Origin of the sequence: Nannocystis punicea, from assembly GCF_026965555.1 — a bacterium.
Lineage (GTDB): Bacteria > Myxococcota_A > Polyangia > Nannocystales > Nannocystaceae > Nannocystis > Nannocystis punicea.
In genome coordinates, this window is sequence record NZ_CP114040.1 from 230,020 (window position 1) to 345,362 (window position 115,343).

The window sequence follows — 115,343 nt, forward strand, 5'->3', positions numbered from 1 at the left end:
CGTGCATCCCGAGCCGCGGCGGATCCTCGTGCTCGGCCTCGGCGGCGGCGCGCTGCCCGGCTACTTCCACGAGCGCCTGCCCGGCCTGCAGCTCGAGGCAGTCGACATCGACCCCGAGGTGGTGCGCCTGGCCCAGGCGTTCTTCGGGGTACCGAAGGACGATCCGAGCTACCGCGTCCACGTCGCCGACGCCCGCCTGTTCCTCCAGCGCGCACCCGCGGACCAGCGCTGGGACATGATCGTGCTCGACGCGTTCCGCGGGGTCCAGGTGCCGCTCCACCTCAAGACCGCCGAGTTCCACGGCGAGGTCCTGAAGCGCCTGGCCGACGGCGGGGTCGCGGTCGCCAACTTGCACAACGCGACCCGCATGTATCCCCACGATCGCGAGACGATCGCCGCGGTCTACCCGAGCTGCTACGGCTTCCTCAGCGAGGCCGGCAATCAAACCACTCTGGTCGCCGGCGCCGCCCCGGCGCGCCTCGGCGTCTACGCCCTCCGCGCCAACGCCCGCCGGGTCCAGCCGCGCTTCGACGACGTCGACGTGATGGGCCTGTGCGCCCGCTACTACGTCCGCCGCGACTGGGAGCGCGTGGCGGTGCTGCGCGACGACTTCGCCGCCGACGGCCTGGCCGCCGCCGCCGAGCGCAACAACGGCTCGTGCCTGCGCGGCTGCACCTACCGCTGACCCTCCTACCGCCGGGCCGCGGCCCGGGCTATGGTCTGCCCGTGACCGACGCCTCGTCCCTGCTCTCGCGCCGCGGCCTCCTGCTCCTCGGCGGCGGCAGCCTGGCCTTCGGGGCAGCCGCGCTCGCGCGCTCGGCCGAGGCCGCCGAGACCGTGCTGGCCGAGGCCGTCTCGCGCTACAACCGGATCCGCGTGGCCGAGCGCGGCTCGGTGCGCACCATGTACTTCGTCGGCGACGACGGCACCCAGTTCATCGAGTCGCGCCACGACCGCTCGCGCCCGCAGAGCCTCGACCTCGACTACACGCGCACCATGATGGCCGGCTTCCTGCTGCAGCCGCGCCCGCGCCGGCTGCTGATGCTCGGCCTCGGCGGCGGCGGCATGAGCAACTACTTGAAGACCCGCTTCCCGGACCTCGAGATCGACGCGGTCGACATCGACCCCGAGGTGGTGCGCCTGGCCCAGGAGTTCTTCGAGGTGCCGAAGAACGACCCGAGCTACCGGGTGCACGTCGCTGACGCCCGCCTGTTCGTCGAGGGCGCGGCGCCGGAGGTCCGCTGGGACATGATCATGCTCGACGCCTTCCGCGGCGTGTTCGTGCCCTACCACCTCAAGACCGCGGAGTTCTACCGCGCCTGCCTGGCCCGCCTGGCGCCCGACGGCGTGGTGGTCGCCAACCTCCACAACGTCACCCGCATGTACCCGCACGACCGCGAGACCACCTCGGTCGTGTTCCCCCAGCGCTACAGCTTCGTCAGCGAGACCGGCAACCAGACCACGCTGGTCGCCTCGGCCGGCCGCGAGCGCGTCGGGGCCTACCAGATCCGCGCCAACGCCCGCGCCGTCCAGCCGCAGTTCGACGCCGACATGCTCGGCCTCGCCGCCCGCTACTACGTCCGCCGCGACTGGGAGTCCTCCGCGGAGGTGCTCAAGGACGACTTCAAGCCGGCGGAGCTCGAGGCCGCCGCGGGCCGACACAACCAGACCTGCGTCAAGAACTGCCGCTACGGGCTGTGAATTTTGGGACATGCCCGAAAGGGCATGTGTTGAAAGACATGTCCTCGAGGGCAAGGAGCCATGGGGGCATGCACAGGTCGAGCGGATCCTGCTGCGACGGGCTCGGGTGCTCGCGCGGGGCGCTGCACCACGTCAGCGGCGCGGGCCGAACAGCTTGCGGCGAGGGCCTTCGGGCGTCGAGCGGCGCAGCTGGATCGCGTGGATCTGCCGCTTCGCGTCGATGTTGTCGGGCTCGAGCTCCAGCACGTGATTGAAGTGCAGCAGCGCCTGCTCGTCGTCGCCTGACCCGAGGGACAGCAGGCCGAGGTCGTAGTGGGCGCGGACGCAGCGCGGCTGGCGGGCCAGGACCTCGAACAGGGCCGCGCGGGTGGCGTCGCGGACCGAGGCCTTGTCGGCGGCCAGCTGGTACTCGCACCACGCGACTGCGGCGCGGAGCTCGAGCTCGTCGGGGTTGAGCGCCGCGGCCTTGCGGTAGCGCTCGAGCGCGCGGTCGAAGTTGCCGGCGCGCAGCAGCTTGTCGCCCTCGCGGAGCACCACCTCGCTCTCGAGCACCTGCTGCGCGCTCGGGCCCGGGGTCGCGCGGGCGGGCGGCTGGCTGCCGCGCAGCAGCGCCGCGATCTGCTCGCGCTGGGCGTCGTCGGACAGCCGCTGGTAGGCCTCGCTCAGCGCCGCGAACACCGCCTGCGAGCGCGCGCGCAGGTGGCCGAGGCCCTGGTGCGGCAGGCTGTCGGGGTGGAAGCGCCGGCTCAGCACGTGCCAGGCGGCGCGGATCTGGGCGCGGTCGGCGGTGGTCGCCAGGCCGAGCAGGTCGAACGCGTTGGCGCCGCCGGCGACAGCCGCCTCGAGTCGCTCGAGCTCGCCGGCGAACTCGGCGGCGCGCAGGCTCTCGCGCCCGCTGGCGGGCTGGCTGTGCGAAAGGACAGGTTTCGAAGAACCTGTCGCTTCGGGCAGGGTGGCGATCGGCCCGGTGCCCTGCTCGGGCGGGGCGTTGGCCGACTTCAGCATCTGACAGGCCCACAGGGTGTAGACCACGGCGGCGACGCGCGCCTCGGGCTGACCGGACAGGCGGGCGACGTCGGTGACGTAGAGGTTGCCGGGGCGGAGGGCGTCGACGATCGCCTCGTCGCCCCTGGAGAAGTGGAACTGGGCCCGGTAGCGCTCGAGCGAGGAGCGCAGGCGCAGCGGACCGTCGAGCAGGAGGCCCATCTCGGCGGCGATCCGGCGCGGGTCGAAGTGGGCGACCACGCCGGCGTGGATGAGCTCGAGGGTGTTGACCTGGGTCGGCTGGGAGGCGTCCGACTCGGCGGCGCCGTCGCCGGCGAGGATCTGGACCGTGCCGGCCCGCAGCGCGAACAGGTGGACCACCTTGCGCGCGCACTGGACGCGCAGCGCCTTGCGGAGCTGGCCGCCGGTGACGAGGCGGCGGCGCACGAGGTAGTGGCCGAAGCGCTCGCGGGGGGCCCCTGGCTGGGCCAGGCGGGCCAGTTCGGCCATCGCGCGGTCGCGCTCCGCCGGCTCGATGAGCCCGAGATCGACGAGGACCTGGCCGATCGAGTCGTGCGGGCTGGTAAAGTCGGTGAAGATCGGCATCCCGCCCTGAAACCACACCCGCCGCGCGCCGGCGTCGGCGCTCCGGCCGGGCGCGTCGGCGGCCGGCGGCGTGAGGCTGATCGTCCCGGTGAAGCGGCGGTGCAGCAGCGCGAACATGAGCCGGGGCAGGCTCATCCTGGCCAGGTCGACGACCTGCGGGTCGGCGCTCGGCGGGGCCGTCTCCATGGCTTCGATGCTAGCACTTCGGCGCGCCGGCCTGCTACGTTTGGCCTCGCATGAGCATCAGCTTCATGGTCGGCCCGCATCGGGTCCGCTTCGCCGGCAAGACCGACATCGGCCTGGTCCGCGCCCACAACGAAGACAGCCTGCTGATCCCGCGCGAGATGGCCCTCGCGGTCGTGTCCGACGGCATGGGTGGCCACGCCGCCGGCGACGTCGCCAGCCGGATCACCGTCGAGACCATCGACCAGCACTACCGCGACACCGCCCGCAGCGGCCCCAACACCTGGCCGTTCAAGCTGCCCTCGCTCGAGATCGAGAAGCAGCGCATGAGCGTCGCCATCCAGCTCGCCAACTCGAACATCTTCGAGACCGCCCAGGCCGACGGCAGCAAGAAGGGCATGGGCTGCACCGTCGACGCCATCTACTTCAACCAGGGCCGCTTCTTCATCGGCCACGTCGGCGACAGCCGGGTCTACCGGATCCGCGAAGGGCGGATTCAGATGCTCACCGAGGACCACTCGCTGCTCAACGACTACCTCCGCATGAAAGAATTGAGCGGCGACGAAGGGGTCCACTTCCCCCAGAAGAACGTGGTGGTCAGAGCCCTCGGCCTCGCCGATCAGGTCCACGTCGATGTCATCGCCGATGGCTTCAAGGTCGGCGACGTGTTCATGCTGTGCAGCGACGGCCTCAGCGGCATGCTCGACGACCGCGTCCTGCTCGACATCGTCACCGCCCGCGACAGCCTCGACACCACCTGCAACGAGCTGATCAAGGCCGCCAACGACGCCGGCGGCAACGACAACATCACCGCGATCCTCTGCCGCATCGAGAAGCCGTGAGTCACAGCAGCGCGGACACTCGCTCGGCCAGCGCCAGCGCGGCCGTCAGCCCGGGCGACTCGATGCCGACCAGGTGCACGCAACCCGGGCTCTGAAACACCGCGAAGTCACGCTCGGCCGGCTCGTCGGGCGCGCGCAGCTTCGGGCGGATCCCGCATCCGTCGTACGCCAGCTGCTCCTCGCCGATCGGCCCGAGCAAGGCGCACGCGGCGCGATGAAACGCCGCCCGCTTGTCCGCCGCAGGCCCGAAGTCGTCGCGTGCGTCGACGTACGTGACGTCAGGTCCGAGTCGACAGGCGCCGGCGAGGTCGAGGGTGAGGTGCACGCCGAGGCCGGCCGCGCCGCGCGCTCGCACCGGATAGATCAGGTGGCGGTAGCGCGCCCGCGTGCGCAGGCGGAAGTAATCGCCGCGACAGGGGTAAATGCGCGGCGACTCGGCCCCGAGCATCGCTGCCAGCTCGTCCGCGTGCAGCCCGGCGGCGTTGATCACCCGCGCCGCGGCCACCGGCCCGCGCGTCGTCTGCAGCGTCACGGCGCCTTCCGCGACCTCGGCCGCCTCGACCCGCGCGCGCAGGCCGAACACCGCCCCGTGCGCCTCGGCGTCGGCCCGAAGCGAGGCGCACAGCCCGTGGACGTCGACGATCCCGGTGTTCGGGCACCACAGCGCCGCCCGCACGTCCGGCAGCTCGGGCTCGCGCGCCCGCGTCACGGCGGCGCCGACGAGCACGCAGTCACGCGCCCCGGCCGCGCTCGCGTTGGCGGCCAGCGCCTGCAGGGCCGCCTCTTCCTCGCCGGTGCGGGCGATCACCAGCTTGCCGAGGCGCGCGTGATCTACCTGATGATCCGCGCACCAACTGTACAAAAGTTCCTGTCCCCGCAGACATGTCTCGGTTTTCCACGAGGCCGGCGGGTAGTAGAGCCCCGAGTGGATCACGCCGCTGTTGCGGCTCGACACTCCGGCGCCTTCCCGGGCTTCGCGTTCGAGCACGAGCACCTCGAGGCCGCGTCGGGCGAGCGCCGAGGCGACCGCACAACCGACCACGCCGGCGCCGACGACGGCCACGTCGACCTGGTCGAGGCCGGGCACTCTCGGACCTTAGCAGGCGCGGCTGCCTGCGACAGCGCGTCGCTTGCTTGGCGAGCCTGCGAGGTTTAAAACCCCCACGGGAGCCCCGCCATGGCCGAGATGCACATCAAGAGCCACACGTTCAGGACCGACGGCGAATGGGAGACCATCGACACGCTGTGGTACAGCCCGTTCTTCTACTGGCAGCGGAACGGCCTGCGCGTCACGCCGCCGGTGCCGCTGCGGATCGTCGTCTTCAACAAGGTCGTCGACGAGTCCGACGAGGGGTGGATCAACCAGGGCGGCGCGAGCGCGATGCTTCTGCAGCGGATTCAGGCCCGCGGTCACAAGGGCCAGACGATCCGCGTCGAGGTCGGCGACGAGATCACCGAGGAGAACCGCCCGACTCGCTCGCCCTGATGCGGGCGCGGCGGTCGGGCGCGGCGGTCAGCGCTTGGCGCCTTCCTGCTCCTGGAACCAGGTCAGCGCCTCGAGCATCGCGTTGTTGCCGGTGATGTCGCTGAGCTCGACCTTGACGCCCTTGTCGCTGAAGAACAGGTCGTTGGCGACCAGCGGGTTGCGGCGCTGGGCGATAAAGAGGATGGGCTCGGCGCCGCGGGTGTAGCCGAGCTGGACGATCGCGTTGGGCAGCCAGCGGCCGTTGTCGCCGAACTTGAACTCGCGGGTCAGCCGGTAAAAGCCCTCGTGCGGCAGCTTGACGAGCGACGAGCCCCAGCCGTAGTCGACCTTCGGGACCTTCACCCCGGGCATCTGGAAGCGCCACTGGTTGTGGATGTTCTGCACCGGAAGCAGGACCGAGGCGGGCGCAAACTCGGCGTCGGTGCGGATAAGGATGAGCAGGTTGGGGGCGACGGTCGCCTCGTGCTCGGGCAGGAACTTCGTGGTCTTGAAGATCCCCGGTTGGTACTGGAAGGCCATGGCGCGGGGAACACTACAGAAGACGGCGGGGCCAGGAAAGCCGAAAATCCCGCGCCGCGCGACGTCGCCGGCCGGCGCGCGAGGGTGCTCCAGGTCACGCCCGGGTCCCCCCGGGCAGGCCGTGGCCGCGGATGACGGCCGGCCCGCGACCTGCGAGCGCTCGGCCCGCGTATCCACGGTTGTCACCGGGCGCCCCGGTTGTGCTACCAATGCCCGGTCGCCGTGTCAGATTCCGTCATTGTCATCAACGCCGATGGGCCCGAGACGCGGGTCGCTCTCATCGAACAGGGGATCCTCTCCGAGTACTACGTCGAGCGCGAGCGCGAGCGCGGCACCGTCGGCAACGTGTACAAGGGCAAGGTCCTGCGCGTCCTGCCCGGCATGCAGGCCGCGTTCGTCGACATCGGCGAGGAGAAGGCCGCGTTCCTTTACGCCGGTGACATCGCCGCTCCGGGCGGCCAGGGCGAGAAGGAGGCGGCTCTCCGCGCTCTCGGCGGCGACGACGACGACGAGGTCGCGCCGCGCCGCACCGGTCGTCACGGCGACATCACCGAGCTGGTGCGCCCCGGGCAGGAGATCCTCGTCCAGGTGGTGAAGGACCCGATCTCGAGCAAGGGCGCGCGGATCACCACGTACATCTCGCTGCCGGGCCGCAACGTCGTGTTCATGCCGACGGTGAGCCACATCGGGATCTCGCGCCGGATCGCCGGCGACCGCGAGCGCCGGCGTCTGCGCCGCCTGATCGATCAGATGCGCCCCGCGGGCTCCGGCTTCATCGTCCGCACGGTCGCCGAGTCGGCCAGCAACAACCAGGTCCGCGCCGACATGGATTACCTCCTGCGCCTGTGGGAGAACATCCAGTTCAACGAGCGCCACCAGCGCGCGCCGGCGCTGCTCTACCGCGACCTCAACCTCATGCTCCGGGTCGTGCGCGACAACCTCACGCCCGAGTTCAAGAAGGTCATCGTCGACGACCGGATCGCCCACGACAAGGCGGTGCGGTTCATCGGCGCGTTCATGCCCGAGCTGGTCGACCGCGTCGAGCTGTACACCGGGCGCGAGCCGATCTTCGACGGCTACGGCATCGAGCTCGAGATCAACCGCGCGCTCGAGCGCAAGGTCCAGCTGAAGAGCGGCGGCTCGCTCGTGTTCGACCAGGGCGAGGCGCTGACCGCGATCGACGTCAACACCGGCAAGTTCGTCGGCGCCAAGGGCAAGACGCTCGAGGAGACGATCACGCAGACCAACCTCGAGGCGGCCGAGGAGCTGGCCGATCAGCTGCGCCTGCGCAACCTGGGCGGCCTCGTCATCATCGACTTCATCGACATGGACAAGGAGTCGAACCGGCGCAAGGTCTACCGCAAATTGCAGGAGGTCCTCCGCCGCGACCGCGCCAAGGCGCACATCACCAAGATCTCGGAGATGGGCCTGGTCGAGATGAGCCGCAAGCGGACCAAGGAGTCGCTCTTGCGGCTGTTGACGGCCCCCTGCGAGGTCTGTAACGGTAAAGGCTACACGAAGAGCCCGACCACGATGTGCTACGAGATCTTGCGCGAGGTCCGGCGGGAAGGCCCGCACCTCACCGGCGACACCATCATCGTCCAGGCCGCCCCCTCGGTGGCCGAGCTGATGAACGGCCCCGAGGTCGCCGCGGTCGACAACATGGTCAAGCGGCTGCAGAAGGGCATCGACATCCAGGGCCGCAAAGACTTCCACATCGAGCACTTCGAGATCCGCACCAAGAACAAGGGCGGCCGCAGCACCACCAACAACCCGGCCGACTGAGCGAGAGGAGCGACCATGGCGAAAGCGGTGGAACGGCGCCGGAGCGAGCGCTACACGGTGAACGCCGAGTTCGCCGAGCTGGAGCCCGGCAGCATCTCCTTCGTCAGCAACTTGAGCGAGCAGGGCGTGTTCATCAACACGCGCGCGCGCCTGCCGGTCGGCGCCGCGATCGACCTCCGCTTCACGATCCTGCTCGACGACCCGGTCGTCATCAGCGGCACCGGCCGCGTCGTCCATCTTCAGGACGAGCCGCGCGGCATGGGCGTCGCCTTCCACAACCTCAGCGCCGAGATGACGCTCCGGGTCATCGACGCGATCGCCTGGCATCGCACTCGCGAGGCCTCACGCGCCGCCGAGCCGGGCTTCCGCACGCGCGAGCTCACCGCCGAGGAGCTGGCCCAGCTCGAAGAAGGCGACGAGATGGCCAGCGAGTCGGTCACGAGCCTCAGCGCCTCCGCCGTGCTCGCCGAGGACAGCCTGCCCGCCGCCGCCCGCAGCGGCCTCGCCCGCCGCGGCGCCCGCGAGGACTCGCTGTCCCGCGCCAGCCTCGATGACTCCAACCAGTCGCTCCCGCCCCCGCCGCGCTTCGGCGCCTCCGCCCCGGTCCCGGCCGCGCGCAAGGCCCCGCCGCCGCCGCCCAAGGACGACGACTACGAGGACTTTTAGCCGCGGCCGCCCCGCGCGCGCCGCCGCGCGTCTTGCGAGCGAGGCGATTTTCACTATCGTGAGCGGGTGAGCATCACTCGCCGCTTCCTCGACCTCGCGCGGGCCAACATCACCGACTTCTCCCAGGCCTTCCGCCGCGGCGACCCGCTCGAGGGGCTCAGCGAGGACGAGCGCCGGGTCATCGACGACGAGGTCGAGAAGGACACCGTCGGTACCAAGGCCGGCAAGCGCGCCCGCCAGGTCCGCGACGCCGCCGAGGAGATGTGGGACCGGGCCTTCGAGGCCAGCCAGCGGGCGGCCGGCAACAACCCGCCGCGCCAGCGCAGCTCCGAGGCCGAGCGCCTGCGCTGGTACCGAACCCTCGAGCTCGAGCCCGGCGCCTCGCTCGAGGAGATCCGCAAGTCCTACCGGCGCCTGCTGAAGCAGTACCACCCCGACCGCTTCGCCAAGGACCCGGAGAAGTACAAGGTCGCGACCGAGGTCACGCGCAACATCACGGTCGCCTACGACGGCCTGACCACGCTGCTCGAGCAGCAGCGCTGAGCCGCCGGGCAAAAAGTCCGCGCGGCGCTGCGCGGTTTTTGCGGTACCGTGCGGCGGTCTCGAGGACCCGTTGACCGCACGCCCCGCGAAGAGCAAGTCCGCCGCGAAGAAGACCATGGCCGCCCAGGCCGACGTACACGCCCTCTACGAGCGCGCCGTCCAGGACCCGGGCAACGACGTCAAGTTCTTCAACCGCATCTACAAGAAGCTCCGCGGCCACGACCCGGTGTCGCTGCGCGAAGATTTCTGCGGCACCGCGGTGCTGTGCGCCGAGTGGGTCAAGAGCGGGGCCGAGCGCACCGCCCTCGGCGTCGACCTGTCGCAGGAGACGATCAACTGGGGCCTCGAGCACCGCATCGTCCCCGCCGGCCGCGCCGTCGCCAGCCGCGTCTCGCTCGTCTGCGCCGACGTCCGCGAGGTCAAGAAGCCCAAGGTCGACATGGCCTGCGCGCTCAACTTCTCCTACTACTGCTTCAAGCGCCGCGACGAGCTGCTCGACTACTTCCGGGCCGTGCACGCCGGCCTCGCCAAGGACGGCCTGTTCTTCCTCGACCTCCTCGGCGGCACCGAGGCCCTCGTCGAGGGCTCGACCGACAACGACCACGGCGACTTCGTCTACCGCTGGGAGCAGGCCCGCTTCGACGCCCTGACCCACGACTTCCTGTGCCACATCCACTTCCTGTTCCCCGACGGCTCCAAGCTGCTCGAGGCCTTCACCTACGACTGGCGCCTGTGGATGGCCCCCGAGCTGCGCGACCTGCTGCTCGAGGCCGGCTTCTCCAAGGTCCACGCCTACTGGGAGAAGACCAACGCCGAGGGCGAGGGCACCGGCGTGTTCTACGAGCCGGACTACGTCGAGAACCAGGAGATCTGGTGGACCTACCTCGCCGCCGAGCGCTGACGCAACCTGTCTGAACGACCATGTCCAAAAAGACCGCGAAGGCCACCGCCAAGAAGTCGCCCGCCAAGAAGCCGCCGAAGAAGCAGCCGCCCGCGAAGACGCAGGCGAAGTCGGCGGCCAAGAAGAAGCCGAAGCAGCCGGCGCGCAAGGTCGGGCCGACGCTGGCCGAGAGCGCCGACAAGTTCGCGCTCTACCAGCGCTCGGTCCAGTCGCCGAGCGTCGACATCGAGTTCTTCGAGGCCGAGTTCCAGAAGCACCGCGGCCGCGCGCCCCTGAGCGTGCGCGAGGACTTCTGCGGCACCGCCCTGTTCTCCGCCGAGTGGTGCAAGTCGGACCCGCGCCGCACCGCCCTCGGCGTCGACCTCGACGGCCCGACGCTCGACTGGGGCCGCACCAACACCCTCGCCGCGGCCCCGCCCGACGCCGCCGAGCGCGTGACCCTGGCCCAGACCGACGTCCGCGACACCAGCCTCCCCGCGGTCGACCTGATCGTGGCGATGAACTTCAGCTACTGCATCTTCAAGACGCGCGAGGAGCTGCGCGGCTACTTCGCCGCCGCCCGCAAGAACCTGGTCGAGGACGGCGCCTTCGCCCTCGAGGTCTACGGCGGCACCGAGGCCGTGGTCGAGCTCAGCGACGAACGCGAGCTGCGCGGCGGCCTGACGTACGTGTGGGAGCAGGAGAAGTTCAACCCGATCGACCACCACACGCTCTGCCACATCACCTGGAAGTTCCGCGACGGCTCGCAGCTGTACCGCGCCTTCACCTACGACTGGCGCCTGTGGACCCTCCCGGAGCTCGGCGAGCTGCTGCGCGAGGCCGGCTTCTCGGCGGTGAAGTTCTACTTCGAGCGCGTCGAGGCCGACGAGGACGACGACGAGTACCTGACCGGCACCGGCGAGTTCGTCGAACACACGGAGATCGAGAACCAGGAAGCCTGGCTCGGCTACGTCGTCGCGCTCAAGTGAGCGGACGTGACTTCGGCGAATCACCGCGACGCGGGTGATTCGCCGAGCTCAAGGCAGGTCGGGCAGGGATTCGCGCGGCGGATCTCTGCCCGCGTCGCGTCACAGGGCCAGAGTCGCCACCAGGTCGTGGGCGTCGGCCTGGGTCACGCGGGCCTTCAAAAAGTCGCCCGGCTTGCCGGTCCCGTCGGTGAGCACGACCTTGCCGTCGATCCCGGGCGCCTGGCCCTCGTGGCGGCCCTCGAGGAGAAACTCGCTCTCGTCGGACTCGCCGTCGATCATCACCTCGATGACCTCGTCGATCATCTCCTCGTGGCGCTCTTGACGGATCTCCTCTTGCAGCTCCATCAGCGCCAGCCGGCGCTCCTCGGCCACCTCCGGCGACACGCGGGTCGGCAGCAGCGCCGACGGCGTGCCGTCCTCGCGCGACCACGGGAACACGCCGAGGTGATCGATCGCCCCCTCCTCGACGAATTGATAGAGCCGCTGGAACGCCGCCTCGGTCTCGCCCGGGTGGCCGACCAGCATCGTCGTCCGCAGCCAGATGTACGGCGACTGCGCGCGCAGCTTCTCGACCAGGTTGCGCACCACCTTCTCGGTGTAGCCGCGGCGCATCTTCTTGAGCACGTCGGTGTCGACGTGCTGCAGCGGCACGTCGAGGTAGGTGGCGATCTTCGGCTCGCCGGCGATCATCGTCAGCAGCTCGTCGCGCACCGTGGTGGGGAACGCGTAGTGCAGGCGGATCCATCGCAGATCCTTGACGCCGCACAGCCCGGTGAGCAGCTGCTCGATGTTGCGGGGGTCCTCGAGGTCGGTGCCGTAGGTGGTGAGGTCCTGGGCGACCAGGCAGATCTCGCGGGTGCCCTGCTCGGCCAGCTGCTCGGCCTCGCGGACGATGCTGTCGATCGCGCGGCTGCGCTGCGGCCCGCGCAGCTTGGGGATGATGCAGAAGGCGCACGGTCGGTCGCAGCCCTCGGCGATCTTCACGTACGCGCTGTGCCGGCGCCCGGTGACCTGCCGCGGCGTGGTGTGGTCGTACAGGTAAGCGCGCCGCCCCAGCGGGCTCACGGCCATGCGCGGGGCCTGCTCGGCGAGCACCTGCGCCAGCCCGAGCTGGTCGGCCGAGCCGAGGAAGTTGTCGACCTCGGGCATCTCCGCCGCCAGCTCCTTGGGGTAGCGCTGGCTCAGACAGCCGGCCACCACCAGCCGCTTGGCCTCGCCCTGCGCCTTGATCTGCGCCAGCTCGAGGATGGTGTCGATCGACTCTTTCTTGGCCTCTTCGATGAAGCCGCAGGTGTTGACCACCAGCGTGTCGGCGTCCTCGGGCGAGTCGACCAGAGTGTGCCCCTGGTCGCGCACGACGCCGAGCATCACTTCAGTATCAACCTGGTTCTTGGGACAGCCAAGCGAGACGAAGTAGACCTTCTTCGGCGCGGGCGCGGACATGACGGGGCAAGAGAGCACGCGCGCCCCCGGGGGTCAACGCCGGCCGGTCAAGACCTTGCGCACGCGCGGGCGGCTCACATCTGCTTCGGGCAGGCGCCGCCGGCCTTCTCCAGGCCCGCCGCCCGCAGCTCGCGCCCGGTCGGCCCGTCCCCGAGCAGCGCCCGCCGCCCCTCACCGTGACCGGCGCCCAGCACGTCGCGCAGGTAGGCCTCGTAGTTGAACGTGTCCGAGTGCTCCGCAGTGTGGCAGCCGAGGCAGACGTCGACCGCGGCCTCGCGGCGGATGCCGAACGCCTTGCCCGCCTTCTCCGGCGTCTCCGCGTGGATGCTGCCCGGCCCGTGGCAGACCTCGCACTGCACGTCCTCGAGGCCGGCGACCTCGACCACTTCGGACCCGCCGGGCTGACGAAAGCCGGTCACGTGGCAGCCGACGCACGACAGGTCGAACTGCTTGTTGACCTTCACCAGCGTCTCGTAGGCCCCCGCGTGCCGCGTGCCGGCCCAGTGCTTCTCGGCCGCGTCATGGCAGGCACCGCACTGCTCCACGCCGATGTAGCTCGCCTGACCCTTCGCCGGCGGCGGCGGCTTCACGCCCGCGAACCGCTGCTGGTTCTGCGTCGCCACCCACGCGTCGTAGCTGCGCAGCGCCTCGGCGCCGGCCGCGTCGACCGGCAGCTTGCACGTGATCTTCTGCTGCTCGAACGTGACGGCCACCGCACCGCTGGGCGCGGTGTCGCTGGCCATCGACGCCGCGAGCGCCGCGCGCTCCTGCTCGAGCCGGGCGATGTACCCCGGATCGGCGGACGGATCGGCGCGGAACTTGGTCAGCCGCGCGTCGAGCCGCTCGAGCTCCTTGGCCTGCACCGCCGCCGATGGCTGGACCTTCCACGCGTCCGGCCCGGGCATCGCCGCGAGCGCCGACGGATCGATCGACAGCCGCACGTGCGCCAGAGTCTGCGCCTGGTCGCCGGGCTCTAGCACCCAGCCGTGACCCACGCGCGTCGCCGGAGCGCCCAGCCTGGCCTTCTCGGTGCCCTCGGGGATGCCCGTCACCACGATGTCCGCCCCCGGCACGCCCTCGGCGACCTCGACCGCCGCAGCGCGCGTCCCGTGGACCAGCACGATCACCACGTCGGCCCCGGCCGCGCGCATCGCCGCGATCTCACGCTTGGCCGCGTTCGTGGTCGGCTCGAGCGGCCCGAGCAGCTTCACCGCCTCCGGGCTCGGCTCGTGCACGGCCGTCACGCCGAGCTGCAGCGCCGGCTTGCCGTCGTGCCCCGGGATGTCGACCACGCGGTGCGGCACCACCCCGAGCTCGTCGAACGCCCGGCTGTTGGCGAGCACGCGCGGCAGCGGCCAGCGCTTGAGCGCTTCCTGCGCAAGCGGGCTGGACAGGTCGTTCGCCCCGACGCCCGCCACCAGCGAGCCGCCCAGCGAAGCGAATCGCTCCTGGAGCGCGCCGGCCCGCTGATACGCCTGCGCCCACGCCGCCTCGTCGTGCGGCGCCTCGGGCCCCTTGGGATCGGGGATGAGCAGCCCACCTGGCTCGACGACCAGGCGGCGCTGCGGATCGATGTCGTGCCCCAGGTAGCCGAACACGTACTGGAGCCCGCCGAGCGGCTCGGTGGTGCAGCCGCACGGCGCGACCGCGCCCATCACCCGGGCGAACGCCACCAGGTCGATCGTCAGTCGCGGAGGGGGGGAGGTCGGCTCCGCAGGGCTGGTCTTGGTCGGACCGGAGCCGGGCGAGCCGCAGGTCGCACAGGCCAGGATCGCCGACGCCACGAGCGCGGTGAGCCCTGCGAGCGCGCGGGGGCGGGGCCGGAGGACGGCGAGGCCGGCGGCGCGGGGAGGGGAGATCGGCATGGTCGCGGGGGCGGAGATCTTAGATCGCGCCGCCGGCCGCGCCGCTCCGCAGCAGGGGACATTGCGCACGTCCGCCCCTGCCATGCCGGCTTTGCCTGCCCGCCGGGCCGAGGTATACGCCTCCGCCAGCAGCGTTGCCCGCGACGCGGGAACCGTTGCGCAGCGACTTGACCCGCGCACGGCGAGCCGTTTAGGCTTCGCACCCCTTTTCGCCTCCGGCGCACAAGCTCCTTCAAAGCACGCAGTCATGGCCGTCAAGATCAGGCTCGCCCGCATGGGCTCCAAGAAGCGTCCCTACTACCGCATCGTCGCCGCCGACGCCCGCAGCCCGCGCGACGGTCGCTTCCTCGAGCGCCTCGGGACCTACGACCCGCACGCCGAGTCGGTCACCCTCAATGCGCCGCGCGTGGAGTACTGGGAGAGCCAGGGCGCCACTGCCACGGACACCGTCGAGCGCCTCCTCCGTCGCGCGCGCAACATCGCCGCTGGCAAGGCCCCGCGGGCCGTCAAGCCGAAGACCAAGAAGACCGAGAAGAAGAAGTAAGCCGTCCGGCTCGCTTCTTTCTCCCGGTCCCTCGTCCTCGCGCCTCGCCCCGTCGCGCTCGCAGGAGCCGCGACGGTGCTACACCCCCGGAGGCACCCCATGCCCGCAGCGTCCGCGAACATCTCCCTCAAGGACCTCGTCGAGTTCCTCGCGCGTGCCCTCGTCGATCGTCCCGACGAAGTCCACGTCGCCGAGATCGCCGGCGAGCAGACCGTGGTGCTCGAGCTCCGCGTCGCCCGTGACGACCTCGGCAAGGTCATCGGCAAGCAGGGGCGCACCGTCAAGGCCATGCGCGCCCTCCTCAGCGCCGCCTCGGCCAAGCTCCGCAAGCGGGCCGACCTCGAGATCCTCGAGTAGCCGGAGGCCGCCGTGTCGGGCCGCTCCGCCGCGATCGCCGTCGCCGAGGTCTCCGCGCCGCACGGCGTCCGCGGCCAGCTCCGCTTCCACCTCTACGACCCCGACTCGCGCGCGCTGCGGCGCGGCCTGCGGGTCGAGCTCCGGCCGCCGAACAGCCCCGAAGGACATGCCCGATCGGACATGTCCTTCGAGATCGTGACCGTCGAGCCCGTCCCCGGCAAGGCGTCCGTGCGCGTCCAGTTGGCCGGCGTCGCCGACCGCGACCACGCCGAGCGCCTGCGCGGCTGTGAGGTGTGGGTCGCCCGCGCCGATCTCCCGGCGCTGGCCGAGGACGAATTCTACCTGAGCGACGCGATCGGCCTCCCGGTCGAGCGCGCTCTCGCCGATGGCCGCACCCAGGCGCTCGGCCTCGTCGCCGGCGTGACCAGCAACGGTGTGCAAGATCTGCTCGAGGTCGAGTGGACCCGCCCCGACGGTCGCCGCGACACCTGGCTCCTGCCCGCGCTGCCGCAGTTCATCGTCGACCTCGACGGCGAGCGCCTGCGCGTCGACCTGCCGCTCGGCCTCCTGCCCGACGCCCTCGAGGAGGGCGCAGAGGCGCCGTGAGCGGCCAGACCTTCGAGGTCTTCAGCTTGTTCCCCGACGCCGTCGCCGGCTTCCTCCGCGGCGGCCTGGTCGGCAAGGCGCTCGCGCGCGAGCTCGTCAGCGTGCACTGCACCGACTACCGCGAGTTCGCCACCGACCGCTACCGCACCGTCGACGACGCGCCGTACGGCGGCGGTCCGGGCATGGTGATGAAGATCGAGCCGGTCGTCGCGGCGCTCGAGCACGTGACTCGTCTGCGCGGGCCGATGCACCGGATCCTCCTCACCCCTGCCGGTCCGCGGTTCGACCAGCGGGTCGCCGAGCGGCTCGCCGCGGTGCCGCGGATCGGCCTCCTGTGCGGCCGCTACGAGGGCATCGACGACCGCGTCCGCGAGCACTTCGTCGACGAGTGTCTGTCGCTCGGCGACTTCGTCCTCAACGGCGGCGAGGTCGCCGCGTTGGCGATCATCGAGGCCGTCGCCCGCCTGCGCGAGGGCGTGCTCGGCAACCCCGAGTCGGCCGCGCGCGACAGCTTCTCGCTTCAGGACATGTCCTCGCCGACAGGCTCTAAAGAGCAGGGCGCCTGGCTCGAGCACCCGCACTTCACCCGCCCGCCGGAGTTCCGCGGCCTCGGCGTGCCGGAGGTGCTGCTCGCCGGCGATCACGCCGACGTCGCCCGCTGGCGCCGCGAGCAGGCCTGGCGGCGCACCTGGGCCCTGCGCCCCGACCTGCGGCCGCAGCGAGCGCTGCCGGACGACGCGCCGCTCTACCTCGTCGCCCACTTCGCAGCGGGCGAAAAGGACATGTCTGAAAGGACAGCTCTGATCGCCGCGCTCGCGGCCGCCGCCGGCGAGGCCGGGGCCGAGCTGCGGGTCGTCTCGCCTGGCGGAAGGCCGCCCGAAGGCGCTGGCGTCGCCCGCGCAGCCCATTTTCGGAGCCTCAAAGATCTCGCCCGCGAGCTGCGTCGCCGCCACGGAGCCGCCCCGCGACTCGTCGCCCTTGGGCCCGCGAGCGATCTGCCGCTCGCCCGCGGAGCCGCGCCGTTGCTCGATCTGCTGGCCGCTTCGGGGGCGGGAGATCTCTCAGCGCCGCTGGTGCTGGTGCTGGCGTGCGAGGCCACGGGAGATCTCGCACGACCCGCCGCGAACGCTTCGCAAGGCCGCTCCGGGCCCTCGTCTACGGCGCCGGGCGGCCTCGAGGCGGCGTTTTCGCCGGTGAGCCCGCGGCCGTCCAGGCTCGCCTCGGGACTTGCAGAAACGCCCTCGATGAATGACTCTTCCGGCCCCCAGCCGGTGCAAGCCGCAGCGCTTCTCGCCGCCGTCGCACTGGCTGAACTCAAGTCCCGCCGCTCCACGCATCCTTCGGAGCTCCGCCATGAGCAACAGTAACCCGTTGATTGAAGCGATCGAGGCCTCCTACAAGCGGAGCGATGTTCCCGAGTTCCGTCCCGGCGACACCATCCGCGTCCACGCGAAGATCTCCGAAGGCGGCAAGGATCGCATCCAGGTCTTTCAAGGCGTCTGCATCCACCGCAAGCGTGGCGGCGCCCGCGGCTCCTTCACCGTCCGGAAGATCTCCCACGGCGTCGGCGTCGAGCGCGTCTGGGCGGTCAACTCGCCCCGCGTCGTGAAGGTCGAGCTCGTCTCGCGCGGCAAGGTCCGCAAGGCCAAGCTCTACTACCTCCGCAACCTCAGCGGTAACGCCGCCCGCATCCGTGCCCGCCTCGGCGGCTACGCCAACGAGCTGCTCACCTCGGGCGGCGAGTCCGGCGAGTCGCAGGGCGACTGAGCCCCGATGCCCGCGCCACCCTCCACACGGGTGCGCGGCCAGCTGGCGGAGGAACAGGCCGCGCGCTTCCTCGAGGCGCGCGGCCTCCTCGTCGTCGACCGCAACGTCCGCGCTGGTGGCGTGGAGCTCGATCTGGTCGGGCTCGTGCCTGCCGGTGTGGACGATCGCGTCGACACGTACGTATTCGTGGAGGTCCGCAGCCGCGAGGACGATCGCGCCGGCCTCCCGGAAGAGACCGTCGACCCACGCAAGCAGGCCCGACTTCGACGAGGAGCGGCCGCGTGGCTGGTCGGTCGCGACCTGTGGGAGACGGTGGCCGTGCGCTTCGACGTCGTCAGCGTGCTGAGCAGCTCGAGCGACGACGCGCTCGCTCCTGAGGACCCAAGCGCGAAGGCCCCGCGGATCCGCTGGATCCTCGGGGCCTTCGAAGCCGATCGCACGCCGTGAGGCTCAGGCGCCGGTCGTGTCGGTCGGCGTCGGCGTCGACATCGGACCCAAGCGCGAAGGCCCCGCGGATCCGCTGGATCCCCGGGGCCTTCGAAGCCGATCGCACGCCGTGAGGCTCAGGCGCCGGTCGTGTCGGTCGGCGTCGGCGTCGGCATCATCATGTCGTTGCCGCAGATCGGCTTGCCGCTCTGGTCGGTCGGGAACTTGGCGCACTCGGTGGCCGTCTCGTCGACGGCGCCGGCCGAGAGGTCGTCGTTGCACACGCAGAGCTTCTGGCAGCACAGCTCGCCGAGCGTCTGGATCGCCACGCAGCTGAAGCCGGTGGCGCAGCTCGTCTCCTTGGCGAGGACCTGCTGGCCGATGCCGCCGTCCTTGCAGTCGTCGTCGTCGCCGCAGGTCTTCGAGCACATCGAGCGCTCCAGCACGAACGTCGAGGCCAGCTTGCACTCGCCCTCGACGCACGCGAAGCGGGCCTTGCCGTCTTCGCTGGCCGCGTTGCACATCTCGTCGGTGGTGCACGGAGCGGTCGGCGGCTCCTGCTCGTCGGCGTAGACGCAGAGGAGGTCGTTGCAGCTCAGGGCCGGGAAGGTCACGACCTTGTCGGCCGGCGGGTCGACGTCGCCATGATTGCAGGGCGCGCCGACATCGCCCTTCGGACAGGCGGCGAGGAGCGGCACGAGGAGCAGGGCGCCCAACGCGTTGGCGACGGTGCGCAAGAGAGCAGGCGTGCGAGTGACTTGCATGTGGCGTCTCAGTCTTGGCGGCCGAACAGGTTTCCCATCGTACACTGCCGGACCATAGGGTCAAGCGCCGCGAAACGGCGGTAGAAGCCCTGCGCATCGGCCTCCACGCAGATCTCGCAATCCAGCCCCCTCCGGGCCCGCCCGTTCTCGTCCGCTCGCGTCCGCTGGCTCGCGTCGGCGTCGCCCCGACCTCGGCGGCCGATCGCGTCGGAAAGGGTCCGGACGGGCTCTCAGACCACCATTGCCGGTGGGCGCGGCACCTCGAGGGTCGGCGGACGGCGAGCGCTGCCCGACGTCGATAACCGGGATCTTCAAGTGGGCGATCTCCACCCCACCCGTACATCTCCCCCAGACGCCCGCAGGCCCCGTTCTGGCCGGTATGCCCGTGTAAAAAATCACGGCCCTCAGCCCGGGCGGCGCCGGAATTTTCGCAAGCCGGCCGGAACCTCCGCAGATCGGCGGAAGCTGGGCCCCGTTGCAGGTCGGCGAGCGGTTCACCGGGTCCGGGGTGTGTAGTCCCGGGTCAGGGCCGCTGGCGGGTCGCTGCGCGAAAACCTCCGCGACCCTCGGCTTCTTCCTTTCCGTGCGCCCGACCCTTCCAAACCCGTCGCGGCTGGCTCTTGCGGCTGCGAGCGCGCCGCTGGTATCGTCCGAAAACCCTATGAAGGCCCGCAGTGCGCCGCGCAGGTCCACCTACCATGGCCTGCAACTTTGTGATTGAGGGTCTGCTCTCGGATCGCCGAAACTCCGCACGCTGAGGACGCATCGACCGCATGAAATCGCTCCGCCAACTGACGTCCACCACTCTTCTCAGTCTTTGCGCCACGTGGGCCCTGTACGCGGCGCCGGCTGTGGCCGGTCCGCCGCCCCCGCCTCCGGCGAAAAGCCCCGCCGTCCCGCCGCCCACGGGAGGTCCGGCTGTCCCGCCGCCGTCCGGTGGCCCGGTGGCTGCACCCAGCAACCCTGACGGTGCAGCCACGGGCGTGCTGGCCGAGGCCGAGGACAAGTACAAGGCCGAGGATTACCAGGGCGCGGCGGTCATCTTCCACGCGGTCGCGAGCGGCAAGACCCCGGGCGACAAGTCGCGGGCCCAGTTCTGGCTCGGCAAGTCGCTGTACAAGCTGCAGTACTACGCCGTCTCGCTGGCCATCCTCGGCGAGATCGTGACTGCGGGCCCGAGCCACCCGTACCACAAGCTGACGCTGCCGTGGCTCGCGTCGCTGAGCCGCGAGCTGCCCGAAGGCGCCGGCGTGCTCGAGAAGGTCGGTACGTACAAGCCGACCGAGCTCGAGGACTCGGCCTTCGACGAGGTGCGCGACGAGCTGTACTACCTGCTCGGCCGCTTCTACTACCAGAAGGGCGACCTCGGTCAGTCGATCGCGCTGCTCGGCCAGGTGCCGGACAACAGCGATTACTACATCCCGGCGCAGTTCTTCCTCGGCGTCGCCGAGACGCGTGAGTTCCACGGTCCGCAGGCGGTCGAGGCGTTCAAGAACGTCCTCCGCAAGAACATCTCGCTCAAGGAGCTGTGGGCGAAGGACAAGAAGAAGCGCAAGAAGGAAGCCAAGGCCAAGGCCAAGCTCGCCAAGAAGAACAAGACGAAGCAGCTGGCCGGCGAGGTCGAGGAGCTGAGCTTCGAGGAGGAGATGCAGCGCTACGAGGAGCGGGCCAACCTCGCCCTCGGCTACATCTTCTACCAGGTCGGCAAGTACGACACGGCGCTCAAGTACTACGACAAAATCCCGCTCGCGTCGCCGTACTGGCTCGACTCGATCCTCGCGTCTTCGTGGACGGAGTTCCGCCTCGTCGAGGTCGAGCCCGAACAGGCGAACATCCACTACCAGCGCACGCTCGGCTACATCCACACGCTCAACGCGCCGTTCTTCTACGACTACCTGTACCCCGAGTCGATCATCCTCAAGGCAGTGACGTACTACTTCAACTGCCGCTACCAGCCCGCGAAGCTGGCGATCGAGGAGTTCAACCGCAAGTACCCGAAGACCCGCGACGACCTCAAGGACCTGCTCGCCAAGGCGCCCGAGGACTTCGCGCTGTTCGACCTCAGCGTCAAGATCCGCAACAGCGAGTCGAAGCTCGACCCGTTCGTCGAGGAGGTCGCCCAGAAGTCGCTGCAGGACAAGACGCTCGAGAAGAACTACGCGTTCGTCAACGAGCTGGTGCGCGAGCAGGGCCAGCTCGAGGACGCCAAGAGCGACTTCAAGGGCAGCCCGCTGGCGGAGCAGATCACGGAGACGCTCGACGGCCTGCTCTCGCTGGGCAAAGAGTCGACCGGCGCCCTCGCGCGTAACCGGTTGATGCAGCAGATCCAGCAGATCAACGACCTCGAGCGCGAGGCGATCAAGATCGAGTACGAGATCTTGAACCGCATCAAGGCCGGTGACGCCGGCGCAGCCACCGAGCGCCGTCCGGTGCGACCGAAGGTCGACGCCGAGCACGAGATCTACAACTACAACGGCGAGTACTGGAAGGACGAGCTCGGTTACTACAACTACAAGGTTACCAGCCGCTGCAAGGAGGAGTAGCCGCGGCGGCGCCGGCGAGGTCATGCGCGCGACCTCGCCGGCGTTTGACAAGAGCCAGCAACAAGGCCGGGTCCCGTGGACCCGCCATCTGAGGTAGAGGTCCATGAAGCCACACAGCCATCCCCGCAAGTTTCGCAAGCTGAACATCCTGAGCGGAGTCGGTCTCGCGGTGGTCGTCTTCGCCGCCGCGGCTCCTGCCAGCGCGCAGGCCCCGGCGGAGGGCGGCGCCGAGGCGAACAGTGCCGTCAAGTACAACCGCAAGTCCGGCAAGGTCCGCACCAAGGACACGCTCGACACGAAGTTCAAGGAAGAGCAAGAGAAGCAGCAGAAGGAGACGAAGCGCCGCGTCGAGATGATGGAAGGCAGCTCGTTTGCGAAGAAGCGCGCCGCGGTCGCCCAGGAGATCGCCGACACGCAGATCGAGCAGCTCAAGCGCCTCCTCAACGCGACCGACAAGTCTCACCCGGACTACCCGGACCTGCTGTACCGCCTGTCGGACCACTTCCTCGAGAAGAAGGCGTACTTCGAGACCCAGTCCGGCGCGCTCTACGACCCGATCTTCCAGGCTGAAGAGGCCAAGCAGAAGGGCAAGGCGGACCAGCTCAAGGCCAAGCAGGCCAAGTTCGACGCGTCGGCCAAGGCCGCGAGCGAGCAGGCGGTGAAGCTGTACAAGGCCCTCGTCACCGATCCGGGCCTCAGCAAGTACAAGCGCCTCGACGAGGCGCTGTACTTCTACGCGTTCGAGCTCGGCCAGCTCAAGCGCGAGCAGGAGATGAAGGACGCGTACATCCGGCTGATCCAGGACTACCCGAACAGCCAGTACATCCCCAACGCGTACCTCAGCTTCGCCGACTACTACTTCAATCAGAGCAAGATCGGCGACGCCCTCCAGCTGTACGAGAAGGTCATCACCTTCAAGGACAGCCCGGTCTACGCCTACGCGCTCTACAAGATGGCGTGGTGCCACCTGAACCCGGTCGGCACCGCGGACCCGCGCTACGACCTCAGCCTCGACTTCTTCGTCAAGACGATCACCGCGACCCTCGAGGGCCGCGCCGGCAGCGAGGCCAACGCCAAGCAGCTGCGCCGCGACGCCCGTCGCGACCTCGTCCGCGCCTTCGTCATGGCCGGCAAGCCGTCCAAGGCGTGGGAGTTCTTCCAGAAGGTCGGCGACGGCCCGAAGGAAGACGAGAACATGTCCCGCAAGATGATGGAGCTGCTCGCGGTCCAGTACTTCGGGCAGGGCATGTACACCGAGTCGACGTACACCTACCACAAGCTGCAGGAGCTGTTCCCCGACGACGCGCAGACCTGTGAGTGGCAGGGCCGCGTCGTCATCAACGCGCTGGCGACCGACAACAAGGAGTTCCAGTGGACCGAGACGGCGCGTCTTGGCGAGTACTGGGACAAGTTCAAGAACGGCTCGCAGAAGGAGGCCGTCAAGCGCAAGTGCCGGGACGAGACGCTCGACACGATGAAGCAGATGGCCACCGTGTGGCACGACGAGGCCGAGAAGACCAAGAACGAGGCCACGTACGCGCTGGCCGAGAAGGCCTACGAGGGCTTCCTCAAGACCTTCCCGAAGGACAAGGACTCGTACGAGATCCAGATGTACTACGCGGAGCTCCTGTGGGCCCGCGCCAGCTCGCTCATCGGTGACAAGAAGACCAAGCCCGACGGCCTCACCAAGTTCCGTCGCGCGCACGACGAGTTCGTCAAGGTCCTCGAGATCAACCCCGACGGCAAGTTCACGCAGGACGCTGCCTACGCGCAGATGCTCGCGATGAAGAACGCCCTCGAGTACGACGAGACGGGCGGCCAGGCCAAGTCCTGCAAGACGAACGCCGAGGGCGTGTGCGTCTACAAGGACAAGGAGAAGAAGAAGAAGACCAAGACCGACGAGAACACCAAGGGCGATCAGAGTCTGACGTACCCGGAGTCCGACTACTCCGAGGACGAGAAGAAGATGATCGAGGCGTACGACATCTACCAGAAGTACGTCAAAGACCCGAAGGACCCCGAGCTGCCCAAGATCGTCTACCACCGGGCGAAGCTCATGATGGTGCACAACAAGTTCCAGGAGGCGCGCCCGCTCCTGGAGGAGATGGTCGTCAAGTTCGACGGCTCCATCTACGCCGCTTGGTGCTCCGAGATGCTCCTCGACATTCTGACGATCCGCTGGATCGACAAGAATCTGACGCCCGAGGAGGCGATCAAGGCCTCGGACGACCTCGAGACCTGGTCCAAGAAGATGCAGAAGATGAAGGTCTACACGCATCCGGAGGCCGAAGAGCTCAAGGAGGCGATCCCGCGGCTGCTGGCCGGCATCGGCTGGAAGAAGGGCATGACCTACCTCGAGGCCGGCCGTAAGGGCGATCCGGACGGCTACCGCAAGTGCGCCGAGCAGTTCATCGCCATCTACAACGAGTACGGCGACGCCCACGAGAAGGCCTCGACGCTGATCTGGAACGCGGCCGAGTGCTACGAGGCGGCCTTCCTGCTCGGTCAGTCGGTCCGCTTCCGCAAGATCCTGCTCGAGAAGTTCCCGAACAGCGAGCACTACCAGAAGACCCTGTCGAACCTCGCCGGCAACTACCAGGCCATCGCGATGTACGACAAGGCCGCGCAGCACATGGAGCTGTACGCGGAGAAGTACATCAAGGACAAGCAGTCGCCCGACTACCTGCGCAACGCCTACCTGTTCCGCCTCGGCCTCGGCCAGGACGAGCAGGCCAGCGCCGACCTGTCGAAGTACGAGGGTCTCTACCGCAAGGACAACCCGGAGCTCGCGGCCAAGATCTTCTGGTCGAAGCACGACATCCTCAAGACCGAGGAAGAGAAGCTCAAGCACGCCGAGGAGTACCTCAAGATCTACGGCAAGAACGGCGGCCTCGACCGTCGCATCGTCGCCGAGGCCACCATCGGCCAGATCTTGTGGCGCCAGTCGTGCGCCGAGGGCCTGCTCTACGACTCGTGCATCACCATCAAGCGCAAGAAGGCCCAGGCCGGCGACAAGGCTCGCGCCGCCGCCGAGGCGTTGAAGAAGAAGGTCAAGAAGGGCACCGAGAAGAAGGGCGCCGCCGCTTCGACCAAGAAGCAGGAGATCCCGGAGTACTGCGGCTCCGCGACGTCCGGCATCATCACGGTCCACTCCCGTAACAAGAAGAAGGCGGACGAGGCCCAGAAGTACTTCGACAGCGTCCTCAAGATGGCGAAGAACAAGATCAACGTGCCCGAGGAGGACCGCGACCGGCGCGAGGACTTCGCCAACGCCGTCGCCATGTCCGGCGTGTACAAGGCCGACCGCGGTTACGAGGAGTACCTCAAGATCGAGATGCCGGGCGGCCTGAGCTTCTTCGTCGAAGAGTGGAAGAAGGACGCTGGCCTGCCGAAGTGGGAGAAGGAGTACAAGGAGCAGGTCGCGAAGAAGGCCGACTCGACCAAGCGCTTCCTCGAGTTCTACGAGAAGAAGACCAAGCAGGGTCAGGCGCTGCAGGCCCAGTACGACGGTATCGTCGGCGCCAAGCAGAGCCCGTACTGGATGCTCGCCGCCGCCGCCCGTTCGGCCATGGTCTCGCAGAACTACGCCGACCAGCTCTACCGCGCCGAGGTGCCGAAGGAGTTCAAGACCGAGGATCAGGCCTACGCCTTCTGCGACGAGCTCGGCGACCGCGCCCAGCCGATCCAGGAGGACGCGGTGAAGAAGTTCTCGTTCTGCCTCGAGCGGTCGACGACCTTCCAGTTCTTCAACGAGTTCTCTCGTCTGTGCGAGGAGGAGCTCCAGCAGCGCGAGCCGGACAAGTACCCGGCCACCGAGGAGATCTTCGGCATCTCCCAGTACACCGCGAGCCGCCCCGACCGCGTCGACGTGCAGCTCGACCTCGAGGGTGAGAAGCGCAAGCCCTCCGTGGGCGCCGCCGCGGAGAAGCCCGCCGAGAAGGCCGATGAGAAGGCCGACGACAAGGGCGACGACGAGGACAGCGAGTGAGGCCGGCAGGAGCCAGCAAAGGAGCGACCACCATGCGTAACCTGATCAAGATCGCAAGCATCGGCGCCCTGGCTGTCGCATTGACGGCCTGCGGAAAGAACAAGACCGGCACCGAGAACCCGGACGGCGGCGGCGGTGGCGGTGGCGGCGGCGGCGGCGGCGGACCCACCGGGCCCGCGCCGGCCGAAGCCTCCAAGGAGGCGAAGAACGACTTCGCCGAGGCCGTGAAGACCTACAACGCGGCCAAGAGCGACGGCAAGCTCAGCGGCGACGAGTGCGAGCGCGTCGCGGGCGCGTTCCAGAAGGTCTACAAGACCCACGGCGTGCAGATGGCGCTGGCGCAGTTCAACTCGGGTGTCGTCCTCGAGGAGTGCGGCCAGGCCGACAAGGCCGAAGGCGTCTACTCCCAGCTCATCTCCCAGGCGCCCAAGTTCGACCTCGCCTACAACAACCTCGGCGTCATCTACTGGAAGAAGGGCCAGGAGTCGAAGGCCCTCGACATGTTCAAGAAGGGCGTCGAGGCCAACAAGCTGTCGGCCCGCGCCGCCCGTAACAACGTCGCCGGCCTGCTGCGTAACCAGTACGTCGGCAACACCGACGTCAACGCCTTCAACGAGGCGGAGAAGTCGATCCAGGGCGTGCTCGCCCTCGACTCCGGCAACCAGGCCGCCTACGAGAACCTCGCGCGCATCTACTACGACCGCGGTCACAGCAAGGACAAGTCGTACCTGGTGCTCGCGAACCTCGTGGTGACCCAGGGCGTCCGCGTGCTCAAGAACGAGGGCCGCGAGTCCGCCGACCTGTACAACATCCAGGGCCTGCTCCTGCTCGAGCGTCAGGACCAGGTCAACGCCCTCAAGGCGTTCAAGGAGTCGGTGCGGGTCGAGGCCAACCACGTCGAGGCGAACCTCAACATCGGCTTCATCTCGATCCGCTTCCGCGACTACGCCACCGCCGAGAAGGCGTTCGAGATCGCCCTGAAGGACTCTCGTCAGGCCAAGAACACCGAGGCGCACCTCGCTCTCGGCGTCGCGCAGCGCGGCCTGAAGAAGTTCAAGGAGGCCGAGGGCTCGTACAACAAGGCGCTCAAGCTCAACGCCTCCGATCCGCGCCCGCTCTACAACCTCGGCGTGCTGTACCAGGACCACATCAGCACGCAGGACACCGTCGACACGGCGCAGAACGAGAAGCTCATCAACGTCGCCAAGGGCCACTACAACAAGTTCATCGAGGCGGTGAAGAGCGACAAGAAGTGGAGTCAGCAGGTCCTGCTGGCCAAGGACCGCATCGCCACCATCGATGAGACCATCGCCTTCAACCGCGTCTCCGAGGAGATGATGAAGAAGGCCAAGGAGCTCGAGGCGCAGGCGAAGAAGGCGGAAGAGGAAGAGCGCAAGCGACTCCTCGATCTCGAGAAGCAGGCCGAGGCCGCCGAGGCCGCGGGCGGTGCTCCCGCTCCGGCCGCAGGCGCAGCGCCCGCGGGTGGCACGCCTCCGAAGTAATCGGGAGCTCGTCATCCGCGCATGAGGGGCGGCCGGACGGCCGCCCCTTTTTGCTTGGTTCCGCGGGTCGCTCCGCGGGCCGGAGCGATCTCGCAGCCGAAGCCGTCTGCTCCCTTGTTCGCGCTCTCCGGCCGCCGCACCACAATCGCCGGGCGTTTACAAGGCTGGCCCGAGCGAGGTATGGTGCGTGAAGGTCCCAGGGGGACCGCTCCACGAGGTTTCACCATGCGGCTCGCTCTGATCACTCTGCTGACCACTCTCTTCGCCTCGACCACCGCTTTCGCGGCGCCGGCCAGTGACCAGGACGCCGACAGCGCGGCCAACAAGGGCAAGGGCGGCAGCGGCACCACGGTCTACGACTTCGACGACGACAACGTCGACGGCGAGCTGCTCTCGCCCGAAGGCGCCAACATCGCCTCCCGTGGCCGCACCAAGCACGCCAGCCTCATCACCATCCGGCCGCACTTCATCCCCGAGCTCATCAAGATGGCCAACGATGTGTGATCCGGGCCCAGGGTCCGTGCTTTCACTCACGTTTCTTTTTTGAACAATCTCCCGAACCCCGGGAACCGCCACCGAAGCCCGCTGTCTCTGCCCGCGCAATCCGCCGGACCGAGGACCGAACATGTCCACCAAGACGCTCGCTATCAAAGTCTTTTACGGCGATCAGCTCGTCGACACCCAGACGCTGACGCAGGATGTCATCAAGATCGGCAAGCTGAAGAGCAGCCACGTTTGCCTTGATGACGAGGCCGTGGCCCGCATGCACGCCGTGATCGAGGTGTCCGGCGAAGAGGTGCGGGTGATCGATCTCGGGAGCGCGGCGGGGACCGTGCTCAACGGCCAGCGGATCGACAAGAACGCGGTGCTGCACGACGGCGACGCCCTGAACTTCGGGCCGTACCGGCTCGAGGTCGGCTTCGCGAAGCAGCAGGTCGCGGCCGCGCCGGCGCCGGCGCAGGTGGCCGCGCCCGTGGCCGTGGCGGCGGCTGCGGTGGCGGCGGCGCCGCTCGCTGCGGCGCCGATGGCGACGCGGGCGCCGATCCAGATCGACCTGAGCGAGGTCGAAGTTCAGAGCGGCTCGCGGGTGGCCGAGGTCGTGGCGATGTACGGCTCGACGGTGCTCGACGTGCAGCACGTCGGCCAGCTGAAGAACCGCAAGTCGCAGGCGCCGATCTTCCTCGCCATCGGCGGGGCGATGCTGGTCGCCGGCGCGGCGGTGTTCTTCAGCGACGTGAACCAGGACTGGCCCGGCTACGGCAAGAAGGTCCAGGAGTCGATCGAGCAGGGTACGCCGCGGCCGACCCCGCCCGGAAACGGTCTGGCGGCGATCGGCATGCTGCTGGCGATCGCGGGCCTCGTGCCGTTCAGCATGGGCCTCATCCGCACCGGCGACTACGTCAACAAGAACTTCACGATCGGCGAGGGCCACGGCGCGTCGTTCCACGTGCCGCCCACCGGCCTGCCCGAGCCCAACGGCTTCCCGCTGGTCCGCGGCAGCGACCACGAGTTCGCGCTGAACTTCACGCAGAACATGAGCGGTGAGGTCACCTTCGACGGCCAGACGATCACGCTGCAGCAGCTGGTCGCCACCGGCCGCGCGGGCTCGCAGGGCTCGTCGTTCAGCTTCCCGCTGCCGCCCGGAGCGACGGCGCGGGTCAAGTACCAGGACGTCACCTTCTACGTGAACTCGGTCGCGCCGGGCGCGGTGATCAAGGGCGGCAGCGAGACCGACAAGCCGTTCTGGATCTACAACGGCGCGTCGTTCGTGGTCATCGGCAGCCTGCTGGTGCTCACGCACCTGATCCCCAACGAGGCCGGCAACCTCAGCCTCGACGAGATGATGGAAGAGAACCGCTTCGTCGGTTACCTCAACCAGCCCGACAAGCCGCCGGAGGAGGAGGAGCCGCCGCCGGAGGACATGGAGAACTCCGACGACGAGGCCGGCGGCACCGGTCAGCGCCACAAGGGCGAGGAGGGCAAGATGGGCAAGCCCACCTCGAAGAGCAAGTCGGGTCTCTACGCCATGAAGGGCCCGAAGGACGCCATCCCGCAGATGGCCCGTAACTTCGACCCCGACATGGCCGCGCGCCAGGCCGGCATCCTCGGGGTGATGAGCGCCGAGAGCGGCCACTTCCTCGCCTCGCCGTACGGCGGCGCGTTCGCGGTCGGCAACGACGACGCGGACGTGTGGGGCGGCCTCACCGGCACCGAGATCGGCGAGGCGTATGGCGTCGGCGGCCTCGGCCTGGTCGGCACCGGCCGCGGCGGCGGTGGTACCGGCGAGGGCACGATCGGCCTCGGCAACACGGGCCTCATCGGCAAGGGCGGCGGCGGCGGCACGGGCTCCGGCTACGGCCGTGGCGCAGGCGCCGGCTTCGGCGGCCGCGGCACCCGCGTCCCCACCGTTCGCCAGGCCAAGGCCGAGGTCCAGGGCGCGCTCGACAAGGACATCATCCGCCGCATCGTCCGCGCGCACATCAACGAGGTCCGCTACTGCTACAACCAGGCGCTCGCCCGCGATCCGAACGCCAAGGGCCGTGTCGCTGTCCAGTTCACCATCGGCGGCACCGGCAAGGTGCCCACCGCGGTCGTCCAGGAGAGCACGATGAAGGACCCGGCCGTGGGCTCCTGCATCGCCCAGGCGGTCAAGCGCTGGACCTTCCCCAAGCCCGAAGGCGGCGGCTCGGTCATCGTCTCGTACCCGTTCGTCCTCGAGCCGGGTTGATCGGCGGGCTGTCCCGAGGGACAGCCAGTCTCAAAAGCCAGGAGGCCCGGTGCACGCCGGGCCTTCGGCGTTTAAGGACCGCCGCGTCTCTGGAGATCTGTCAGCGAGATCGCCCGGCGCCTGCATCGGGCTCGCGTCAACTCACAACCTGCCTGATTGCTGTGTACGCTAGGCGTTCGTCCGCCTCGGCGCGTGTGGCGCGTTTTCGCGCATGGCGCTCACGACACGTCGCGAGCGCCGAGAAATGGCGCGAACGTTCGCGCCGACGTGCAACCTTGTCACCAGATGCCCCGCCCGTTATCATCCGCACGCGATCCGGAAAGGTCTCTGATGCGTCGTCTCTCCCCTCTGGCCGCTCTCGTCGTCTCCTGCGCTGTCCTCCTCCCGGCCTGCAACGGCCTGGCGAGCCGTAACCGAGTCCAGGCGATCAATCGGATGAACGAAGGCATCCAACTGTTCGACCGCAACAACACCGCCGGCGCCGAGAAGGCGATCCAGGACGCCATTCAGCTCGATCCGACCTACGCGGCCGCGCACCACACCCTGGGTCAGATCTACAAGAAGCAGAACAAGCTGGTCGACGCCGAGAAGGCGTTCACGGGCGCCATCGAGAACATGAAGGCCGAGCCGCAGGCCGAGTACTGGTACGACATCGGCGCGGTGCAGCAGGCCCAGGGCGAGGCCGACGGCGTGTCTTCCTCGGAGCGCGAGACCAAGTTCAACGCCGCGATCAACTCGTTCCAGGAGGCGCTGAAGCTCGATCCGAAGATGTATCGCGCCCACTACCGCACCGGCGTGCTGTACGAGAAGCTCGATCAGCCCGAGAAGGCCGACGCCGCGTACCGCAAGACGATCGAGATCAAGCCCAGCTACAGCCCCGCGTTCGTCTCGCTCGGCAACATGTACATCGACTACGGCTTCGCCAACGTGGCGATGGCGGTGCTCGATACCGGCGCGCAGATCAACGACAAGGACGCGCGCATGTGGAACGGCCTCGGCCGCGCTCACTTCGAGCTCGGGCAGATGAAAGAGGCCATCGACGCCTACACGAAGGCCAAGGCCATCGATCCGGACGGCGCCGACGCGCTCTACGGCCTCGGCATGGCCTACGCCGAGCTCCGCCAGCGCAAGGAAGCCAAAGAGAACCTCGAGCTGTTCCTGGGCAAGGCCGGCGACGCCCGTCCCGACCTCATCAAGGCGGCGCGCGACACGGTCGCTCGCATGCAGGACGTCATCTGAGCCCGACAGCGACGGCACCCGTGAGGGCAGGGCCCTGCGGTCCTTCGGGGGCGGCTCGTCACCTCGACTTACGCGGCCCACCAGGCCCGACCTACCATCAGTTACCCCGCGGCTCCCCGCGGGTGTCCCCCGTCGTGTGCACGGTGGGCCTCCTCGGCCTGCCTGCGTTGAATCGTTCCGGACGCGTTGAACGCTCGGCGAGGTGCGTGGTATATCCGCCGTCTCCCGAGCCCGGGGTAATCCCCCGATAATGCTCAAAAAACAGGGTCTCAGATGGAAGTAACGACGCGCATCAAGTCACGGCTCACCGAGGTCTCCGAGTGGAGCGGGGTGATCGACGAATCCGAGTCGCAGGCGAGCTCCGCCGGCACGCCTCAGGCGCAGTCGGCGGCGTTCTACCACCTCGCCCAGGCCTGCGAGGGATTGCTGCTCGACAAGGCCAAGGCGATGACGTTCTACCAGACGGCCGTCAAGCGCGACCGTGAGAACCTCAAGGCCCTCGAGTCGGCGCGCAAGATCTATCAGCAGATGGCCAACCTCGAGATGGTCACCAAGCTGATGGCGCTCGAGCTGCGGGCCAATCGCGACCCCAACCGGGCCCCGGGCCTCAACTACGCCTACGGTCGGGCGCTGCTCAACCTGCGACAGATCGAGCAGGCGCGTCCGTACCTCGAGGCGGCGGCCAGCGCCGACGGCCGCGATCAAGAGTTCCAGGACCGCTTCCAGGAGTCGCTCTACGATCGGAGCAACTGGCAGTTCGCGCTGCAGAACATCTGCCTCAACCAGCTGATCGCGTTGAGCGGCCAGAGCGACCCGCTGGCCGCCAACGTCGAGAACGGTGGCCACCAGCTGTCGGCGCTCTACCTCCGCACCGCGCGGATCTTGCAGCAAGAGGCGCCCGAAGACCCGCGCCTGCTGCCGCTGCTGTTCAAGGCCCTCGACTCCGATCCGAGCAACGACGAGGCCGGCTACATCGCCGAGACTCTGCTCGCCGCCGGCGGTCACCTGCAGCACATCCAGAAGCTGCAAGACCGCCGCGCCGCGCTCGAGCGCGAGCCCGACAAGAAAGTCGCGCTGCTGCGTCAGTTCGCGTTGATCTGGCAGGTGCGCCTCAACAACGCCGACATGGCGGCGTACTTCTTCCGCCAGGCGCTCGAGTACGCCTACTCGATCGGCGCCAGCGTGCTCAAGGACGAGAACGACGCCGACTGGCACCTCGGCGCGTTCCACATGCTGACGAAGGCCGCCGAGCGCACCGGCAACTCCGAGGGCCTCGTCGAGCTGGCCGCGCGCGGCCTCCAGGTCATCACCGACCCGACCGACGCCGCGCTGCTCGCAGCCCTCGGCGGTGAGGTCGCGTGGAAGCAGCGCAACGACGTCGAGAGCGCCCGCAGCCTGCTCGCCTACGGCGTGACCCACGCGCCGCGTCACCCGCTCATCGTCGAGTTCCAGCAGCAACACGGCGCACTCGAGGCGCCGAGCAGCGACGTGGCCGAGCGTGCCGCCGCCGAGCGTGCCGAGGCCGAAGCCGCCGCTGCTCAGCGCGCCGCCGCGGAGGAGGCCGCGGCCGAGGACGCGGCGCGCGAGCGTGCTGCCGCCGAGCGGCTCGCGGCCGAGGAGGCTGCGGCCGAGCAGGCCGAGGCCGCCGAGCGTGAAGAACGCGACCGCATCGCGGCCGACCGCGCCGCCGCGGAGAAGGCCGAACGCGACCGCGCCGAGCGCGAGCGCATCGCTGCCGAGAAGGCTGCAGCCGCCGCCGAGAAGGCCGCCGCTGCCGAGAAGGCCGCCGCGGACAAGGCCGCCGCTGCCGAGAAGGCCGCCGCAGAGAAGGCCGAGCGCGAGCGCCTCGCCGCGGAGAAGGTCGCTGCCGACAAGGCCGAGCGCGAGCGCGTAGCCGCCGAGCGGGCTGCCGCCGCGGAGAAGGCCGCCGCGGAGAAGGCCGAGAAGGCCGCCGCTGTCGAGCGTGCGGCTGCCGAGAAGGCCGCCGCGGAGAAGGCCGCCGCCGACAAGATCGCCGCCGAAATCGCCGCGATCCCGGCCGAAGGCGTCGAGATGCACGGCGAGATCTTCCTCCCCGAGGAGGTCCGGATCTACAACGCCGCGCGCACCGCAGAGGCGGCCGGCGGCACCAAGGCGATCGACGCCTGGCGCGACGCGATGGGCAAGCTGCCGCAGAAGCGCTACCCGCGGACCCGCCTCAAGGAGCTGTACGGCGAGGCCGGCAAGTGGAGCAACGTCGCCGACCTGCTGAAGGACGAGCTCAAGGGCGACCCGCAGAAGGATCTCGAGCACACCAAGGCCTCGTACTGGCAGCTCCTCGACATCTACCGCGACCACCTGCGTCAGCCCGGCCTCGTGGTCACCACGCTGGCCGCGTTCGAGAAGGTGCTCGAGGACGCCGGCGACACCGAGTCGCTGCTCAAGGTCGTCGAGACCCAGCAGAACCAGTTCGAGCAGATGAAGCGCTGGCCGGACCTCATCAGCAGGATCCGCCGCCGCGCCGAGCTGACCACTGACCCGGTCGGCCGCACCGCGCTGCACCTCGAGGCCGGTCGCCTCTTCCTCGACAAGTTCAACAACCAGGCCGAGGCGATCAAGAGCTTCGAGTCGGTGCTCGAGGCCGACGAGTACAACGTCGAGGCGATCACCAAGCTCAAGGACCTCTACGCCAAGCGGCGCGACTGGGAGAAGCTCGTCCACGTCCAGCAGAAGGAGCTGACGCTGATCGAGAGCCCGGCGCAGCGCATGGAGCAGCTCCTCGACGTCGCCCGCACCGCGGTCTCGAAGATCAAGAAGAACCCGCTCTCGATCGAGCTGTGGAACCAGGTCCTGGCGATGGAGCCGACCCACCACGAGGCGCTCGAGCAGCTCGAGGGTCTCCTCGAGCGCGAGAAGGAGTGGGGCCAGCTCGCCGGCGTGCTGCGCACGCTCGCCGAGGTCGAGAGCGACCCGACCAAGAAGGCCAACTACCTCGTCAAGTTGGGCTCGAACTACAGCGACAAGCTCGACGACAACGCCAGCGCGATCAAGGCGTGGGAGCAGCTGTACCAGCTCGACTCCGAGAACCGCCGCGCCCAGGACGCCCTCAAGAAGCTCTACCTCGCCGTCGGCGACATGGAGAGCCTGCAGGAGTTCTACGCCAAGCAGGACAAGTGGGGCGAGTTCATCCGTGTGCTCGAGCGCGAGGCCGAGACCGCCGAAGGGGCGGCTCGCACCACGCTCCTGCTCAAGATCGCCGATCTGTACAAGACGCGCATGGACAAGGCCGACAAGGCCACCCGCGCCCTCGAGCGCGCGCTGTCGTTCGACGACAACAACCTCACCGTCGCGGACGCCCTGATCGACCTGTACGAGCAGGCGCACGACGAGCGGCACATCTCCGTCCCGCTGAAGATCCAGCTCAACCACAGCGAGGATCCGGCGCAGCGGCAGGCGCTGCTGCGGCGCCTCGCCGAGCTGGCCGAGCGCATCAGCCAGGACGAGGCGCTGGCGTTCAGCTACTACCGCCAGGCCTTCACCGAGGACCACACGCAGGCCGACACGCGCGAGCACCTGTTCCGCCTCGGCGAGTCGATCGGCGCCTGGACCGAGCAGATCGAGTCGCTGCGCGCCGCGATCGAGAAGTACGGCACCGACCCCGACAGCATCCCGCTGCGGCTCAAGCTGGCCGAGATCTACGAGAAGCGCTCGAGCGACCTCGAGGCGGCCCTCGCCGCCAACCAGGCGATCCTCGAGATCAACGCCGAGGAGCAGACCGCGCTCGCCTCGCTCGAGCGGCTGTACCTCGCGCTCGGCCGTGAGGAGGACCTGCTCAACGTCCTCCGCACCCAGCTCTCGCTCGCCGGCAACGACGACGACCGCCGCGCGATCCAGACCCGGATCGGCAGCATCCACGAGCAGCTCGGCCACGTCGATCAGGCCGTCACCGCCTACGAGGCCGTGCTCGCCACCGGCGTCGAGGACCCGACCGTGCTCGCCGCCCTCGACCGCCTCTACCTCGGTCAGGGCAAGTGGACCGAGCTCGCCGACATCCTCCGGCGCGAGCTCGAGGTCACCGCGCCCGACGAGGTCGAGGCCCGCGCGACCTTGCTGCTCCGCCTCGGCATCGTCCAGCAGGACAAGCTGAACTCGGCGCCCGACGCGGTCGACCTGTTCCGCCAGGTCCTCGACGTCGACGCCGCCAACGAGGAGGCGCGCAAGCGGCTCGAGGGGTACCTCGAGGACGAGGCGCTCAAGACCACGGTGGCCGGCATCCTGCTCCCGGTCTACGAGCGCCTGCTCGACTGGCCGAAGATGGTCCAGACGCTCGAGATCCAGGTCGCCGCGGCCGGGACCGTCGACGAGCGCGTGAACCTGCTGCTGCAGATCGGCGGCATCCTCGCCAACAGCATCGGCAACACCACGGCGGCGTTCGACGCCTACAGCCGCGCGTTCCGTCAGGACCCGCGCAACGAGGCCGCGCAGGTCGAGCTCGAGAAGCTCGCCCACCTCGAGAACCGCTACGCCGACTACGCCGCGCTGTTCGAGGAGGCGGTCGCCGGCGACCTGCCGAGCGAGCTGCAGCGCACCCTGCTGATGCGCCTGGCCAACCTGTACGACCAGCGCCTCGGCAACGCGCCCAAGGCGATCGAGAACTTCAAGCGCGCGCTCGAGGTCGACGCCGACAACGTCGAGGCCCTCGAGGCGCTCGAGAAGCTCTACAGCCGCGACCAGAACTGGGGCGAGCTGCTCGGCGTCTATCGCAGCCAGATCCCGCTGACCAGCGACGGCGAGAAGCGCCAGGAGCTGCGGTTCCGCATCGCCTACCTGCAGGACGAGATGCTCGGCCAGAAGGAGGAGGCGATCGCGACCTACAACGAGATCCTCGCCGACGACTTCGAGAACCTGCAGGCGATCGTCGCCCTCGACCGGCTCTACCTCGCGCGCGGCGCGTGGGTCGAGCTGGCCGAGAACCTCGAGCGCCAGCTGACGCTGTCGTCCGATCCGGACAAGCAGATCGAGCTCAACCTCCGCCTCGGCGACCTCCGCCTCACCAAGCTCGAGCAGGCCGGCCAGGCCGTCGAGACCTACCACCGCGTGCTCGCGCTCGACGCCGGCAACGCCACCGCCCTCGGCGCCCTCGAGACGCTGCTGACCAACGAGCAGCAGCAGCTCACCGTCGCCCGCACCCTCGAGCCGTTCTACCGCGTCAACAACAACTGGCCGCGGCTGATCCAGGCGTACGAGATCATGGTGACGCACGCCTCCGAGGCCGAGGAGAAGATCGGCCTGCTGCACCGGATCGCCGAGCTCTACGAGATCGCCGGCGAGGAGCAGGGCAAGGCGTTCGACGCCCTCGGTCGCGCCTTCAAGGTCGACCCGAGCAACGCTACCACGCAAGAGCGGCTCGAGACGCTGGCCCGCCAGCTCGAGGACTACCCGCGCCTCGTCGCCCTCTACGACGAGTCGATCCCCGACATCGTCGACGACGCGCTCATCATCCGCTTGCTGGTGAAGATCGCCCAGATCTACGAGCTTGTGATCGAGGACCCGGCCAAGGCCGCCTCGAGCTACGAGCGGATCCTGGGCGTCGACCCCGGCAACTTCGAGGCCGTCGACGCGCTCATCAACCTCCACCTCAAGAACTCGAACTTCGGCGCGTTGGTCGAGGCGGTGGTGCGCAAGTCGGAGATGGTCACCGAGGTCGCCGACCGCAAGGCGCTCCTCCTCTACGCCGCGCAGACGCGCGAGACGGCGATGGAGGATCCGGCCGGCGCGATCACCCTGTACCAGCAGGTCCTCGCGCTCGACGACGCCGACGCCGCGGCGCTCGACGCCCTCGCCAAGCTGTTCACGCAGACCGAGGCGTGGGAGAACCTCAAGGACATCTACCGCCGCAAGACCGAGCTGGCGGAGACGCCCGAGCACCGGCGCTACTGGCTGCACCAGCTCGGCCCGATCTACGACGAGAAGCTCAAGGACGTCGAGCAAGCGATCGAGACCTACCGCGCGATCCTCGACCTCGAGCCGGCCGACTACGACGCCATCCAGGCGCTCGACCGCCTCTACGGTCAGGCCGAGCGCTGGCAGGACCAGCTCGGGATCCTCGAGCGGGCCGTCGAGGTCGCGCCGCAGCGCGACGAGAAGACCGCGCTGCGCCACCGGATCGGCGGGCTCTACGAGACCCAGCTGGCCGACATCGTCCGCGCCGTCGAGGCCTACCGCGACACCCTCGCGCACGCCCCCGACCACGCGCCGACGATCGCCGCGCTCGACCGCATCGTCCACGGCGAGGACCAGCCGATGCTGGCCGCCGAGGTGCTGGCGCCGTTCTACAACCAGCTCGCCGAGTGGGAGAAGCTGGTCGACATCTACGAGGTGATGGTCAAGCAGGTGCAGGATCCGGCGCAGCAGATCGAGCTGCTGCACCAGATCGCCGCGATCCACGAGCGGCAGCTGCAGCAGTTCGAGCAGGCGTTCGCCGCCTACGCCCGCGCGCTGGTGATCGAGCCGACCCACGAGGCCACTCTGGGTCAGCTCCACCGCCTCGCCGAGGTCACGGGCGACCACGAGAAGCTCGCCGGCCTGCTGGCCGACCAGGCCGCCACGATCCCCGATCCGGCGACCAAGGTGGGCATGCTGCACCGCCTCGCGATCGTGCTCGAGACCAAGCTGGGCCGCATCGACGACGCGATCGAGCGCTACCTCTCGATCCTCGAGATCGACAACGAGAACCGCGAGGCGATCGCCCAGCTCGACCGGATCTACAGCGGCCTCGAGCGCTGGCAGCCGCTGGTCGACAACCTGCGCCGGCAGATCGGCATCACCGCGGACGAGCAGGAGATCATCGCCCTGCAGTACCGCATGGGCCAGATCTACCAGGGCAACATCAAGGACCTGCCGAAGGCCATCGAGGCCTACCGGACGATCCTCGAGATCGACCCCGACAGCTCGGCCACGCAGGCGACGCTCGAGCTCATCTTCGCCGAGGGCGAGCACCAGAGCGAGATCGCCTCGATCCTCGAGCCGCTGTATCAGGCGTCGCGCAACTGGGACGCGCTGATCAAGCTGGCGGACGTCAAACTCAACGCCACCGCGGACACCGCGGAGCGGCTGCAGATCATCGAGAACACCGCGCAGATCTGCGAGCAGCAGCTGGGCGACGCCGGCCAGGCCTACTACTGGTGGCTGCGCGCGTACATGGACGATCCGCTGAGCGAGCGCGTCGCCGAGGAGATCGAGCGCCTCGCCGAGCTCACCCAGGAGTGGGGCTACATCGTCGACGTCGGCGAGCAGATCCTCGAGAACCAGGGCCTGTCGCAGGACGCCCGGGTGGCGGTGCTCAGCCGTTCGGGCCAGGTCCTCGAGACCAAGCTCGACGACCGCGCGCGGGCCATCGAGGTCTACAACCGCTTGCTCGCGCTGGTGCCCGACCACGCCGAGGGGCTGCAGGCGCTCGACCGCCTGTACACCCAGACCGGCCGCTGGGAGGAGCTCGCCGAGATCCTGCAGCGCCGGATCCAGGCGACCATGGACGGCGAGATCCTCGTCGACCTCGAGATGCGCCTCGCCGCCGCCTTCGAGCAGTGGCTGGCCAACCCCGAGGCGGCGATCGCCGCCTACAACCGCGCCCTCGACATCGACGGCAACAACATCCGCGCCCTCGAGCGGCTCGAGGCCCTGTACCTCAGCGCCGCCCGCTGGGAGGACCTGTACAAGACGTACGAGCGGACGGCGGCGATCGCCAACACCGACGAGGACACCGCGGCCTGCTACCAGCGCATGGCGAAGATCGCGGCCGAGGCCCTCGGTCGGGAGGAGAACGCCGTCGACCTGTGGGGCAAGGTGCTCGAGCTGCGCGGCGAGGACCCGCTCGCGCTGGGCGAGCTGGCCGTGCTGCACGAGCGCTCGCAGCGGTGGGAGGATCTCGCCGAGGTGCTCGAGCGGCAGGTGTTCGCGGTCGAGGACCCGAGCCAGAAGGTCGCCATCTACCAGCAGCTGGCCCACGTCTACGGCGACAAGCTCGGCAAGGAGCGCAACAGCCTCGACGCCTGGCTCAACGCCCGCGAGCTCAACGGCCGCGACATCGAGACGCTGACCGCGCTCCACGCGATCTACCAGCGTAACGAGTCGTGGGTCGAGCTCAACGACGTGCTGTCGAACCTGATCGCGCTCGGCCCGGGCGTCCTCGGCACGGAGCAGCTCCGGGCCTACTACGCCCAGGTCGGCCGGATCCAGGCCGAGTACCTCATGGACACCCAGGCCGCGATCGCTGCCTGGCGCCATGTCCTCGAGCTCGAGCCCAACAGCCTCGAGGCTCTGGCGGCGCTCGAGCGCCTGCACAGCAGCGAGGCCAGCTGGGACGAGGTCATCCGCGTCCTCGAGAAGAAGCGCAAGGTCGTCGAGTCGACGCCCGAGAAGATCGACGTGCTCATGCAGATCGCCGCGATCTGGGAGCAGCAGCTCGGCAACAAGACCGAGGCGGCCGGCGCCTACCTCGAGATCCTCGACCTCGACCAGGCCTACATGCCGGCCCACGAGGCGCTGGAGACCATCTACCGCGAGACCGAGGCGTGGGGCGAGCTCATCGAGCTCTACCTGCGGCAGGTCGAGATCTTCGACGACGCCAAGTTCAAGGTCTCGACCTACCAGAAGATGGCCAAGGTCTTCGAGGAGAACCAGGGCGACCCGGACAACGCCTTCGAGGTCCTCAAGTACGCGTTCAACATCGACTACGCCAACGAGGACACCTCGCGCGAGCTCGAGCGCCTCGCCACCCAGGCCAACAAGTGGGGCGAGCTGCTCAACGAGTACAACGGCATCGTCCGCTCGATCCCCGACAAGAGCGAGCAGGCCGAGCTGTGGGTGAAGATCGGCCGCTGGTACGGCGAGCACCTCAACCGCGTCGACTACGGCCTCAAGTCGCTCGAGGAGGCGTTGAAGCTCAACGCCAACAACATCAACGCGCTGCGCGAACAGGCCGGCTTCTACCGCCGGGCGATGAACAACGTCGAGCTGGCCAAGACGCTGGCGCGGATCGTCCCGCTCGAGACCGACCCGAACATCCAGGTCCGCACGCTGACGCAGCTGGCGGAGGTCCAGGACGGCGGGCTCGGCGACATCCCGGCGGCGATCGAGAGCTACCGCAAGGTGCTCGAGATCGACGGCGAGAACATCAACGCCCTCGACGCGCTGGCCCGGCTCCACCAGAACCAGGGTCAGTGGCAGGACCTGGTCGGCGTGCTCGAGCGGCGCGTCGGCACCCTCGACGAGCCGGAGCAAGTCATCGCCCTGCGCAAGCGCATCGGCGGGGTGCAGGAGGGCCAGCTCGGCGACGCTGCGGCGGCGATCGAGACCTACCGAACCATCGTCGACAGCGAGCCGGGTGACCGCGAGGCCCTGGCCGCGCTCGAGCGCCTGTACCTGGCGGGCGGCAGCGTCCCGCAGTACCTCGGCGTCCTCGAGGCCGAGCTCGACACCACCACCGTGCGCGACGAGCAGATCGCGATCTACGACCGCATGGCGGCCGCGCACGTCAACCTGGCGCAGGACCCGGCGCGGGCGGCCGAGGCGTTGGAGAAGATCCTCCTCCTCGACAAGTACCGCGACCCGACCTACCGCCAGCTCGAGGACCTGTACACCAGGCTCGAGAAGTGGACCGAGCTGGTCGAGACCTATCGCAACCACATCGCGGTCACCACGGCGCCCGCCGCCAAGGTCGACCTGCTGGTGGCGATGGCGCAGGTCTACGAGAAGCAGATCCAGGACATCGACCGCGCGATCGAGACCTACAGCGAGATCCTCGAGCTGAACCCGCAGCACTTCGACTCTGCGGTCACGCTCGCTCGCCTGCAGGAGCAGATCGAGGATTGGCCGGCCGCGCTCAAGACGTTGGCGCGCCTGGTCGAGCTGTCGCGCGACCCGCCGGTCCGCGTGCAGCACCTGACCCGCATGGGCCAGGTCTACCAGGAGAAGCTGGGCCAGCTCGACGAGGCCGAGCGGCGCCTGACCCAGGCGACCGAGATCGACCCGGGCTACGTGCCGGCGATCGTCAGCCTGGCGGAGCTGTACAAGGGCCGGCGCGACTGGCTCAAGGCGGCCCGCAACCTCGAGGCGGCGTTCGGCTACTCGAACACCAAGCTCGAGAAGATCGCGCTCGCGGCCGAGGCCGGCTTCATCTACTACGAGGAGCTCGAGAACAAGGAGAAGGCCGTCGCGCTGTTCGCCGAGGTGCTCAAGCTCGATCCGGAGCACGTCAAGGTCGGCCGCGTGATCGGCCAGATCTACTACGACGAGGGTCGCTTCGCCGACGCCGACCCGATCTTCGACGTCCTCACCCGCAAGGCCGACCAGCTCGGGCTCGGCGACCAGGACCAGCGCGACCTCTACCTGCGAGCGGCGAAGGTCGCCCGCAAGCTGGGCAACAGCGACAAGGCCCTGAAGCAGTTCAAGCGCGCCTACGACATCGACGCGACCAACCGCGAGGTGCTCGTCGGCATGGCCGACCTGCTGTTCGAGAAGGAGGACTGGGAGAAGGCGTTCAAGCTGTACCAGACGATCCTGGTCCAGCACCGCGACACCCAGAGCTCGTCCGAGACGGTGCTCGTCTACTACCGCCTCGGCATGATCAAGAAGCGGCAGAACGAGCCGCGGAAGGCGCTCAACTACCTCGAGAAGGCGCTCGAGGTGGACCCGCACGACCTCGCCACCCTGAACGCGGTCATCGAGCTGCAGACGGGCGCGGGCGACTGGGAGGGCGTCATCCAGGCCAAGCGGGCCATGATCGACGTGGCCGCCACCGGCGAGGAGCAGGCGGCGATCTACAACGAGATCGGCAAGCTGTACCTCGAGAAGCTCGGGAACTGGCAGAAGGCGGCGGCGGCCTACCAGAACGCCCTCGACCTGCAGCCGAAGGACTACCCGCTGCTGCACACGTTGCTGGACATCTACACCCGCAACAAGCAGTGGGAGGAGTCGATCCGGATCATCGACCGCATCGTCGAGATCGAGAAGGACCCGAAGCGGCGCTCGAAGTACAACTACACCGCCGCGGTGCTGCTCCGCGACGAGCTCAAGGCCCACGACGAGTCGATCGACCGCTTCAACTCGGTGCTCGACGACGACCCGGCGTACCTGAAGGCGTTCCAGGCGATCGACGCGATGGTCACCAAGTCGAAGGACTGGAAGACCCTCGAGCGGTCGTACCGGAAGATGCTGAAGCGGCTCCCGGCCGACGGCATGGGCGACCTGAAGATCACCCTGTGGTCGAACCTCGCGGAGATCTACCGGACGCGCCTGAAGGACTTCAAGGCGGCCACCGCGGCCTTCGAAGTGGCGGCCAAGCTCGACCCGGACAACACCGAGCGGCACTACCTGCTGGCCGAGCTCTACGAGGCGCTCATGCAGGAGAACCCGCAGGAGTACGCCACGCAGGCGGTCAAGGAGCACCAGATCCTCATCGCCCAGGAGCCCTTCCGGTACGAGAGCTACCACGCGCTCTTCAACATCTACCGGAAGAGCAACCAGTTCGATAAGGCCTACTGCCTCGCGCGGACGCTGGTGTTCCTCAAGCAGGCCACGCCCGAGGAGCAGCAGATCCACGACAAGTACGCGACGAACGAGTTCCGGCAGGCGCGTCAGCGGCTCTCGGAGGAGATCCTCCGCCGCCACGTGTTCCACCCGGACGAGGACCTGTACCTCACCGGCATCCTCGGCTCGATCGCCCCGGCGATCGCGGCCTGGCGCGCCAACCCGCTGCCCGCGTACCTCAAGCCCAACGAGCGCACGGACATCAACACCGACCCCTCGCCGGTGTCGCGCATGGCGAAGTACGTCATGCAGCTGCTCAACGTCGGTCAGCCGGACCTCTACCTCCGGCCGGAAGACCCGGGCGACGTCTCGCTGCTCAACGCGCAGCGCGACGGTCGCGTCCACCCGACGATGGTCGTGTTCCAGAACCTGCTCAAGGGCAAGAACGAGAAGCACCTCGCCTTCGCCCTCGGCCGGTACATGTCCGACCTCTACCTGCCGCACTACGCCTACGTCGCGCTCGACCGCTCGCCGCAGAACCTCAAGCAGGTGTTCCTCGCCTGCATGCACATGTGCGACATGGAGACCGGCGGCAACCGCCAGGAGCTCGACCAGATCGCCCGCGAGATCCTGTCGCGCCTCCCGGCCAACGCCCGCGACCAGATGCGCAGCCTCATGCGCCGCTTCGTCGAGGCCGGCGGCTCCACCGACGTCAAGAAGTGGGCCCTCGGCACCGAGATCACCGCCTATCGCATCGGCTTCCTGCTGTGCGACGACCTCATCACCGCCGCGCACCTGATCTCCCAGGAGCAGGCCGCGTTCGGCTCGTCGATGACGCCGAAGGACAAGATCAAGGAGCTGGTCCTCTACAGCATCAGCGAGGACTACTTCAAGGCGCGCAAGGGCATCGGCGTCTCGGTCGCGTAACACCGAGAGTGAGCTGTCCGTAAGGACATGTCCGAGAGGGCGGCCCAGGCCGCCCTCTCGGCGTTTGGTCGGTCGGCGTTGCTCGTGCGGTCCAGCCTGGCGGCGAGCGCGTGGCGTTCGCGGCGGAGTGAGGCCGGTCGTCTCGCGGCCGGCGGCGCGAGCGAGGAAGAGCAGGGGGCTCTCACAGCGCGAGAACCTGGGCGACCGAGGGTCTCGGCGGGCGCGCGAGGACTCGCCGGCGCGTCACTTCCGGACGCGCTTCCTCGTGCCGGTTCGGCTGTTCGCGGACGCGCGAGAGACCGCGTTGGCCGACTCGTGCGCGCCGCACCGCGCGACGCGTTCAGCTGCGGCTGGCGGGCGGGGCGGTGTCGCGGATGCCCTGGACGGCGTAGATCTTGAGCGGCTCGTTGCGGCCGCGGACCTTCACGGTCTGGCGCGGCTCGACGATCACGTGCGGGCCGGACAGCTGCAGGGTCGACTCGGAGATGATGATCTCGCCGGGCTTGGCCAGGCTGCACAGGCGGGCGGCGATGTTCACCGCGTCGCCGATGACGGTGTACTGCAGCGTGCGCGACGAGCCGATCGCGCCGGCGATGCACAGGCCGGTGTTGACGCCGATGCCGATGTTGATCTTCTCGCGGCCCTGGTCGGCGCGGAGGCGGTTGAACTCCTCCAGCGCGCGCATCATGTCGAGCGCGCAGCGGGCCGACCGCAGCGGGGCGTCGGGCAGCTCGACGGGGGCGCCGAACAGGCCGATGATCTCGTCGCCGACGTACTTGTCGAGCGTGCCGCCGTGGCGGAACAGCACGTCGACCATGACCTCGAAGTACTCGTTGAGCGTCGCCACCATCTCCTCGGGCGGGTGACGCTCGCTCATCCCGGTGAACCCGCGGATGTCGGCGAACAGCATCGTCACCTCGCGCCGCGACCCGCCCTGGTTGAGGGTGAGCTGCCCGGAGACGATCTGGTCGACCAGGTTCGGCGACAAGAGGCGCTGGAACTGGGCCCGCTTCGACGCCTCGTGCTCGATCTTCTGCGCCAGCAGGTTGTTCTCGATGGCGACCGCCGCCTGCGTGGCGATGCCCGAGAACAGCAGCAGGTCGCGCTCGTTGAACGCGCCCGTCGCCAGCATCGAGTCCATGTGCATCGCGCCGAGCAGCTTGTCGTTGTAGAGCAGCGGCACGCACATCGTCGAGCGGATGCCCTGCATGATGATGCTCTTGGCCGCTTTGAACCGCTCGTCGACCATCGCGTCCGACGACAGCACCGCGCGCTTCTTGAGCCGGACCTCGTCGAGGATGCTGCGCGACAGCCGGATCTCCTCGTCGCGCTTCTGCCGGACGTAGCGCGGCACGAAGTCGTCGGTCTCGGGATCGACGAGCAGGATGACCGCACGGTCGGCGCGGATCAGCTGGAACGCCTCGTCGACGATCTTCTGCAGCAGCGTGTCGAGCTCGGCGTCGATCGACAGGCGCTGCGACAGCTCGTGGGCGATCCGCAGCTTCTCGTAGTCGGCGCGCAGGGTGGCGACGTCCTTGATGTCGGCCGCCGGCAAGAAGCGCGAGCTGGCCGACACGGAGCTCTGGACCTGGCTCTGCACCTGGTCCGGGGTCATGGTGACCTTGTTGAGGACCGGGGGCTGGTTGCGCGGCGGGTCTTCGGTGAAGCGGTAGGTGGTGTTGCCGAGCGAGATCTGATCGCCCGACTTCAACACTCGCTCGGTGACGCGTTCGCCGTTGACGAAGGTGCCGTTGAGGCTACCGACGTCGCGGACCACGTAGCGGCCGTCGGGGCCGAGGGTGATCCGGCTGTGCTCCTTCGAGACGATCCGATCCAGCACCTGGATCGAGTTGTCGGGATGGCGCCCGAGGGTGTTGAACGACGTGAGGATGTGCTCAGTCGGGTGGTCCCCCCCGATGAGGATGAGCTTGGCCGCCATCGACGATTCCGCATCGTAGGGCAGGTAAATCCGCGGATCAACCGCTCTCGATGTCCCCGTCGCGGACCGGACGATCGACCGCGACGCACCCGCCAGGCCGATCCCAGGCGCGTCCGCACCGCCGCGGACCGCGACCCGGGTCCCTCTCGCGGCGCCGGCTGGCCTCGAGTTCAGCCGCGGACTGCACCGCTGCGGCCTGCGTGCGAACCGCCGCGCGCGTTTGCGCCATCGCTGTCTCTGGGGGGAAAGCGACGGCCCTTGCAGTATGATGCCGGGGCCAAAGTCCCCTCCTCGTGTACCACCTGCCCGCATATGTAGCTTTGGAGCGTTGGCTGCTCCAAAAGCGCGTGGCCGTCGTGCTCCCCGGGGGGCCTGAAGGACCGCGCCGGCTCGCGGCAGCAGGAGTAGCACGTGTTCTCGTGCTCGGCGGCGATTGCCCGGCCGAGCCCGGTCTGGAGGTGTGGTCGGGGCCGCTGGAGCTGTCGCGCCTGCCGCTGCGCGACCGCAGCGTCGACGCCGTGACGTGCATCGAGGGCGGCGTGACGCACGATCCCGGGGCCCGGCACGCGCTCATCGTCGAGGCGAAGCGAGTGTTACGCGACGGTGGCATCCTCGCTCTCGGCGTCGAACCCGACCCGGACCACCTGTGGGAGGTCGAGGACGATCTCCGCGGCGTCTTCGCCCACGTCGGCGCCCTCGCCCAGCTCGAGTGGCAGGGCGTGAGCGTCGCGCCGCTCCTGCCGACGGCCCCCTCCGAGGCGCTGGTGCCGATCCTGCGCGAGGGCCTGCTCGACGAGCCGCTGCCGATCCAGCGCTACCTGCTGATCGCGTCGCAGGCCGAGCTCGAGTCGAAGCTGCGCGAGTGCATCATCGTGCCGACCGGCCCGGTCGCGCCGCTCACCCCGACGATCGAAGTGGTGGAGGTGACGGTCGCGTCGCCGATGCCGCTGCCGCCCGAGCCGGAGCCCGAACCTGAGCCGGAGCCGGCCGAAAACACCGACTTCGACCTCGTCGCGCTGTTCGCCGCCGAGTCCGCGTCGGCCCTGCTCGGCGCGCCGCAGCCGCGCGTGCACGAGATTTCGGCGCCGGCCCCCGAGCCTGAGCCGGAGGAGGAGCCGGAGCCGGAGCCACCGGCGACTCCGGAACCACCGCCGTCGCCGGAGCACGTCCTCGGCGATCCGGAAGCGATCGCCGAGCTCGAGCGCCTGCGGGAGATCGTCAACAACTTCTCGACCGAGCGTGAGGGCCTGCTCGCCCACGTGGTCAAGCTCGCCAGCGAACTCGATCGCTCGCGCGAGGAGAAGGCCCGCACCGACGCCGAGCTGCACGCCGCGCGCCAGCGCCTCGAGTCGCTGCAACATGTCCAAGAGGACAGCCGCATGCACTCGCTGGCGATGTTGATGCGCCGGCCGGACGCCGACAACGTGGTCCTGACCCACGAGCTGGTCGACGAGGTCGCGCCGCTGGCCGCGCCCGAGGGCGCCCGCGCGACCGCCGACGCCGCGATCGATCGCAACCGCCTGCGCGAGGAGCTGGCCCGCCGCACCGGCGAGCTGCAAGAGCTCGAGACGCGGGTGCTCCAACAAGAAGAGGAGATCCGGCGCGAGCACCTCGAGAACGTCCGCTTGGTGACGGACGTCGATCGCCTGCGCGAGCAGGTCGAGCGCAGCCGGGCGATCGAGCAGGACCGCGTACAGGAGCTCGAGCGCCTCGGTCACGAGCTGCGCAAGCTCGAGATGGACCACGCCGAGCTGCAGGGCCTCTACAACACGCAGGAGCAGCGGCTGCGCACGCGCGAGGAGTCCGGCACTCCGGGCAGCGTGGCGGCGCCGATCGACGACCCGGCGCGACGGCTCGAGCTCGAGAAGGTCACCGCCCAGCGCGACCAGCTGCGAGCCCGCGAACGGGCCGCGGCCGACATCGTCCGCCGCCGCGACCGCGAGCTGGCCGAGGCGACCCGCACCGTCCGCGAGCTGCGGCGCTCGGTCGAGGACCACGCGACCCTCGCGGCCCAGCTGCGCGGCGAGCTGGCGGTGTTGCAGGTGCACATCCAGCGGCTCGAAGAGACGGTCCCGAGCCTGCAAGAGCGCCTGCGCGAGCAGCAGCGCAAGACCATCGAGCGCGAGGACGAGTCGGCCGAGCTGCAGCGTCGCCTCGAGGAAGGGGTGGCCGAGCAGGAGCACCTGCGGGCTCGCCTCCGCCGCCAGCGCCAGGACATGGAGGCGCTCGCGGGCGCCAAGCAGGGCGCCGAGGTCGAGCTGTTCCGCCTGCGCCGCGAGCTCGAGGCCAAGCACCAGGCCATCGACCAGCTGCAGCAGATCGTGTCGCTCGGCGCGAGCCGCATGGGCCAGGGCTCCGGTCCGCTGTCCGACGCCGCGCGCGCGGAGATCCTGGACCTGCGCGGCGAGCTGGCCGACCAGGCCGCCGAGCACGCCGAGGCGCTGGCTCGCAGCGAGGCCGAACACCAGCGGATCGTCGAACACGAGCGGGCCCGCCTGCGCCGCTCTCGCCTGGAGGCGGGCATCCGCGCCGAAGAGATGGAATACATGCTGTTCCAGCTCGACACCGCGGAGCAGAAGATCTGGGAGATGAACGACGCCACCGACCGCTCCGCGGCGCGGTTGGCCGCCGGCCTCGCCCAGCTCGAGAAGCAGAAGGAGCAGTACGAGGACCTCGCGGACGAGCTCGACGTCACGCGCAACCTGCTGGTCGAGGCGCAGGCCAAGATCGCGGAGCTCGAGCGCCTCCTCGACAGCGAGCGCGCCCGCCTGGCCCGCGTCTCGCTCGCGCCGGCGACGATCATCGACGGGCCCGACACCAGCGGCAGCTTCGACGTGAACGTCGACGAGCCCGAGCCCGACCCGGAGGACTCGATCGTGGCCCCGACGATCCGCCGCTACCCCGGCGACCCCGATCCGCTGGCGGGCATCGACCTCGACGACGAGTCGGAGCCGGTCAGCCTGGCGGCGCGCCTCGCGGGCGGGACCGCGGCGGACTCCGGCGACTTCGACATGGGCTCGCTCGGCAGCGCCGAGGTCTCGAGCCCGGTGTTCCGCCTGCCGTCCGACGCCGACGTCGACCTCGACGACGACGTGGACCCGCCGACGCGGGTGGTGGTCGTGCCCGACGAGGAAGAGGACGAGGTCTTCTCGATCGACACCGAGTGGGGCGAGCTCGACGACGACAAGCGCCCCTCCGCTTCCCGCGCCAGTTACGAGCGCGACCTCTCGAACCAGCGGATCGTCATCGAGGTGCTGGAAGACGAGGCCTGGCCGAGCGACGGCGAGATGGAGCCCGAGCTCCAGGCCCTCCTCTCGGTCCGCCCCGACCAGGCGGCCGAAGACGGCAAGACCGCGGTGACTCCGGTGGCCGAGCCCGGCAAGGCGCAGGGCGACAAGTCCTCGTAGCGGCAGCTCCGCATCGCGCGGGGCGCGCCGGATTTCGGGACCGCCCGACCTCAGACCTAGCGAAAAGTGCTTGACGCCAGAACGAAGGCAGAATAGGTTCCACGCCCGCCGCGAGGATGGCGAAATTGGTAGACGCGCACGGTTCAGGTCCGTGTGTCCCTAGGACGTGGGGGTTCGAGTCCCTTTCCTCGCACCAGAGCTGAAGGCCCTGTCACCACCGGTGACAGGGCCTTCGCCTTTGGTCCGTCGAACGTCCCGACGCGCCGGCTCGGTCGGCGGTCACGGCACGAGAACAATGTCCCGACGCGCCCGGACGTGAAGTCAGTCGGCTTTGTCGGCGAGGGCCCGACGCGCCGGGCTGGGCGGTGCGGAGGCGGGCAGGGCGAGAGGCGGTCGAGAGGAGGTCGGGGCTAGCTGCCGAGAACCTCGATACTCTTGACCGCGATGCTCGGGCCGGACATGTGGATCCCGAAACCACCGGATTCGACGGTGCCCTCGACCTTGACCCGCGCCCCCGCCTTCACGGAGCACTTGCTCAGGCGGTACACATCGCCCTTGTCGGTGACAAGCTCGTGAAAGCCGCCCTCGAGGTCGTTCTTCCGCACGGTCCCGGTGAAGGTCGCCATGGTCCGCAGTGTACCCGAGACTTCAAGCCACGCCACCGCGCTGTGGCTACTCGCCGGCCTCGATCCGACCGGCGGCGCCGGTCTGCTGCGTGACACCTTCACCGCCGGAGCCTGCGCTCCGAGCGTCCCCGTGGCCCGCCTGGTGACCGCGTGGACTCGCCAGGGCCACGGCCGACCCGCCACCTCCGAGCCGCGCCCGATGAGCGAGGTCGTCCGCGAGCTGAAGTCGATGCCGCGACCGCGCGCGATCAAGATCGGCCTGTTGCCGGCGGCGCTGGTCGAGGCGGTCCTCGGCGAGGTCGCGGCGCGGCGCGTCCCGGTGGTCCTCGACCCGGTGCTCGCAGCCTCCGACGGCGGTGACCTCGGCGCCCGCGCGGACATCCTCCGGGATTGCCTTCGGGACATGTCCGAAGAGACATGGCTCGTCACGCCCAACCGGCGCGAGGCCGCCGCCCTCACCGGCTCGACCGAGGACGACCCCGAGCTGGTCCAGCGAACCGCCGACGCGCTCGGCCGCGCCGGCGTGCTGCTCAAGAGCGCGGTCGACGACCAGCAGCGGGTCCGCGACATCGCCTGTCTCCCGGGCCAGGTCCACGTGTTCGAGCGCCCGCGCGTCGCCGGCCCCGACCCGCGCGGCACCGGCTGCGCTCTGGCGACGGCGATCGCCTGCGGCCTGGCGCAGGGCCGCCACATGCTGGCGGCGATCAGCGCCGCGGTGGCGTGGCTCGACGTCGCCCGGACTCGCTGCGTGCCCGGCGTCGACGGCCGCGTGCACCTGCCCGAGCGCGCGCCGCCGCTGGCGTGAGGGGCTCAGCTCCCTGCGAGACCGTTCGCGGCCAGCCACGCCGGATCGGGCGCGACGGCCTGGAGGACCTCGACCAGGAGGCCGTCCGGCGCCACCACCTGAAACCGCCGCTGACCCCACGGCTCGGTGACCAGCGGCAGGACGATCTCGAGACCGGCCCGACCCAGGCGCGCGTGTTCGGCGTCGACGTCCTCGACCAGGAGGGCCATGAGCGAGCCGACGACCTGCTTGCCCCGCGTGGTGAGCGGCCAGGAGTGATGGTCGCGCTGGACGAAGTCGAGGCTGACGTTCGGGTGGTCGGGGTGCCGGGTGTTGACGTACCAGCCGATGTCGATGCCCACCTCGAACCCGAAGTGCTCCTCGAACCACCTGGCGCTCGCGGTCGGATTCTCCGCCGCCACCACAAAGCCAATCATGCTGAACTGCATCGCGATGCCTCCCCTGGGACGGCAAGCCTGACGGAACTCGGAGCACGGCGCCAGGCAACGGGAAGCAGCCGGTCCACACGCGCAGCGCCGGCGTCACGTGCGAGGCGGGTCGCCGGGTAGCAAGTCACACGCGCCGTAGGGTCGCCGGGTAGCGAGTGATTCACGGGCGGTGCAAGCCGCCGGGTAGCGAGTCGCGACGCAGGCCGCGGGTAGCGAGTGATTCACGTGCGGCGTAGGTCGCCGGGTAGCGAGTGACACGCGCCGTAGGGTCGGCGGGTAGCGAGTGATTCACGGGCGGCGCAAGCCGCCGCGTAGCGAGTAGCGACGCAGGCCGCGGGTAGCGAGTGATTCACGTGGCGGCGCAGGTCGCCGGGTAGCAAGTCACACGCGCGGCGGGTCGCAGGGTAGCGAGTGATTCACGTGCGGCGCAGGTCGCAAGTGACACGCGCCGCACGTCGTCGGGTCGCAAGTCCTTCACACGCGGCGCAGGCGAGTCCTTCCCACGCGACGCGTCCGGCTCCTCCGCCGCGCGCCCGCCTCAGTCGCTCGCGCGCGTGCGGGCGAGGTTGACCGAGCGCAGGGAGGGCAGCGACAGCAGCGTCGCTGCGCCGTCGGCGGTGACGACGGTGTCGGCGAGGTTCAGCTGCTCGAGCTTGGTCATGCCGCGCAGGTACTGCAGCGACTGATCGGTGATGAGCGTCGCGTCGAGCCGCAGCACCCGCAGCGCGGTCAGGTCCTTGAGGTGGGCCACGCCGCCGTCCACGACGTCGGTATGGTCGAGCTCCAGCACCTCGAGCTGCGTGAGGCCGGCGAGGTTGGCGAGCCCGCGGTGCGTGACCTTGGTGTGGTGCAGCCGCAGCACCTTGAGCCCGTGCATCCCGGCCAGCGCGCGCAGGCCGGCGTCGGAGATCTGGGTCCTGCCGAGGTCGAGCTCCACCAGGCCGGTGAGCTCGCCGAGCTCGTCGGCGACGCGATCGCCGAGGCTCGGGATGTCGAGCACCAGAGTGCGCAGGCCGGCGAGCTCGCCGAGGTGCTGCATCGTCGGGTCGGCCAGAGTCAGCGGCGGCGCCAGGCCGAGCACCAGGGTCCGCAGGTCCGGCAGCCGGCTGAGCGCGAGCAGTCCGTCGGGCCCGAGGTCGCGGCCGCGGATCTCGATCGACTGCAGCCCGAGCTTGGCCAGCTCCTCGAGGCCCGCGCCGGTGATCCGCGACTGCGGCAGCACCAGCCGCCGCAGCCCGAGCTGGCGGCCCAGCGCGCGCAGGCCCTTGTCGCCGAGGTTCGGGCAGGCGCAGGTGAACTCGGTCAGCGGCAGGTCGCGCACGTACAGCGGGCTGTAGTCGTTGAAGCCCGGCCCGCGCAGGGTCAAGCGCGACAGGGCGGTCAGCGGCTTGAGTTGATGCAGCGAGAAGTTGCCGGCCCGGGTGTCGAGCAGCTTCACGTCGCGCAGCGCGGTCGCGTCGGCGACCTTGAGCAGCGCGTCGTGCCCGGCCCACTGGCCCTCGAGCGTGAGCGCCTGCAGTCCGGCGACGTCGCCGGCGATCGCCGCCAGCCCGGAGTCGGTGGCGAGGTCGCGGAGCACCAGCGACTCGAGCCGCGCCCGCGCCAGCAGGGCCACCGGCTCGGCGCCCTGGGTCACGCGCGCGAGGGTCAAGTCGCGCAGCCGCGGGAGGCTGGCGATCCGTCCCATCACCACGCCGTCGAGCGTGAGGTCGGCGAGCTCGAGGCTCTCGACTCCGACGAGCGCGCCGAGGCCCGCGTGGACCGCGTCGAGGCAGCCGGAGATCCGCAGCGACCGCAGCGCCGGGGTGCGCTCGGCCAGGCGGGTCAGGTCGAGCTCCGCACAGGCGTGGCCGTAATCGAGGTCGTCGCGCAGCTGGCCGGCCCGCTCGCGCCGGTCCTCGGGCGACAGCGCGAGGTTGAGCGACACCAGTCGGCTCAGGTCGAGCTCCGCCAGCTCGCGCGGGTGCGAGACCACCAGCTTCTCGGGCGGCGGCGGCACGCGCTCGGGCTCCGGCGTGGCCTCCACGGGCGGCGGCGGGGGGGCCGGGACCCCGGCGGCCGGCGTCGGCGTCGGGGGCGGGCCGCCGCACGCCAGCAGGCTCGCTGCGAGCGCCAGGACGGTCGTCAGACTGGGGGTTCGCATCATCGTCAGGCGGCGAGCCGCAGCAGGCGGCGCGCGTTGTCGGTGGTGGTCGCGGCCACCAGCTCGAGCGGCTCCTCGCGGGCCGCGGCGACGGCGCGGGCGATGTCGCCGAGGAACGCCGGTTCGTTGCGGGCCGGCCGGCGCGACGCCGGCGTCTGGTCGGGCGAGTCGGTCTCGAGCAGCAGGCGGTCGGCCGCCACCGCGCGAGCGGCCAGCACCGGCCGCCGCGCTCCGGGCAGCGTGATCGCCCCGGCGAACGAGATCGCGTGACCGCCGCGGCAGAACGCCGGCACCATCTCGGCGCTGCCCGAGTAGCTGTGCAGGATCGACGGCGGCAACGGCTGCTCGTCGAGCAGCTCGAGCAGCGCCGCGTGGGCCTTCAAACAGTGCAGCAGCAACGGAAGTCCAGTCGCTCGCGCCAGCACGAAGTGGGCCCGCAAGACCGCGACCTGGCGCTCGCGCGGCACTCCGCCGCCGCCCGGACCGAAGTCGAGGCCACACTCGCCGATCGCCACCAACCCCGCCGGAGCGGCGCGAATTTGGTCGTTTAACGCGGTCAGAGCCGCGGAATCATGCGCGGGGTCGAGCTCGGGAAGGACTTGTGGGTGGATCCCCAGGGCGGTGTGAAAGCGCACGGTCGGCGCAATTTCGCGCAGGTCCGCCGCGGTCTCGAGCAGGCCGGCCCAAGATTCCGGTTCGACACCGGGGATCACGATTGCCGAAATTCCCGCGGCAGCGGCCCGAACAGCGGCAAATCGACGTTCCGCACGATCGCCGAAGCGCGGCATGTCGATGTGCGCGTGGGTGTCGATTAAATTCATACGGTAAATGCCGGGGAAACAGTCTTGCGGATTTGACGCACCTGGGGGCTTTTTGTAAAACCCAAAGCCCGTAACGCGACCCCCCCAGTTTGCGACGTACGGGCCCAATTGGGCCAGAAAACAGGGAAGTCCATGTCATCGACACGAATTGAGCGCGTTCTTCGCCACGACGGTATCGTGGCCGTGTTGGACCAAACCGCGGAGCAGGCGCAGGCGGGCGACGCGGCGTGGGTCGGCGAGGAGCGCTGGAAGCCCATCGTGCTCGAAGCGGTGAAGCTGCGGCAGGTGGCGGGCGAGACCGCTGTTCGCATCCTCGTCGGCGAGCACGCGATCCTGGTCGCCGGCGACGACAAGCACGTGGTCGGCGTCGTCTTCATCAAGGGCCACCCGGTCGTGAAGTCCGTCGTCCGCATGGTTCGCCAGCTCATGCGCTTGCCCGCCAACGCCCTCCCGGCGCTTTAGCACCAACGCCGTTTCCCGGGCGATGAACGTCGTTCGGGTCGGCCTAACGCTGATAACCGGGAGACCAGTGCCGAGCGCGCCCGCGGCATGCGGGCGCGCTCGCGCGTTTGAGTTACCCTCGCACGCCATGGTCCCCGACCTCGAAGACCTCCGCGCGGCCTTGATCGCGGCCCTCGGCGCCGAGCGCCTGAGCGACGACCCGGCCGACCTTGGTTACTACGGCGCCGATCGGTGCCGCGGCGGCTGGCCGGTCCAGCCGTCCTTCATCGTGTTTCCGCGCTCGGCGACCGACGTCCAGGCGGTCGTCCGCGCGTGTGCCGCTCACGGCGTTCCGATCGTCCCCTCGGGCGGCCGCACCGGCCTGGCGGGGGCGGCCACCGCCACCCGCGGCGAGGTCGTGCTGTCGCTCGAGCGGATGCACCGGATCCTCGAGGTCGACCCGGCCGCCCGCACTCTGCGCTGCGAGGCCGGGGCCACCCTTCAGGCCGTGCAGGACGCGGCGGCCGCCGCCGGCCTCCTTTATCCCGTCGATTATGCCGCCAAGGGCAGCGCCCAGATCGGCGGCAGCCTGGCGACCAACGCCGGCGGGGTGAAGGTCCTGCGCTACGGCCTCACGCGCGACTGGGTGCTGGGCCTCAAGGTGGTCCTCGCCAGCGGCGAGCTCCTCGCGCTCGGCGGCGCCCTGGTCAAGAACAACACCGGCTACGACCTGCGGCAGCTGTTCATCGGCAGCGAGGGCACTCTCGGGGTGATCGTCGAGGTCACCCTCAAGCTGGCGCGGCCGCCGGCCGACACTCTGGTCGCGCTGTGCGCCGTCCCGTCCGACGCCGCGGTCCTGGCGCTGTTCGCTCGCCTGCGGCGCAGCAGCCTCACTCTCTCGGCCTTCGAGTTCCTCGATCACGGCTGTCTGAACCACGTCCTGACCCACCGCAAGGGCGACCCGCCGTTCGCCGAGGCGGCGGCGCGCTACGTGCTGGTCGAGGTCGAGGTCCCGGTGCCCGGAGCCGCCGCGCTCGAGCACACCCGCGACGAGCTGAGCGCCTGCCTCGGCGAGGCCGTGGACGGCGGCGAGGTCGCCGACGCAGTGCTCGCCGGGACCCAGGCCCAGGCCCGCGCGCTGTGGGCCTACCGCGAGGACATCAGCGAGTCGCTCCACCGCCATACCCCGCACAAGGCGGACATCGCCCTGCCGGTCGCCCGCGTCGCCGAGTTCCTGGCCGCCTGGCGCCCCCTCGTCGCCGAGCGCCTGCCCGGCATCGAGGCCCTGTGCTTCGGCCACGTCGGCGACGGCAACCTCCACCTCAACCTCCTGCGCCCCGAAGCCGTCGGCCTGCCCGAGTTCCTGGACCGCGTGCACGGCTTCGACGACGAGCTCTACGCCCTCGTCCAGGCCCACGACGGCAGCATCTCCGCCGAGCACGGCGTCGGCCTGCTCAAGCGCGACCACCTCCATTACAGCCGCAACCCCACCGAGGTCGCCCTGATGCGCGGGATCAAGTCCGTCCTCGACCCCGCCGGCCTGCTCAACCCGGGCAAGATCTTTTGAACGTGCTCCTCGGAGCATGTTCTGAAAAGCATGCTTCTAGGGGCATGTCGAAAAGGACATGTCTCGGAGCACAGGATGCCGCGGCGACCGGTCAGTCGAGCGTTGCCCGGGCGAACGCGCAAGCCGAGCCCGGCGCCGGCTCGCCAGTCCGTCCGCGAGCGAGACGAGTCCTCGCGCGACTCGCCGACCACGGAGCCGTGCAGTGAGGCGCGCGCGAGGCCGTTGTACGAGCGGGCGATGCGAGGGCTTCGAGATGCCGCGCGAGACGACAGAATCACTCGCGCTCGGAGACGCGACGCGAAGAGGTCCCGCGGTCTTCGTCGCCTCGACCGGGCCGAGCGCTCCGCCTGCTCCGACGTGAGCGGCTCGTTACTCGGCGAGGGCCTTCGTTCATTGTCACTCGCGCTCGGAGACGCGACGCGAAGGGCGAGAGGGTCCCGCGGTCTTCGTTCGTATCGCCGCTCGCTCCGCGTCGCCTTGACCGGGCCGAGCGCTCCGCCTGCTCCGACGTGAGCGGCTCGTTGCTCGGCCAGGGCCTTCGTTCATTGTCACTCGCGCTCGGAGACGCGACGCGAAGGGCGAGAGGGTCCCGCGGTCTTCGTTCGTATCGCCGCTCGCTCCGCGTCGCCTTGACCGGGCCGAGCGCTCCGCCTGCTCCGACGTGAGCGGCTCCTTGCTCGGCCAGGGCCTTCGTTCATTGTCACTCGCGCTCGGAGACGCGACGCGAAGGGCGAGAGGGTCCCGCGGTCTTCGTTCGTATCGCCGCTCGCTCCGCGTCGCCTTGACCGGGCCGAGCGCTCCGCCTGCTCCGACGTGAGCGGCTCGTTGCTCGGCCAGGGCCTTCGTTCACTGCCCCGGCGGCAGCTCGCTGAGCTCCGGCTTGCCCTGCCCGGGTGGCACGATCTTGGCCTTCTGCTCCGGCGTGAGCGGCTCGTTGCGCAGCACGTCGATGCGGCTGCGGGCCCAGTCGTCGCCGACCACGGAGATCTCGACGCGGTACTGGTTTTCGCCGATCTTGAGGCGCGCGCGGTCGTTGAACCACGTCCACCGGCGCACGCCCTCCGCGGGCGAGTCGGTGCGGGGCTCGTCGGGCAGCTCGAGTCCGACGGCCGCGAGCAGCTGCTTCGGGTCGAACGGGCCGGTTCCTTTCCTGTAGCCGTCGAAGCCGATCGAGGCCGCCACCCCGTCCTCGTACTCGACGCGGAGCCCGGCCCACTCGTCGCCCTTGTCCGCGTAGCGCTGGAGCGCGAAGTTGCATTGAAAGAAAGTCCGCTCCGGCGTGAAGCGGACGCACGTCGAGCGGGCCATGCCCTTGCCCTGGTGCTCGCCGAAGTTGGCCTCGACCGAGGCGACCGGCTGCCCGAGCAGGGCCGGCAGCGGCAGGGGCACGTCGCTGCGCACCTTGCCGAAGGTCGCCGGCGCCGTGGTCTCCGCGACCTTGGCCTCCGCGGGTTTGGCCGCCTCCGCGGCCTTGGCCTCGGTCTTGCCTTCGGGGTTCGCCTGCTGCGACTGCGAACAGCCGATCACCACGAAAGCACACGTCCACGCGCAAAGCCTCTGGAGCGACGTCACGCCGAGATGATACGCTCTGTTCCGCGCGAGCCTGGCGAAATTGGTAGACGCGCTGGATTTAGGTTCCAGTACCCGCCGGGTGTGTCGGTTCGAGTCCGACGGCTCGCAATTGCCCGACTTGACGCCGCCGGCCCCGCCGGCTAAGGCGTCCCCTCGTGATCGGCACGCTCCTCAAGCGCATCACCGTGCATACCCTGGACCGCGTCGTCGAGCGGGGCAAGACTTCGGAGCACGCGCCCGTCCGCCTGGCCGCCGCCGGCCTCGACCGCGTGCGAGGGATCGTCGGCCTCGACCGCATCGATTTGCGCCTCGAGATCCCCAGCTGGGACGGCGGCACGCCCAACCAGCCGATGTGGCAGTCCGACCGCGACAAGCTGCGCAAGTGGCAGCAGGACCGCGGCATCATCAAGCCCGAGAAGGCCGCCGACGCCAAGCCCGCCGAGCCGGTCCTCGTGATCTACTACAAGCGCGGCTGCCCCTACTGCCGGGCCGCGCTCGAGCTGGTGCGCGAGCAGAACCTGCTCGCCAAGACGATCGACTACACCGACAACCACGACCTGCGCACGGCGATCCGCACCAAGACCGGCCGCCGCACCGCGCCGCACGTGTTCATCCGCGAGCAGTGCATCGGCGGCTTCGACGAGCTGCGTGAGCTGCACGAGTCGGGCAAGCTCGTCAAGCTGCTCGAAGATCCGTCGGCCAAGCCGCCCGTGGCCGCGCCGACCGCCGGCGCCGACGACGAGGACGAGGGCGACGGCCGCGAGCTCACCGCGGCTGCCCTCAAGGCCAGGTTGGCCGAGGGCGGCAAGGTCCTGCTGCTCGACGTGCGCGAGCCGTCGGAGTGGGCTCAAACCGGCGTCCTCGCCGGCGCCCGCACCGTCTCGCTCGGCGAGCTCGAGAAGGCCGACGACCTCGACCCGCAGGGCGTGTGGATCGCCTACTGCCGCTCCGGCCGGCGCTCGCTGCAGGCCGCCGAGATCCTCGGTCGCCGCGGCTTCAAGTCGGTCGTGAGCCTGCGCGGCGGCATCGAGGGCTGGAAGGCCGCCGGCGGCCCGACGGTCCCGTACGAGCCGACCACGGCCGCTCCGGCCAAGAAGCCGCCCGTCAAGCTGCCGGTCGTCCACCCGGAGCGCTCCCCGTTCGAGGCCCTGCTCGACGACCCGAACGCCGCCGTCGACAGCGAGCCGCTCGAGGGCGAGGCGCTGATCGCCCGCGTCCGCGAGGTGCTCGAGACGTGCCGTCCGCTGGTCCAGGCCGACGGCGGTGACATCGAGCTGCTCGACGTGACGGCCGACACCGTCGGCGTCCGGCTCACCGGCAACTGCGTCAGCTGCCCGAGCTCGCAGGCGACGCTGAAGCAGGGCATCGAGCGCAAGCTGAAGCAGCAGATCCCGCAGATCAAGGGCATCCGCTCGCCCCAGCTCTCGCCATAGCAGCCGCGCGGCGAGGCGATGCCTCGCAGACCGAGCGGTGCCCGCGGTTCACGAGCGACCGGGCCCGCACCGACACTCGAGGCGACGCACGATCTCTTCCGCACGGCGATATCGACTCGCGCGCGAAGAGTCGCTCGACTCAGGCGCGGTCGGGCCCCGGATCTCGGCTCCGCCGACCGTCACCGCCCCAAGAAGGCCCCCGTGGACGGGGGCCGGGGCGACCTGGACCGAGTTCCGCAGAACGAGGCAATTGCCGCCTCGAAGTGCCCCAGCCGCCTCGAAGTTCGAAGACTGTCCGAACGGACAGGTCATCTTGACACCCGCCTCGCGACCCCGCGCTCAAACTCGAGGCGACACACGATTCTTCCATACGGCGACATCGACTGGCGCGCGAAGAGTCGCTCGGCTCAGGCGCGGTCGGGCCCCGGATCTCGGCTCCGCCGACCGTCACCGCCCCAAGAAAGCTCCCGTGGACGGGGGCCGGGGCGACCTGGACCGAGTTCCGCAGAACGAGGCAATTGCCGCCTCGAAGCGCCCCAGCCGTGCCGAAGTTCGAGGACTGTCCGAGGGGACAGGTCGCCCCGGACACCGGCCTCGCGACCTTCGCCGCGCTTCATCCGGGGCCCGACCGCGCCGTGCGACGTCCGCCTCGAACCCACCGCGCGACCCGTGCTCTCGACTCGAGCCAGCTTCGCGCCGAAGCCGGCGAGGGGCCGTCGAAGCCGTCGTCATGACGTGACGCACCCGTCACCGAGATCGGCACACCCATCCATCCCAGGACTTGCGAGCCGTCCGGCCGCTGCAGGTCATCCTCTTCATGGCGGTCCCCACCGCCGAAAATCCACCGCCTCGCCGCGCCGATTCCTCTCCTGGCGCGCGCCGAATGCCGTTCGGCGCCGCTCTTTCCCGCGCGCGAAATCGCCCAATTCCCACCCTGAGGTCAGGGGTTTCGAAGCCTCGGCTCGGGACGCGCCCGTGGGTCAATTCGCCCCGTGGCGAGCTTTCTTGCGGGTCTTTGGGAAGTGTGCATGACTCTTCCCGGTTGACTGACACCTGTGTCACTGACGACACTGTCAGCCAACTTTTACCGCCCGGCAGGACCAACGATGGCGACCACGACGACGACCCCGACCTCGCAACGCAGCACCTCGCTCAAGATCCTCTCGCAGCCGCAGGTGAAGTCGCTCCTCGATGAAGCGCAGCAGAAGTTCGCCCAGGAGGAGGGCGTGAGCTTCGGCGCCGTCAACATGCACTTCAAGAAGCCGTTCGAGCACACGTTCACGGCGCCGCAGCGGCCGCACACCACGCTCTTGTTCGGCGGCCTGACCTTCCGTCACGAGCACCTGCTGAAGGGTGTGTTCGAGTCGCTGGGCTACAAGACCGCCGTCGTGCCGACGCCGAACGTCGACGCCTTCCAGCTCGGCAAGGAGTACGGCAACAACGGCCAGTGCAACCCGACCTACTTCACGGTCGGCAACCTCGTGCAGTACCTGCAGCACCTGCGCGACAAGCAGGGCATGAGCGTGCAGGAGATCATCGACTCGCACGTGTTCTTGACCGCGGGCGCGTGCGGTCCGTGCCGGTTCGGCATGTACGAGGCCGAGTACCGGCTGGCGCTGCGCAACGCCGGGTTCGACGGCTTCCGCGTGATGCTGTTCCAGCAGAAGGGCGGGCTCAAGCAGGGCGACCTCGAGGCCGGCCTGAAGATGAACCTCGACTTCTTCGCCGGCATGGTCTCGGCGTTCAACTGCGGCGACATCCTGAGCGAGGTCGCCAACTGCATCCGCGCCTACGAGACGACCCCGGGCGCGACCGACAAGGCGGCCAGCGAGTCGCTCGAGTTCATGTACCGGGTCATGCAGCGCAAGCAGCCGGCCGAGCTCGCGGGCACCACCGTCGGCGACCTGCTGAAGGGCAAGAACACCAAGGCGTTCGACATCGCCGAGCAGGCGGTCAAGTTCCTCGACCTGCTGACCAGCGAGGACTACATCGAGCCGCTGCGGCACGTCGCCCGCAAGTTCGACGAGGTCGAGGTCGACCGCCTGCAGCCGAAGCCGATCGTCAAGGTCACCGGCGAGTTCTGGGCCCAGACCACCGAGGGCGACGGCAACTTCAACATGTTCCGCTTCCTCCACAGCGAGGGCGCCGAGGTCATCACCGAGCCGATCGCGACCTGGCTGGCGTACATGCTGTGGCAGACCAAGATCAAGGCGCGCGACCGTCACGGCCTCGTCGAGAAGGCCGACGAGGTCAAGTGGTACGAGCTCGGCAAGCGGGCCCAGCTCGAGGTGGGCTACATGAAGAAGCGCGCGATCGCCAAGGTCGCCGACACCATCTTCCGCCGCGAGTACAGCCGCATGGTCGAGGCGCTCGGCCACATCGCCCACGAGATCGTCGACATGGACGAGATGGAGCGCCTGGGCCACGGCTTCTACCACACCCGCTCCGAGGGCGGCGAAGGCCACCTCGAGGTGTCGAAGAACATCTACTACTCGCACAAGGGCCTGGCCCACATGGTGCTGAGCCTCAAGCCGTTCGGCTGCATGCCCAGCACCCAGTCCGACGGCGCCCAGTCGGCGGTCGTCAACCGCTACAAGGAGATGATCTTCCTGCCCATCGAGACCTCCGGCGAGGGCGAGATCAACGCCCACAGCCGCGTCCAGATGGCCCTCGGCGAGGCCAAGGCCAAGGCCAAGCGCGAGTTCGCCGAGGTGCTCTCCGGCCTCCCGTACAGCCTCGAGGAGCTCAAGGCCTACGTCGACGCCCACCCCGAGATGAAGCGGCCGATGTACCAGTTCCCGCGCCACAACCCGCGCGTGGTCGGCACCGGCGCCAACTTCGCCCTGCACGTCGCCGAGCGCATGCAGGCCGACGGCGTCAAGCCCAAGCAGGTCCGCGACGCCGCCGAGTGAGGCCGGTCCTTCAGGGCAGGTCCTTCGCGCCAGGTTCTTTTCGCCAGGTCTCCGAGAACAGGAACTTCAGAACATGTCCCAGCACAAATACATCGTCGGCGTCGACCTCGGGTCGACCACGGTCAAGGCGGTCGTCGTCGAGGCGGCCACGGACACGATCGTGTGGAAGGACTACCAGCGCCACGAGAGCAAGCAGGCCGACCGGGCGCTGAAGATGTTCAAGGAGATCGAGGAGGCCGTCGGCGACCTCCGCGGCAACGCGCGGATGTTCATCACCGGCTCGGGCGGCGCGACCGTCGGCCGGTGGGTCGGCGCCAAGTTCGTGCAGGAGGTCAACGCTGTCTCGCTGGCGGTCGAGAAGCTGCACCCCGAGGTCAACTCGGTCATCGAGCTGGGCGGCCAGGACGCCAAGATCATCATCTTCAAGCCCGACCCGGAGACCGGCCGCAAGAAGAAGATCCCGTCGATGAACGACAAGTGCGCCGGCGGGACCGGGGCGGTGATCGACAAGATCAACGCCAAGCTGAAGATCCCGGCCGACCTGCTGTGCCAGCAGGGCTACGTCGGCCACAAGCTGCACCCGGTCGCCGGCAAGTGCGGCGTGTTCGCCGAGACCGACGTCAACGGCCTGCAGAAGCTCGGCGTGCCGGCCGACGAGCTGATGGCGTCGCTGTTCGAGGCGATCGTGCAGCAGAACCTGTCGGTGCTGACGCGCGGCCACACGCTGATGCCGCACGTGCTGCTGCTCGGCGGCCCGAACACGTACATCAAGGGCATGGTCGAGGCGTGGAAGGCCAACATCCCGCCGATCTGGCACGAGCGCAACGTGCCGCTGCCGGAGGGCGTCGACCCGGCCGACCTCATCATCGTCCCGCAGAACGCCCAGTACTACGCGGCGATGGGCGCGGTCGAGTTCGGCAAGGACGAGGACGAGCGCGTCGGCGTCTACCAGGGCACCGAGAAGCTGCAGTGGTACCTCACCGAGGGCCGCCTGCTCGAGAAGAAGAAGGCCGGCGCGGCGGGTCTGTCGAAGGACGAGGCCGACCTCGACGAGTTCATGGTCAAGTACAAGCCGCCGAAGTTCGTCCCGAAGGAGTTCACGCCGGGCGAGGACGTGCGGGTGTTCATCGGCATCGACGGCGGCTCGACCTCGTCGAAGGCGGTCATGCTCAACGAGCAGGGCGAGGTGATCCGCAAGGTCTACCAGCTCTCGAAGGGCAACCCGATCGTCGACACCAAGGAGCTGCTGGCCGACCTGCGCCAGCAGGTCGAGGGCGCCGGCTGCACGCTGACCGTGCTCGGCGTCGGCACCACCGGCTACGCCAAGGACATCCTGCGCGACACCCTGCGGGCCGACGCGGCGATCGTCGAGACCGTGGCGCACTGCGAGAGCGCGCTGCACTTCTACGACAACGTCGACGTCGTGTGCGACGTCGGCGGGCAGGACATCAAGATCATCATCCTGAAGAACGGGAAGGTGAAGGACTTCAAGCTAAACACCCAGTGCTCGGCGGGCAACGGCTACTTCCTGCAGAGCACGGCCGAGGGCTTCGGCATCGACGTCAAGCAGTACGCCCAGCGGGCCTTCGGCGCCCAGGCGATGCCGACCTTCGGCTACGGCTGCGCGGTGTTCATGCAGTCCGACATCGTCGACTTCCAGCGCCAGGGCTGGGCGCCCGAGGAGATCATGGCCGGCCTGGCCGCCGTGCTGCCCAAGAACATCTGGTTGTACGTCAGCCAGATCCCCAACCTCGCCAAGCTCGGCAGCAAGTTCATCCTCCAGGGCGGCACCCAGCACAACCTCGCGGCGGTCAAGGCCCAGGTCGACTTCATCCAGGAGCGCTTCAAGTCGAAGGGCACCGAGGCGCAGGTCATCGTCCACCAGCACTGCGGCGAGTCGGGGGCGATCGGCGCGGCGCTCGAGGTGCGGCGCATGGTCCAGCAGCTCGAGCACAAGACCGAGTGGATCGGCATCGACAAGGTCGCCAGCATCGACTTCTCGCAGCGCCGCGACGAGAGCACCCGCTGCTACTTCTGCAAGAACAAGTGCCTGCGCACCTTCATCGACGTCGACCTCGAGATGAAGCAGCAGGAGGCCGAGAAGCGGATGGCGCTGGGCCAGCTGCTGAAGATCCGCAAGCGCGACGACAAGCCCGACGAGGCCGTCGGCACCAAGCGGCTCATCATCGCCACCTGCGAGAAGGGCGAGGTCGAGGACCTCGACTCGATGAAGAAGATCAAGGGCGGCCTCGACCAGCTCAAGAAGAACTACCCGAACCTCGCAGCGAAGGCCGCGAAGGACATCTGGGACGCCCAGAACCCGCCGAACGTGGCCGACAGCGTCGACGACGTCGGCCTCGGCCTGAGCGAGCACCTCGACCTGCCGCCGCAGCTGGCGGAGCACCAGGACAAGGTCGACGGCCTGCTGCGCAAGCTGAACCGCAGCCCGAAGGTCGCCGAGCTGCTGGGCAAGGCCGCGGGCACGCTCGAGAAGGTCGCGGAGAAGGTCGGCAAGGCGGCGCCGCTGGCCGCGGTCACGCGCGAGACGCTGGCCGCCCAGCAGCAGCGGATCGCGCTGATGAAGAAGCGGGCGACGCTGCGGATCGGCATCCCGCGGGTGCTGAACCAGTACTCGCAGAACCCGTTCTTCAGCGCCTACTTCGAGGCGCTCGGGGTCCCGGCGAAGAACATCGTCTACTCCGACTTCACCTCCGAGGAGCTCTACAAGGAGGGCGCCAAGCGCGGCGCGATCGACCCGTGCTTCCCGTCGAAGGTGTGCATCGCCCACATGCACAACCTGGTCGAGACCAAGCACAAGAAGCGCCCGCTCGACGTGATCGTGTTCCCGCAGGTCGACTCGATGGAGACCTGGCTGTCGGGCACGGTCGGCTCGCGCGCGTGCCCGACGGTGGTCGGCTCGGCCGACACGACCAAGGCGGCCTTCATCAAGGAGGCCGACGTGTTCGCCCAGAAGGGCATCAAGCTGGTCGTGCCGTTCGTGCAGATGGCCGAGCGCAAGCTGTGCAAGAAGCAGATGTTCGAGTACTTCAAGGACGTGCTCGGGCTGTCCGAGGAGGAGAACGCCCGCGCGGTCGAGGAGGCGTTCAAGGCCCAGGACGGCTTCTTCGTCGGCCACCGCGCCGACGGGCGCAAGGTGCTGAAGTGGCTCGAGCAGGAGCAGCGGATCGGCGTGGTCCTGCTGGCCCGCCCGTACCACAACGACCCGGGCATGAACCACGAGATCCCGGACGAGCTGCAGAAGCTCGGCTACCCGATCTTCACCGTGCAGTCGCTGCCGCTCGACGAGGACATCGTCCAGCCGCTGTTCCAGCCGGACATCGACGCCGGGTTCATCAAGGACCCGTTCGATATCACCGACGTGTGGAAGAACAGCTACAGCGAGAACACCAACCAGAAGGTGTGGGCCGCCAAGTTCACGGCGCGCCACCCCAACCTGGTCGCGCTCGAGCTGTCGAGCTTCAAGTGCGGCCACGACGCGCCGATCTACACGGTGATCGAGGAGATCATCGAGAACTCGGGCACGCCGTACTTCTCGTTCAAGGACATCGACGAGAACAAGCCGACCGGCTCGATCAAGATCCGCATCGAGACCATCGGCTACTTCCTCAAGCGCTACCAGGAGGACATGCGCCGCCAGATGGCCAAGAAGCAGCGCGTGCAGGAGCGCCTCGAGGAGTACCAGACCGAGCTGCTGCGCCGCATCGAGTCGGCCCAGTCGCGCCTGGCCGCCGAGCAGGCGACAAAGCCCGACGTCGTGCTGCAGGCCGCCGGCCTGCTGCCGCGCCCGACCGCCGGCGGCGTGCCGACCGGCGCGCACCTCGACAAGAAGGGCTGACCTGAAGGACAGGTGAGCGGAGCGACGACCTCCCGCGCGGAGGTCGTCGCTTTTTGCTTGGGCGAGCCGCGGCGATCGGCCGGCGGTCGGCGCATCGGACATGTTCTAAGAGACAGGTCTGGAGCATCGAGCGATGGATAGGTCCAGAGAAGCCGAGCATGGTGGCGTCGCGCGGAGCCGGCGCGTGACGGAACACGACCGTCGTGGCCATGCCCGCCGAGCCTTCATGGGCGTGCTCGCCGGTGCATGCCGAAGCGAGGAACGTGTGGTACATCGAGGTGCGTCGATCATGCGTCGTCGGTCGGGAGCGTTGTGGAAGTCGCTGGTGCCGTCCGCCGTGCTCGGCCTCGCGGCGCTCTTGGTCGCGCCGGCGCCCGCGGAGGCGCTGTCGTGCTGGCAACCCGAGTGGCAGCAGTGGGGCCTGCTGGTGGTCACCGAGGACGTGCCCGTCGACGCGCACCCGTGGCGCTTCTTCGAGTGCGGCGGCTTCGAGCCCGAGAGCTGCATCCTGGAGGCCGATGGCTACTCCGGCTTCGCCGACCCCGTCCGGCACGGCGCCAATTGCGACGTCGACGAGGCGGGCTTCGGTTACTTCATCGAGTACGTGCCGCGAGACCCGCTCATCGCCGGCAAGACCTACACGATGAACTGCGGCACGAGCGGCGTTTTCGACGAGGGGCTGAACGAGTTCACCGTCGGCGACGCCCCGGCCTCGCCTCCCGGCGAGGTGGCGCTGCGAGAGGTCCGCATCGAGCGCGGCAACGACGGCGGCTGCTGCCCCGGCGACGGCGACCAGCTGCTGGTGCGGATCGACGAGCTCGACGCGCCCTACCTGCGCGAGGGCGGGTGGATCGAGCTGCTCTATCCGACCCACGAGGTGTTTCCGATCAGCGTGATCGGGCCGTCGGAGATCCGCCTGCCGCTGACGGCGGGTCCGCTCGAGTTCACGCCGGTCGCCGCGAACGGTGTGCGCGGCGAGACGGTGCGGCTCGAGCCGTCGGAGATCGGCGATCGCGAGGCGGTGTACATCCCGTGCGCCGTCGGGCGCGCGCGCTCGGAGCTGGCGTTGTGGCTGCTCGCGCCGTTGCTGTGGATCGCCGGGCGGCGAAAGAGGCGGTCATGATCGCGCTGGCGCTGCTGCTCGTGGTGCAGGCGCCGACCGGCGCGAGCTCCGGGCCCGTGCCGGCGACCGAGCCGAGCGCACCGGTCGCCGCCGATCCGCCTCCGGTCGCGGAGGAAGGGCTCGCGGAGCCCGTCGCGCCGCTGTCGCCGGTCGCCGCCGATCCGGCTCCGGTCGGCGAGGCACGGCCCACGGAGCCCGCAGCGCCGCTGGCCACGACGGTGGTCGCGGAGCGCCCGGCGCCCGCGCGGGGCAAGTTCGTGTTCGCCTGGCTGCCGAGCGTGTTCACGGGCATCGGCTTCCCGTCGACCGCGCCGGTCACCCTGTTCTTCGGCGGTCGACTGCCGCGCACCTGGGCGCTCGGCTACCAGCTGACCGTCTCGTTCGGCCTGGCCGAGCGCTACCTCAGCGGCCTGCTCGCGCACCGCCACCACCTCACTGCGCTGCACGGCTTCGGCGCCAACCGCCGCGGCTTTACCAGCGTCGGCGCCGGCGTGGCCTTCAACATGCCGCTGCTCCCCGTGGTCGAGGTCGAGGGCCGGATCGGCGTCCGCCTCGGCGACGAGCGCCGCTGGGTGATCGGCGCGCTGGCCCGCCTCGGCTGGGACATCGGCCACCAGGAGCGCGCACCGATGCCGCAGTTCGGCGCGTTCGTCGGCTGGACCATGCTCTGAGGGACATGTTCTTAAAAGCATGCCCGCTAGGGCATGCCCCGAAGCACATGTCCTAAGCGCCAGGCGGCAGGCGGTTCTCGGGCACCGCGACCATGCGCCACTTGACGCGGGTCTGGTTGAAGTGGCCGTGGACGTTGGGGTCGTTGTCGAGGGCCTGGACGTTGCCGTCCTCGTCGATCGCGCGCGAGCCGATCTTGTAGGTGCCGGGGCCGGGCGGCTGCCAGTGGAACTGGAACACCGACCAGGCGCCGTCGATCTCGCCGGAGGCGAGGCGGGCGTCGCGGGCGACCTGCTCGCCGACCGGCTGCAGGCGGGCGCGCTGCCACGACAGGCCGCCGTCGGTGCTGACCTCGACCGCGGCGACCGGGCGCTCGCCGCCCCAGGCGGCCCCGAGCAGCAGCCAGCCGCCGCCTTGCGCGGCGCGGCAGTCGGAGACGATCGACTTGAGGCCGATCCACCGCGCCTGCACGCGCACCCACTTGCCGCCGCGGTGCTCCTTGTTGGTGAACACCAGGCGGTTGTGGATGCCCATGTGCGGGCTCGTCTTGCCCTCGATGTGGCAGAGCCACTTCACGTGCGACATCGAGTAGATCCGCGGCACGATCAGGCGCGACGGGAAGCCGTGCCGGCGCGACAGCGGCTCGCCGTTCATGGTCACGGCCACGATCGCGCGCGCGCGCGTGAGCTCCTCGAGCGACAGGCCGTAGTGGTAGCCGCGCTTGAGGAAGCCGAGGGTGTCGAGGCCGTGGTTGGCGAAATGAGTGGCCGGGCCCGGGCCGCCGCACAGCTCGAGCAGGCTGGCGAAGCTCGGGCCCTCCCACACCGCCTGGCCGCACAGGCCGGCCGAGCCCTGGAGATGGTTGCCGTTGCCGGCACACTCCTGCACGCACACGCGGGTCTCGCGGGGCAGGGCGAGCAGCTCGGGCAGGGTCAGGACGCGCGGGGCGGCGACGCCGGTGATCTGCAGGCGGTAGGTGTCAGGGTCGACCACCGGGTGGACGTGACGGTCGCGGCGGAAGTAGCCCGTGGTCGGCGTGACCAGCTGCGACAGCTGCGCGGGCTTGTTCTCCTCCATGCTGACCATGCGCAGCAGGGCGCGCGCGAGCCGACGGCCGAACCAGGTCGGCATGCCGTCGACGGGCCGCAGCTCGAGCGAGGTCCCCTCCGGCGCGGGCATGCCGGTGGCCTCGAGGATGTCGTGCGCGCCGAGGGTGTCGCCGTCGGTCATCGGAACGGCGTCACGCTAGCCCGGTCCCCGGCCGCGGGCAACGCGGTCGGCCCCGCGACGGCCGTCCGGGCATGTGTCCAAGAGCACGGCCGACGTGGTAGAAGAGGCGCGCACCGATCCACGCAGGAGCATCCTCTACATGAGCGCGCAGAAGCTGAACGGCACCAAGACCCACCAGAACTTGAAGGACGCGTTCGCCGGCGAGTCGCAGGCCAATCGCCGCTACCTGTACTTCGCCAAGCAGGCCGACGTCGAGGGTCACCCCGACGTCGCCGGCCTCTTCCGCGACACCGCCGAGGGCGAGACGGGCCACGCGCACGGCCACCTCGACTACCTCCGCAAGGTCGGCGACCCCGCCACCGGCCTGCCGATCGGCGACACCTCCAACAACCTCAAGGCCGCGGTCGCCGGCGAGACCCACGAGTACACGGACATGTACCCGGGCATGGCGCGCACCGCCCGCGAAGAGGGCTTCGAGGACATCGCCGACTGGTTCGAGACCCTGGCCCGCGCCGAGCGCTCGCACGCCGGCCGGTTCCAGAAGGCCCTCGACGGCATCGACCTGTGAGCCGCGCGGGCGCGCCGCCCGCTGCGGCGCGCGAGCCGACAGGGCCTCGCGGACATGTTCGTTCGGACATGCTCGTGAGGCCAGATGAACGCCGCGGCCGCGACCGGCCGCACGACCTCCCGCCCGCGGGGCCGACCAGCGCCCCGGGGCCGATCTCCGAACCGCAGGGCGCGCCATGAGCCAGGGGCCGATCTCGTACAAGCCGACCGACGGGCTGTCCTACGACCCGAGCGAGCCTGTCTATTGGGACAGGTCGGCGCTGGCCAAGGAGGTCACGCGCGCGTTCGAGATCTGCCACGGCTGTCGCATGTGCTTCAAGTACTGCGACGCGTTCCCGAGCCTGTTCGAGCTGCTCGACAAGAAGCACGACGGCGACGTCACCCGGCTGAGCGCAGAGGAGACGAACCGGGTGATGGACGCGTGCTTCCAGTGCAAGCTGTGCGAGGTCCAGTGCCCGTACACGCCGCGCGACAAGCACGAGTTCCAGCTCGACTTCCCGAAGCTGGTCCACCGCCACCAGGCGATGCGCGCCCGCGAGGAGGGCACGAGCCTCGGCGACAAGTTCCTCGGCGACCCCGACCTGACCGGCAAGCTGGCGCGCGCCAGCCTCGGCGTGGTCAACACCTTGAACCAGGTGAAGCTGCACCGGTGGTTCATGGAGAAGGTGCTGGGGATCCACCGCGACAAGCTGCTGCCGGAGTTCGCGCCGCAGGGCTTCGAGCAGTGGGCCGACCAGTCGGGCAAGATCGCCGAGGAGCCGGGCGGCGAGGCGGTGCTGTTCCAGACCTGCTACGTCGAGCACAACGAGCCGCAGATCGGCAAGGACACCTGCGAGGTGATGGAGCGCAACGGCGTCGACCTGCGCTGCGCGTCCGGCCTGCGCTGCTGCGGGATGCCGGCGTGGGAGCACGGCGACCTGACGTCGCTGCGCAAGAACGCCCGCCAGAACCTCGACGTGCTGATGCCGTTCGTCGAGCGCGGGGCCAAGGTGCTGGCCATCAACCCGACCTGCTCGATGATGCTCCGCCGTGAATATCCCGACCTGCTCGAAGGGCCAGATCGGGAGCGGGCGACCAGGCTGGCGGCGGCGGTCATGGACCCGAGCGAGTTCTTGTGGTCGATCCGCCGCGAGCCGCGGTTCAAGGGCGAGTTCAAGAGCGGCCCGCACGGCCCGGTCGCCTACCACGCGCCCTGTCACCTGCGCGCCCAGGCGGTCGGCTTCAAGGGCCGCGACCTGATCAAGCGGATCCCCGGCGTCCAGGTCGAGACCGTGACCGAGTGCTGCGGCCACGACGGCACCTACGCGATGCGCGTCGAGGGTTTCGAGCCGTCGCAGCGGATCGGCAAGAAGGCGTTCGACGGCATGCGCGGCGCGGAGGCCCACACGTGGGTGACCGACTGCCCGCTGGCGGCGATCCAGTTCGAACAGCACGCCGGGACCCGCCCGCTGCACCCGATGTCGCTGCTGGCCCGGGCCTACCGCGGCGACAGCTTCGGCCCCGGCGAGACCGACGAGACCAAGGAAGAGTAGCCATGAGAGCGGTCCAGCGCGCGGAGATCGTCGACTACGTGACCTACAACGAGCAGCGGGCGCAGCTCCGCGACGCGGCGCTGGCGGCCAAGCGGCTGCGCCGGGTCGTCGTCGCCGACTGCCTGACCTTCCTGTTCGAGAACCACGAGACCATCCGCTACCAGATCCAGGAGATGATGCGCGTCGAGCAGATCGTCCGCGAGCGCGACATCCTCCACGAGATCGAGACCTACAACGATCTGCTCGGCCAGGGCGGCGAGCTCGGGGTGACCGTGCTGATCGGGTTCGACGACCCGGAGGAGCGCGACCTCAAGCTGTCGCGCTGGCAGGCGCTGCCGCAGCACCTCTACCTCGTCGGCGCCGACGGCCGGCGGATCCGCGCGACCTGGGACCCGCGGCAGGTCAGCGAGCGCCGGCTGTCTTCCGTGCAGTACCTGAAGTTCGCCGTCGAGGGCGCTGCGCCGGTCGCCTGCGGCGTCGACTTCGCCGGCGAGCTGGTCGGCGAGACGGCCCTGACCGAGGCGCAGCGCGAGGCGCTGCAGGCCGACCTCGCCGACTAGGCCATGTCCGAAATCCTGAAAACGCCAGTTTCTTGGAGATATCGGGGTTTCTTGATCTGGTCGGGGACATGACGCCCCGCGTTCCCCGCCACCAGCTCACGGACGACCAGTGGAACCTGATCGCGGACCTGTTCCCGACTCGCAACTGCAAGACGGGAAGGCGCGCGAGAGATCGCCGGACGATCCTGAACGCCATCTTCTGGGTGCTCCGCACAGGGGCGCCGTGGCGTGATCTTCCGATCGAGTTCGGTCCATGGTCGACCGCGTGGGACTTCTTCAACAAGTGGAACCAAGACGGGACGTTCGACGAGGTACTGCGACGACTCCGCAGCTGCGTGTTTCGCATGGCGACCCACCCGCCGAGCTCTGGTGCATCGACGGCACGTCGATCCGCGCGGCTCGCTGCAGCAGCGGCGGGGGGAAAATCGACGAACCCAGAAGAACCGAAGGATCACGCGCTGGGGCGCTCCCGGGGTGGCTGGGGCACGAAGATCCACATCCTGTGTGACGCACACGGACACCCCCTCCACTTCCATCTCAGCGCCGGCCAGATCCACGACCAGACGATGGTCGACACCTTGCTCTGCGGCGCCGATGAGACTCTGCACGACGAGCACGGGACACCGATGGCTTGGCCCGTCGCGCTCGCCGGCGACAAGGGTTACCGAGCGAACTGGGTCGACCAGTACCTGTTGGAGCTCGGCATCAAGCCCATAATCCCGAGTAAGGAGAACGAGGACCGCTCCCTTCGGCCTGTCGCATTCGACAAGGCCGCGTACCGGGGTCGAAGCATCATCGAGTGCCTCATCGGCTGGCTCAAGGAGTCACGCCGGATCGCTACCCGGTTCGGGAAGAAAGCCATCAACTTCGGGGCGATGGTTAAACTGGCGTTTATCCACCGCTACCTGCGCCTGCGTGCTTCATGCGCGATTTCGGACATGGCCTAGTCGGCGAACACCTCGTCGAGGCGGGTCGCAGTCAGCACCCGCGCGGCCCAGGTCTCGAGCTGGGCCTCGTCGCGGCAGTCGAGGACGCGGCTGCGCTGCTCGTCGCTCGGGGTGAAGCCCTTGAGCTGCAGCAGCTTGAGCAGCAGGTCGGCCTTGCCCTGGGCTTTTCCTCTGGCCTCGCCCTTGGCCTCACCCTCGGCGATGCCCTCGAGCCAGGGTTTGCGGAACATGTCACTCAGTGGTTCCCAGCGTCCGTTGGCCATGAGGAGCTTCTCCAGCGCGGTGCGGGCCACCCGGCCCAGGAGGGCGACGACGAAGTCAGGATAGAGGATCCCCCGCTGGTCGTCGAGCTCGCGGGTCGCCTCGAGGGCGACGAGGGCGATCTGCTCGGCGCCGGGCTCGTCGGCGTGGGCCGCGACCGACAGCACCGCCAGCTCGGGCAGCTCGCGCGCTCGCTCGGGGTCGGTGATCACGGGCACCGCCTCCGGGCCGAGCACCCACGGGTGCACCGTCGTGCGGCGGCGGCCGAGGTCGATCGGCTCGGCGCACCAGCGGGCCACCTCGGGGTCGAGCGACACGACCACGAGTGTGACGGGGCAGCCGAGGCGCGCCCGCAGGCCGGCGACGTAGACCGGCCAGGTCCAGCGCTTGCGAGCGTCTCGTTCGACCTGGACCTCGACCACCAGCGCCTCGTCGGGCCGGCCCGGCGCGCCGCCGAGGCCGAGGACCACGTCGGCGCGGTGCTCGGCGAAGTTGAGGTCGACGAATTCGCCGGCGGTGATCCGGATCGGGCCGGGCGAGCGCTCGCCGGGCCACAGCAGGTCGGGGACCAGCGCCGGGGCGTGGCGGACCAGCTGGACGAGCGCCTCGTGGGACAGCTTGGGCATCGTGCGCGCGAGTTAGCATCGCGCGCGACTGCGGGCCAGGGTCAGCCCTCTGCGGGCTCCACCGGCACCTTGCGCTTGAAGACCAGCGACGTCAGATCCTCCACGTCGCTGGTGCAGGTCAGGACGTCCTGGTCCAAAGTACAGGTGAGGACCAGCTCGGCCGGCGCGGCGATCGGCCGGCGCGGCGCGGCCAGCTCGTCGGACGGCGAGCGGCCGTCGCCGTCGCCGAGGTAGCCGTAGGTGTCGTAGCCGTCGGAGCCGATGTCGGCGCCGGCCGAGTCGCTGTAGTCGACGTCGCCGCCGAGAGGGTTCTGCTGCACCTCGATGCGGTACTTCGGCGCGGCGCTGTCGTCGACGACCAGCTCGGAGCCGAACGAGCTGCGATACTCGTAGTCGTCGTAGTCGATCACGCCGTAGTATGCGAAGTCGCCGGCGAGGTCGTCCTCGATGATCATGCGGAGGCCGGTCACGATCATGTTCGGCCCGTCCGAGTAGACGTCGGGCAGCTTCTCGCCCTCGACCTGGACGGCGCCCCATTCGCCGACGATCGGGTCGGGCTTGTCGTCGCCGTCGGTGCAACTGGTGAAGTGGAGGCCCAGGAGGGCCAGCGCGGGGATGCGGGTGCGGTGCTGCATGACGCTCAGACCTCGTCTTCCGCGCGGATGCGGGTGAACACCCAGTGCTTGAGTTCGTCCGCGCCCTCGCGGTCGCAGGTCAAGGTGTCGCGCTCGAGAGTGCAGTCGAACACCACCTCGGCGGGCGCCAGCTCCGGCGCGCTCGGCAGCTTCAGCGGCCGCACCTCCGCCAGGTCGTCGTCCTCCCCGGCGAGAGCGCCGGTGTCGCCGGTGTCGGTGTCCTCGGCCCCGCTGTCGGCGTAGCCGGTATCGGCGTAGCCGGTGTCGGGTACGACCGGCTCGTCGTAGGGCTCGTCGTTCTCGAAGAGGTCGTGCACGACCTCGATGCGGTACTTCGGCGCCTCCGAGGCGTCGACGACCAGCTCGGCCACCCGCTCGGCGTTGTACTCGAGGCCGTCGTAATCCTGCGTCGCGTAGAGCGCCAGCTCGCCGGCGAGGTCGTCGCGGATGCGGAGCTGCTCGCCGCGCAGGATCGGCTCGCCGTAGCCGGTCTCGCTCTTCGGGTGCTTCTCGCCGTCGACCTGGATCGCTCGCCAGTCGCCGATGATCGGGTCGGGGGCCTGCTCCCGGCCGGTACACTGGGTGAAGCTCAGGGCCAACAGGGCGAGCCCGGGGATCTTGCTACGCTGCTCCATAAACTTTAATTCCTGTGCTCAAGGACATGTTTTAAGGGACATATCAAGGATAGTCGCAAGTTCGGCCGGACGCGACGAGGCGGCATGCAAAGCGCAGGGCGACCTGCCATCGTCGCCCAGGATACGCCGGCCCCGGGCGCGCGGGTAGGGCCGAGCGCGCGAATGCCGGTCAGGAGGCGCGGACCACGGTCACGCCGCCCGTCGGGCCGAGCGACAGGTTGCGCCGCACCGGCCGCGGCGGCGCGGTGTCGACGAGCCGCAGGTCGTACTCGGGCACCAGCACCGCGAGGGCCTGCTTCATCTCGTAGAGGGCGAAGGCGGCGCCGATGCAGCGGCGATGGCCGCCGCCGAACGGCGTAAACTCGAACGGCGAGACCTTGCGGCCGAGGAACCGCTCGGGCCGGAACACGTGCGGCTCGGGGTAGAGGTCCGGGTCCTGGTGGAGCAGCGCGGTGCCGACGGCGACGCCGGTGCCGGCCGGCAGCTCGTAGGGGCCGAGCTGCAGCGGGCGAACCAGGGTGCGCGGGACGATGGGAATGATCGGCCACAGGCGCAGGACCTCGTGACAGACCGCGTCGAGGTAGGGCAGCGCCGCGACGGCTTCGTAATCGGGGTCGGGGCCGAGCGCGAGCAGCTCGGCGCGCAGCCGGGCGAACACCGCCGGCGCGCGCAGCAGCCACGAGAAGGCCCACGCCAACGCGATCGCGGTGGTCTCGTGGCCGGCGAACAGCAGCGTCTGCAGCTCGTCGATCAGCTCGTCGTCGGCGAGGGCCCGCCCGTCCTCGTCGCGGACCGCGAGCATGAGGCTCAGGATGTCGTCGGCCGGCTGAGCCCGGCGCGCGGCGATCTGCGAGCGCGTGAGCGCCTTGGCGCGGGCCTGGGCGGCGACGAAGCGGCGCCACGGGGTCAGCGGACCGAGGTCACGCTGGGCGTGGCGCGAGAACAGCAGCAGCGGGTGGATCGCCTCGATGGTGTCGACCAGCGCCTCGCCGACCTCGGCCATCCGGCCGGGGTCGGTGACGCCGAACACGGCGCGGACGATCACCTCGAGCGAGATCGCCTGGGTCGTGCGCTGCATGACGAACGGCTCGCCGACCTTCCACGCGCTCGCGTGACGTCGCGTCGCCTCGCGGATGATCGCGCCGTACGAGCGCATGCGGGCGCCGTGGAACGGCGGGGTCAGCAGCTTGCGGTCGCGGCGGTGACGCTCGCCGCTGACCACGATCAGCGAGTGCTGGCCGAGCAGCGCGCCGAGGTGGTCGGTGCCGAACGAGCGCGTCGCGTCCGGGTCCATCGTGAAGATCGTCCTGGCGAGCTCGGGCTGACCCGTGACGACCAGCCGCTTGCCGGCGAGGTGGAACGCGAACGGGTCGCCGTAGCGCCGCTTGCACGCGGCGAAGAAGGCGTAGGGGTCGACGGCGAAGCGGAAGGCGGCGAGCGGGGCGATGCGCGGCCCGGGCACGGGGCGTGACATGCGTCCACCTTCCACCCGATCGGGGGTGTACTACAATAGCGGCATGACCCCCGCGCGCGCCCCCTTCACCAAGATCTTGGTCCCGGTCGACTTCTCACCGGCGAGCGACGAGCACATCGCCGCCGGCCAGGCGGTCGAGGTCGACGGCCAGTACATCGAGTTCTCGCCCAGCACCGTGCGCAGCGTCGTCCTCGCGACCGACCTCGCCCGCGCCAGCCTCGGCACCGTGATCCTCCTCCACGTCACCCCCGCGCTCAACTACAGCACGATGTACGCCGGGAACCTCAGCGTCGGCCTGTCCTCGCAGGTGCTGACCGACGTCCACGAGGCGGCGCAGAAGACGTCGAAGGCCGCGCTCGAGGTGATCGCCCAGCGCCACTGCGCCGGCGTCCAGGTGGTCCTCGAGGCCCGGCCCGGGGTGGCGGTCAGCGTCATCATCGAGGAGTCGGAGAAGAAGGGCGCCGACCTGATCGTGCTGGCGGCGAGCGGCCGCTCGCGGGTGGCCCGCTTCTTCGTCGGCAGCACCGCCGACCGCGTCATCCGCGAGGCGATCTGCCCGGTCCTGGTGATCCCCGCGCTGCACGAGTGAGCGCCCTCGACGACGAAAGGACATGGCCCTGAGCACATGCTCCAAGGGCCATGTCCTTGAAAGAGGTGGTTGCGAGACGGGGGGGGAGCGGTGCGACGCGCGGCGCGCCGACCAGCGCGCCGGACCGAGGTCCGACCGGCTAGGCCGCGCGCGGCATCGGCGCGGCTGGCTCGGGTTCGGCGGGCGCGACGATGGTCGGCTCGGACACGCGCGGACGCGTGGCGACCATTCGCAGGCCGGCATAGAACGGCCGATCGATGACGGCGGCCGTGAAGCGTTCGGCGAAAATCATGCGGGCGACGAGTCCTGTGTGGCGCATGCCGAAACCATTGGCGAGGGCCCCGGAAGGTCAAATCAAGGCGACATCAATGTGGCCGCTACGGCCGCAAACAGCCCAGGAGAGCGTGTTTACGCCGAACGACGCGTCGTGGGTGTCGTTGAAGACACACTCGACGTCGCATGACGATGCGACCTTCGGGCGGGCCATGATGCGGCGCAGAGGCCCCCCGCGAGGGCTCGCATGACGACGTCGACGCGGCGCTGCGCGTCACGGCCTCGCCGTCGCTGCGCGTCGCGCGGGTGACCGCCGGCACTCGACGTCGCGTCACCCGTTCAGGTAGCATGCGCCTGCGGCCGTCACGGCGCCGCCGGCGACACCTCGTCGGCCGACGACGTGCACTCGCGGATCGCCAGGGCGCGCTGGTAAGCGCAGTTCCACTGCACGAGATCGGCGCTCAGCCGCCGGGCCTCGTCGGCGTCGGCCTCCGCGACCGCGTCGCCGTAGGCCTGCCACGCCTGCAGGTGCGCGGCCTCGTCGAAGCCCTGACCCTTGAGCTTTTCGAACATGTCCGGAAGGACAACTCGAGTGTAGGCCATGCCCTCGGCGGCGGTAGCCATCGCCGCGGCGCTGCCGAGCGGGCCCTTGGCCGCCGGGGTCAGGGCCTCGTCGCAGTACTTGCGGGCGCGCTTGACCAGCGCGACGGCGATCTCGCGCTCGATCTTGTCGGCGTCGACCTTGTCGGGCGCGGCGGCGAGGGCCGTCTCGACCACGGCGATGCCGGGGGTGTTGCGGTCCTTCAGGCGGTCCTTCAGGTCCTCGAACGCTGCGCGCGCGCGCGCCAGCGCCACCGGGTCGCCGTGCTGCTTGGCCTCGGCGAGGGCGCTCATCAGCCGGCGATGCGCCAGGCGGAACCATGTCTTCTCGACCACCTCGTGGCCGGGCAGCAGGGCCTTGTCGATCGCGGTGGGATCGCCGCTGGCGAGCGCGGCCTCTCCCGCGGCGAAGGCGGCGTCGATCTCCTCGACGAGGTTCGGCGCGGCGTCAGCGAGCTCGACCGCGAGCGGCTCGAGGGCGACCTTCCAGGCGCAGCGAGCTGCCGCCCAGGCCGCGTCGCGGCCCTCCTTGTCGTCGGCGGCGTGCTTCAGGCGATCGCGCATCCACTGGGCGATCGAGCCCTCGATGCGCGCGCGGACGAAGGCGAAGCCGGCGGGGGTGGTGTCGACGAGCACGGCGGAGATCGCGGCGTCGTCGTGGCGCCCGGTGGCGGCGTCGCTGGCCGCGACCCACTGCTGCAGCGGTGAGCCGTTGTAGGCGACCGGCGCGTCGCTCTTGTGGGCGCGCAGGGCCTCCAGGGGCGCCGCGGCGGCGTCGCACAGGGGATCGCGGGCCTTCGCGGGGGTCGCGGGCGGGGGCGCAGGCGGAGCGGCGGGCGGGGCCGGCTCGGCGCTCGGGGCGGCCTCGGGCTTGGTGGCTGGCGCGGGCGAGGGCGCGTTGCAGGCGGTCCCGGCGAGCGCGAGGGCGAGGACGAGGGCGGCGCGGAGCATGCCCGAGGATATCGCGGAAACCCTGGCACGTGCGCCGGCGATCCTCGCGCCGGACTTTACGCGGCGGCCGCGGCCCGCTAGCGTGAGCCGCACCATGGCAGTCAGCGTCGGCGGTGACGAGGGCGACGCCCTCAACGAGATCAACGTGACCCCGCTGGTCGACGTTCTCCTGTGCCTCCTCATCATCTTCATGGTGTCGGCGCCGCCCGCCACCAACACGCAGATGCCGCTCGACATCCCGACCCAGTCGAAGGTGCAGGGCGCGGCCGACCCGAACGCGACCCTCCTCCTGTCGATCGACGCCGGCGGGGTCGTCAAGCTCGGCACGCAGGTGATCGCCAGCGACACCGACGGCGTGATCGCGGCGCTCAAGGCCAACCAGAAGGTCCAGAACGACGGCAAGCTGGCGATCGACGCCGCCCCCGGGGTGAAGTACGGCGAGGTCATTCGCCTGATGGCGGCCGCCCACGACGCGGGCGTCGGCTCGGTCGGCATCGCCTCCGACAAGCTGTAGCGGGCGCACCGGGCTCGTCCGTGGGCGCGAGCCGCGGATCACCTTCGGCGCTCGCCGATTGCTGGCGTATTCGTCCGATCTGGACAATAAAGGGCGCGCGATGCTCAGCGGATTCAAGAAGTTCGCCCTGCGCGGGAGCCTGGTCGACATGGCCTCCGGCATCATCCTCGGTGCTGCGTTCGGCGCGATTGTCAAGTCCTTGGTCGACGACGTGATCATGCCGCCCGTCGGCATGGCCCTCGGCGGCGTCGACTTCACCAACCTGTTCCTGACCTTGAAGGACGGGGTGCCGCCGGGTCCGTACGACACTCTGGCGGCCGCGACCGCGGCCGGGGCGGTGACGATCCGCTACGGCGTGTTCCTCAACTTCGTCATCACCTTCCTGATCGTCGCCTTCGCGGTGTTCTTGCTGGTGTCGGCGATCGCCAGGGCGCAGAAGCGGCTGCACGTCGAGGGCTTCCAGGCCGACCCGACGCCGCAGGAGAAGCTGCTGATGGAGATCCGCGACCTCCTCAAGAACCGCCCGGCCTGACGCCGGCTCAGGTGTACCCGAGCGCGCGGCCGACCTGGTAGACCAGCACCGCCAGGACGTACGCCAGCGCCGACATGGTCGCGAACATCACCAGCGGCCACTTCCACGAGCGCGTCTCGCGGCGCACCACCGCCAGCGTCGACATGCACTGGCAGGCGTAGACGAAGAAGATCATCGCCGCCAGGCCCTTCAGCGGGGTGTGGCGGCGCGAGCCGTCGGGCTCGCGAGCCTCGCGCAGGGCCTCGCGCAGCGGCGTCTGGTTCTCGTCGTCGGCCTCGATGCCGTAGACCAGGCCGAGCGTGCTGATCATGACCTCGCGCGCGGCGAAGCTGCCGAGGATGGCGATGCCCATGCGGAAGTCCTGGCCCATCGGCAGGAGCACCGGCTCGAGCGCCTTGCCGATCCGGCCGCCGATCGAGTAGACGATCGGCGAGTTCTCATCGGACCCTTGCGACATGTCCGAATGGCCATCTTTGGCTGCCGCAGGCGACATGTCCTTCGGGGCATGCGCGGTCGGATCGACCTGGACGGCGGCGGCCACGTCGCGCCCGCTGTCCGGCGCGTCGGGCGGGCGCGGGAAGCTGAGCAGCACCCACAGGACGACGGTGACCGCGAGGATCACCGTGCCGGCCTGGCGGACGAAGTCGGCGGTGCGGTCGTAGACGTGGAGCAGGGTGTTGCGCAGCCGCGGCAGGCGGTACGGCGGCAGCTCGAGCACGAACGGCGGGGTCGGGCCGCGCAGGACGGTGCGCTTCCAGATCGCGCCGGCCGCCAGGGCGGAGGCGGTGGAGAGGGCGTAGAAGCCGACCAGCATCAGGCTGCCGACGGTGAACGGGCCGACGCGGTCGTCGGCGGGGAACAGCGCGCTGATGAAGAGGACGTAGATCGGCAGGCGGGCGCTGCAGCTCATGAACGGGATCATGAGGATCGTCGCCAGGCGGTCGCGCGGGTCGGTGATGGTGCGGGTGCCGAGGATCGCCGGGATCGCGCAGGCGTAGCCGCTGAGCAGCGGGACGAAGGCGCGCCCGTGCAGGCCCACGCGCGCCATCAGGCGGTCGACCAGGAACGCCGCCCGCGCCATGTAGCCCGAGTCCTCGAGCAGCCCGAGCAGGAGGAACAGCAGGGCGATCTGCGGCACGAACACCAGCACGTTGCCGGCGCCGGCCAGCACGCCCTGGGTCAGCAGGTCGGTGAACACCCCGGGCCCGAGCGCCGCGCTCACCTGGTCCGAGAGCCAGGCGATGAGCGACTCGATCGCGCCCATCAGCGGCTCGGCCCAGGTGAAGATCGAGCTGAAGATCGTCGCCATGACGACGACGAAGATCCCCAGGCCCCACACCCGGTGGGTCAGCACCCGGTCGATCGCCGCCGAGCGGCTCATCGCCGGCGCCCGCTCGCGCTGGGCCGCGGTGAAGCCGATCTCGGCCAGCAGCGCGTCGACCTCGCGGTAGCGGGCGATCACCCGCGCGTGCGCGGCCGCGGTCAGGGCGGCGGCCGGGTGCGCGGCCAGGGCGGCCCGCTCCTCGGCGGTCGGGCCGGCGAGGTCGAGGGTGCCCGCCGCGGCCGCAGACACCAGCCAGCGCCAGCGCGCCGCCCCGATCCCCGGCGGCGCGGGCAGGGCGTCGTCGTCCGCCAGCAGCCGCGCGCGCAGCGGTGAGATGGCCTGAGGGACATGTTCGATGGAACCTAGCGCTTCGACCAGGCGAGCGATGCCCTCGCCGGTGCGCGCGACCGTGGGCACGACCGGCACGCCGAGGGCGCGGGCGAGGGCGTCGGGGTCGACGGGCGTGCCGGCCTCGGCAGCGACGTCCATCATGTTGAGGGCGACCACCAGCGGGCGGCCGAGCTCGAGCAGCTGGACCGCGAGGTAGAGGTTGCGGGCCAGGTTGGCGGCGTCGAGCACGAGGGCGACGACGTCGGGCGGCTCGGCCTCGGCGCCGGCGAGGCAGCGGAACGCGACGGCCTCGTCCTCGGCGATCGGGGTGAGGCTGTAGGTGCCGGGCAGGTCGAGGACGGTGATCGGTCGGCTCGGCGCGAGGCGAGCGACGACCGCGCCGGCGCGGGTCTCGACGGTGACGCCGGCGTAGTTGCCGACCTTGTGGCGCGCGCCGGTCAGCTCGTTGAAGAGGCTGGTCTTGCCGACGTTGGGGTTGCCGGCCAGCGCCACGCGCAGCGATGTCGGCCCGCGCAGCGATGTCGGCCCGCGCAGCGATGTCACAGCAGCACCGCCTCGATGCGCGACGCCTCGGCCTTGCGCAGTGACACGTGACAGCCGCGCACCTGCAGCTCGAGCGGGTCGCCGAACGGCGCCCGCTTGACCAGCACCACCACGGTGCCCGGCGTGAAGCCCATCTCCAGCAGACGCAGCGCCAGCGCCCCGCTGCCCCCGACGAGGGTCACGCGGGCGCGTGCGCCGAGCTCGAGCTGCGCCAGGTTGAAGGCCACCGTCGAGGGAGCTTGGCGCCGGCGCCCGCACGCGGTCAAGCGCGGCGTGCGACGTCCACCCGCCGCCTGCCGTTCGGGACAGGTCTGCGGGAGAGATGACCCCGAGGACAGCTCACGCCGCCGGACGATCCGCTCGGAAAACTCACGCGACCAGGCGCAAACGGGCGAGCGGGCGGGGCGGCGGCGGGCCGCTATGCTGCCCCGTCGTGGCGACGCGCGCACCTTCGCAGCTGCCGATCGACGAGGTCCTCGGCGACATCGTCGCGGCGCTGCAGCGCTCGCCCTGCGCGGTGATCGAGGCGCCGCCCGGGGCCGGCAAGACCACGCGCGTGCCGCTGGCGCTGCTGCAGGCCGGGCTGGCCGGCGGGCGCGAGGTGCTGGTGCTGCAGCCGCGCCGCCTGGCCGCGCGCATGACCGCCGCGCGGGTGGCAGAGAGCCTCGGCGAGCCGCTCGGCGCGACCGTCGGCTACCAGGTCCGCTTCGAGTCCGCGGTCGGCCCCGAGACGCGCCTCCGCTTCATCACCGAGGGCCTGCTCGGGCGCAAGCTGCACGCCGACCCCGAGCTGCGCGACGTCGGCGTGGTCGTGCTCGACGAGTTCCACGAGCGCCACATCGACGGCGACGTCGGGCTGGCCCTGCTGCGCAAGCTCCAGCGCGGGGCCCGGCCCGACCTGAAGATCGTGGTCATGTCGGCGACCCTCGACGGCGCCGCGGTCACGGCCTACCTGTCCGAAGGGGCAGCCGTGGAGTGCGCCCGGATCACCAGCGTCGGCCGCATGTTCCCGGTGGCGATCGAGCACCTCGGCGAGCCGAACGAGCTCCACTCCGGGGTGCTGCGGGCGCTGGCCAAGCTGGTCGACGAGGGGCTCGACGGCGACGTCCTGGTGTTCCTGCCCGGGGCGCGGGAGATCGCCCGCGCCGCCGAGACTTGCGCCGGCTTCGCCGCTCACCACGGCCTGCAGGTGTTCCCGCTCCACGGCGAGCTGCCGCCGGCCGAGCAGGACATGGCCGTACGGCCATGTCCCAAGAGGAAGCTGATCCTCAGCACCAACGTCGCCGAGACGTCGGTGACGATCGACGGCATCGCCGCGGTGATCGACGGCGGCCTGGCGCGGGTCGCCGCGCACGACCCGTGGACCGGCGTCCCGACCCTGCAGCTCGGCAAGATCTCCCGCGCCTCCGCGGCCCAGCGGGCCGGGCGAGCCGGGCGCACGCGGCCGGGCCGCTGCCTGCGGCTGTACGCCCAGCACGACCACGACCGCCGGCCGGAGCACACGCCGCCGGAGATCCACCGCGTCGACCTGGCCGGCCCGCTGCTCGACCTGCACGCGTTCGGGGTCGCCGACCCGGCCGCGTTCGCGTGGTTCGAGGCCCCGCCGGCGGCGGCGCTGCAGGCCGGCGAGGCGCTGCTGCGGAAGCTGGGGGCCACCGGTCCCGAAGGCCAGGTCACCGCGCTGGGCCGGCGCATGCTGGCGTTCCCGCTGCATCCGCGGCTCGGGCGGCTCCTCTGCGAGGGCGTCGATCGCGGCGTGCCGGGCCTCGCCTGCGGCGCCGCGGCGCTGCTGTCGGAGCGATCGATCCGCCCGTCCGGCGCCCAGGCCTCGTGCGACGCCGACGCCGACGTCCTGGTCGACCTCGCCGACCTCGAGAAGCTGCGGCGCCGCGGCGACGAGCGCGGCCTGCTCGCCGGTCCGGCCCGCCGCGCGCTGCAGGTCCGCGACCAGCTGCTGCGCGCGTTGCCGCCGGACGCGAGGGACAGGTCCAAAGAGCTAGGTATCAAAGAACAGGAACGAGAGGACAGGCTGCGCATGGCCCTGCTGGCGGCCTTCCCCGAGCGGGTGGCGCAGGCGCGCGAGGACGTCGGCGGCTTCCGGGCGCTGGCCCTGGCCGGGGGCGGGGCGGCGCGCCTGGGGCCGGGGTCGGTGGTGCGCACGGCCCCGTGGCTGCTGGCGCTGGAGGTCGAGCAGCGGCGCGAGGCCGACCGCGGGGCGCAGGTGCTGGTGCGCAGCGCCTGCGCGATCGAGCCGGAGTGGCTGATCGATCAGCTCCTCGACGAGATCGAGGAGCGCGACGAGCTGCAGTGGAACGCGGCCCGCGAGCGGGTCGAGGGGGCGCGCGAGCTGCGGTACATGGGCCTTTTGCTCGAGCGCACGACCAGCGCGCGGCTGCCGCCCGCGGCCAGCGAGCTGCTGCGCACGCAGGCGCAGGCGGCCGGGCCCGAGCGGTTCGTGGGCGACCCGGATGCTTTGCGCGGGCTGATGGCGCGCTCGGCGTTCGTGGCGGCGCACGTGCCCGGGGCGCCGGTGATCACCGAGGCGGTCGCGCGCGAGGTGCTGGCCGAGCTGTGCGAGGGCCGGACCAGCTTCGCCGAGCTGCGGGCGGCCGACCTGTTCGGCCAGCTGCTCGCGCGCGTGGCGGGAGGCGGCGGGCTCGAGCGCCTGGCCCCGACGCACGTGCAGCTGCCGGGAGGTCGCCGCGCCGCGGTCCACTACGAGCCCGACAAGCCGCCGTGGCTGGCCTCGCGCCTGCAAGACTTCTTCGGCATGAGCCGCGGGCCCCACATCGCCGGCGGCAAGGTCCCGCTGGTGCTTCACCTCCTGGCCCCCAACGGCCGCGCCGAGCAGGTCACCACCGACCTCGCCGGCTTCTGGGACCGCCACTACCCCGAGGTCCGCAAGGCGCTGATGCGCCGCTACCCCCGCCACTCGTGGCCGGAAGACCCACGGACCGCGGCGCCGCCGACGCCCCGCAGGTAGGATGCCGGGCGCGGGCATGTCCGTTCGGACATGTCCGAAGATATCTGTGATTCCGACGCCGACGTGTGTTCGCCCGACATCGCCGAGGGTGGCCTCCTGTGAGGACGGCTCGCCGTGTTCATCATGTCCCTTTGGACATGTCTGAACATGCATGTCACTCCGCCGCCGACATGCGTTCGCTCGACATGTTTCAAAAGACATGTCCCTTCGGACCGCCGAGGGGCGCGCCGGCGCGCGCGCGGCGGGGGCGGTCGCGGGGGCAGGAGAGGCGTCGTCGGACCCGCTGCGGACCGGCGCCGCAGGCCGCACCTCGCGCGGGGGGCGATCGGCCCGGCGCGACCTCGCGGCAGGGCCGGCGTGCGGCGGTCCCAGCAAGCGCGGCCTCCCGCCGGCCGGGGCCGCATGCTAAAAGCAAGCGTCGAGGGCCACAGCTCCCGCATGTTGACGCTCGCCTCCTTGCTCGCCGCCATGACCATCGCCGGTGCCTTTTGGGTCGGGATCCTCGCCGCCCGGCGGCTCCGTGACTGGGGCGACCGGCGGCAGCTCACCGAGGGCGACGGCCCGCATCCGCCGCTCGCCCTCGCGGCCGCGGCCTCCGTGTCGACCACCTCCGGATCGATCCCCGGCGACCCCGTGAGCCAGAAGATCCGCGCGCGCGTCGCCCAGCGCCTCCAGGGTCGCCTCCAGCCGGCCCCCGCGCCGCGCGCCGCCCCCGACACCCCCGACGGGCCCGAGCTCACCCTCACCTCGCTGCGCCAGGGCGACGTCATCGTCGTCGAGACCGGCGACCCCAACCTCGACGGCGACTACCTGGTCGACGGCGTGGTCAACCTCAAGGAGGGCGCGACGGCCACCGTGATCGCGGTGATGACCGACGCCGACCGCCACCGCTGGCTGATCGGTTCGCCCGACCAGGAGCGGTGGCTGCTCGCCGAGCCGGTCCGCGGCCACGGCCTGTCGGGCGAGCCGCCGCGCCACATCCCGCACCAGGAGCACACCTACGCGCTCGAGCGGCGCGGTCAGGCCAGCGCCGCCGGCGTCGGCATGCACGGGCGCCCCGCGCTGCCGCGGGTCGCCACCTATGTCTACCGCGCGGCTGCCGACCGCGCGCTGTGGGTCGAGCGCTGGGGCGACCAGGTGCTGGTGGGCGCGGCCACGGCGATCCCGCAGCACGCGGTCCAGTTCCTGCCGGGGTCGTAGCGCTTGCCCGTCGAGCCCGCTCTCCGGTGGGTCTGCCGCCCGCCGCCCGGCGCGACGATCACCACGGTCACGATCCTGCGCTTCCCGCCGGGCCAGCGGCTGTGGGCCTTCCAGCAGATGGGCCGCGCCCGCGCCCCGCTGGCCGCCACCCCGGGCCTGGAGTTCTGGCGCCTGTGCGGCTGCGGCGGCGGCCTCGGCTTCTCCGCCCGGCCCGACCTGTCGCGCTACGCGCTGGTCGCAACCTGGTCTTCGGAGCATGTCCTCGAGGACTTCTTCGCGCGGAGCGGGCTGTTCGCCGCCTACCGCGCGCGCGCCAGCGAGGCGTGGACGGTCGCGCTGCTGACGGCGCGCGGCCGCGGCAGCTGGGGCGGGACCTGTCCGTTCGGACCTGGCCTGAAAGACCTGCCCCAAGGGCTACCCGTGGTCGCGATCACCCGCGCTCGCCTGCGCCTGCGGGGCTTCTTCAACTTCTGGGCCCGGGTGCCGGCGATCAACCGCCGGCTGGTGCGCGCGCCGGGCCTGCGGGCGGCGCTAGGGATCGGCGAGCTGCCGTGGATCCGTCCGGTCACGTTCAGCGTGTGGGACGACGCCGAGAGCCTCGAGCAGTTCGCGTGGGCCGGCTCGAACCACCAGGCGGCCGCCCGCGCGGCGCTGGCCCGCCGATGGTTCGCCGAGGACCTGTTCTTCCGCTTCGCCGCCGTCGGCGCGGCCGGCACCCTCGACGGCCGCGAGCCGGCGTTCGCGTTCACAGCGTCTTGAGGTACTCGAGCACCGCGCGGCGCTGCTCCGGCGTGAGGTGGTCGCCGAAGGTGTGGCCCGCGTTGCCGTGGGCGAGGATCGTCGTGTCGTAGATGAACTTGCGCTCGTCGTCGGAGGCGCCGATCTGGCCGTAGGGAGTCGCGACGAACGGCCAGCCGAGCGCGTCCTCGTCGAAGTTGGTCGAGTCGAAGTCGACCCGCTTCCAGTACTTGGGGCGCTTCGTGCTGTCGAGGACGAGCTCGATGGTGGGCACCGAGCCGTTGTGGAGGAACGGGCCGGTCGCCCACACCCCGTCGAGCGGCGGGGCCATGTAGCCCGGGAACGGGTCGGCGGGCTCCATGCGGGTGATCTGGCCGAACCAGCTCTCGTTGTACCAGTCGACCAGGTAGGGCGCGTACTTGGTGCCGCCCTCGGCGACCACCGGGTCGGTGCCGATGACGTCGAGCGGGAACAGCAGGTTGGGGTACGTGTCCTGCGCGTCGTCGGCCGCGTAGGTGCCGTGGCAGCCGGCGCAGTTGGCCAGGAACACGTCCTCGCCCTCGCTCGCCAGCGCCGCGTCGATCGCCAGCGGGTACTTCGGCGCCTGCACCGAGCGGATGAAGGCCTGGATGTGGTGGAAGTAGGTGTCGATCTGCTCGGCCTCCTGGACCGAGTCGGTGCACAGCGCCGAGGCCAGCATCATCGTGCCGCGGTGGTCGCCGCGGGCCATGCCGTTGTAGAACAGCGCGTGCTTCTTCTTGGCCCGCCACCACGGCGGCGGGTCGGAGGCGACGGTCATGTCGGGCAGCGGGTACTGCAGCTCGTCGAACCACTCGAGCGTGTCCTTGTCGCGGTGCGCCACCAGGGTCACTGCGATCATCTCGGCCGGGTTGGTGCCGACGGTGCGCATGACTGTCTCGGGCCCGAGCGCCTTGGTGCGGTTGAGGAAGCGCGTGAACTCCTCGAGCCCGGGGATCGGGATGTCGGGGATCCACACGTTCTGCAGCATCTGGCTGATGTCGTCGGTGAAGTCGAAGTCGGCGGTGCCGAGGCCGACGATCAGCTGGCCGTTGAACGAGCCGGCGTGGCACTGCAGGCAGTTCTGACTGACGATGTCGGCGCCGTTCTTGGTGTGGACGTTCCAGTGATACGGGACCTCGGCGTTCTTGCCGGTGCGCCCGGGCAGCGGCGGCCTGTCGGCCCAGACGCCGACGATCGGCTTGACCAGCGGCCACAGGGCCCACGGGACCCCGCACGAGACGTAGCCCCTGGTGAGCAGCGCCTCGTAGCCGAGCGCGGGGTCGCCGTCCTTCTGCGGCTCCTCCGGGATGTACACGCCCTGGTCCCACGGGCCGGGGCCGAAGCCGCCCTCGCCGGTGGTGCCGCTGCTGCTGGTGGCGTCGCTGGTGGCGTCGCCGGTGGTCGTGGTCGGCGCGGGCGCGGTGCCGCTGCCCTCGCTGCCCGGAGAGTCGCTCGCACCGCCCGAGCTCGCGTCCAGGGTTGCGCCGCCGCTGCCGTCGCCGCTGGTGTCGCCGGTGCTGCCGCTCTGGGTGCTGCCGCCGGCGTCGCCGCAGGCCGCGAAGAGGAGCGAGACGGACAACAAGCCAGGGGCGCGCCAGGACATGTCTCCAAGCTACGACCGGGGCGCGCCGGCGGGCAAGTCCCCGCCCGACCCCACGGGCCGCGGCTTCGCCTATCCTGAGGCGCCATGAAGTTCGGCCCCTGGTACCCGCTCGCCGAGGCCGCGGACCGCCTGCCCGCCGCGCCGGGTGTGCTGCAGGTCCGCGTGCGCGAGGGCCTCGTCCGCTACCCGCGAGGCAAGAGCGCGATGATCCACTACGCGGGCGCCGCCGACGTCTCCGGGCTCGCGGCAGCGCTGGCCGGCCGCCACCCGGGCGCGCAGTGGCTGTGCCGCGCCAGCGTCGGCCCGTGCCCCGACCCCACGGCCGCGGCCGCCGGCCTGCTGGCCGACTTCGACGAGCGCTTCGGGTCATGTCCGAAAGTACCTGGCCCTGAGGACATGATTGAAAGATAACCTCGTTCGCGCGCCCGGGACCGCGCCTGTCGCTGTCTGTCCGACCTCGCCGCACCGTGGGGCTGCGGGTCCGCAGGCGGGGAATTCGCGCGGGGTTGACCCGGGGGGCGCCCGGGTCGGATAGTCCTGGAACTTCGTCGAGTGCGCCGGTCCAAGGCGCGGATGTACCCCCCTTCGAGGTCGACCGTGAAATCAACGATCCTGTCCCTCTCGCTCCTCCTCGCGCTCGCCGGCTGCGACGCCGCGATCATCGCCAACCAGCGGGCGGCCGCCGAGGCCGAGGCCGAGGCCGACGTGGCGGTGAAGGCGGGGCCCGACGGCGTGGTGGCCGTCGAGGCCGCGCCCGCCAAGGACGGCGACGTCAAGGTCGCGGCCAACGTCGACGTCAAGGTCGAGCTCAAGCCCGAGGCCCTCGACCTCGAGACGGTCACGTACCTGGTCAAGAAGGGCAAGGTCAAGGACGCCGACGCGCTCGAGAAGAAGCTCAACAACCCGAAAGAGAAGCTGCACAGCATCGACATCGACGGCGACGGCAAGCTCGACAAGATCCAGATCGTCGAGGTCAAGCAGGGCGACACGATCATCTTCGAGCTGCACGCGTTCCCGTCGGGGAAGAAGGACAAGGACGCGTTCGTGATCGTCGGCTACGTCAACTTCACGGCCGACAAGACCACCAACGTCCTGGTCGTCAAGGCCACCTACGCGCCGGTCTTCATCGGCTACGAGACGATCGTCTACGACTACAACGTGCCGATCGTGGTCAAGAACGACGTCGTGGTCGTCACCGGCGGGGTCGGCTTCTACGGCTGGCTGTACGCGCCGCGTCCGGCCTACGTCGGCGTGGTCGTGTGGGAGGCGCCGACGGTGGTCATCGACGTCCACCACGACGGCTGCTGGCCGCCCGGCCACTGCAAGCACGACCACCACCACAAGCACCACAAGCACAAGCACAAGGGCAAGGGGAAGCACTGGCACTGAGGGGCGAGCGGGTCGCGGGCCGCGGGCGTTGACGCTCGCCGCCGGCCGCTCGCGCGGGCCGTGACTGCGCGACCTGTCCCTCGGGACTAGTCGAGCCCGCGCGCCGGGGAACTTCCCCGGGGTCGCCACGGCCGCGGGCGTCTGGTACCGTCTCGCGGCCTCGATGACCCCGGACTCACCCATCGCGCGCCTCGGCGACCGCAGCCTGTTCCCCGACCTGCAGCCGCGGGCGTACCTCAACCACGCCGCGGTGTCGCCGTGGTCGGCGCCGGTGCAGGCGGCGGTGGCCGCAGTCGCCGACGACTACGCCCGCCGCGGAGCCGGGGTCATCCCGAAGTGGATTCAGCAGCGCGCCCGCCTGCGCGCGGCGATCGCCGGGCTCATCGGCGCCGAGGCGACCGACATCGCCCTGATCCCCAACACCACCCGCGGCGTCACGGATGTCGCTTTGTGCATGTCCTGGCGGCCAGGTGAGCGCGTGCTGCTGTTCCAGGGCGAGTTCCCGGCCAACGTCACCCCGTGGCAGCAGGCGGCCGAGCTGGTCGGGCTGTCGGTCGAGATGCTGCCGCTGGCCGACTTCGCCCGCTCGCCCGCCGAGGGGCTCGCCGCGCTCCAAATCGCCCTCGCCGCCGGCGGCGTCCGCCTGGTCGCGGTCTCGGCGGTGCAGTTCCAGAGCGGCCTGCGCATGCCGCTCGCGGCTATGGCCGACGCCTGCCACGCGGCCGGCGCCGAGCTGTTCGTCGACGGCATCCAGGCCGTGGGGGCCGTCCCGCTCGACGTCCGCGAGGCCCGCATCGACTATCTCAGCGTCGGCGGTCACAAGTGGCTCATGGGCTGCGAGGGCCTCGGCTTCCTCTACGTCCGGCCCGAGCGGCTGGGCCAATTGCGCCCGCGCGTGGCCGGCTGGCTGAGCCACGAGGATGGCCTTCGGTTCCTGCTCGAAGGAGCAGGTCACCTGCGCTACGACCGGCCGATCCGCCGCAGCGTCGACTTCATCGAGGGCGGCGCCGGCAACACCGTCGGCTGCGCCGCCCTCGAGGCCGCGATCGGCCTCCTGGCCCAGCTCGGGCCGGCGGCGGTGTGGGCCCACGTGCAGGCCTACCTCGACCTGCTCGAGGCGGGGCTCATCGCCCGCGGGTTCGTCAGCCTGCGCTCGCGCGACCCGGCGGCCCGCTCGTGCATCCTCAGCGTGCTGCCGCCCAACCCCGGCGACGTGCTCGGCCTCCAGCGCGAGCTCGTCGAGCGCGGCGTCGCCTGCTCCACTCCGGACGGCCTGCTGCGGTTCTCGCCGCACTGGCCCAACCACCCCGACGAGGTGCCGTTCGTCCTCGACGCCGTCGACGGCGCGCTCGGCCACGGATAAGGACCTTCGAGCCATGGACCGCCAGCGCCCCCGCACCACCAGCGACGAGATCGACCTCTACATCCGCACCTACTATTCGCTGCTGCGCAGCTCCGGCGAGGTGTGGGTGCGCGCGTTCGAGGAGGCGCACGCGTTCAGCGACTCGAGCCTGCACCCGGGGGCGCGCACGGGCGTGCCCGACGTCGCCGCCTTCGCCTACAGCGCCGCGCGCCTGCCGTCGTGCATGCCGCAGGTGCAGAAGATCGTGCTCGGCCAGTCGCACGAGACCTTCGAGGCCAACGGCTTCGACGTCAGCGCGTGGCAGCGGGTGCAGACGCGCGGGCGCCGTCGGCCGCTGCGCTTCGACGGGGCCGGGACGCTGTGCGCCTTCATCTCGAGCACCAGCGACATCGACGACCTGGTGCCGATCGTCACGACCTACCAGATCGTGTGGAACCAGATGCACGGCCTGCTCGGCAACGCGGAGCTGGGTCGGCGCCTGCGCGAGGACGCGGCGTTCACCGCCGAGGCGGTCGATCACGCCGAGCTCGCGCGGGTCCTCGACCTCGACCCCGACGGCGTGCGCACCCTGATCGCCGCGCTCGACACCGGCTGGTTCGCCGCGTTGCAGACGATCGCCAGGAACCCGTGCGACCTGTCGATGCGGGTGCTGTCGGGCTCCTATTCGCAGTACCAGCGCTCGGTCCAGCGCTGGTGGTCGGGCATCGAGCCCAGCCTGGTCCGCGAGCGCAAGCCGCGGCGCCCGCCGATCTACTTCGTCTCGTCGAACACGCACTCGCTGCTCAACCTCGTCGGCGGCTACGCCCGCGAGCACCGCGAGGCGATCCTCGAGTTCGCCCGCCGGCGCAACCCCGAGGACCTCGCGCGGCACTTCGCCCGCGCGCTCGACGGCGGCGACGAGGCCGAGGTCAACAACCTCAGCTACTACCTGCTGCGCGCGTTCCTCCACGAGGACCCGGCGCGCCTGGGCGAGGTGCAGCGGTTCGAGGCCGAGGCCGGCATCACCTCGATCGACGTGCCCGGCAAGATCGACGTCAACGCCCAGATCTTCGACCTCGCCCAGATCCGGCCCGAGCGCCTCGACCCGCGCCTGCGCGTGCCCGACCTCCACCTGCTCGCCCGCAGCGACGCGGTCATCCTCAACATCGACTACCCGCTCGGCATGGCGGCCTATCACCACCTGTCGCGCGCCGGCCAGGGCTCCAACGAGATCCGCGGCGTCTACGTCATGGGCAAGGCCGCCACCCTCAACGGCCGCGTCGGCGACGTCATGATCTCGTCGGTCGTCCAGGACGAGCACTCGCGCAACACCTACCTGTTCCGCAACGCCTTCGTCGCCGCCGACGTCCAGCCGTACATCCGCATCGGCACCGTGCTCGACAACCAGAAGGCGCTGACCGTGCGCGGCGCGTTCCTGCAGAACCGCGAGTACATGAGCGTGTTCTACCGCGAGGGCTACACGGTGCTCGAGATGGAGGCCGGGCCGTACCTGTCGGCGGTGTACGAGCTGTGCAACCCGCAGCGCCACCCCAACGACGAGATCGTGCACCTCTCGAACTCGGTGCCGTTCGACGTCGGGGTGCTGCACTACGCGTCCGACACGCCGTACTCGCGGCGCCAGAGCCTGCTGTCGAAGAGCCTGTCGTACTTCGGGGTCGAGAGCACGTCCGCGTGCGCCACCGCGATCGTGCGCCGGATCTTCGCCGCCGAGATCGCGCGCCTGCGCGCGGAAGAAGAGGAGTGCACGTGATGCAGCCGCCCGACCTCGATCGCCACGCCGACCCGTGGACCCTCGCCGGCTCGGCGCCGGCGCCCGAGGCGGGCCCCCGCGCGCGCATCGAGCTGGCGCTGCACACCGCGCTGACCGCCCCGTCGCCCGGCAACTGCCAGCCGTGGCGGTGGTTCGCCGGCGGCGAGGTGATCGAGCTGTACCGCGATCCGGCGCGCACCTGCGGCGCCTCCGACCCGGACGGCCAGGCGGCGACGCTGGCCTGCGGGGCCGCGCTCGGGGCCCTGCGCGTGGCCCTGCGCGCGCTCGGCCTCGACGAGCAGACGGCGCTGCTGCCCGGCGGTCACCCCGACCTGCTCGCGCGCGTGGCCGTCGGCGGCCGCGCCAGCCCGCTGCCCGAGGAGCAGTGGCTGTACCAGGCCGCGCCCAAGCGCCGCACCTACCGCGGGGTGATGGCCCATGGCCCGCTGTCGCGGGCGCTGTCGCGGCGCCTCGGCGTCATGGTCGATGGGACAGGTGCGGAGTACCATGTCGTCGAGGACATGACCCGAAAGCAAGCCATCGCCGCCGCCGTCGAGGCGGCCATCGCCGGCGAGCCGCCCGCCAGGGCCGCCGCCCGCGCCGCTGGCGGCGAGCCCGGGGTCAGCTTCGAGGGCCCCGACGGCGCCGAGGCCCGCGGCCCCGCGATCGCCGACGGCGCGCCGGCCTTCGTGGTCGTCACCACCGCCGGCGACGACCATGCCGAGTGGCTGCGCGCCGGCCAGGCGCTCATGCGCGTGCTCCTGCGCGCTCGCGTCGACCACGCCTGGGGCAGCTTCCTGCACCTGCCGCTGGCCGACGCCGCCGGCCGCAAGCAGCTGGCCACCCTGATGGGCGCGACCGGCCACGCCCAGGCGCTGGTCCGCCTCGGCGGCGGCGCCGACAGCTTACCGACTCCACGCCGCCCGCTGTCCGACGTGCTGCTGGCCCAGCGCCCGAACTGAACCTGGCCGAAGGGACAGGCGCCCGTGATGCGGCGAGGACGGCAGCGCCGACAGACCGCGGCGTAGCGAGCCGACGGGCTGTCGGCCCGGCGTTCGAACTGAACCTGTCTGAAAGGCCATGAATCGGTAGTGCAACGAGGGCCGGCCCTTCCCCGGGCCCCCCGCGAGGCGCAGTCGGCAATTCGCGAAGCACGATCGGGACACTCGTCGAGAACACCAGCATGTCCGAAGAGCCATGTAGCGCGAAGCCGCGACCAGCCGGCCACCGCGCCGGCCGACGCGCGAACCCGCGGCCCGAGCCTCCATGGCCCTCGGCCCGGACATCGCCGCCCGGCGAAGGCGACGCCCGGCCCGCCGCGTCCCCCGTGTCATTCTGGCCCCTGTGCGCCTCCCCTTGCGAGCCCTCGCCGCGACGGCCGCCCTCGCCGCCGGTGATGCTCGCGGAGCCGCGCCCGTGCGGGTCGAGTTCCACTTCCAGCCGGTGCCCGACGCCCAGATCGCCATCTGGCTCGAAGACCAGGCCGGCCGCCACCTCGCCGACGTGCTCGTCACCCAGGCGACCGGCAAGCTCGGCATCGCCAACCGACCGGGGCTCTGGAATTTCTTGTCGAGCTGGCGCGCATCCTACGGCCCGCGCGTCTCGGTGCTGCCCGTCTGGGCCCACCGGCGCGGCAAGACCTACCCGCAGATCGTCTTCTTCGACGACCCAGGTGACCACGACTCGCTCGGCTGGCACGAGAACACCAGCAGCCCCGAGAACTACTTCTGCCGCCCGCTCGAGGAGTGGGAGCAGGAGATGGTCGCGGTCGACACCAAGACCTGCCCCTCGCCCAAGAGCTTCAAGACGGACAAGGGCACGTTCTCGCCGGCGGGGGCGACCAGCGTGTATCCGCCGCGCAACGACCTGCTGCGCGTCGACGAGCTCGACTCTCCGGACGTGTTCTCGTTCGGGACGATCAACGACCTCGACGCGGTGACCGCGGCGACCCCGAGCGGCGAGGGGCCCGAGTTCGTGGTGGCGGTGCTGCGCCCGGAGGTGCTGGCGCACGGGAGCCTGTCCGCGTTCCTCGAGATCAGCCGCGAGCACGACGAGAACGGCCACTGGGACTTCGACCGCGAGACCGACCACCAGGTCGACCCGCGCCTGACGCGCTACGGCATCGAGTACCTCGGGCAGCCGTCGGTGGTGTACCGCATCGACTTCGACCCGCTGCGGCGCGGCTTCCACGGCACCACCGAGTACGCCGGCTACGGCGACTGGGACGGGGCCACCGGCGCGCTGCACCCGCCCGACGCCACCATCAGCGCCGGCGACGGCAGCGGCGCCGATCGGCTGCGCGTGGTGACCATCAACGGCGACACGTTCCGCTGGGGCGTGTTTTCTTATGGCGACGGCAGCGAGCCCGACCCCGGTGACGGCTGGGGTCATCACTGCACGCAGGACGTCTTGCCGCCGGTGACCGGCCTCGCGGCGAGGTCGATCGCCTTCGACGAGGTCGAGCTGGGCTTTACCATCCCCGCGCAGGACGACCCGACCTTCGAGCTCGCCGACGTGCGCGTGTACCAGCTCACCGGCGACGCGCCGCTGACCGAGGACATGCTCGGTTCGGCGCAGGAGATCCCCGTGGCCCTCGATTCGCTGGCGCCGCCGGGTCGGCGCAGCGCCGTGACCGTGCGCGAGCTGTGGGGCGACTACACGTACCAGTTCGGCGTGGTCTACACCGACCACTGCGCCCAGCGCAGCGCGCTCGCGTCGCTGACTGTCACGACGGAGCCGCAGAAATTCCGGACCCTCGAGGGCTTCTGCTTCCTCGCCACCGCCGCCTACGGCGCGCCGTGGACCGCCCAGGTCGCGGCGTTGCGAGCGTTCCGCGATGCTTTTTTAAAGGGGTCGGCGACCGGGGTCGACCTGGTCCGCTTCTACTACGCCCACAGCCCGCCGCTGGCCGCGGCGATCGCCGGGGAGCCGGTGCTGCGCGGGCTGGCGCGCGCGGTGTTGCAGCCGATGGCCGACGCGGTGGCGGTGGCGACATGGTCGAAAGGCCAGGCCGGGGGGGCCGGCCGCTGAGCCTGGACGGCGGGGGGCGCCGGGCCGAGAGCTCGTTCCTTCGTCGAGGCGCGCTGGAAGCCCTGGGCGCATCATCGCTCGGCAGGCGATCCGGGATTCAGCCAGAATTCTGTTTTTGGACCCAAGGTCGAAAATATCGCGAGTTCGATCACCAGCGGCAAATTCCCATCCGGGAACGGTCCAGTGCGCGAAATCGCGCGCGACAAGCCTCGAGCTCCCAGGCTCCCATCGCGCGGATTCGCCCCGGACCCACGCACTGCCCGCGAAATTTCTCCGAAAGGGCCCAGAGCCGCGTGTGGAGGCATTTCTCGATCGATCTGGCGAGGCGACGGACCGCGGGAGGCGAGCGAATCACCGCGCCGAACCCGCGCCATCGCCGCTTCGGACCCTGGATCGACCCTCCGGCAGGCTCATTTTCGACTCGTGGTCGAAAATTCACTCGCTCGGCGGAAGGCTCGCCGCCTGGAGCGCCGCGAGCCGCCGCAGGAGGTCGGGCCGGACCCCGAGCGCCCCGCAGCGGGCCTGCAGGGGTTCGAGCCGCCAGCGGCGCGGCTCGACGGGGGCCCGGGGGTGCCGGCGGTGGGCCTTGATCAGCAGGTTCTTCGGCGTGTGCTCGCCGCCGACGAACTCGAGCACGGTGACGTCGTAGCCGCACGCCTCGAGGGCGGCGACCCGGAGGCTGTCCGTCAGGACATCCGCGTAGGCGCGCCGCAACAGGCCGTGGTCGACCATCGCCGCCAGCGGCTGGGCGGTCGCGTCGGCGCGGGCCAGCTGCGCCGCCAGCTCGGCCTGGCAGCACGGCACGCTGAGCAGGGCCGGCGCGCCCAGCTCGATCGCCAGCGCGATCGCCTCGTCGGTGGCCGTGTCGCAGGCGTGCAGCGCGAGCACCAGGTCGGGCACGCCGCCGAGCCGCGTCGGGGCGGTCCGCGCCGCGGCGGCGATGTCGGCCTGGGCGAACGACAGGCCGGTCGCGAGGGCGGGCTCGCTCGCATGGTCCGCGGCAGGCGCGGCCGGGGGAGCGCCGGCATCCCCGATGGGCGACGCCGGGACATTCGCGCTCGCAACATCATCCTCGGGCGCCGCGAGGCCGAGCGCGCGGGCCCGGGCCACGCTGCGGGCGACCACGTCGGCGCGCACGTCGACCCCGTGCAGGCGCAGCGGCACCCCGCGCAGGCGCAGGACCTCGGCCAGCACGAAGCTCAGGTACGCGTTGCCGCAGGCGAGGTCGAGCGCGCGCAGCGGCGCCGACGGACCGATCGCTCGCGCCGCGGCCAGGCGATCGATCACCGGCTCGCACAGCGTCGCCAGGTGGCAGATCTGCTTGTACTTGCGGGCGTGCGTCGCCGAGATGCTGCCGTCGGCGTTCATGATCCCGATCTCGCGCAGCAGCGCCGCGCTGGTGTCGGGCCGCAGCGCGCGCTCCTTGCCGCCCATGACCTTGAGCGCGGTGTCCTCGTCGAGCGTGCGGGTGGTGGCCCGGCCGTGGCGCGCGTCGACCTGCACGCGGCGACGCGCGTCGAGCACGAGGGTCTGCTTCCACAAGCCGGCCCCGGCGGCCTCGGCGGCGGCGGCGAGCAGCGCGTCGACCTGCGCCGCGCTCGGCGCGACACCGACGCCCGGCCCGGCCAGCACTCGCTCCTCTCGCGCGCCGCTGCCTTCGCCCTGCGGCGCGGCGAACACCGCTCGCTCCCACCCGTGCGCGAGGTGAGGCTTCAGCGCCCGCTGCAGCCGGTGAAGCTTGCCTTGGTCGAGCAAGAGGCCGACAGGCCTAGCAAAGACGTGTGCGCGACGCCAGGCTCCCCGGCGCCGCCGCCCGCGAGTTTGCGCCGGTGGAGATCGCGTCGCCGTCTTGCGAGTCGAGATCGCGTCGCCGTCTTGCGAGTCGAGATCGCGTCGCCGTCTTGCGAGTCGAGATCGCGTCGCCTTCCGCCGTTCGCTGTGATTGCACGCGGCACGGGCACCTGCGAGATCGGCCCGACGCCCGCCGCACCCACCACGACATCATCGCGGTGCTGCGGCGTCGCGTGGTGGTCGGCGAGCTGCAGCGGATCTTCGCCAGGTCGTCGGCCCCCGAGATCGCGACCTGCGAGATCGGCCCGCCCGTCGTCCCGTCGTCCGCCTCCGAGCCGGCGATGCCGCGGGCGCTCGCGGTCGTGCGGGTTCGTTTCGGCCGCACCGCGGGCCCTCCAGCGCCTCCCGCGGCGAGTTGCGGCCACCGCGGGCCTGGGGCATCGTGCGCGCCGTGAACAGCCCGCACGCCCTGCTGCTCGAGAACATCCACACCACCGCGCACGAGGAGTTCGCCCGGCGCGGCGTCGTCGTCCACCCGGTGCCGGGGGCGCTGGGCGAGGCGCAGCTGATCGAGGCGTTGCAGGCGCTGCCGCAGGACGGCCCGCTGATCCTGGGGATCCGCAGCAAGACGCGGGTGCCGGCGCAGGTGTTCGCGGCGGTGCCCCGGCTCGAGGCGGTCGGCGCGTTCTGTATCGGCACCGATCAGATCGACCTCACCGCCGCGCAGGCCGGCGGGGTCGCGGTGTTCAACGCGCCGTTCAGCAACACCCGCTCGGTCGCCGAGCTGGTGCTCGGCGAGGTGATCATGCTGGCGCGTCAGACCTTCGCCCGCAGCGGGGCCTGTCACCGCGGGCTGTGGCACAAGAGCGCCGAGGGCAGCCACGAGGTCCGCGGCAAGACGCTGGGGATCGTCGGCTACGGCCACATCGGCAGCCAGCTCAGCGTGATCGCCGAGGCGCTGGGCATGAAGGTCCGCTACTACGACATCCTCTCGAAGTTGCCGCTCGGCAACGCCCAGCCGTGCGTCAGCCTGATGGAGCTGCTGTCGATCAGCGACTTCGTCAGCCTGCACGTGCCGGACACCGAGCACACGCGCGGGATGATCGGCAGCGACGAGATCGCGGCGATGCGGCGCGGCGCGGCGCTGATCAACGCCTCGCGCGGCGGCGTGGTCGACATCGACGCGCTGCGCGACGCGCTGGTCGCCGGTCACCTCGGCGGGGCGGCGATCGACGTGTTCCCCAGCGAGCCCGCGCGCGCCGGCGACGTGTTCGACAGCCCGCTGCGCGGCCTCGACAGCGTGATCTTGACGCCGCACATCGGCGGCTCGACCGAGGAGGCGCAGGCCAGCATCGGCCGCGAGGTCGCGGTGTCCCTGTCGCACTACCTCGACACCGGCGCCACCCTCGGCGGCGTCACGCTGCCGCTGCTCGACGCCGGCCCCGTGCGCTCGGGCTGCCGGATCGTCAACCTCCACCGCAACGTCCCGGGCGTGCTCTCGAAGATCAACCGCGTGCTCGGCGACTCGCAGGTCAACATCACTGGCCAGAGCCTGGCGACGGTCGCCTCGATCGGCCTGCTCCTGGTCGACGTCCCGCTGGCCCACGGCGACCCGCAGCTGCACGAATTGGTGCAGGCGATCGCGGCCCTGCCGGTCACCCTGCGCACCCGCCTGGCGCGCCAGAGCGCCGCCTGAGCGGTGCCACCGGCGCATGCGCGAGCGAAGCCTCGCAAGCACGTGCGCCTATGCGGAGGTGTGCGACAACTGAAGGCTGATGCGCTCGCCGTCGGCAGCCGCGGGGCATCGGTCGCCCTTGCGAGGCGCGCGCTCGCCGTCGGCAGCCGCGGGAGCGGCTCGCTCTCGCGGGGCGCGTGCAATGGCTGTCGGCAGCCGCGGGGCATCACCCTCGCCGTGAGCCTGTGACCGAGGTTCGCGTCGGCAGCCGCGGGGCTCGGGTCGGCCTCGCGGGCCCGCGGAGGCTCTGGCCGTCGGCGGCCGCGCAGGAACTTCGCGGCGGTTCAACGTTTCGCGGGGATTCGTGCGACCTCCTCCCCGTCGCGCCGTGGCCTGCTCGTTTTTTTCCGACGCGAGCGCGGCGTCGAGGTCGGGGCGGCGCGGTCGACTGTCCGTGTGGTGCGCGGTGGACCTGTCCCAACGAGCAGACCGGCCCGCGGCGCGAAAATAGTCGGCGAAGCTCGCGGCTCGCGGCCGAGGCCGACGGTGATACCCTCACTGGCGATGCGCACGACCCTGATCTTGGCCGGTCTCGTCGGCCTTTCGACCGCTCCCGTCGCTTGCAAGAAGAACGGCGATTCGCAGGCCCCGGCCGGCGAATGCGGCGGGATGTGCGGCCGCGGCACCCGCTGCGACGGTAAGGCGTGCGTCGTCGATTACTCGCAGGACATCTGTACCTCGCAGGCGGTGGTCGAGGAGGAGGTGCCGATGCGGCCGCCGATCACCTCGTGGGGCGAGTGCACCCTCGACCGCAACCAGCTGCCGAAGAAGTTCGTGCCCGTCGACGACAAGTCGATCCCCCAGTACGACCCCAACCGCACCCGCACCCTCGACTGGAGCGCCGGCGACGAGCAGCTCAACGAGCCGGTGCTCAACGCCAACATGCGCGAGGTCGAGTACGCGATCAACGAGTGTCTGGCGGTGGCCGCCTGTTACAACGGCGGCAGCCTCAAGGGCGGACGCATCGACCTCATCATCAGCCTGGTCGGAAAGACAGGCAAGGCCGACGCGGTGTCGGTGACCGCGGGGCCCGACCTGCAGGTGTTCGGCATCGTCCCGTGCGTGCGCAAGGCGATCGCCAACCACCAATTCCCGACCTACAACGGCCCGCCGATGACCGTGAAGTACAACATCGAGATCGGCGGCACCGAGTAACGCACCGCCGAGAGCGACGACGCTGCCCGGCGGACGTGCCGCCGAGCCGAGGCCCATCGGCGCTCGCGGTGATGGTGCCTCGATTCAGCGGTCGAGGTGAGCGCGGAGGAACCACCCGTGCTTCTCGAACTCGCTGATGATCGCAGTGAACATGTCGACGGTGTCGACATCGCCCTGCTGCTCGGCGACCTTGCGGCCCTCCTGCAGGCCGGTCAGGTAGGTCTCGATGCGCTCGGCGAGCAGGCGCACGTGGTCGAGGTCGCGGGTGGTCTCCTGCGGGTACTCGGGCAGGCGCGAGGTCTTGGCGACGTGGCGGGCGGTGCCGTGGATCTGCGCGCCCAGGGTGACGGCGCGCTCGGCCACGGTGTCGTTGTGGTTGGCCAGGCTGACCGCGAAGGTCTCGAACAGCGGGTGCAGCGAGGCGAAGTGCATGCCCTTGATGTTCCAGTGGGCGACCTTGATCTGGCTGTGCAGGTCGAGGCCGTCGGCCAGGACGCCCTGGAGGGCAGCGGCGATCTTCTGACGTGCTTCTTGGGGCAGGTGGCTCGGGCTGGCGTACATCGTGTCGTTCCTGGTGGTGAGCGAGCGGAACTATGGGCGCGGTCGCGGACGCGCGCCAGTGGGTGACGACCCCCAATTCTCACCCGCGGCATTCCCCACACCAGGCCCGGACGCCGTCAGACGACCGGCGGTCGGTGAATCGGCCGGGGGCCCCGAACCGCGAATGGAGAGACCCCGAGCCCGGCGACCGGCGGGAGGGCGGGTGGCCCAGGTCGTCGCGCCAGGGGCGCATGATTTTTAGGACATGCCCGAAGAGGCATGTCGTGCGATCGGTCAGGGGCTCGGGGGCGGCCGGAACAGGCCGCTGCTGCCGGGGCCGAACGGGCCGCTCTGGGCCCGCGGCATCGGGCCGAGGGGCGCGCCGGGCTCGACCTGCTGGTAGCGCCGGCGGACGATGTCGCCGGCGACGTCGCGGGCGCCGAGGCCGAACGCGAGGGCGGCGGCCAGGCACAGCGCGCCGAACAGCAGGCCGAACGTCATGAGCACGAAGTCCTGGGCCACGCCGAGCTGGTGGACCGCCATCGTGAACGCGAACACCAGCACGGTGTAGCGCGCGAGCTCGCCGAGCCAGCGGGCGGACGTCGGCCTGGCCTCGCCCGCGAGCGCCGCGCGGGCGGCCAGCAGGTCGCGCACCCAGCCGCCGACGCCGAGGCCGACGCCGACGATCGACATGGCCACGAGGACATGTCGCAAGAGATAGCCGAGGAAGCCGTCGACGTGGGCGGCCCAGGTCCGCAGGCCGAGGTTCTCGCAGGCCTGGGCGGCGGCGAGGAGGACGACCGCGAGCTGGACCAGCGCGCCAGCCAGCTCGCTCGGCGCGCCGAGGCGGCCGTCCCGCTCGTCGGCCGGCGGGAACCCGAGGCGGTGGAGCAGCGCGTCGAAGCCGAGGCCGCGCAGCGCCCCCGTCACCGCCGAGCGGGCGAGCCGCCCGAGCAGCACGCCGAGCGCCACCACCACCGCGCTGACCGCCAGGTCGGGCAGGAGCAGCCACAGGCGCGCCACCATCTCCGTCAGCGGCCCGGCGATGGTCACCAGCCCGAGCTCGTTCATGCCGGCGATGGTCGCCTGCAGGACGATGAAGGCCATCACCAGCAGGCCGGCGACGGCGCTCGGCGACCTGGCGGCGAACAATCCGCCGAGGCCGAGGCGGGCGACCAGGCGCGGCAGGCCGAGGGCGTCGAGCAGGTTCTGCACGACGACGCGGGCGATCCGCCCGAGCACGTAGCCGACGGTGACGATCACCGCGGCGATCGCCAGCCGCGGCGCGACGCTCACCACGCGATCGATCGCGTTGTTGAGCGGGCCGGCGATCGGCGCGATCTCGAGGGCGTCGAAGGCGCCGGCGAGGCCGGCGACCATCACCAGCCAGAACACCGCGTCGCCGGCCGTGGCGCTGAACGGGCGCGCCGGCGCGTGCGCGTCGGCGGGCGGCTCGGACAGCTCGGCGAAGCGGGCGTCGAGGCGCAGCAAATCGACGGCGCGGGTCACGAGCTTGCGCAGGATCGTGCCGGCGAAGTACGCGAGCACCAGCAGCACGATCGCCTTGCCGACCAGCGGCAGCGCCTGCACCACAGTCTCGACCAGGCCCTGGATCGGCGCGGCCGCCTGGGTGAGGCCGGCGTATTGCAGCACGCCGACCAGCACCAGCAACATCAACATGGCGTAGACGACGCTGGCGAGGAAGCGCTCGAGCCGATTGGTGACCTGTTTGGCGTCCCTGGCCCCGGGCTTGCCCTCGCCGTCGACGAGCAGGCCGAGCCGCAATTTCTCGGCCAGGACGTTGTCGACGTCGGTGGCACACAGGGCGCGGTAGACCAGCCACGACACGCTCTTGGCGACCAGCCAGCCGCCGATGAACAGCAGGAGCGCGAGCCCGAGGCGCTCGGCGATCACCAGCGCCTGGTCCGACCACAGCTCCTGAAAGCCGTCGTACCAGGCGCCGGCCGCCGGCGCGGGCGACGAATAGGGATCGGGCGCTCCGCTCGGCGCGGACACGATTTCGAACATGCGAACCCTCCAGATGGAGCGCCACGATCGGCCAGCAGGCCCGCCCGTGCAAGCCGGACGGCCCGCGCGCGAACCTGTCCCTCAGTGCAGGTGAGAACCTCGCCGAACGCGGTCGGCTGCGCCGCGCGCCGGCGACCGGCGCGGCCGCGCGCCCGGGCCGCCGCGGTCAGTCGATTCGATTCGTGCGGGGCCGGCGACTGCGATGAATGTCCTCGAGGACATGTGCCGTCGCCGGGGCGGGCGCGTCGAACGGGCGAGGTCGGCGGCGAATGAGCAATGTCGGAGCGCCCGCGACTTGTAAGGTAAAATGCTATATGTATATAGTCGAAGGCGCATTCACGGCCGTGATCCACTCGTAGGTGCGCGGAGCCCTCCGCAGGCCGCCGCGGGCGCGTCGCATCGTCAATGATGATAGTGCGTTGTGCGGGGCGGCGGACGGCCTCGATATTGCCCCGCCGAGGTCGCAGGCCTATGAACAATGTGGGAGCGCGGCGGGCGACGGCGATATCTGCCCACGCACGCCGCCAAAACGCCGCAGACGGCGCCACCGCCGGGGTTTCGACCGAACCAGACGAAGCCGCGAATTCGCCGAGATGCGGCCGAGCACGCCGGCGTTTACGAGAATTCCGGCCGCGGTCGAGTATGCGATACGCCACAACTCGACATTGCCCACGTTCTGGGTGCGCCGAATATTCCTACACAGCGCGACGGAGGGAATCATCCCACGGAGCGCCCGAGAGAGAGAGAAGAAAGGAACTCCCCAAATGTTGCGTAATATCCTGATGATTTGTCCTGTCCTGGCCGTGGCGTCGCTCGTGGCCAACCCGACGATGGCGCGCCCGCTCACCGCCGAGGCGGAGCAGACGAACGGTGGTCAATGGGGGCAGGGGGTCGGCAAAGACGTTCGCCCGGACCAGGGCATCGGCCTCGATACCGCCACGCTGCTCGAGGCGTGCGTCCAGACCCAGATCTTCGTCGCCACGGGCTCCGACGACCGCTCCTACGATTGCGACACCCTGAGCGGCCCGGTCTGCCTGGCGGCTTGCGACAACGAGATCGAGGACGTGGCGGCGAGCTGCCGCAGCCAGTGTGAGGACGGCGGGGCGCTGTTCTGCGCGCCCAGCGAGGTCACCGCGCGCTGGGGCAACAACGGCTTCGGGCCGTGGGGCGGCCTCGGCCCGTGGGGCGGCTTCGGCCCGGGCATCGGCCCGTGGGGCGGCATCGGCCCGTGGGGCGGCATCGGCCCCGGCTTCCGCCCCGGCGTCGACGCGTTCGAGCCCATCGACATCCGTCCGCCGGACCTCGAGGAGGTCGTGTTCGTCGATACGAAGACGTGCCTCCAGCTCGACGTGGCGGAGGGGGTCTGACATGACCGTCCGCGGGCCTGATCGTCGCGGTCATCCCCGGCGCCGCCGCGCCGAATGACGAGAGCGGTCGCCCGCAACGCAAGAATCGGCGATTCGTCGCCCGACAGACCTGCCCCCGCGTCGATCTCGGAGGACGCGGACGGGACTGTCGCAAGCTCCGCGGTCGTCTCCGCCGCCTGTCTGTCCTGGCCGTCCTGGGAGGGGTGCGTCAGGGCGCAGACGGCGGAGCGACCCGGCGATCCGGGCCCGAGCCAATATCATGAGGGCCCGGTGAGTCGCAAAAACCGCCAGCGTTGATTCGGCCATTGTCGACAGTCGTCGAGCGTGGCCGGCGCCGGCGGACGCCGGGTGCAGGTCGAGAGGGGCGTCGTGACGCGCCGAACGGACCTGGACCCGGCCGCGAGGTCGTCAGCGCACGCGCTGGCGGCCGCGTCGGCCGACGCGAGGCCGCGAGGCCGGGTGCAGGTTCGAGAGGGGGACGTCGCTTGGCGCCGAACGGACCTGGAACCGGCCTCGAGATCGATCGCCAGCGCGGCTATGGGCATGATCGGCAGTAGGCCGATGGTGCGCCCGCGCTGGCGGGCGCGTAGGTCGACGCGGGGCAGCGAGGCCGGGTGCAGGTTCGAGAGGGGGACGTCGCGAGGCGCCGAGCGAACCTGGACCCGGCCTCGAGGTCGGCCGCCAGCGCGGGCGCATGATCGGCATACTGTCGATGGTGCGCCCGAGCTGGCGGCTGCGTCGGCCGAGGCGAAGCTGCGAGGCCGGATGCAGGTCGAGACGGAGTGTCTTGCGGCGCCGTTCGGACCTGGACCCGGTGCCGACGTCGGCACATGCCCCAAGGGACATGCCGTCACGCGAGAATCGGCGGCGTCGATACGGCCCATGAGACATGGCATGCGCGCCGCTGAAGCGGGCGGGCGGGTCGCCACGACGCGCTCGGGAACGGCGACAGAATTTGTTCAAGGAGACATCCTTACAGCGCTGCGGAGGCGCTCTGGCGCGGGCGGCCCGGTCGCCGGCGGCGCTGGGTCAGGAGATCTTCGCATCCGGCGAATGAGACATCTTGCGAGCAGCGGGCGGCCCGCGCGGGCCGTCGCCGAGCGCCGGGGCGAAGATCGACGCGCTCGAGGAGCTCGCGCAGCGAACGTGGAGATGCTGCTCGCCGCGGCTTCTCTTTCGGGGCCGGAGTCTCGAGGCGCGGAGAGCTCTCTGTGCTGCGGGCGGCCCGGTCGGCTCGCGCGGGCACGGTCTCGTCGCACCGGCGCCCGCGCGCCGGCGCCGCGGGCCGGCCGCACGCACCTCGAGGAGATTCGGCCGGCGCCCGCGCGGGCGCGCTGGCGCAGCGGGTCCGCCGCACGAGGTCGACGACGCGACAAGTCCCCCGAGACATGCGGCGAGCTCGCGGAGAATTTGCTCGTCGCGGTCTCGCATCCCGCTCCGGAGGCCGACGCGGGCGAGATGTCCCGTGGGACATGTCGGCGCGCGGAGCTCCGGCGGGTGTGCCGGCGGCCCGTTCGCCGGCCTATCGCTCCGCGGGCGACCCACTCAAGAGCGCAAGAATAGGGCCTTTTGGACATGTGCGGCGATAGGCGAGCCGAGCCGGCGGGCGGGCCGGACGGCGCGAGCGGAGCTCCCGCGGTGCCGGCGGTCCGGTCGCCGGCGCGTCGCTCCGCGCGGCCTCCACATAAAATAATGGCCTTTGGGCCATGTGAAGCGATAGGCGGGCGGATTGCGCCGGCGGGCGGGCCGGACGCGACGAGCCCCGGCCGGCTCGCGCGCCCGGGCAAGGGCCGGGAGTGCCACGAATGTCGCAGCGAATGCGACGTGTGCGTGGCGAATGATCGATGTGCATTGTCGAGGCCCGACCGCGGCGTCCGGCGTGTCGTCGTGCGCGGGCGCCTCCGGATGGGCCGGCGCGGGCGCGTCGCATCGTCAATGATGATATGTATTTAACATTGGGGCGTCGAAATCGCCGGACCGCGGAGCGCGGCGAATTCCGGCCCAGCGCGGCGGGCGGCGACGAGCCCGGCGATCGGAGCCGCCGCTCCGCGCGGACGGCGGGCGTGTCCGCAGATCCGGCGAGGAGCGGCCGCCCGGGCGCGTCGCCGCCGGTTTTCCTCCGGTCGCGCCGGCGCCCGCCGATGCGATTCGCCACAGTCCGGCATTGCCTCCGCGCGGGCTCACTGAATATTCCCAAGCGAACGCCGCGGGAATGAGCCCGCGGCACGGTCGAGACAGAAGAAAGGAATCCCCATGCTTCGCAAGCTCCTGATGCTCTGCCCCACTCTCGCCTTCGCGCTGCCGTTGATCGCGGCCGGGCCGTCGCTGGCGCGCCCGCTGTCGATCCCCGCTCAGCCGGCGGAGTGGTGCTGGGGCGGTAACGACTGCGGCGATCTCGGCGACGACGTGCTGCTCGCGGTGTGCGTGCAGACCCAGATCTTCGTCGCCACGGGCGAGGACGATCGTGCTTACGAGTGCGACACGCTGACCGGCCCGACCTGTCTCTCCAACTGCACCGGCGACGACGCGGCGACCTGCCGCAGCCAGTGCGACGGCGCCGGCGCGCTGTTCTGCGCGCCCAGCGACCTGAAGACGCGCCACGGCGACGACGACGACGACGATGACGATCACGACCACGACAACGACTTCGACGACATCGACTTCGACGACATCGACCTGGACGACGCCATCTTCATCGACACCAAGACCTGCCTCGAGCTCAATGTGAACGATCTGTGAGCGCCCGGCCTCGATCGGAGCTGCTGCGTCCGGCGTCGTCGCGCCGGCCGGGGGACGCAGCCGATCGCGGCGACGAGCGGCGAAGAAGGGGCGGGGAGCCGATTTTCCCCGCCGCGGCGGACCGCCTCCGCGACGATCGGAGGCGTGTGCATCGGTCCGCCGGAATCATAGGGTCGTCTCCGCCGCCTGTCTCTCCTGGCCGTCTGGGAGGGTGCGTCAGGGAGCAGGCGGCGGAGACGCTCGTGGTCGCCCCGCCGGGCGTAGCCCGCGTCGCCGAGAGTTCGACGCGGGCTATTTTTTTCACCACCGAGTGCGACGGATGCGAATGCGACGCGCACGGAGAGAGCGCCCCGCCGTGTGGGCCGGGGAGGTCGTGGGTCGACGCGGGAAGGCGTACATCCGACACCTCCCTGCTATGCGCGGGGTGGGTCGGCCGTGCAAGCGGAGATCGTCGGCGCGAGCGTCGAATCGGCCGCTGCGGGGCTGATTTTCGGCGGTGGGGAATCGAGGGGCGCAGCCGGCTCCGGGGCGAGGACGGCGGTGCTGTTCCGCGGGCCTTGTTCTGCGGGCGCGACGAATCGGCGGCGCAGCCGGCTTCGGTGCGAGTCGGCCGACGACGCCGGCGCGATTCTCCTGAGCGCGTCCGGCGTGCGAGGCAGACGATCGCGGCGGCCGGATAGGCGGCAGCGGCGAATCGGGGCCAGACGGCGTGGGCGCGTCGCAGGACGCGGGAGCAGCGGTCGTGCTCCGCGGCAGCGACGAATCGAGGGGCGCGGTCGGCTCCGGCGCGAGTCGGCCGACGAAAGCCGGCGCTATTCTCGTGAGCGCGTTCGGCGGCGCGGCAGACGGTCGCGGCGGCCGGAATAGGCGGCAGCGGCAGATCGGCGGCAAATGGCGTGGGGCGCTTCGCAGGACACGGAGCAGCGACCGTGATGCACGGCGCCCACGAATCGTGGGGCGCAGCCTGCTGGCCGCAGAAGGTCGGCTGCGGCCCGGACTCGTGACTGCGACGAATCCTTGGCGCGCCACGGGCCGGGCCACGTTGCGCGCCGTGAACGCGAGGCGCGGCGAGCGGGAGCCGACGCCGCGGCGGTGATTCGCGGCTGCGAGGAATGCCGAGAGCAGGCGCGTTCGTCGGCGGTCGATAGCGACCCGATGGGGCGGCGCCAGCGGATCGGGGCGCGGCGAGCTTGCGGCAGCTCGTGCGCAAGCGCGGCTGATCTGCGGCTGCGAGGAATGTCGGGCGCAGGCGCGTCCGTCGGCGGCGGAGAGCGACCGGGTGAGTGGCGTCGGCGTGTCGGGCGCGGTGAGCTTGCGGGAGCTCGTGCGCAAGCGCGGCCGATTTATGGCTGCGAGGAATGTCGGGCGCAGGCGCATGGGTCGAGCGCCCCGGTGCGGCGCTGGCGTGTCGGGCGGGGGGAGCTCGCGGCAGCTCGAGCGCAAGCGCGGCGGCGTTCGCTGTCGCAATGAATTCGGGCGCAGGCGCGTGCGCCAGCGATCGAGCGCAGGCGCGCGCTCCGGTGATCGAGTGCGACTCGAGGCGGTGGTGCCGGCGAGCTTGCGGCAGCTCGTGCGGGCGCGCCTGCTCATGCTGCGCGAGCGAGCCGACCGAGACCGCCGGGCCGAGCATTCGGTCACGGTACCGGGGGGAGGAGGTCCGAGCGATGGGCCCCGAGGGCGCGCGATGGGTGTTGCTCGTGTCGCGGCGCGCGGCGATGACAGAGCGGGCGCCGCGGTGCCAGAGCCGCTGGTCGCGCGTCTTGCCACGAGAGGCGCCATGGTTCTTCTTGCGCCGCGACTCATCTCGATCCTGTAGTTCGATTCTCTTGCCGCGTATGCCCGGCGTAGCGAGGGCTTCGCGGTGGTACCTTTATCTTTGTATCCCGGAGCTCCCCATCGGCTCGGCGTCGTCGCGGCCTACCATCCTGCTTCGTGGTGCAGCTGCGGCTTCGAACGAGCGAAGCGCTTGCGAGGGCCGCGTCGCTCGAGTCGGCGAGGATCGCCGGAGGCGAGTAACTGTCGCTTGCCCGGGACGCTGCGCTCACCGCGGGATTCGGGGCTGCCGCGCGAAGCGCAGGGGCGACGTGAGGCGGCGCGTGGATCGCAGCGTCGAAGCCGAGCAGCAGAGGGCTGGCGAGCGCCGTGTCGAAGGAGAACAGCTCGAAGGCCGGCGAGCGCAGCGTCGAAGGAGACTTGCTCGAGGGCCGGCGAGCGCAGCGGCGATGCCAGGCAGCTCGAGGCTGGCGAGCGCAGCGGCGATGCCAGGCAGCTCGAGGCTGGCGAGCGCAGCGGCGAAAGCCGTGTAGCTCGAGGACCTGCGAGCGCAGCGTCGAAAGCCGGGCAGCTCGAAGGCCGGCGAGCGCAGCGTCGAAGGAGACTTGCTCGAGGGCCGGCGAGCGCAGCGTCGAAGGAGACTTGCTCGAGGGCCGGCGAGCGCAGCGGCGATGCCAGGCAGCTCGAGGCTGGCGAGCGCAGCGGCGAAAGCCGTGTAGCTCGAGGACCTGCGAGCGCAGCGTCGAAAGCCGGGCAGCTCGAAGGCCGGCGAGCGCAGCGTCGAAGGAGAAGTGCTCGAGGATCGGCGAGCGCAGCGTCGAAAGCCAGGCAGCTCGAAGGCTGGCGAGTGCAGCGTCGAAGGAGAAGTGCTTGAGGATCGGCGAGCGCAGCGTCGAAGGGCAGCTCAGAGTCGGCGAGCACAGCGTCGAAGGAGAATCGCTCGAGGGCCGGCGAGCGCAGCGTCGAAGGAGACTTGCTCGAGGACCGGCGAGCGCAGCGTCGAAGCCGGGCAGCACAGAGTCGGCAGCGCAGCGTCGAAGGAGACTTGCTCGAGAGCCGGCGAGCGCAGCGGCGAAGCCAGGCAGCTCGAGGCCGGCGAGCGCAGCGGCGAAAGCCGTGCAGCTCGAGGGCCGGCGAGCGCAGCGTCGAAGGAGAAGTGCTCGAGGACCGGCGAGCGCAGCGTCGAAGGAGAATCGCTCGAGGACCGGCGAGCGCAGCGTCGAAAGCCGAGTGGCTCGGAGCCGGCGAGCGCAGCGTCGAAAGCCGAGTGGCTCGGAGCCGGCGAGCGCGGCGTCGAAAGCCGAGTGGCTCGGAGCCGGCGAGCGCAGCGTCGAAGTCGAAGGAGAATTGCTCGCGGGCCAGGCGAGTCGCTCGGGACCGGCGAGCGGAGCGTCGAAAGCAGGATCGCTTGAGGCCGGCGAGCGCGGCGTCGAAGGCCGAGCAGTTCGGAGTCGGCGAACACAGCGTCGACGCAGAATTTCTCAAGGATCGGCGAGGGCCGCGTCGAAGGCGGGAAGATCGGCGAGCGCAGCGTCGAAGCAGAAAAGGCTCGAGGCCGGCGAGCACAGCGTCGACGCAGAATTTCTCAAGGATCGGCGAGGGCCGCGTCGAAGGCGGGAAGATCGGCGAGCGCCAGCGTCGAAGCAGAAAAGGCTCGAGGCTGGCGAGCACAGCGTCGACGCAGAATTTCTCAAGGATCGGCGAGGGCCGCGTCGAAGGCGGAGGATCGGCGAGCGCAGCGTCGAATCGAATGCTCGAGGGCCGGCGAGCGCAGCGTCGTCGAGGCAGAAAAGGCTCAGGGGCCGGCGAGCGCAGCGTCGAATCGAATGCTCGGGGGCCGGCGAGCGCAGCGTCGTCGAGGCAGAAAAGGCTCAGGGACCGGCGAGCGCAGCGTCGAATTTGATGCTCGAGGACCGGCGAGGGCCGCGTCGAAGGCGGAGGCTCGGCGAGCGGAGCGTCGAAATGGAAGCTCGAGGCCGGCGAGCGCAGCGTCGTCGAGGCAGAAATGGCTCAGGGACCGGCGAGCGGAGCGTCGAAATGGAAGCTCGAGGGCCGGCGAGCGCAGCGTCGAGGCAAGAAGGGTTCAGGGACCGGCGAGCGCAGCGTCGAAGCAGAAAAGGCTCGAGGCCGGCGAGCGCAGCGTCGAAGTCGAAGTCGAATTGCTCACGGGCCAGGCGAGTAGCTCGGGACCGGCGAGCGCAGCGTCGAAGCAGGATTGCTTGAGGATCGGCGAGGGCCGCGTCGAAGGCGGGAAGATCGGCGAGCGCAGCGTCGAAGCAGAAAAGGCTCGAGGCTGGCGAGCACAGCGTCGACGCAGAATTTCTCAAGGATCGGCGAGGGCCGCGTCGAAGGCGGAGGATCGGCGAGCGCAGCGTCGAATTGAATGCCCAGGGACCGGCGAGCGCAGCGTCGTCGAGGCAGAAATGGCTCAGGGACCGGCGAGCGCAGCGTCGAATTGGATGCTCGGGGACCGGCGAGGGCCGCGTCGAAGGCTGAGGATCGGCGAGCGCAGCGTCGAAATGGAAGCTCAAGGGCCGGCGAGCGCAGCGTCGTCGAGGCAGAAATGGCTCAGGGACCGGCGAGCGCAGCGTCGAAATGGAAGCTCGAGGGCCGGCGAGCGCAGCGTCGTCGAGGCAAGAATGGTTCAGGGACCGGCGAGCGCAGCGTCGAAGTAAGAGACTGTTCGAGGGACGGCGAGCGCAGCGTCGAAGTAAGAATTGTTCGAGGACCGGCGAGCGCAGCGTCGAGGCCGGGGCAGCTCGACTGGCGAGCGCCGCGGTCGATCGGGGGCGCCCTGGCTGGCTGCGGGTCGGTCGGCCGGCACCGGGAGCGGGGCCAGCCGGAGCGGGCGCCGGGGCGCGGCGGACTTCGCTGTCGGCCGCTCGGCGCCTCGGGTGAATCAGGAGAGTGTCCGAGCGGACATGTCTTTTTTTAAAAAGAACAGAAAAGCGATCGCGGGCGGGCCGGTCGCGGGGGGCGGGGGCCGCCGTTCGGCGGCCCGCAGAGTGCCGCCGACGTCGTATTCACTGCGACGTTGTGCGTCGAAATGATATATGTGCATAGTAGTTCGAGTCGACGCGTCTTCGGGCCCGCGTCCGTGCGCGGAGCCCTCCGTCGAGGCCGCCGCGGCCGCGACGCATCTTCAATGATGATATGCACTTGCGCGGCCGCGAGGGCCGGCGGCGGGCTCGTCGTGGCGATCCGGGGCGCTATGGACAATGCGCCGCGCGGCGGGCGGCGACAAATTTGGCCGATCGCAGGCGTCGAATCGCCGTAGACGCCGCCGCCGCCGGACATGCGCGCAATGCCGCGAAAACGATGAATTCGCCGATCTGAGCCGGAACTGCGGCCCCTGGACGGCCGAACTAGCCGGGCTCGGCGATGCGATTCGCCACAATCCGGCATTGCGCCTTTTCGGGGCTCACTGAATATTCCAACCGTCGCGGGGACGAGCCCCGCGACGCTCCGAGAGAAACGAAAGGAACTCCCAATGTTGCGCAAGATCCTGATGCTGTGCCCCGCCCTGGCGTTCGCGCTGCCGTTCATCGCGGCCACCCCGTCGATGGCCCGCCCGCTGTCCATCCCCGTCGAAGCGTCGGAGTGGGGCGGTCAAGACTTCGGCGACGACGTGCTGCTCGCGGTGTGCACGCAGACCCAGATCCTGGTCCAGACCGGTTTCGACGACGACCGCGCCTACGAGTGCGACACTCTGGCCGGCCCGAGCTGCCTCGCCACCTGTGACAACGTCGCCGGCGAGGCCGTGCAGACCTGCCGCAGCCAGTGCGACGGCCAGGGCGCGATGTTCTGCACGCCCAGCGACCTCAAGGCCCGCTGGGGCGGCGGCCTGCTGGGCGGCGGCCTGGGCGGCGGCTGGGACGACGGCTGGGACGACGGCTGGGACCAGGGCTTCGACGACAACGCCCTCTTCATCGACACCTCGACCTGCCTCGAGCTCAACGTCAACGAGATCTGACCGCGCTCGCCCGTGATGGACGCCGCCGCCATTCATCACGGCTCTGAAGGACGGGTGGCGATGGAGGAGCGGCGCGGGGTGGACCATCGCCCCGGCCGCGGCAGGCCGGCCTCTGCGTCGACCAGGGGCGAGTGCACGGGCCTGCCGAAAGGTGCCGACAACTGAATAAGGTCGTCTCCGCCGCCTGTCTCTCCTGGCCGTCTGGGAGGGTGCGTCAGGGAGCAGGCGGCGGAGACGCTCGTTGGCCGCCCCGCCGGGCGAGGCACGCGCCGCCGAGAGAGTTCGGCGCGGCCTTGTTGCGAAGGAACACGGGATGAAGGTCGAGGGCACGCCGCTGCGTCGACCGGTGAGGTCGAGGGTCGACGCGAAGAGAGGCGTGCGTCCGACACGTCAGCTATGACGCGAGGCGCCGGACGTGCAAGCGACGACCGCGGCGCGGCGATCGAGCCGCGAGACGACGAATGGTGCGAGGCCGCGGCGACGAGCTGCGCGGGCGACTCCGGCGCGTCCGACGGCGAGGAGCGAGCATGCTCGCTCGCCGGCTCGGCGCGCGACGGATGAATCGCGGCGTGCGACGGTGAGGAGCGAGCATGCTCGCTCGCCGGCTCGGCGCGCGACGGATGAATCGCGGCGTGCGACGGCGAGGAGCGAGCATGCTCGCTCGCCGGCTCGGCGCGCGACGGATGAATCGCGGCGTGCGGCGGCGAGGAGCGAGCATGCTCGCTCGCCGGCTCGGCGCGCGACGGATGAATCGCGGCGTGCGACGGCGAGGAGCGAGCATGCTCGCTCGCCGGCTCGGCGCCGCGACGGAGATATCGCGGCGTGCGACGGCGAGGAGCGAGCATGCTCGCTCGCCGGCTCGGCGCCGCGACGGAGATATCGCGGCGTGCGACGGCGAGGAGCGACCATGCTCGCTCGCCGGCTCGGCGCCGCGACGGATGAATCGCGGCGTGCGACGGCGAGGAGCGAGCATGCTCGCTCGCCGGCTCGGCACGCGACGGATGAATCGCGGCGTGCATTGCTCGCAGGACGTCGCGTGATTGTGCCGCGCGCCCCGCCGCTCGCTACGAGATCGCGGCCGCGGGGCTGCCGGCCGCAGGCCGCCCGCTCGGCGCCCGGGATTCACCCGCGCACACGGTCGTCGGCCGGCGCGCTCGGCAGGGTGGATGGGTGGTACGACGAATATCGGCAGTGGGGTCATTGCATACTCCCGTGGAACTCCCAAGATTTCATCGGATGCGCGCGACAGGATTGGCCTGTCGCCGCGCCTCGCAAGAAAGGAACCCTCCCATGTTGCGTAATCTTCTCGTGTTGTTCCCCGCGGTCGCGCTCGCATTGCCGATGGTCGCGGCCGCGAAACCGCTGACCTCGCAGGTCGAGGAGTCCGCCCACAAGCCGGGCAAGAAGCCGGGCAAGAAGCCGGGCAAGAAGCCGGGAGAGAAGCCGGGGGAGATGCCCGGCGAGACGCCCGACAGCGGCGAGCCCAGTGACGATTCCAGGGGGCTCGAGCTCGACGTGTGCGCGACGGCCAGGGCGCTGGCCGAGGGCCACGCCTGTGAGCTGCAGTTCGGCGACTTCTGCCTCGCGGCCTGCGACGTGACGGCGGACGATGTGGCCGCGTGTCGCAGCGCGTGCGTCGATGACGGCGCACTGTTTTGCGCCACTCGCCACAAGCCGGGCAAAAAGCCGGGCAAGAAGCCGGGCAAGAAGCCGGGCACCGAACCCGGCGGCGGCACCGAGCCGACCGAACCCGGCGGCGGCACCGAGCCGACCGAACCCGGCGGGACCTCGCCCGGAGGTGAGCAGCCGGCCAGTCCCGGCGCCGCCCCGCACGAGGACGGCGGGCTGGTCTTCATCGACGCCGCGCGCTGTGCCTCGCTCGGCGTGATCGTCGACGGCTGATAACAGACTGGCGGACGCGACCGGCCACCCGCGTCGTCGCGCCCGCCAATCCGCGTTCCGGCGCGTGGTCTTGACAATCCGGCCGCGCGCGCTAATGCCTCGTCGTGGCGACATCTACGACGATCGACCGCGGTGCTCCCCCGGAGATATTGACCCGTCTGTTGCGGGCCGAGCTGTCGGCGGTGGAGACCTACCGCGGCGCGCTGGCGCGGCTCGACGACAGGGCCGCAGGCGCACAGCTGAGGCAGATCTGCGTCGACCACAGCCGTTCAGTCCAGGTCCTGCGCGGCCTGCTGCTCCGCCACGGCGAGGCCGCGCCGGACTCGACCGCCAGCCATTCGCGCGCCGCCGACGTGTCCGGCGACCATGGCCTGGCAGCCACAGTGCACGCCCTCCGCGACGACGAGGCGCGCCAGGTCGAGGCGTACCGCCGCGCGCTGTCCGACCCGGCGCTGACGCCCCAGGTCAAGGCGATGATCCGCAGCGACCTGCTGCGCCGCAGCGAGACCCACGTCCCGACGCTCGAGGCGTTGATCGCGGCCGATTGACCCGCTCCGCGGCTCACGCGGGGGCGGACGCGGGGACGATCGCGCGGGCGACGAACCCGCTCCGGAGCGCCTCGAGCTCGTCGACCAGCTCGACCTCGGGGCGCTTGTGCATGACCTCGCCGATCTGCACCATCGCCGACGGGCTGGTGAAGTTGATCTCCGACAGCAGGTCGCCGATGAAGTCGAGGCCGAGCAAGTAGAGGCCGCGCGGCACCAGCTCGGCGGTCACGGCCGCGACGGCCTCGAGCTGGCGCGGGGTCGGGTCGAAGGCGTGGAAGGAGGCGCCCTGGTGGAGGTTGGCGAGCCGCGAGCCGGGCCGCGGGAGGCGGGTGACGCTGCCGAGGATCCGGTAGCCGATGGTCAAGATCCGCAGGTCGCCGCGGGTGGTGACCGCGTCCTGATAGGGCTGCACGACGGCCTCGCCGTATTGTTGCCACC

79 protein-coding genes, 2 tRNA genes and 1 pseudogene (2 of these 82 only partly in view) are annotated in these 115,343 nt (G+C 70.4%); 56 read left to right on the forward strand and 26 right to left on the reverse strand.

Annotation, left to right across the window (positions count from 1 at the left end; genetic code table 11):
- Together O0S08_RS00835 and O0S08_RS00840 are read left to right on the forward strand one after the other, a co-directional pair.
- On the forward strand, positions 1-685 hold the 3' portion of the coding sequence (locus O0S08_RS00835; protein WP_269037017.1) for a spermidine synthase. It extends 305 nt beyond the left edge of the window; 685 of the gene's 990 nt are visible here — the last part of the coding sequence; its start codon lies beyond the left edge, outside the window; its stop codon occupies positions 683-685.
- A gap of 41 nt (positions 686-726) precedes the next feature.
- The gene (locus tag O0S08_RS00840; RefSeq protein WP_269037018.1) at positions 727-1,701 is read left to right on the forward strand and encodes a fused MFS/spermidine synthase; all 975 of its coding nucleotides are present in this window, start codon (positions 727-729) and stop codon (positions 1,699-1,701) included.
- A gap of 132 nt (positions 1,702-1,833) precedes the next feature.
- Here the strand turns inward: O0S08_RS00840 and O0S08_RS00845 are convergent, their stop codons facing one another.
- A complete protein-coding gene (locus O0S08_RS00845) occupies positions 1,834-3,477 on the reverse strand; it encodes a DUF4388 domain-containing protein (RefSeq protein ID WP_269037019.1) in 1,644 nt (547 codons plus the stop codon).
- 50 nt (positions 3,478-3,527) lie between these two features.
- On the opposite strand from O0S08_RS00845, the gene O0S08_RS00850 reads away from it, so the two are divergent.
- On the forward strand, positions 3,528-4,316 hold the full coding sequence (locus O0S08_RS00850) for a Stp1/IreP family PP2C-type Ser/Thr phosphatase (RefSeq protein ID WP_269037020.1): 789 nt from the start codon (positions 3,528-3,530) through the stop codon (positions 4,314-4,316).
- Position 4,317: 1 nt separating this feature from the next.
- On the opposite strand, the gene O0S08_RS00855 is transcribed toward O0S08_RS00850, so the two are convergent.
- Entirely contained in the window at positions 4,318-5,403 is a 1,086-nt protein-coding gene (locus O0S08_RS00855; RefSeq protein WP_269037021.1) for an NAD(P)/FAD-dependent oxidoreductase, read from the reverse strand.
- A 90-nt stretch (positions 5,404-5,493) separates the two neighbouring features.
- Between O0S08_RS00855 and O0S08_RS00860 the strand changes: the two genes are divergently transcribed.
- Positions 5,494-5,802 (forward strand): hypothetical protein, encoded by a 309-nt coding sequence (locus O0S08_RS00860; protein ID WP_269037022.1) that lies wholly within the window; start codon positions 5,494-5,496, stop codon positions 5,800-5,802.
- Between the two features lie 27 nt (positions 5,803-5,829).
- Here the strand turns inward: O0S08_RS00860 and O0S08_RS00865 are convergent, their stop codons facing one another.
- Complete coding sequence (locus tag O0S08_RS00865) at positions 5,830-6,321, reverse strand: hypothetical protein (protein WP_269037023.1); 492 nt, start codon at positions 6,319-6,321, stop codon at positions 5,830-5,832.
- A gap of 222 nt (positions 6,322-6,543) precedes the next feature.
- Here O0S08_RS00865 and O0S08_RS00870 point away from each other — a divergent pair, with 222 nt between their 5' ends.
- The 5 genes from O0S08_RS00870 to O0S08_RS00890 all read left to right on the forward strand — a co-directional run bounded on the left by O0S08_RS00870 (position 6,544) and on the right by O0S08_RS00890 (position 11,184).
- Positions 6,544-8,106 (forward strand): Rne/Rng family ribonuclease, encoded by a 1,563-nt coding sequence (locus O0S08_RS00870; protein ID WP_269037024.1) that lies wholly within the window; start codon positions 6,544-6,546, stop codon positions 8,104-8,106.
- Between the two features lie 15 nt (positions 8,107-8,121).
- Positions 8,122-8,772, forward strand: a complete 651-nt coding sequence (locus O0S08_RS00875) for a PilZ domain-containing protein (RefSeq protein ID WP_269037025.1) — start codon at positions 8,122-8,124, stop codon at positions 8,770-8,772.
- Positions 8,773-8,838: 66 nt separating this feature from the next.
- Complete coding sequence (locus tag O0S08_RS00880) at positions 8,839-9,315, forward strand: J domain-containing protein (protein WP_269037026.1); 477 nt, start codon at positions 8,839-8,841, stop codon at positions 9,313-9,315.
- Positions 9,316-9,385: 70 nt separating this feature from the next.
- A complete protein-coding gene (locus O0S08_RS00885; protein WP_269037027.1) occupies positions 9,386-10,216 on the forward strand; it encodes a class I SAM-dependent methyltransferase in 831 nt (276 codons plus the stop codon).
- Between the two features lie 20 nt (positions 10,217-10,236).
- Positions 10,237-11,184, forward strand: a complete 948-nt coding sequence (locus tag O0S08_RS00890) for a class I SAM-dependent methyltransferase (protein WP_269037028.1) — start codon at positions 10,237-10,239, stop codon at positions 11,182-11,184.
- 99 nt (positions 11,185-11,283) lie between these two features.
- On the opposite strand, the gene rimO is transcribed toward O0S08_RS00890, so the two are convergent.
- The gene (gene rimO, locus O0S08_RS00895) at positions 11,284-12,627 is read right to left on the reverse strand and encodes a 30S ribosomal protein S12 methylthiotransferase RimO (RefSeq protein ID WP_269037029.1); all 1,344 of its coding nucleotides are present in this window, start codon (positions 12,625-12,627) and stop codon (positions 11,284-11,286) included.
- Between the two features lie 74 nt (positions 12,628-12,701).
- Positions 12,702-14,492 (reverse strand): multiheme c-type cytochrome, encoded by a 1,791-nt coding sequence (locus tag O0S08_RS00900; protein WP_269037030.1) that lies wholly within the window; start codon positions 14,490-14,492, stop codon positions 12,702-12,704.
- A gap of 247 nt (positions 14,493-14,739) precedes the next feature.
- Between O0S08_RS00900 and rpsP the strand changes: the two genes are divergently transcribed.
- From rpsP to O0S08_RS00930, 6 genes are all read left to right on the forward strand, one after another.
- Positions 14,740-15,036, forward strand: coding sequence for a 30S ribosomal protein S16 (gene rpsP / locus O0S08_RS00905; RefSeq protein ID WP_269037031.1), 297 nt, complete (start codon positions 14,740-14,742; stop codon positions 15,034-15,036).
- A 99-nt stretch (positions 15,037-15,135) separates the two neighbouring features.
- Positions 15,136-15,393 carry a KH domain-containing protein gene (locus O0S08_RS00910; protein WP_096329709.1) on the forward strand — a complete coding sequence of 86 codons (258 nt, stop codon included), beginning with the start codon at positions 15,136-15,138 and terminating at the stop codon, positions 15,391-15,393.
- Between the two features lie 12 nt (positions 15,394-15,405).
- Positions 15,406-15,999 carry a ribosome maturation factor RimM gene (gene rimM / locus O0S08_RS00915; protein WP_269037032.1) on the forward strand — a complete coding sequence of 198 codons (594 nt, stop codon included), beginning with the start codon at positions 15,406-15,408 and terminating at the stop codon, positions 15,997-15,999.
- Positions 15,996-17,366 carry a tRNA (guanosine(37)-N1)-methyltransferase TrmD gene (trmD, locus tag O0S08_RS00920; protein ID WP_269037033.1) on the forward strand — a complete coding sequence of 457 codons (1,371 nt, stop codon included), beginning with the start codon at positions 15,996-15,998 and terminating at the stop codon, positions 17,364-17,366. The genes rimM and trmD overlap by 4 nt, the downstream gene beginning before the upstream one ends.
- On the forward strand, positions 17,353-17,766 hold the full coding sequence (gene rplS, locus O0S08_RS00925; protein WP_267687425.1) for a 50S ribosomal protein L19: 414 nt from the start codon (positions 17,353-17,355) through the stop codon (positions 17,764-17,766). Before trmD ends, rplS begins: the two co-directional genes overlap by 14 nt.
- A 6-nt stretch (positions 17,767-17,772) precedes the next feature.
- The gene (locus tag O0S08_RS00930) at positions 17,773-18,213 is read left to right on the forward strand and encodes a YraN family protein (RefSeq protein ID WP_269037034.1); all 441 of its coding nucleotides are present in this window, start codon (positions 17,773-17,775) and stop codon (positions 18,211-18,213) included.
- Between the two features lie 116 nt (positions 18,214-18,329).
- Here the strand turns inward: O0S08_RS00930 and O0S08_RS00935 are convergent, their stop codons facing one another.
- Positions 18,330-18,956 (reverse strand): hypothetical protein, encoded by a 627-nt coding sequence (locus O0S08_RS00935; protein ID WP_269037035.1) that lies wholly within the window; start codon positions 18,954-18,956, stop codon positions 18,330-18,332.
- A 944-nt stretch (positions 18,957-19,900) separates the two neighbouring features.
- Here O0S08_RS00935 and O0S08_RS00940 point away from each other — a divergent pair.
- From O0S08_RS00940 to O0S08_RS00970, 7 genes are all read left to right on the forward strand, one after another.
- A complete protein-coding gene (locus O0S08_RS00940; RefSeq protein ID WP_269037036.1) occupies positions 19,901-21,499 on the forward strand; it encodes a tetratricopeptide repeat protein in 1,599 nt (532 codons plus the stop codon).
- 103 nt (positions 21,500-21,602) lie between these two features.
- Entirely contained in the window at positions 21,603-25,487 is a 3,885-nt protein-coding gene (locus O0S08_RS00945; RefSeq protein WP_269037037.1) for a tetratricopeptide repeat protein, read from the forward strand.
- Between the two features lie 32 nt (positions 25,488-25,519).
- Positions 25,520-26,989 (forward strand): tetratricopeptide repeat protein, encoded by a 1,470-nt coding sequence (locus O0S08_RS00950; protein WP_269037038.1) that lies wholly within the window; start codon positions 25,520-25,522, stop codon positions 26,987-26,989.
- 225 nt (positions 26,990-27,214) lie between these two features.
- Entirely contained in the window at positions 27,215-27,493 is a 279-nt protein-coding gene (locus O0S08_RS00955; protein WP_269037039.1) for a hypothetical protein, read from the forward strand.
- A 121-nt stretch (positions 27,494-27,614) separates the two neighbouring features.
- Positions 27,615-29,717 carry an AgmX/PglI C-terminal domain-containing protein gene (locus O0S08_RS00960; RefSeq protein ID WP_269037040.1) on the forward strand — a complete coding sequence of 701 codons (2,103 nt, stop codon included), beginning with the start codon at positions 27,615-27,617 and terminating at the stop codon, positions 29,715-29,717.
- A gap of 435 nt (positions 29,718-30,152) precedes the next feature.
- A complete protein-coding gene (locus tag O0S08_RS00965; protein ID WP_269037042.1) occupies positions 30,153-30,956 on the forward strand; it encodes a tetratricopeptide repeat protein in 804 nt (267 codons plus the stop codon).
- A 273-nt stretch (positions 30,957-31,229) separates the two neighbouring features.
- Entirely contained in the window at positions 31,230-43,391 is a 12,162-nt protein-coding gene (locus O0S08_RS00970; RefSeq protein ID WP_269037043.1) for a tetratricopeptide repeat protein, read from the forward strand.
- Between the two features lie 340 nt (positions 43,392-43,731).
- Here O0S08_RS00970 and O0S08_RS00975 read toward each other — a convergent pair whose 3' ends face one another.
- Complete coding sequence (locus O0S08_RS00975; RefSeq protein ID WP_096329722.1) at positions 43,732-45,330, reverse strand: adenylate/guanylate cyclase domain-containing protein; 1,599 nt, start codon at positions 45,328-45,330, stop codon at positions 43,732-43,734.
- Between the two features lie 419 nt (positions 45,331-45,749).
- Between O0S08_RS00975 and O0S08_RS00980 the strand changes: the two genes are divergently transcribed.
- Complete coding sequence (locus tag O0S08_RS00980) at positions 45,750-48,737, forward strand: methyltransferase domain-containing protein (protein WP_269037044.1); 2,988 nt, start codon at positions 45,750-45,752, stop codon at positions 48,735-48,737.
- A 110-nt stretch (positions 48,738-48,847) separates the two neighbouring features.
- Positions 48,848-48,933, forward strand: a tRNA-Leu gene (locus tag O0S08_RS00985).
- Between the two features lie 214 nt (positions 48,934-49,147).
- On the opposite strand, the gene O0S08_RS00990 is transcribed toward O0S08_RS00985, so the two are convergent.
- On the reverse strand, positions 49,148-49,363 hold the full coding sequence (locus O0S08_RS00990) for a DUF5818 domain-containing protein (protein WP_269037045.1): 216 nt from the start codon (positions 49,361-49,363) through the stop codon (positions 49,148-49,150).
- Between O0S08_RS00990 and O0S08_RS00995 the strand changes: the two genes are divergently transcribed.
- Positions 49,362-50,168, forward strand: coding sequence for a bifunctional hydroxymethylpyrimidine kinase/phosphomethylpyrimidine kinase (locus O0S08_RS00995; protein ID WP_269037046.1), 807 nt, complete (start codon positions 49,362-49,364; stop codon positions 50,166-50,168). The genes O0S08_RS00990 and O0S08_RS00995 overlap by 2 nt on opposite strands.
- 5 nt (positions 50,169-50,173) lie before the next feature.
- On the opposite strand, the gene O0S08_RS01000 is transcribed toward O0S08_RS00995, so the two are convergent.
- The 3 genes from O0S08_RS01000 to O0S08_RS01010 form a co-directional block, all read right to left on the reverse strand.
- Complete coding sequence (locus O0S08_RS01000; protein WP_269037047.1) at positions 50,174-50,584, reverse strand: VOC family protein; 411 nt, start codon at positions 50,582-50,584, stop codon at positions 50,174-50,176.
- Between the two features lie 550 nt (positions 50,585-51,134).
- Complete coding sequence (locus O0S08_RS01005) at positions 51,135-52,739, reverse strand: leucine-rich repeat domain-containing protein (protein ID WP_269037048.1); 1,605 nt, start codon at positions 52,737-52,739, stop codon at positions 51,135-51,137.
- 5 nt (positions 52,740-52,744) lie between these two features.
- Positions 52,745-53,560 (reverse strand): TatD family hydrolase, encoded by an 816-nt coding sequence (locus tag O0S08_RS01010; RefSeq protein WP_308477878.1) that lies wholly within the window; start codon positions 53,558-53,560, stop codon positions 52,745-52,747.
- Between the two features lie 183 nt (positions 53,561-53,743).
- Here O0S08_RS01010 and O0S08_RS01015 point away from each other — a divergent pair, with 183 nt between their 5' ends.
- Together O0S08_RS01015 and O0S08_RS01020 are read left to right on the forward strand one after the other, a co-directional pair.
- On the forward strand, positions 53,744-54,022 hold the full coding sequence (locus O0S08_RS01015) for a hypothetical protein (RefSeq protein ID WP_269037049.1): 279 nt from the start codon (positions 53,744-53,746) through the stop codon (positions 54,020-54,022).
- A gap of 127 nt (positions 54,023-54,149) precedes the next feature.
- On the forward strand, positions 54,150-55,568 hold the full coding sequence (locus tag O0S08_RS01020; protein WP_269037050.1) for an FAD-binding oxidoreductase: 1,419 nt from the start codon (positions 54,150-54,152) through the stop codon (positions 55,566-55,568).
- A gap of 846 nt (positions 55,569-56,414) precedes the next feature.
- Here O0S08_RS01020 and O0S08_RS01025 read toward each other — a convergent pair.
- Complete coding sequence (locus O0S08_RS01025; protein ID WP_269037051.1) at positions 56,415-57,140, reverse strand: hypothetical protein; 726 nt, start codon at positions 57,138-57,140, stop codon at positions 56,415-56,417.
- A 25-nt stretch (positions 57,141-57,165) separates the two neighbouring features.
- On the opposite strand from O0S08_RS01025, the gene O0S08_RS01030 reads away from it, so the two are divergent.
- The 6 genes from O0S08_RS01030 to O0S08_RS01055 all read left to right on the forward strand — a co-directional run bounded on the left by O0S08_RS01030 (position 57,166) and on the right by O0S08_RS01055 (position 67,135).
- Positions 57,166-57,248 (forward strand) — tRNA-Leu (locus O0S08_RS01030).
- Positions 57,249-57,295: 47 nt separating this feature from the next.
- On the forward strand, positions 57,296-58,573 hold the full coding sequence (locus tag O0S08_RS01035) for a NifU family protein (protein ID WP_269037052.1): 1,278 nt from the start codon (positions 57,296-57,298) through the stop codon (positions 58,571-58,573).
- Positions 58,574-59,679: 1,106 nt separating this feature from the next.
- Positions 59,680-61,485 carry a hypothetical protein gene (locus O0S08_RS01040; RefSeq protein ID WP_269037053.1) on the forward strand — a complete coding sequence of 602 codons (1,806 nt, stop codon included), beginning with the start codon at positions 59,680-59,682 and terminating at the stop codon, positions 61,483-61,485.
- Between the two features lie 73 nt (positions 61,486-61,558).
- The gene (locus O0S08_RS01045; protein ID WP_269037054.1) at positions 61,559-65,341 is read left to right on the forward strand and encodes a BadF/BadG/BcrA/BcrD ATPase family protein; all 3,783 of its coding nucleotides are present in this window, start codon (positions 61,559-61,561) and stop codon (positions 65,339-65,341) included.
- Positions 65,342-65,630: 289 nt separating this feature from the next.
- Complete coding sequence (locus tag O0S08_RS01050) at positions 65,631-66,464, forward strand: hypothetical protein (RefSeq protein ID WP_269037055.1); 834 nt, start codon at positions 65,631-65,633, stop codon at positions 66,462-66,464.
- Complete coding sequence (locus O0S08_RS01055; protein ID WP_269037056.1) at positions 66,461-67,135, forward strand: hypothetical protein; 675 nt, start codon at positions 66,461-66,463, stop codon at positions 67,133-67,135. Before O0S08_RS01050 ends, O0S08_RS01055 begins: the two co-directional genes overlap by 4 nt.
- Before the next feature lie 52 nt (positions 67,136-67,187).
- On the opposite strand, the gene O0S08_RS01060 is transcribed toward O0S08_RS01055, so the two are convergent.
- Complete coding sequence (locus tag O0S08_RS01060; protein WP_269037057.1) at positions 67,188-68,363, reverse strand: molybdopterin-dependent oxidoreductase; 1,176 nt, start codon at positions 68,361-68,363, stop codon at positions 67,188-67,190.
- 139 nt (positions 68,364-68,502) lie between these two features.
- Here O0S08_RS01060 and O0S08_RS01065 point away from each other — a divergent pair, with 139 nt between their 5' ends.
- From O0S08_RS01065 to O0S08_RS01080, 4 genes are all read left to right on the forward strand, one after another.
- Positions 68,503-68,931: a rubrerythrin family protein gene (locus O0S08_RS01065; protein ID WP_269037058.1), complete on the forward strand. Its 429-nt coding sequence runs from the start codon at positions 68,503-68,505 to the stop codon at positions 68,929-68,931.
- Between the two features lie 175 nt (positions 68,932-69,106).
- Positions 69,107-70,462, forward strand: coding sequence for a heterodisulfide reductase-related iron-sulfur binding cluster (locus O0S08_RS01070; RefSeq protein WP_269037059.1), 1,356 nt, complete (start codon positions 69,107-69,109; stop codon positions 70,460-70,462).
- Between the two features lie 2 nt (positions 70,463-70,464).
- A complete protein-coding gene (locus tag O0S08_RS01075) occupies positions 70,465-71,022 on the forward strand; it encodes a DUF3501 family protein (protein ID WP_269037060.1) in 558 nt (185 codons plus the stop codon).
- A 68-nt stretch (positions 71,023-71,090) separates the two neighbouring features.
- Complete coding sequence (locus tag O0S08_RS01080) at positions 71,091-71,969, forward strand: IS5 family transposase (RefSeq protein WP_269037061.1); 879 nt, start codon at positions 71,091-71,093, stop codon at positions 71,967-71,969.
- Here O0S08_RS01080 and O0S08_RS01085 read toward each other — a convergent pair.
- The 4 genes from O0S08_RS01085 to O0S08_RS01100 form a co-directional block, all read right to left on the reverse strand.
- Positions 71,966-72,856, reverse strand: a complete 891-nt coding sequence (locus O0S08_RS01085) for a hypothetical protein (RefSeq protein WP_269037062.1) — start codon at positions 72,854-72,856, stop codon at positions 71,966-71,968. The two genes, O0S08_RS01080 and O0S08_RS01085, sit on opposite strands and share 4 nt — an antisense overlap.
- A gap of 41 nt (positions 72,857-72,897) precedes the next feature.
- Positions 72,898-73,491, reverse strand: a complete 594-nt coding sequence (locus O0S08_RS01090; protein ID WP_269037063.1) for a hypothetical protein — start codon at positions 73,489-73,491, stop codon at positions 72,898-72,900.
- A gap of 5 nt (positions 73,492-73,496) precedes the next feature.
- Entirely contained in the window at positions 73,497-74,126 is a 630-nt protein-coding gene (locus tag O0S08_RS01095; RefSeq protein ID WP_269037064.1) for a hypothetical protein, read from the reverse strand.
- Positions 74,127-74,295: 169 nt separating this feature from the next.
- Entirely contained in the window at positions 74,296-75,600 is a 1,305-nt protein-coding gene (locus O0S08_RS01100; protein ID WP_269037065.1) for a cytochrome P450, read from the reverse strand.
- Between the two features lie 43 nt (positions 75,601-75,643).
- On the opposite strand from O0S08_RS01100, the gene O0S08_RS01105 reads away from it, so the two are divergent.
- The gene (locus tag O0S08_RS01105; protein WP_269037066.1) at positions 75,644-76,189 is read left to right on the forward strand and encodes a universal stress protein; all 546 of its coding nucleotides are present in this window, start codon (positions 75,644-75,646) and stop codon (positions 76,187-76,189) included.
- A 139-nt stretch (positions 76,190-76,328) separates the two neighbouring features.
- Here O0S08_RS01105 and O0S08_RS01110 read toward each other — a convergent pair whose 3' ends face one another.
- Together O0S08_RS01110 and O0S08_RS01115 are read right to left on the reverse strand one after the other, a co-directional pair.
- Positions 76,329-76,481, reverse strand: coding sequence for a hypothetical protein (locus O0S08_RS01110; RefSeq protein WP_269037067.1), 153 nt, complete (start codon positions 76,479-76,481; stop codon positions 76,329-76,331).
- 344 nt (positions 76,482-76,825) lie between these two features.
- The gene (locus O0S08_RS01115; protein ID WP_269037068.1) at positions 76,826-78,013 is read right to left on the reverse strand and encodes a hypothetical protein; all 1,188 of its coding nucleotides are present in this window, start codon (positions 78,011-78,013) and stop codon (positions 76,826-76,828) included.
- 94 nt (positions 78,014-78,107) lie between these two features.
- Here O0S08_RS01115 and O0S08_RS01120 point away from each other — a divergent pair, with 94 nt between their 5' ends.
- Both O0S08_RS01120 and mscL read left to right on the forward strand, forming a co-directional pair.
- A complete protein-coding gene (locus O0S08_RS01120) occupies positions 78,108-78,527 on the forward strand; it encodes an ExbD/TolR family protein (RefSeq protein WP_269037069.1) in 420 nt (139 codons plus the stop codon).
- Positions 78,528-78,627: 100 nt separating this feature from the next.
- Complete coding sequence (gene mscL / locus O0S08_RS01125) at positions 78,628-79,059, forward strand: large-conductance mechanosensitive channel protein MscL (protein WP_269037070.1); 432 nt, start codon at positions 78,628-78,630, stop codon at positions 79,057-79,059.
- A 7-nt stretch (positions 79,060-79,066) separates the two neighbouring features.
- Here the strand turns inward: mscL and feoB are convergent, their stop codons facing one another.
- Together feoB and O0S08_RS01135 are read right to left on the reverse strand one after the other, a co-directional pair.
- The gene (gene feoB, locus O0S08_RS01130; RefSeq protein WP_269037071.1) at positions 79,067-81,277 is read right to left on the reverse strand and encodes a ferrous iron transport protein B; all 2,211 of its coding nucleotides are present in this window, start codon (positions 81,275-81,277) and stop codon (positions 79,067-79,069) included.
- Positions 81,274-81,504: a FeoA family protein gene (locus tag O0S08_RS01135; RefSeq protein ID WP_269037072.1), complete on the reverse strand. Its 231-nt coding sequence runs from the start codon at positions 81,502-81,504 to the stop codon at positions 81,274-81,276. The genes feoB and O0S08_RS01135 overlap by 4 nt, the downstream gene beginning before the upstream one ends.
- 206 nt (positions 81,505-81,710) lie before the next feature.
- On the opposite strand from O0S08_RS01135, the gene hrpB reads away from it, so the two are divergent.
- The 3 genes from hrpB to O0S08_RS01150 all read left to right on the forward strand — a co-directional run bounded on the left by hrpB (position 81,711) and on the right by O0S08_RS01150 (position 86,219).
- On the forward strand, positions 81,711-84,260 hold the full coding sequence (hrpB, locus tag O0S08_RS01140) for an ATP-dependent helicase HrpB (RefSeq protein WP_269037073.1): 2,550 nt from the start codon (positions 81,711-81,713) through the stop codon (positions 84,258-84,260).
- A gap of 438 nt (positions 84,261-84,698) precedes the next feature.
- A complete protein-coding gene (locus O0S08_RS01145) occupies positions 84,699-85,460 on the forward strand; it encodes a DUF4178 domain-containing protein (protein ID WP_269037074.1) in 762 nt (253 codons plus the stop codon).
- Between the two features lie 3 nt (positions 85,461-85,463).
- On the forward strand, positions 85,464-86,219 hold the full coding sequence (locus tag O0S08_RS01150; RefSeq protein ID WP_269037075.1) for a hypothetical protein: 756 nt from the start codon (positions 85,464-85,466) through the stop codon (positions 86,217-86,219).
- On the opposite strand, the gene O0S08_RS01155 is transcribed toward O0S08_RS01150, so the two are convergent.
- The gene (locus O0S08_RS01155; RefSeq protein WP_269037076.1) at positions 86,206-87,822 is read right to left on the reverse strand and encodes a c-type cytochrome; all 1,617 of its coding nucleotides are present in this window, start codon (positions 87,820-87,822) and stop codon (positions 86,206-86,208) included. The two genes, O0S08_RS01150 and O0S08_RS01155, sit on opposite strands and share 14 nt — an antisense overlap.
- Before the next feature lie 84 nt (positions 87,823-87,906).
- On the opposite strand from O0S08_RS01155, the gene O0S08_RS01160 reads away from it, so the two are divergent.
- The 6 genes from O0S08_RS01160 to O0S08_RS01185 all read left to right on the forward strand — a co-directional run bounded on the left by O0S08_RS01160 (position 87,907) and on the right by O0S08_RS01185 (position 95,354).
- Positions 87,907-88,233 carry a hypothetical protein gene (locus O0S08_RS01160; protein ID WP_269037077.1) on the forward strand — a complete coding sequence of 109 codons (327 nt, stop codon included), beginning with the start codon at positions 87,907-87,909 and terminating at the stop codon, positions 88,231-88,233.
- 186 nt (positions 88,234-88,419) lie between these two features.
- Entirely contained in the window at positions 88,420-89,211 is a 792-nt protein-coding gene (locus O0S08_RS01165; protein WP_269037078.1) for a hypothetical protein, read from the forward strand.
- A 163-nt stretch (positions 89,212-89,374) separates the two neighbouring features.
- Positions 89,375-90,574, forward strand: a complete 1,200-nt coding sequence (locus O0S08_RS01170) for an aminotransferase class V-fold PLP-dependent enzyme (RefSeq protein ID WP_269037079.1) — start codon at positions 89,375-89,377, stop codon at positions 90,572-90,574.
- A gap of 13 nt (positions 90,575-90,587) precedes the next feature.
- Positions 90,588-92,324, forward strand: a complete 1,737-nt coding sequence (locus O0S08_RS01175; protein WP_269037080.1) for a DUF6909 family protein — start codon at positions 90,588-90,590, stop codon at positions 92,322-92,324.
- On the forward strand, positions 92,324-93,286 hold the full coding sequence (locus tag O0S08_RS01180; RefSeq protein ID WP_269037081.1) for a nitroreductase family protein: 963 nt from the start codon (positions 92,324-92,326) through the stop codon (positions 93,284-93,286). The genes O0S08_RS01175 and O0S08_RS01180 overlap by 1 nt, the downstream gene beginning before the upstream one ends.
- A gap of 394 nt (positions 93,287-93,680) precedes the next feature.
- Positions 93,681-95,354, forward strand: a complete 1,674-nt coding sequence (locus O0S08_RS01185; RefSeq protein WP_269037082.1) for a CFI-box-CTERM domain-containing protein — start codon at positions 93,681-93,683, stop codon at positions 95,352-95,354.
- 435 nt (positions 95,355-95,789) lie between these two features.
- Here O0S08_RS01185 and O0S08_RS01190 read toward each other — a convergent pair whose 3' ends face one another.
- Positions 95,790-97,109 (reverse strand): class I SAM-dependent methyltransferase, encoded by a 1,320-nt coding sequence (locus O0S08_RS01190; protein WP_269037083.1) that lies wholly within the window; start codon positions 97,107-97,109, stop codon positions 95,790-95,792.
- A gap of 487 nt (positions 97,110-97,596) precedes the next feature.
- On the opposite strand from O0S08_RS01190, the gene serA reads away from it, so the two are divergent.
- Together serA and O0S08_RS01200 are read left to right on the forward strand one after the other, a co-directional pair.
- Complete coding sequence (serA, locus tag O0S08_RS01195) at positions 97,597-98,841, forward strand: phosphoglycerate dehydrogenase (RefSeq protein ID WP_269037084.1); 1,245 nt, start codon at positions 97,597-97,599, stop codon at positions 98,839-98,841.
- 543 nt (positions 98,842-99,384) lie between these two features.
- Positions 99,385-100,035, forward strand: a complete 651-nt coding sequence (locus tag O0S08_RS01200; protein WP_269037085.1) for a hypothetical protein — start codon at positions 99,385-99,387, stop codon at positions 100,033-100,035.
- Positions 100,036-100,119: 84 nt separating this feature from the next.
- On the opposite strand, the pseudogene dps reads toward O0S08_RS01200, so the two are convergent.
- Both dps and O0S08_RS01210 read right to left on the reverse strand, forming a co-directional pair.
- A pseudogene (gene dps, locus O0S08_RS01205) lies at positions 100,120-100,599 on the reverse strand (DNA starvation/stationary phase protection protein Dps); the annotation flags it as partial.
- A 270-nt stretch (positions 100,600-100,869) separates the two neighbouring features.
- Positions 100,870-102,603 (reverse strand): mechanosensitive ion channel, encoded by a 1,734-nt coding sequence (locus O0S08_RS01210; protein ID WP_269037086.1) that lies wholly within the window; start codon positions 102,601-102,603, stop codon positions 100,870-100,872.
- Positions 102,604-103,367: 764 nt separating this feature from the next.
- Here O0S08_RS01210 and O0S08_RS01215 point away from each other — a divergent pair.
- The 5 genes from O0S08_RS01215 to O0S08_RS01235 all read left to right on the forward strand — a co-directional run bounded on the left by O0S08_RS01215 (position 103,368) and on the right by O0S08_RS01235 (position 114,905).
- Positions 103,368-103,970 carry a hypothetical protein gene (locus O0S08_RS01215; protein ID WP_269037087.1) on the forward strand — a complete coding sequence of 201 codons (603 nt, stop codon included), beginning with the start codon at positions 103,368-103,370 and terminating at the stop codon, positions 103,968-103,970.
- Positions 103,971-106,223: 2,253 nt separating this feature from the next.
- On the forward strand, positions 106,224-106,709 hold the full coding sequence (locus tag O0S08_RS01220) for a hypothetical protein (RefSeq protein WP_269037088.1): 486 nt from the start codon (positions 106,224-106,226) through the stop codon (positions 106,707-106,709).
- Between the two features lie 5,263 nt (positions 106,710-111,972).
- Positions 111,973-112,455, forward strand: coding sequence for a hypothetical protein (locus O0S08_RS01225; protein WP_269037089.1), 483 nt, complete (start codon positions 111,973-111,975; stop codon positions 112,453-112,455).
- 1,290 nt (positions 112,456-113,745) lie between these two features.
- Positions 113,746-114,357, forward strand: coding sequence for a hypothetical protein (locus tag O0S08_RS01230; protein ID WP_269037090.1), 612 nt, complete (start codon positions 113,746-113,748; stop codon positions 114,355-114,357).
- A gap of 104 nt (positions 114,358-114,461) precedes the next feature.
- Positions 114,462-114,905, forward strand: a complete 444-nt coding sequence (locus tag O0S08_RS01235) for a hypothetical protein (RefSeq protein ID WP_269037091.1) — start codon at positions 114,462-114,464, stop codon at positions 114,903-114,905.
- 13 nt (positions 114,906-114,918) lie between these two features.
- Here the strand turns inward: O0S08_RS01235 and O0S08_RS01240 are convergent, their stop codons facing one another.
- On the reverse strand, positions 114,919-115,343 hold the 3' end of the coding sequence (locus tag O0S08_RS01240; protein WP_269037092.1) for an ATP-grasp domain-containing protein. Its footprint extends 568 nt past the window's final position; the window shows 425 of its 993 coding nt (coding positions 569-993); its start codon lies beyond the right edge, outside the window; the stop codon is at positions 114,919-114,921.

What these genes read in the sequence shown, in the direction of transcription:
- O0S08_RS00845 (WP_269037019.1), bottom strand. Translation starts at nt 3,477, where the DNA reads ATGGAGACGGCCCCGCCGAGCGCCGACCCGCAGGTCGTCGACCTGGCC.
- O0S08_RS00850 (WP_269037020.1), top strand. Translation starts at nt 3,528, where the DNA reads ATGAGCATCAGCTTCATGGTCGGCCCGCATCGGGTCCGCTTCGCCGGC.
- O0S08_RS00860 (WP_269037022.1), top strand. Translation starts at nt 5,494, where the DNA reads ATGGCCGAGATGCACATCAAGAGCCACACGTTCAGGACCGACGGCGAA.
- O0S08_RS00865 (WP_269037023.1), bottom strand. Translation starts at nt 6,321, where the DNA reads ATGGCCTTCCAGTACCAACCGGGGATCTTCAAGACCACGAAGTTCCTG.
- O0S08_RS00875 (WP_269037025.1), top strand. Translation starts at nt 8,122, where the DNA reads ATGGCGAAAGCGGTGGAACGGCGCCGGAGCGAGCGCTACACGGTGAAC.
- O0S08_RS00890 (WP_269037028.1), top strand. Translation starts at nt 10,237, where the DNA reads ATGTCCAAAAAGACCGCGAAGGCCACCGCCAAGAAGTCGCCCGCCAAG.
- rimO (WP_269037029.1), bottom strand. Translation starts at nt 12,627, where the DNA reads ATGTCCGCGCCCGCGCCGAAGAAGGTCTACTTCGTCTCGCTTGGCTGT.
- O0S08_RS00900 (WP_269037030.1), bottom strand. Translation starts at nt 14,492, where the DNA reads ATGCCGATCTCCCCTCCCCGCGCCGCCGGCCTCGCCGTCCTCCGGCCC.
- rpsP (WP_269037031.1), top strand. Translation starts at nt 14,740, where the DNA reads ATGGCCGTCAAGATCAGGCTCGCCCGCATGGGCTCCAAGAAGCGTCCC.
- O0S08_RS00910 (WP_096329709.1), top strand. Translation starts at nt 15,136, where the DNA reads ATGCCCGCAGCGTCCGCGAACATCTCCCTCAAGGACCTCGTCGAGTTC.
- rplS (WP_267687425.1), top strand. Translation starts at nt 17,353, where the DNA reads ATGAGCAACAGTAACCCGTTGATTGAAGCGATCGAGGCCTCCTACAAG.
- O0S08_RS00930 (WP_269037034.1), top strand. Translation starts at nt 17,773, where the DNA reads ATGCCCGCGCCACCCTCCACACGGGTGCGCGGCCAGCTGGCGGAGGAA.
- O0S08_RS00935 (WP_269037035.1), bottom strand. Translation starts at nt 18,956, where the DNA reads ATGCAAGTCACTCGCACGCCTGCTCTCTTGCGCACCGTCGCCAACGCG.
- O0S08_RS00945 (WP_269037037.1), top strand. Translation starts at nt 21,603, where the DNA reads ATGAAGCCACACAGCCATCCCCGCAAGTTTCGCAAGCTGAACATCCTG.
- O0S08_RS00950 (WP_269037038.1), top strand. Translation starts at nt 25,520, where the DNA reads ATGCGTAACCTGATCAAGATCGCAAGCATCGGCGCCCTGGCTGTCGCA.
- O0S08_RS00955 (WP_269037039.1), top strand. Translation starts at nt 27,215, where the DNA reads ATGCGGCTCGCTCTGATCACTCTGCTGACCACTCTCTTCGCCTCGACC.
- O0S08_RS00960 (WP_269037040.1), top strand. Translation starts at nt 27,615, where the DNA reads ATGTCCACCAAGACGCTCGCTATCAAAGTCTTTTACGGCGATCAGCTC.
- O0S08_RS00965 (WP_269037042.1), top strand. Translation starts at nt 30,153, where the DNA reads ATGAACGAAGGCATCCAACTGTTCGACCGCAACAACACCGCCGGCGCC.
- O0S08_RS00970 (WP_269037043.1), top strand. Translation starts at nt 31,230, where the DNA reads ATGGAAGTAACGACGCGCATCAAGTCACGGCTCACCGAGGTCTCCGAG.
- O0S08_RS00975 (WP_096329722.1), bottom strand. Translation starts at nt 45,330, where the DNA reads ATGGCGGCCAAGCTCATCCTCATCGGGGGGGACCACCCGACTGAGCAC.
- O0S08_RS00995 (WP_269037046.1), top strand. Translation starts at nt 49,362, where the DNA reads ATGGTCCGCAGTGTACCCGAGACTTCAAGCCACGCCACCGCGCTGTGG.
- O0S08_RS00990 (WP_269037045.1), bottom strand. Translation starts at nt 49,363, where the DNA reads ATGGCGACCTTCACCGGGACCGTGCGGAAGAACGACCTCGAGGGCGGC.
- O0S08_RS01000 (WP_269037047.1), bottom strand. Translation starts at nt 50,584, where the DNA reads ATGATTGGCTTTGTGGTGGCGGCGGAGAATCCGACCGCGAGCGCCAGG.
- O0S08_RS01005 (WP_269037048.1), bottom strand. Translation starts at nt 52,739, where the DNA reads ATGCGAACCCCCAGTCTGACGACCGTCCTGGCGCTCGCAGCGAGCCTG.
- O0S08_RS01010 (WP_308477878.1), bottom strand. Translation starts at nt 53,560, where the DNA reads ATGAATTTAATCGACACCCACGCGCACATCGACATGCCGCGCTTCGGC.
- O0S08_RS01020 (WP_269037050.1), top strand. Translation starts at nt 54,150, where the DNA reads ATGGTCCCCGACCTCGAAGACCTCCGCGCGGCCTTGATCGCGGCCCTC.
- O0S08_RS01040 (WP_269037053.1), top strand. Translation starts at nt 59,680, where the DNA reads ATGGCGACCACGACGACGACCCCGACCTCGCAACGCAGCACCTCGCTC.
- O0S08_RS01045 (WP_269037054.1), top strand. Translation starts at nt 61,559, where the DNA reads ATGTCCCAGCACAAATACATCGTCGGCGTCGACCTCGGGTCGACCACG.
- O0S08_RS01050 (WP_269037055.1), top strand. Translation starts at nt 65,631, where the DNA reads ATGCGTCGTCGGTCGGGAGCGTTGTGGAAGTCGCTGGTGCCGTCCGCC.
- O0S08_RS01055 (WP_269037056.1), top strand. Translation starts at nt 66,461, where the DNA reads ATGATCGCGCTGGCGCTGCTGCTCGTGGTGCAGGCGCCGACCGGCGCG.
- O0S08_RS01060 (WP_269037057.1), bottom strand. Translation starts at nt 68,363, where the DNA reads ATGACCGACGGCGACACCCTCGGCGCGCACGACATCCTCGAGGCCACC.
- O0S08_RS01065 (WP_269037058.1), top strand. Translation starts at nt 68,503, where the DNA reads ATGAGCGCGCAGAAGCTGAACGGCACCAAGACCCACCAGAACTTGAAG.
- O0S08_RS01070 (WP_269037059.1), top strand. Translation starts at nt 69,107, where the DNA reads ATGAGCCAGGGGCCGATCTCGTACAAGCCGACCGACGGGCTGTCCTAC.
- O0S08_RS01075 (WP_269037060.1), top strand. Translation starts at nt 70,465, where the DNA reads ATGAGAGCGGTCCAGCGCGCGGAGATCGTCGACTACGTGACCTACAAC.
- O0S08_RS01080 (WP_269037061.1), top strand. Translation starts at nt 71,091, where the DNA reads ATGACGCCCCGCGTTCCCCGCCACCAGCTCACGGACGACCAGTGGAAC.
- O0S08_RS01085 (WP_269037062.1), bottom strand. Translation starts at nt 72,856, where the DNA reads ATGCCCAAGCTGTCCCACGAGGCGCTCGTCCAGCTGGTCCGCCACGCC.
- O0S08_RS01090 (WP_269037063.1), bottom strand. Translation starts at nt 73,491, where the DNA reads ATGCAGCACCGCACCCGCATCCCCGCGCTGGCCCTCCTGGGCCTCCAC.
- O0S08_RS01095 (WP_269037064.1), bottom strand. Translation starts at nt 74,126, where the DNA reads ATGGAGCAGCGTAGCAAGATCCCCGGGCTCGCCCTGTTGGCCCTGAGC.
- O0S08_RS01100 (WP_269037065.1), bottom strand. Translation starts at nt 75,600, where the DNA reads ATGTCACGCCCCGTGCCCGGGCCGCGCATCGCCCCGCTCGCCGCCTTC.
- O0S08_RS01105 (WP_269037066.1), top strand. Translation starts at nt 75,644, where the DNA reads ATGACCCCCGCGCGCGCCCCCTTCACCAAGATCTTGGTCCCGGTCGAC.
- O0S08_RS01110 (WP_269037067.1), bottom strand. Translation starts at nt 76,481, where the DNA reads ATGATTTTCGCCGAACGCTTCACGGCCGCCGTCATCGATCGGCCGTTC.
- O0S08_RS01115 (WP_269037068.1), bottom strand. Translation starts at nt 78,013, where the DNA reads ATGCTCCGCGCCGCCCTCGTCCTCGCCCTCGCGCTCGCCGGGACCGCC.
- O0S08_RS01120 (WP_269037069.1), top strand. Translation starts at nt 78,108, where the DNA reads ATGGCAGTCAGCGTCGGCGGTGACGAGGGCGACGCCCTCAACGAGATC.
- mscL (WP_269037070.1), top strand. Translation starts at nt 78,628, where the DNA reads ATGCTCAGCGGATTCAAGAAGTTCGCCCTGCGCGGGAGCCTGGTCGAC.
- O0S08_RS01145 (WP_269037074.1), top strand. Translation starts at nt 84,699, where the DNA reads ATGTTGACGCTCGCCTCCTTGCTCGCCGCCATGACCATCGCCGGTGCC.
- O0S08_RS01155 (WP_269037076.1), bottom strand. Translation starts at nt 87,822, where the DNA reads ATGTCCTGGCGCGCCCCTGGCTTGTTGTCCGTCTCGCTCCTCTTCGCG.
- O0S08_RS01160 (WP_269037077.1), top strand. Translation starts at nt 87,907, where the DNA reads ATGAAGTTCGGCCCCTGGTACCCGCTCGCCGAGGCCGCGGACCGCCTG.
- O0S08_RS01170 (WP_269037079.1), top strand. Translation starts at nt 89,375, where the DNA reads ATGACCCCGGACTCACCCATCGCGCGCCTCGGCGACCGCAGCCTGTTC.
- O0S08_RS01175 (WP_269037080.1), top strand. Translation starts at nt 90,588, where the DNA reads ATGGACCGCCAGCGCCCCCGCACCACCAGCGACGAGATCGACCTCTAC.
- O0S08_RS01180 (WP_269037081.1), top strand. Translation starts at nt 92,324, where the DNA reads ATGCAGCCGCCCGACCTCGATCGCCACGCCGACCCGTGGACCCTCGCC.
- O0S08_RS01200 (WP_269037085.1), top strand. Translation starts at nt 99,385, where the DNA reads ATGCGCACGACCCTGATCTTGGCCGGTCTCGTCGGCCTTTCGACCGCT.
- O0S08_RS01210 (WP_269037086.1), bottom strand. Translation starts at nt 102,603, where the DNA reads ATGTTCGAAATCGTGTCCGCGCCGAGCGGAGCGCCCGATCCCTATTCG.
- O0S08_RS01215 (WP_269037087.1), top strand. Translation starts at nt 103,368, where the DNA reads ATGTTGCGTAATATCCTGATGATTTGTCCTGTCCTGGCCGTGGCGTCG.
- O0S08_RS01220 (WP_269037088.1), top strand. Translation starts at nt 106,224, where the DNA reads ATGCTTCGCAAGCTCCTGATGCTCTGCCCCACTCTCGCCTTCGCGCTG.
- O0S08_RS01225 (WP_269037089.1), top strand. Translation starts at nt 111,973, where the DNA reads ATGTTGCGCAAGATCCTGATGCTGTGCCCCGCCCTGGCGTTCGCGCTG.
- O0S08_RS01230 (WP_269037090.1), top strand. Translation starts at nt 113,746, where the DNA reads ATGTTGCGTAATCTTCTCGTGTTGTTCCCCGCGGTCGCGCTCGCATTG.